This window comes from Bradyrhizobium sp. STM 3562 (assembly GCF_045571435.1).
Lineage (GTDB): Bacteria > Pseudomonadota > Alphaproteobacteria > Rhizobiales > Xanthobacteraceae > Bradyrhizobium.
The window spans coordinates 395,670-511,012 of the sequence record NZ_CP120694.1; the positions used below are offsets into that span (position 1 = coordinate 395,670).

The 115,343-nt window shown below is 63.3% G+C and carries 94 protein-coding genes, 3 tRNA genes and 4 pseudogenes (2 of these 101 cut by a window edge); 46 read left to right on the forward strand and 55 right to left on the reverse strand.

All coding sequences use genetic code 11. From position 1 onward, the window contains the following. The 11 genes from P6U23_RS01885 to P6U23_RS01935 form a co-directional block, all read right to left on the reverse strand. Nucleotides 1-342, reverse strand: the 5' portion of a protein-coding gene (locus P6U23_RS01885; RefSeq protein ID WP_407177928.1) for an RNA pyrophosphohydrolase. 165 nt of this gene lie to the left of the window's left edge; only the first 342 of its 507 coding nucleotides appear in the window; the start codon lies at nt 340-342; its stop codon lies beyond the left edge, outside the window. Nucleotides 343-577: 235 nt separating this feature from the next. Further along, on the reverse strand, nt 578-1,786 hold the full coding sequence (locus P6U23_RS01890; RefSeq protein ID WP_407177929.1) for a divergent polysaccharide deacetylase family protein: 1,209 nt from the start codon (nt 1,784-1,786) through the stop codon (nt 578-580). A 164-nt stretch (nt 1,787-1,950) separates the two neighbouring features. Continuing rightward, a complete protein-coding gene (locus P6U23_RS01895) occupies nt 1,951-3,321 on the reverse strand; it encodes a S41 family peptidase (protein ID WP_407177930.1) in 1,371 nt (456 codons plus the stop codon). Next, nucleotides 3,318-4,676 carry a murein hydrolase activator EnvC family protein gene (locus tag P6U23_RS01900; RefSeq protein ID WP_407177931.1) on the reverse strand — a complete coding sequence of 453 codons (1,359 nt, stop codon included), beginning with the start codon at nt 4,674-4,676 and terminating at the stop codon, nt 3,318-3,320. The genes P6U23_RS01895 and P6U23_RS01900 overlap by 4 nt, the downstream gene beginning before the upstream one ends. A gap of 27 nt (nt 4,677-4,703) precedes the next feature. Then, nucleotides 4,704-5,186 (reverse strand): 23S rRNA (pseudouridine(1915)-N(3))-methyltransferase RlmH, encoded by a 483-nt coding sequence (gene rlmH / locus P6U23_RS01905; protein WP_407177932.1) that lies wholly within the window; start codon nt 5,184-5,186, stop codon nt 4,704-4,706. 50 nt (nt 5,187-5,236) lie between these two features. Beyond that, on the reverse strand, nt 5,237-5,593 hold the full coding sequence (gene rsfS, locus P6U23_RS01910; RefSeq protein ID WP_407177933.1) for a ribosome silencing factor: 357 nt from the start codon (nt 5,591-5,593) through the stop codon (nt 5,237-5,239). Between the two features lie 212 nt (nt 5,594-5,805). Further along, nucleotides 5,806-6,378 (reverse strand): nicotinate-nucleotide adenylyltransferase, encoded by a 573-nt coding sequence (locus P6U23_RS01915; protein WP_407181749.1) that lies wholly within the window; start codon nt 6,376-6,378, stop codon nt 5,806-5,808. Nucleotides 6,379-6,465: 87 nt separating this feature from the next. Continuing rightward, nucleotides 6,466-7,758: a glutamate-5-semialdehyde dehydrogenase gene (locus P6U23_RS01920; protein WP_407177934.1), complete on the reverse strand. Its 1,293-nt coding sequence runs from the start codon at nt 7,756-7,758 to the stop codon at nt 6,466-6,468. 130 nt (nt 7,759-7,888) lie between these two features. Beyond that, nucleotides 7,889-9,034, reverse strand: a complete 1,146-nt coding sequence (gene proB, locus P6U23_RS01925; RefSeq protein ID WP_407177935.1) for a glutamate 5-kinase — start codon at nt 9,032-9,034, stop codon at nt 7,889-7,891. A 152-nt stretch (nt 9,035-9,186) separates the two neighbouring features. Then, on the reverse strand, nt 9,187-10,227 hold the full coding sequence (obgE, locus tag P6U23_RS01930) for a GTPase ObgE (protein WP_407177936.1): 1,041 nt from the start codon (nt 10,225-10,227) through the stop codon (nt 9,187-9,189). A 193-nt stretch (nt 10,228-10,420) separates the two neighbouring features. Next, entirely contained in the window at nt 10,421-10,900 is a 480-nt protein-coding gene (locus P6U23_RS01935; protein WP_407177937.1) for a MaoC family dehydratase, read from the reverse strand. A 191-nt stretch (nt 10,901-11,091) separates the two neighbouring features. Between P6U23_RS01935 and P6U23_RS01940 the strand changes: the two genes are divergently transcribed. Then, complete coding sequence (locus P6U23_RS01940; RefSeq protein WP_407177938.1) at nt 11,092-12,009, forward strand: DMT family transporter; 918 nt, start codon at nt 11,092-11,094, stop codon at nt 12,007-12,009. 60 nt (nt 12,010-12,069) lie between these two features. Here P6U23_RS01940 and P6U23_RS01945 read toward each other — a convergent pair whose 3' ends face one another. The 3 genes from P6U23_RS01945 to rplU all read right to left on the reverse strand — a co-directional run bounded on the left by P6U23_RS01945 (nt 12,070) and on the right by rplU (nt 13,562). Further along, nucleotides 12,070-12,666, reverse strand: a complete 597-nt coding sequence (locus P6U23_RS01945) for a GNAT family N-acetyltransferase (protein ID WP_407177939.1) — start codon at nt 12,664-12,666, stop codon at nt 12,070-12,072. Between the two features lie 141 nt (nt 12,667-12,807). After that, nucleotides 12,808-13,080: a 50S ribosomal protein L27 gene (rpmA, locus tag P6U23_RS01950; RefSeq protein WP_024511459.1), complete on the reverse strand. Its 273-nt coding sequence runs from the start codon at nt 13,078-13,080 to the stop codon at nt 12,808-12,810. 83 nt (nt 13,081-13,163) lie between these two features. Further along, nucleotides 13,164-13,562, reverse strand: coding sequence for a 50S ribosomal protein L21 (gene rplU / locus P6U23_RS01955; RefSeq protein ID WP_407181750.1), 399 nt, complete (start codon nt 13,560-13,562; stop codon nt 13,164-13,166). 352 nt (nt 13,563-13,914) lie between these two features. On the opposite strand from rplU, the gene P6U23_RS01960 reads away from it, so the two are divergent. Both P6U23_RS01960 and P6U23_RS01965 read left to right on the forward strand, forming a co-directional pair. Continuing rightward, on the forward strand, nt 13,915-15,033 hold the full coding sequence (locus P6U23_RS01960) for an ROK family protein (RefSeq protein ID WP_407177940.1): 1,119 nt from the start codon (nt 13,915-13,917) through the stop codon (nt 15,031-15,033). Nucleotides 15,034-15,380: 347 nt separating this feature from the next. After that, nucleotides 15,381-15,470, forward strand: a tRNA-Ser gene (locus P6U23_RS01965). 32 nt (nt 15,471-15,502) lie between these two features. On the opposite strand, the gene P6U23_RS01970 is transcribed toward P6U23_RS01965, so the two are convergent. The 3 genes from P6U23_RS01970 to P6U23_RS01980 form a co-directional block, all read right to left on the reverse strand. Beyond that, complete coding sequence (locus tag P6U23_RS01970; RefSeq protein ID WP_407181751.1) at nt 15,503-16,690, reverse strand: acetate/propionate family kinase; 1,188 nt, start codon at nt 16,688-16,690, stop codon at nt 15,503-15,505. Then, entirely contained in the window at nt 16,687-17,667 is a 981-nt protein-coding gene (locus P6U23_RS01975; RefSeq protein ID WP_407177941.1) for a bifunctional enoyl-CoA hydratase/phosphate acetyltransferase, read from the reverse strand. Before P6U23_RS01975 ends, P6U23_RS01970 begins: the two co-directional genes overlap by 4 nt. A 319-nt stretch (nt 17,668-17,986) precedes the next feature. Beyond that, nucleotides 17,987-18,850, reverse strand: coding sequence for a DUF2380 domain-containing protein (locus P6U23_RS01980; protein WP_407177942.1), 864 nt, complete (start codon nt 18,848-18,850; stop codon nt 17,987-17,989). A 317-nt stretch (nt 18,851-19,167) separates the two neighbouring features. Between P6U23_RS01980 and P6U23_RS01985 the strand changes: the two genes are divergently transcribed. Beyond that, nucleotides 19,168-20,601 (forward strand): histidine kinase, encoded by a 1,434-nt coding sequence (locus P6U23_RS01985; protein WP_407177943.1) that lies wholly within the window; start codon nt 19,168-19,170, stop codon nt 20,599-20,601. Then, nucleotides 20,598-21,248: a response regulator gene (locus P6U23_RS01990; protein WP_407177944.1), complete on the forward strand. Its 651-nt coding sequence runs from the start codon at nt 20,598-20,600 to the stop codon at nt 21,246-21,248. Before P6U23_RS01985 ends, P6U23_RS01990 begins: the two co-directional genes overlap by 4 nt. 41 nt (nt 21,249-21,289) lie before the next feature. On the opposite strand, the gene P6U23_RS01995 is transcribed toward P6U23_RS01990, so the two are convergent. Continuing rightward, nucleotides 21,290-22,249, reverse strand: coding sequence for a LysR family transcriptional regulator (locus P6U23_RS01995; protein WP_407177945.1), 960 nt, complete (start codon nt 22,247-22,249; stop codon nt 21,290-21,292). Between the two features lie 103 nt (nt 22,250-22,352). Here P6U23_RS01995 and P6U23_RS02000 point away from each other — a divergent pair, with 103 nt between their 5' ends. Both P6U23_RS02000 and P6U23_RS02005 read left to right on the forward strand, forming a co-directional pair. Continuing rightward, nucleotides 22,353-23,534 (forward strand): MFS transporter, encoded by a 1,182-nt coding sequence (locus tag P6U23_RS02000; RefSeq protein ID WP_407177946.1) that lies wholly within the window; start codon nt 22,353-22,355, stop codon nt 23,532-23,534. A gap of 17 nt (nt 23,535-23,551) precedes the next feature. After that, a complete protein-coding gene (locus P6U23_RS02005) occupies nt 23,552-24,586 on the forward strand; it encodes an aldo/keto reductase (RefSeq protein ID WP_407177947.1) in 1,035 nt (344 codons plus the stop codon). A gap of 42 nt (nt 24,587-24,628) precedes the next feature. On the opposite strand, the gene P6U23_RS02010 is transcribed toward P6U23_RS02005, so the two are convergent. The 4 genes from P6U23_RS02010 to P6U23_RS02025 all read right to left on the reverse strand — a co-directional run bounded on the left by P6U23_RS02010 (nt 24,629) and on the right by P6U23_RS02025 (nt 28,524). Continuing rightward, a complete protein-coding gene (locus tag P6U23_RS02010; protein WP_407177948.1) occupies nt 24,629-25,012 on the reverse strand; it encodes a VOC family protein in 384 nt (127 codons plus the stop codon). 26 nt (nt 25,013-25,038) lie between these two features. Continuing rightward, complete coding sequence (locus P6U23_RS02015; RefSeq protein ID WP_407177949.1) at nt 25,039-25,455, reverse strand: hypothetical protein; 417 nt, start codon at nt 25,453-25,455, stop codon at nt 25,039-25,041. Nucleotides 25,456-25,543: 88 nt separating this feature from the next. Further along, nucleotides 25,544-26,875 carry an MFS transporter gene (locus P6U23_RS02020; RefSeq protein ID WP_407177950.1) on the reverse strand — a complete coding sequence of 444 codons (1,332 nt, stop codon included), beginning with the start codon at nt 26,873-26,875 and terminating at the stop codon, nt 25,544-25,546. A 485-nt stretch (nt 26,876-27,360) separates the two neighbouring features. Beyond that, nucleotides 27,361-28,524 carry a hypothetical protein gene (locus P6U23_RS02025; RefSeq protein WP_407177951.1) on the reverse strand — a complete coding sequence of 388 codons (1,164 nt, stop codon included), beginning with the start codon at nt 28,522-28,524 and terminating at the stop codon, nt 27,361-27,363. A gap of 363 nt (nt 28,525-28,887) precedes the next feature. Between P6U23_RS02025 and P6U23_RS02030 the strand changes: the two genes are divergently transcribed. Next, nucleotides 28,888-29,511 carry a LuxR C-terminal-related transcriptional regulator gene (locus tag P6U23_RS02030; RefSeq protein WP_407177952.1) on the forward strand — a complete coding sequence of 208 codons (624 nt, stop codon included), beginning with the start codon at nt 28,888-28,890 and terminating at the stop codon, nt 29,509-29,511. 87 nt (nt 29,512-29,598) lie between these two features. Here the strand turns inward: P6U23_RS02030 and P6U23_RS02035 are convergent, their stop codons facing one another. Together P6U23_RS02035 and P6U23_RS02040 are read right to left on the reverse strand one after the other, a co-directional pair. After that, on the reverse strand, nt 29,599-29,847 hold the full coding sequence (locus P6U23_RS02035) for a hypothetical protein (RefSeq protein WP_407177953.1): 249 nt from the start codon (nt 29,845-29,847) through the stop codon (nt 29,599-29,601). Between the two features lie 485 nt (nt 29,848-30,332). Beyond that, nucleotides 30,333-30,722 carry a response regulator gene (locus P6U23_RS02040; protein ID WP_407177954.1) on the reverse strand — a complete coding sequence of 130 codons (390 nt, stop codon included), beginning with the start codon at nt 30,720-30,722 and terminating at the stop codon, nt 30,333-30,335. A gap of 588 nt (nt 30,723-31,310) precedes the next feature. Here P6U23_RS02040 and P6U23_RS02045 point away from each other — a divergent pair. Genes P6U23_RS02045 through P6U23_RS02065 form a run of 5 tightly spaced genes read left to right on the forward strand, consistent with a single transcriptional unit; the run spans nt 31,311 to nt 36,240 of the window. Next, the gene (locus P6U23_RS02045; protein ID WP_407177955.1) at nt 31,311-34,109 is read left to right on the forward strand and encodes a chemotaxis protein CheW; all 2,799 of its coding nucleotides are present in this window, start codon (nt 31,311-31,313) and stop codon (nt 34,107-34,109) included. Nucleotides 34,110-34,121: 12 nt separating this feature from the next. Then, on the forward strand, nt 34,122-34,595 hold the full coding sequence (locus tag P6U23_RS02050; RefSeq protein WP_407177956.1) for a chemotaxis protein CheW: 474 nt from the start codon (nt 34,122-34,124) through the stop codon (nt 34,593-34,595). 25 nt (nt 34,596-34,620) lie between these two features. Next, a complete protein-coding gene (locus P6U23_RS02055; RefSeq protein WP_407177957.1) occupies nt 34,621-35,010 on the forward strand; it encodes a PleD family two-component system response regulator in 390 nt (129 codons plus the stop codon). An 18-nt stretch (nt 35,011-35,028) separates the two neighbouring features. Continuing rightward, entirely contained in the window at nt 35,029-35,910 is an 882-nt protein-coding gene (locus P6U23_RS02060) for a CheR family methyltransferase (protein WP_407177958.1), read from the forward strand. A 3-nt stretch (nt 35,911-35,913) separates the two neighbouring features. Beyond that, nucleotides 35,914-36,240 carry a hypothetical protein gene (locus tag P6U23_RS02065; protein WP_024511775.1) on the forward strand — a complete coding sequence of 109 codons (327 nt, stop codon included), beginning with the start codon at nt 35,914-35,916 and terminating at the stop codon, nt 36,238-36,240. A gap of 58 nt (nt 36,241-36,298) precedes the next feature. Here P6U23_RS02065 and P6U23_RS02070 read toward each other — a convergent pair whose 3' ends face one another. Beyond that, nucleotides 36,299-36,649, reverse strand: coding sequence for a hypothetical protein (locus P6U23_RS02070; RefSeq protein WP_407177959.1), 351 nt, complete (start codon nt 36,647-36,649; stop codon nt 36,299-36,301). Nucleotides 36,650-36,794: 145 nt separating this feature from the next. Here P6U23_RS02070 and P6U23_RS02075 point away from each other — a divergent pair, with 145 nt between their 5' ends. Then, nucleotides 36,795-37,430 (forward strand): response regulator transcription factor, encoded by a 636-nt coding sequence (locus tag P6U23_RS02075; protein ID WP_024511773.1) that lies wholly within the window; start codon nt 36,795-36,797, stop codon nt 37,428-37,430. A 13-nt stretch (nt 37,431-37,443) separates the two neighbouring features. Here P6U23_RS02075 and P6U23_RS02080 read toward each other — a convergent pair whose 3' ends face one another. From P6U23_RS02080 to P6U23_RS02125, 10 genes are all read right to left on the reverse strand, one after another. Continuing rightward, a complete protein-coding gene (locus tag P6U23_RS02080; RefSeq protein ID WP_407177960.1) occupies nt 37,444-40,950 on the reverse strand; it encodes a PAS domain S-box protein in 3,507 nt (1,168 codons plus the stop codon). Nucleotides 40,951-41,222: 272 nt separating this feature from the next. Then, entirely contained in the window at nt 41,223-41,438 is a 216-nt protein-coding gene (locus P6U23_RS02085) for a hypothetical protein (protein WP_407177961.1), read from the reverse strand. A gap of 57 nt (nt 41,439-41,495) precedes the next feature. Further along, nucleotides 41,496-44,231, reverse strand: a complete 2,736-nt coding sequence (locus P6U23_RS02090) for an Ig-like domain repeat protein (RefSeq protein ID WP_407177962.1) — start codon at nt 44,229-44,231, stop codon at nt 41,496-41,498. 370 nt (nt 44,232-44,601) lie between these two features. After that, nucleotides 44,602-46,719 (reverse strand): S9 family peptidase, encoded by a 2,118-nt coding sequence (locus P6U23_RS02095; RefSeq protein ID WP_407177963.1) that lies wholly within the window; start codon nt 46,717-46,719, stop codon nt 44,602-44,604. 342 nt (nt 46,720-47,061) lie between these two features. Continuing rightward, nucleotides 47,062-48,783: an ABC transporter permease gene (locus tag P6U23_RS02100; protein WP_407177964.1), complete on the reverse strand. Its 1,722-nt coding sequence runs from the start codon at nt 48,781-48,783 to the stop codon at nt 47,062-47,064. Nucleotides 48,784-48,936: 153 nt separating this feature from the next. Next, a complete protein-coding gene (locus P6U23_RS02105) occupies nt 48,937-49,998 on the reverse strand; it encodes an ABC transporter ATP-binding protein (protein ID WP_407177965.1) in 1,062 nt (353 codons plus the stop codon). A gap of 180 nt (nt 49,999-50,178) precedes the next feature. Then, on the reverse strand, nt 50,179-51,366 hold the full coding sequence (locus P6U23_RS02110; protein ID WP_407177966.1) for a pyridoxal-phosphate-dependent aminotransferase family protein: 1,188 nt from the start codon (nt 51,364-51,366) through the stop codon (nt 50,179-50,181). A 70-nt stretch (nt 51,367-51,436) separates the two neighbouring features. Then, nucleotides 51,437-52,222: an LssY C-terminal domain-containing protein gene (locus P6U23_RS02115; RefSeq protein ID WP_407181752.1), complete on the reverse strand. Its 786-nt coding sequence runs from the start codon at nt 52,220-52,222 to the stop codon at nt 51,437-51,439. 210 nt (nt 52,223-52,432) lie between these two features. After that, nucleotides 52,433-53,152: a thermonuclease family protein gene (locus P6U23_RS02120; protein ID WP_407177967.1), complete on the reverse strand. Its 720-nt coding sequence runs from the start codon at nt 53,150-53,152 to the stop codon at nt 52,433-52,435. A 139-nt stretch (nt 53,153-53,291) separates the two neighbouring features. Continuing rightward, nucleotides 53,292-55,022, reverse strand: coding sequence for a hypothetical protein (locus tag P6U23_RS02125; protein WP_407177968.1), 1,731 nt, complete (start codon nt 55,020-55,022; stop codon nt 53,292-53,294). A gap of 458 nt (nt 55,023-55,480) precedes the next feature. Between P6U23_RS02125 and P6U23_RS02130 the strand changes: the two genes are divergently transcribed. Next, nucleotides 55,481-56,341, forward strand: coding sequence for a caspase domain-containing protein (locus P6U23_RS02130; protein WP_407181753.1), 861 nt, complete (start codon nt 55,481-55,483; stop codon nt 56,339-56,341). A 246-nt stretch (nt 56,342-56,587) separates the two neighbouring features. Here the strand turns inward: P6U23_RS02130 and P6U23_RS02135 are convergent, their stop codons facing one another. The 3 genes from P6U23_RS02135 to P6U23_RS02145 form a co-directional block, all read right to left on the reverse strand. Next, nucleotides 56,588-57,478: an efflux RND transporter periplasmic adaptor subunit gene (locus tag P6U23_RS02135; RefSeq protein ID WP_407177969.1), complete on the reverse strand. Its 891-nt coding sequence runs from the start codon at nt 57,476-57,478 to the stop codon at nt 56,588-56,590. 129 nt (nt 57,479-57,607) lie between these two features. Then, the gene (locus tag P6U23_RS02140; RefSeq protein ID WP_407177970.1) at nt 57,608-59,083 is read right to left on the reverse strand and encodes a HEAT repeat domain-containing protein; all 1,476 of its coding nucleotides are present in this window, start codon (nt 59,081-59,083) and stop codon (nt 57,608-57,610) included. Next, on the reverse strand, nt 59,083-59,319 hold the full coding sequence (locus tag P6U23_RS02145; RefSeq protein WP_407177971.1) for a helix-turn-helix domain-containing protein: 237 nt from the start codon (nt 59,317-59,319) through the stop codon (nt 59,083-59,085). The genes P6U23_RS02140 and P6U23_RS02145 overlap by 1 nt, the downstream gene beginning before the upstream one ends. Before the next feature lie 103 nt (nt 59,320-59,422). Between P6U23_RS02145 and P6U23_RS02150 the strand changes: the two genes are divergently transcribed. Further along, the gene (locus P6U23_RS02150; protein ID WP_407177972.1) at nt 59,423-61,195 is read left to right on the forward strand and encodes a DNA methyltransferase; all 1,773 of its coding nucleotides are present in this window, start codon (nt 59,423-59,425) and stop codon (nt 61,193-61,195) included. A gap of 333 nt (nt 61,196-61,528) precedes the next feature. On the opposite strand, the gene P6U23_RS02155 is transcribed toward P6U23_RS02150, so the two are convergent. Beyond that, complete coding sequence (locus P6U23_RS02155; RefSeq protein WP_407177973.1) at nt 61,529-63,508, reverse strand: AsmA family protein; 1,980 nt, start codon at nt 63,506-63,508, stop codon at nt 61,529-61,531. A gap of 200 nt (nt 63,509-63,708) precedes the next feature. Here P6U23_RS02155 and P6U23_RS02160 point away from each other — a divergent pair, with 200 nt between their 5' ends. Both P6U23_RS02160 and P6U23_RS02165 read left to right on the forward strand, forming a co-directional pair. Continuing rightward, a complete protein-coding gene (locus tag P6U23_RS02160) occupies nt 63,709-64,383 on the forward strand; it encodes a Crp/Fnr family transcriptional regulator (protein WP_407177974.1) in 675 nt (224 codons plus the stop codon). Between the two features lie 18 nt (nt 64,384-64,401). After that, entirely contained in the window at nt 64,402-65,367 is a 966-nt protein-coding gene (locus P6U23_RS02165) for a DNA-methyltransferase (RefSeq protein ID WP_407177975.1), read from the forward strand. A gap of 13 nt (nt 65,368-65,380) precedes the next feature. Here P6U23_RS02165 and P6U23_RS02170 read toward each other — a convergent pair whose 3' ends face one another. The 4 genes from P6U23_RS02170 to P6U23_RS02185 all read right to left on the reverse strand — a co-directional run bounded on the left by P6U23_RS02170 (nt 65,381) and on the right by P6U23_RS02185 (nt 71,248). Beyond that, entirely contained in the window at nt 65,381-68,512 is a 3,132-nt protein-coding gene (locus tag P6U23_RS02170) for an efflux RND transporter permease subunit (RefSeq protein ID WP_407177976.1), read from the reverse strand. Beyond that, entirely contained in the window at nt 68,512-69,423 is a 912-nt protein-coding gene (locus P6U23_RS02175) for an efflux RND transporter periplasmic adaptor subunit (RefSeq protein WP_407177977.1), read from the reverse strand. The genes P6U23_RS02170 and P6U23_RS02175 overlap by 1 nt, the downstream gene beginning before the upstream one ends. 149 nt (nt 69,424-69,572) lie before the next feature. Beyond that, on the reverse strand, nt 69,573-69,794 hold the full coding sequence (locus P6U23_RS02180) for a hypothetical protein (RefSeq protein ID WP_407177978.1): 222 nt from the start codon (nt 69,792-69,794) through the stop codon (nt 69,573-69,575). Continuing rightward, nucleotides 69,791-71,248: a caspase family protein gene (locus P6U23_RS02185; protein ID WP_407177979.1), complete on the reverse strand. Its 1,458-nt coding sequence runs from the start codon at nt 71,246-71,248 to the stop codon at nt 69,791-69,793. The genes P6U23_RS02180 and P6U23_RS02185 overlap by 4 nt, the downstream gene beginning before the upstream one ends. A gap of 351 nt (nt 71,249-71,599) precedes the next feature. Here P6U23_RS02185 and P6U23_RS02190 point away from each other — a divergent pair, with 351 nt between their 5' ends. The 5 genes and pseudogenes from P6U23_RS02190 to P6U23_RS02210 all read left to right on the forward strand — a co-directional run. Next, nucleotides 71,600-72,406 carry an N-acyl homoserine lactonase family protein gene (locus P6U23_RS02190; RefSeq protein WP_407177980.1) on the forward strand — a complete coding sequence of 269 codons (807 nt, stop codon included), beginning with the start codon at nt 71,600-71,602 and terminating at the stop codon, nt 72,404-72,406. 504 nt (nt 72,407-72,910) lie between these two features. Then, entirely contained in the window at nt 72,911-73,267 is a 357-nt protein-coding gene (locus tag P6U23_RS02195) for a DUF6714 family protein (protein ID WP_407177981.1), read from the forward strand. A gap of 377 nt (nt 73,268-73,644) precedes the next feature. After that, the gene (locus P6U23_RS02200) at nt 73,645-73,965 is read left to right on the forward strand and encodes a hypothetical protein (RefSeq protein WP_407177982.1); all 321 of its coding nucleotides are present in this window, start codon (nt 73,645-73,647) and stop codon (nt 73,963-73,965) included. A 357-nt stretch (nt 73,966-74,322) separates the two neighbouring features. Next, the gene (locus P6U23_RS02205; RefSeq protein ID WP_407177983.1) at nt 74,323-75,441 is read left to right on the forward strand and encodes an IS630 family transposase; all 1,119 of its coding nucleotides are present in this window, start codon (nt 74,323-74,325) and stop codon (nt 75,439-75,441) included. A 115-nt stretch (nt 75,442-75,556) separates the two neighbouring features. After that, a pseudogene (locus P6U23_RS02210) lies at nt 75,557-75,766 on the forward strand (EamA family transporter); the annotation flags it as partial. Between the two features lie 909 nt (nt 75,767-76,675). On the opposite strand, the gene P6U23_RS02215 reads toward P6U23_RS02210, so the two are convergent. Next, nucleotides 76,676-77,206 carry a MarR family winged helix-turn-helix transcriptional regulator gene (locus P6U23_RS02215; protein ID WP_407181754.1) on the reverse strand — a complete coding sequence of 177 codons (531 nt, stop codon included), beginning with the start codon at nt 77,204-77,206 and terminating at the stop codon, nt 76,676-76,678. A gap of 119 nt (nt 77,207-77,325) precedes the next feature. Here P6U23_RS02215 and P6U23_RS02220 point away from each other — a divergent pair, with 119 nt between their 5' ends. The 5 genes from P6U23_RS02220 (at nt 77,326) to fahA (ending at nt 82,934) form a co-directional block, all read left to right on the forward strand. Further along, entirely contained in the window at nt 77,326-78,975 is a 1,650-nt protein-coding gene (locus tag P6U23_RS02220; protein WP_407177984.1) for an FAD-dependent oxidoreductase, read from the forward strand. Between the two features lie 11 nt (nt 78,976-78,986). Beyond that, entirely contained in the window at nt 78,987-79,214 is a 228-nt protein-coding gene (locus P6U23_RS02225; protein WP_407177985.1) for a DUF2783 domain-containing protein, read from the forward strand. A 20-nt stretch (nt 79,215-79,234) separates the two neighbouring features. Beyond that, nucleotides 79,235-80,188: an MBL fold metallo-hydrolase gene (locus P6U23_RS02230; RefSeq protein WP_407177986.1), complete on the forward strand. Its 954-nt coding sequence runs from the start codon at nt 79,235-79,237 to the stop codon at nt 80,186-80,188. A gap of 1 nt (nt 80,189) precedes the next feature. Beyond that, nucleotides 80,190-81,536 (forward strand): homogentisate 1,2-dioxygenase, encoded by a 1,347-nt coding sequence (gene hmgA, locus P6U23_RS02235; protein ID WP_407177987.1) that lies wholly within the window; start codon nt 80,190-80,192, stop codon nt 81,534-81,536. Nucleotides 81,537-81,659: 123 nt separating this feature from the next. Further along, nucleotides 81,660-82,934, forward strand: a complete 1,275-nt coding sequence (gene fahA, locus P6U23_RS02240; protein ID WP_407177988.1) for a fumarylacetoacetase — start codon at nt 81,660-81,662, stop codon at nt 82,932-82,934. 18 nt (nt 82,935-82,952) lie between these two features. Here the strand turns inward: fahA and P6U23_RS02245 are convergent, their stop codons facing one another. Beyond that, complete coding sequence (locus P6U23_RS02245; protein ID WP_407177989.1) at nt 82,953-83,423, reverse strand: Lrp/AsnC family transcriptional regulator; 471 nt, start codon at nt 83,421-83,423, stop codon at nt 82,953-82,955. Nucleotides 83,424-83,542: 119 nt separating this feature from the next. On the opposite strand from P6U23_RS02245, the gene hppD reads away from it, so the two are divergent. Then, nucleotides 83,543-84,661, forward strand: coding sequence for a 4-hydroxyphenylpyruvate dioxygenase (hppD, locus tag P6U23_RS02250; protein WP_407177990.1), 1,119 nt, complete (start codon nt 83,543-83,545; stop codon nt 84,659-84,661). A 97-nt stretch (nt 84,662-84,758) separates the two neighbouring features. On the opposite strand, the gene P6U23_RS02255 is transcribed toward hppD, so the two are convergent. The 4 genes from P6U23_RS02255 to P6U23_RS02270 form a co-directional block, all read right to left on the reverse strand. Continuing rightward, nucleotides 84,759-85,865, reverse strand: a complete 1,107-nt coding sequence (locus tag P6U23_RS02255) for a CaiB/BaiF CoA transferase family protein (RefSeq protein WP_407177991.1) — start codon at nt 85,863-85,865, stop codon at nt 84,759-84,761. Nucleotides 85,866-86,024: 159 nt separating this feature from the next. Beyond that, nucleotides 86,025-86,825 (reverse strand): FAD binding domain-containing protein, encoded by an 801-nt coding sequence (locus tag P6U23_RS02260; RefSeq protein ID WP_407177992.1) that lies wholly within the window; start codon nt 86,823-86,825, stop codon nt 86,025-86,027. 138 nt (nt 86,826-86,963) lie between these two features. After that, on the reverse strand, nt 86,964-89,312 hold the full coding sequence (locus tag P6U23_RS02265) for a xanthine dehydrogenase family protein molybdopterin-binding subunit (RefSeq protein ID WP_407177993.1): 2,349 nt from the start codon (nt 89,310-89,312) through the stop codon (nt 86,964-86,966). Between the two features lie 94 nt (nt 89,313-89,406). Continuing rightward, nucleotides 89,407-89,892 (reverse strand): (2Fe-2S)-binding protein, encoded by a 486-nt coding sequence (locus P6U23_RS02270; RefSeq protein WP_407177994.1) that lies wholly within the window; start codon nt 89,890-89,892, stop codon nt 89,407-89,409. A 902-nt stretch (nt 89,893-90,794) separates the two neighbouring features. Here P6U23_RS02270 and P6U23_RS02275 point away from each other — a divergent pair. After that, nucleotides 90,795-92,837 (forward strand): methyl-accepting chemotaxis protein, encoded by a 2,043-nt coding sequence (locus P6U23_RS02275; protein WP_407177995.1) that lies wholly within the window; start codon nt 90,795-90,797, stop codon nt 92,835-92,837. A 185-nt stretch (nt 92,838-93,022) separates the two neighbouring features. Here P6U23_RS02275 and P6U23_RS02280 read toward each other — a convergent pair whose 3' ends face one another. Then, a complete protein-coding gene (locus P6U23_RS02280; protein WP_407177996.1) occupies nt 93,023-93,409 on the reverse strand; it encodes a DUF3175 domain-containing protein in 387 nt (128 codons plus the stop codon). Between the two features lie 199 nt (nt 93,410-93,608). On the opposite strand from P6U23_RS02280, the gene P6U23_RS02285 reads away from it, so the two are divergent. The 4 genes from P6U23_RS02285 to P6U23_RS02300 all read left to right on the forward strand — a co-directional run bounded on the left by P6U23_RS02285 (nt 93,609) and on the right by P6U23_RS02300 (nt 98,275). Further along, nucleotides 93,609-95,102 (forward strand): MFS transporter, encoded by a 1,494-nt coding sequence (locus tag P6U23_RS02285; protein WP_407181755.1) that lies wholly within the window; start codon nt 93,609-93,611, stop codon nt 95,100-95,102. A gap of 6 nt (nt 95,103-95,108) precedes the next feature. Beyond that, nucleotides 95,109-95,933 (forward strand): trehalose-phosphatase, encoded by an 825-nt coding sequence (gene otsB, locus P6U23_RS02290; RefSeq protein WP_407177997.1) that lies wholly within the window; start codon nt 95,109-95,111, stop codon nt 95,931-95,933. A 374-nt stretch (nt 95,934-96,307) separates the two neighbouring features. After that, on the forward strand, nt 96,308-97,789 hold the full coding sequence (locus P6U23_RS02295; protein ID WP_407177998.1) for a trehalose-6-phosphate synthase: 1,482 nt from the start codon (nt 96,308-96,310) through the stop codon (nt 97,787-97,789). Nucleotides 97,790-98,185: 396 nt separating this feature from the next. Next, nucleotides 98,186-98,275, forward strand: a tRNA-Ser gene (locus tag P6U23_RS02300). Nucleotides 98,276-98,531: 256 nt separating this feature from the next. On the opposite strand, the gene P6U23_RS02305 is transcribed toward P6U23_RS02300, so the two are convergent. From P6U23_RS02305 to P6U23_RS02315, 3 genes and pseudogenes are all read right to left on the reverse strand, one after another. Continuing rightward, nucleotides 98,532-99,293, reverse strand: coding sequence for an SDR family NAD(P)-dependent oxidoreductase (locus P6U23_RS02305; protein ID WP_407177999.1), 762 nt, complete (start codon nt 99,291-99,293; stop codon nt 98,532-98,534). A 135-nt stretch (nt 99,294-99,428) separates the two neighbouring features. Further along, a pseudogene (locus tag P6U23_RS02310) lies at nt 99,429-100,382 on the reverse strand (MBL fold metallo-hydrolase). A 97-nt stretch (nt 100,383-100,479) separates the two neighbouring features. Next, nucleotides 100,480-101,400 (reverse strand): annotated as a pseudogene (locus P6U23_RS02315) (NAD(P)/FAD-dependent oxidoreductase); the annotation flags it as partial. A 4-nt stretch (nt 101,401-101,404) separates the two neighbouring features. Between P6U23_RS02315 and P6U23_RS02320 the strand changes: the two are divergent. The 11 genes and pseudogenes from P6U23_RS02320 to P6U23_RS02370 all read left to right on the forward strand — a co-directional run bounded on the left by P6U23_RS02320 (nt 101,405) and on the right by P6U23_RS02370 (nt 112,966). Beyond that, a complete protein-coding gene (locus tag P6U23_RS02320; protein WP_407178000.1) occupies nt 101,405-102,997 on the forward strand; it encodes a PAS domain-containing protein in 1,593 nt (530 codons plus the stop codon). Next, nucleotides 102,970-103,248: a sensor histidine kinase gene (locus P6U23_RS02325; protein ID WP_407178001.1), complete on the forward strand. Its 279-nt coding sequence runs from the start codon at nt 102,970-102,972 to the stop codon at nt 103,246-103,248. Before P6U23_RS02320 ends, P6U23_RS02325 begins: the two co-directional genes overlap by 28 nt. Beyond that, nucleotides 103,245-103,891, forward strand: a pseudogene (locus tag P6U23_RS02330) (response regulator transcription factor). The gene P6U23_RS02325 and the pseudogene P6U23_RS02330 overlap by 4 nt, the downstream one beginning before the upstream one ends. Then, on the forward strand, nt 103,888-104,277 hold the full coding sequence (locus P6U23_RS02335) for a response regulator (protein ID WP_407178002.1): 390 nt from the start codon (nt 103,888-103,890) through the stop codon (nt 104,275-104,277). The pseudogene P6U23_RS02330 and the gene P6U23_RS02335 overlap by 4 nt, the downstream one beginning before the upstream one ends. Beyond that, nucleotides 104,267-104,968 carry a response regulator transcription factor gene (locus P6U23_RS02340; RefSeq protein WP_407178003.1) on the forward strand — a complete coding sequence of 234 codons (702 nt, stop codon included), beginning with the start codon at nt 104,267-104,269 and terminating at the stop codon, nt 104,966-104,968. The genes P6U23_RS02335 and P6U23_RS02340 overlap by 11 nt, the downstream gene beginning before the upstream one ends. A 1,130-nt stretch (nt 104,969-106,098) precedes the next feature. Next, entirely contained in the window at nt 106,099-107,097 is a 999-nt protein-coding gene (locus P6U23_RS02345; protein WP_407178004.1) for a helix-turn-helix transcriptional regulator, read from the forward strand. Between the two features lie 38 nt (nt 107,098-107,135). Further along, nucleotides 107,136-108,227 (forward strand): helix-turn-helix transcriptional regulator, encoded by a 1,092-nt coding sequence (locus P6U23_RS02350; RefSeq protein WP_407178005.1) that lies wholly within the window; start codon nt 107,136-107,138, stop codon nt 108,225-108,227. Between the two features lie 299 nt (nt 108,228-108,526). Then, the gene (locus P6U23_RS02355; RefSeq protein ID WP_407178006.1) at nt 108,527-109,093 is read left to right on the forward strand and encodes a hypothetical protein; all 567 of its coding nucleotides are present in this window, start codon (nt 108,527-108,529) and stop codon (nt 109,091-109,093) included. A gap of 67 nt (nt 109,094-109,160) precedes the next feature. Further along, nucleotides 109,161-109,745 (forward strand): Rap1a/Tai family immunity protein, encoded by a 585-nt coding sequence (locus P6U23_RS02360; protein ID WP_407178007.1) that lies wholly within the window; start codon nt 109,161-109,163, stop codon nt 109,743-109,745. Nucleotides 109,746-109,890: 145 nt separating this feature from the next. Continuing rightward, nucleotides 109,891-109,982: transfer RNA gene (locus tag P6U23_RS02365), tRNA-Ile, on the forward strand. Nucleotides 109,983-110,974: 992 nt separating this feature from the next. Beyond that, nucleotides 110,975-112,966 carry an autotransporter domain-containing protein gene (locus P6U23_RS02370; RefSeq protein WP_407178008.1) on the forward strand — a complete coding sequence of 664 codons (1,992 nt, stop codon included), beginning with the start codon at nt 110,975-110,977 and terminating at the stop codon, nt 112,964-112,966. Nucleotides 112,967-113,185: 219 nt separating this feature from the next. Here the strand turns inward: P6U23_RS02370 and P6U23_RS02375 are convergent, their stop codons facing one another. Then, on the reverse strand, nt 113,186-113,797 hold the full coding sequence (locus P6U23_RS02375; protein WP_407178009.1) for a helix-turn-helix transcriptional regulator: 612 nt from the start codon (nt 113,795-113,797) through the stop codon (nt 113,186-113,188). Nucleotides 113,798-113,830: 33 nt separating this feature from the next. Between P6U23_RS02375 and P6U23_RS02380 the strand changes: the two genes are divergently transcribed. Beyond that, the gene (locus P6U23_RS02380; protein WP_407178010.1) at nt 113,831-114,091 is read left to right on the forward strand and encodes a hypothetical protein; all 261 of its coding nucleotides are present in this window, start codon (nt 113,831-113,833) and stop codon (nt 114,089-114,091) included. A gap of 412 nt (nt 114,092-114,503) precedes the next feature. Here P6U23_RS02380 and P6U23_RS02385 read toward each other — a convergent pair whose 3' ends face one another. Continuing rightward, nucleotides 114,504-115,343: the 3' portion of a helix-turn-helix transcriptional regulator gene (locus tag P6U23_RS02385; protein ID WP_407178011.1), read on the reverse strand. It continues 300 nt past the right edge of the window; only the last 840 of its 1,140 coding nucleotides appear in the window; the start codon falls outside the window, past its right edge; its stop codon occupies nt 114,504-114,506.

Here is a 115,343-nt window from a genome sequence, read left to right on the forward strand (position 1 = left end):
CTTCCCGGTGAAACGCATTGCGAACCACTTCTGGCGCTGGCCGCGGTAGCGGCCCTTCCAGGCGCGGCCCGCGACCGTGCGCGGAATATCGTAGGTGAGCCATTCGCCGATTTCGGCGAGCTTTTCGACCGAGCGGACGCTCGTTTCCTCGTACAGCTCGCGTTTGGCCGCCTCCCAGGTGTCCTCGCCGGGATCGACACCGCCTTGCGGCATCTGCCAGACGTGGGTTTCATCGACATGCTCGATGCCGCCGGCGCGGCGACCTATGAAAACCTGCCCGTCCTTGTTGATCAGCATCATGCCGACGCAATCCCGGTAGGGTAGGTCTTCATAGCGCGTCATGGCGTCACTCACCTCTCTGTCGCGCTTGGGGCCGGTTCGGCCCCAAGGCGCGGCCAGCGGGCGAGCGCCCGCCAATGGACCATCGGTGAGATCATGATCCGATTGAATGGAATCGGATCACGATCTCATCTCTCAGCTTGAGCATGATCGTCGCGGGAACGCGGTTCGCCGTTGTCGCGAGGGAAAACCGCATTCCACTTTGCGCCAATGCAGCCCTCCCGATCGGGATCATGCTCTAGCTCGATTTTGATTTCAGCATCGCCGTTGTCAATGGCACCAGCATCACGCCGTGGCCGTCCAGGCTCTTGATCCAATTGCCGATCCGCTCGATCGAGACCGGCAGCGCAGACGCGGTGCCTATGGCGTAACCGCGCGCCTTGGCGATCTCTTCCAGCTTGGCCAGCGCGCGGTCGATCTCGCCCGAGGTCGGCACCGCATCGATGGTGAGGTCGCCCTTGCCAAAGGGCACGGCTTGCGCGGTCGCGATCGCTGACGCCACGCTGCGCGGCGCCGCGCCGTCGTCGAAAAAGCCAAGGCCCCGCTTGGCGGCTTCGCGCAGGATCGGCTGCATCACCGAATCGGTCGCGACGAAACGCGCGCCCATGAAATTGGCGATGCCGGCATAGCCCTGCAGGCGGCTCAAATGCCAATAGAGCCGGTCGAGATTCTGCTCAGGTCCGAGCGTCGTGAGCAAGGTCTGCGGTCCCGGATCATTGTCGGGATAATCGTAAGGCTCCATCGGTATCTGCAGCAGGATCTCATGACGCTGCGCGCGGGCCCGCTCGGCGAGCTTGCCGGGATCGGCGCCGTAGGGCGTGAAGGCGAGCGTGACCGCGCCCGGCAGCTTCATGATCGCATCGGTGGTCTTTGCCGCGCCGACGCCGAGCCCGCCGATCACGATCGAGACCACCGGCATCTTGGCCGCCTTGGCCCGATCGGCGTCGGCCGCGTAGACTGTGAACGGCTTGAGCCCGTCGGCGACCACCGGAATCATGCCATAGCGGGATTTTTCCAGGAGCCGCGGATCGATGCCGGTCATGGCCGGCGCGGCGTCGCTCTGAGCCTTGTCAGGGCCTTCCCCGGGGATCACCACATCATGCCGGGCGCCGCTCGAGCCATCGATGATGGTGATCGTCTTCTGCTCGCCGCTTGCGTTCTCGCTTGCCGGAGCTTTTGCGACTTGCTCGGGCCCTGCGCTCGAGGACGCCGGCGGTTTTTCCGCGGCGGCGTTGTTTGCGCTGCCCTGGGGTAGCGCGATGTGGGCGACCGGCTCGCCGCCGAGCGGATCGTCGTTGAAGATGGCAAAGCCGGCGAAGGCGAGGAGAAACAGGCCCAGCAGCACCGCGAGCGCCTGAGTTGCCGTGAACGGTAGCCGCAATCGGCGTCTGCGGCGCGCCGTGTTTTGTCCAAGCGGGGCGCTCAGATCGTCAACCGTCTCTGCCATGAAGCTTCCCGAATCAGTCGAAGCGACGATACCACGGCAGGGCAAGGCCGCATCACCCCGGGGCTGGAGCCTGGCGCGCCTCCTCGCGCCTGTTGCCGTTCTCCGGCCGCAGCAAAAAGGGCGGCCTTGCGGGCCGCCCTTCTCGAAATCAATGCTTTAGCGGATCAGTTGGCCGCCGGCTTGTCGGCCGCGGTCTTGTTGTCGCTGGGCGACGGTGGGGCAGTCCTTGCGCTGACCGTGCTCTCCGTGGACTTGATTCCGTGCAGGAGGTCATCGGCCATCTTCAGCGCCTTGTCGTCCTTGGCGTCCGGCGGGACGTAGGATTGCGAGCCGGTCTTCTCGTCGCCATCGGATTTCAGATGCCCGCGCAGCGAGGCTTCGCCCTTGGTATCGGTCCGCGACTTCAGCTCGTCCGGCACGTCCTGCAGCACCTCGATGTCGGGAACGATGCCTTTGGCCTGGATCGATTTGCCCGACGGCGTGTAGTAGCGGGCTGTAGTCAGGCGCAGCGCGCCATTGCCGCTGCCGAGCGGAATGATCGTCTGCACCGAGCCCTTGCCGAAGGAGCGGGTGCCGACCAGCGTGGCACGCTTGTGGTCCTGCAAGGCGCCGGCAACGATTTCGGAAGCCGAGGCCGAGCCGCCGTTGATCAGCACGATCACCGGCTTGCCCTTGGTCAGGTCGCCCGGATGGGCGGAACGGCGCTGGGTTTCCTCCGGGTTGCGGCCGCGGGTGGAAACGATCTCGCCGCGCTCCAGGAACGCGTCGGAGACGGTGACGGCCTCTTCGAGCAGGCCGCCCGGATTGTTGCGCAGGTCGAGGATATAGCCCTTCATCTTGTCGCCGAGCTGGTTCTGCAGGTCGGCAATGCTCTTCTTCAGGCCGTCGGTGGTCTGCTCGTTGAAGGTGGTGATGCGGATGTAGCCGATGTCATCGGCCTCGACCCGCGAGCGGACCGAGCGAACGCGGATGTTGTCGCGCATCAGGGTGACATCGATCGGATTGTCGACGCCCTTGCGGATGATCTTGAGCTTGATCTTGGTGTTGACCGGCCCGCGCATCTTCTCAACCGCCTGGTTGAGGGTGAGGCCCTGCACCTGCTCGTCGTCGAGCTGGGTGATGATGTCATTGGCGAGGATGCCCGCCCGTGATGCGGGCGTGTCGTCGATCGGCGAGACCACCTTGATCAGGCCGTCTTCCATCGTAACCTCGATGCCGAGCCCGCCGAACTCGCCGCGGGTCTGCACCTGCATGTCGCGGAAGCTCTTGGCGTCCATGTAGCTCGAGTGCGGATCGAGGCCGGAGAGCATGCCGCTGATCGCGGACTCCACGAGCTTGCTGTCGTCGGGCTTCTCGACATAGTCGCTGCGCACCCGCTCGAACACGTCGCCGAACAGGTTGAGCTGGCGATAGGTGTCGGCGGTCGCCGCCCTCGCGCTCGATCCCATCAGCACCGCGCGCGGCTGGGTCACGAACAACGTCAATGCCGCGCCAGTGGCAGCGCTGAGGAGAACTACTGAAGTCTTGCGCATCATCCGCGAACCTTTTCGCCTTCTTTTGCGACCCACCATGGGCCTGGATCAATTGGAGTGCCGTCCTTACGGAACTCGACGTAGAGCACGGGTTGACTCACGTTGGGTGCGAAAATCGACGCCACCTGGGACGTCGTCCCCATGGTCGCGACCGGCTCCCCTGTCAGAACAAACTGCCCGATATTGACCGAAATGCGCTCCATCCCGGCGATCAGCACATGATATCCGCCCCCGGCATTGAGGATCAAGAGTTGACCGTAGGAGCGGAATGGCCCGGCATAAACCACCCAGCCGTCGCACGGCGTCGTGACCTGCGCGCCCGGCCGTGTCGCCAAAGAAATGCCTTTTTCTACGCCGCCGGCTCCATCGGAACTGCCATATTCGCGAATCTTGGTGCCGTTCACCGGAAATGCCAATAGGCCCTTGGTCGAGGCGAAGGCAATGGCCGGGCTGGTCCGCTTGGGGTTTTTCAGCGCGGCCGGGTCGGGCGCTCCGCCCGGCGTGCCCTGCTGGTTGGCGGACGCGGCTGCCTTGGCGGCGGCCTTGACCTCCTGCTCCATCTTCGCGATCAGCCCCTGCAGGCTGTCGACCTGCTTGGCGAGCGTGATCGCGCGGGCGCTCTCGGCCTCCATGTCCTTTTCCATCGTCGCCTGCTGGCGCTGGCGTTCGTCGATCAGCGCCGCAAGCCGCGTCTGGTCGTTCTTCAGCTTGTCGCGGTCGCTTGCGAGCTGATCGCGTTCGCTCGCGATCGACTTGCGGACGGCGACGAGATCGCCGAGTTCGCCGGCCAGTCTTTCGGCGCGGGTACGCAGTTCCGGCACGACGGCGCCCAGCAGGATCGCGGTGCGCAGCGACTGCAGCGCGTCCTCGGGACGGACGAGCAGCGCCGGCGGCGCGCGTCGGCCTGCGCGTTGCAGGGCGGCGAGCACTTCGACGATCTCGGAGCGGCGCGAATCGAGCGAGCCGCGGATCTGCTGCTCGCGCCCGTCCAGCGAATGCAGCCGCGTCTCCGCGTCGGCCATGCGCCCCTCGAGCTCGCGCACCTGCGCGGCGCTGTCGATCAGTTGCTGGGTGAGCTTGCTGCGGTCCTGGCCGATGGCGGCGATATCGGCCTTGAGCTTGGCCTGCGTCTCGGCCGCGCGGCTTTGCTCGACCCTGGCAGCCTCGAGTTCCTGCTCGCGCTGCTTGATCGCATCGGGAGATACGGCGGCGGTTTGGGACGCCGGCGCCGGCGTCTGCGCCGCTGCAGGCAGCGGGTTGATCAGTCCAGACAACAACAGGAAAGACAGCGGCAGCGAGGCGACGGCACCGCGACGAGCGGTGTCATGATGGGAAGCAAAGGGCCGCGCGCGCTGCATAAGTTCCGAAAGCCGTTGTGGCGCGTCTTACGCGCGATGGTAAGGATGTCCCGACAAAATGGTCGCCGCCCGGTAAAGCTGCTCGAGAAGCATCACCCGTACCATTTGATGCGGCCAAGTCGCGGCCCCGAACGCCATCTTGAGTTTTCTCCTGGCGCTCAATTCGGGCGAAAGTCCGTCCGCGCCGCCGATCACAAACGCTGTGCTCGGAACAGATTGGTCGCGCCAATGGGACAAGCGAACCGCCAAGCCTTGACTATCGATATTCTCCCCCCGTTCGTCGAGGGTGACAAGTACGGAGTTTTCCGGGATGGCCGCGGCGATCGCGGCGGCTTCCTCGGCGACGCGCGCCGCCGCCTCGCGGGCGCGGCTTTCGGGAATCTCATGAATGTCGAGGCCGCGGAAGCCGAGCTTGCGGCCGATATCGTCGAAGCGTTTCCGGTAGCGCTCGGCAAGCTCGCGCTCCGGACCCTGTTTCAGCCGGCCGACGGCAATGACAATCATCCGCATGCGCGCGAGGCTAACACGCGCACCAGCCGATTCGAAATCGGCTCGACCAGCTAGATGACCTTCGCCCCCGACGGCCCCTGCGTCCACAATCGCTCGAGATTGTAGAACTCACGGACCTCCGGTCTGAACACGTGCAGGATCACATCGCCGGAATCGATCAGCACCCAATCGCAATTGGGCAAGCCTTCGACATGGATGTTCTTGATGCCGGTTTCCTTCAGGGCCTTGGCCACATTCTCCGCGATCGCACCGACGTGCCGGTTGGCCCGGCCGGAGGTGATGATCATGTAGTCGGAATATGCCGATTTGCCGCGAAGGTCGATGGTGACCGTCTCTTCCGCCTTCATATCATCGAGGCGGGAGAGGATCGTCTTCAGCGTCTTGTCGGCGTCAGGTTGCGCCGTCAAGGCCGCAGCTTGGGTCGATGTTTTACGCGCGGTTCGTTGAGCCTTGGGTAAAACAGGCTTGGACAATACAGGTGTCGCCAGGGACCATTCCTTTCGCTGTATCGCGGGAGACCGAATCCGAAGCTCCCGCCTTCATATTACCCATGTGGGGTTAAGGGTTTCAATATGCCAGTGTCGCCAACCCCGCGTGCGACACCGTATCCTGCTTTCTCTTACTTCCAGGTCCCATCCGGGTTCCGCAGGCCCGTCGAGGACAGTTTGAGCTTCATACCGGTGAGGAAAACCCAGGCCGGCGGGCGCCGATCGGCGAGCCGGCTCGCTTCGCTTTCGGGCAGGCGGTAGCGCGCCAAGGCTTGCGCTGCGGGTGCGGCCAATGCGCGGAAACTTTGTGGCGGTCGATCGATCACCGCGATCGGTATTTGGCTCGCGATGCGCTGCCAATTCTGCCAGCGATGGAATTGCGCGAGGTTGTCGGCGCCCATGATCCATACGAAACGCACAGCGGAAGCGCGGCGGCGCAGGAAATTGATCGTGTCGTCAGTGTAGCGCGTTCCGATGACGGATTCGAGACAGCTCACCTGGATGCGCGGATCGTCAGCGATGGCGCGCGCGGCATCGAGGCGCGCCTGCAGATTGGCTTGCGCGCGCTGATCCTTGAGCGGGTTTCCCGGCGTTACCAGCCACCAGACGCGATCCAGTCGCAAGCGCTTCAGCGCGAACTCACTGATGGCGCGATGCGCGAGATGCGGCGGATTGAACGAGCCGCCGAGCAGACCAATGCGCATGCCGTCGCCGTAGGGCGGGAGCGCTTGCGCGAGCGAAAGCGACGCGACTGGACCTTCCTTCAACTCAGCCCCGTCTGGACAAGAGCCTCACGGCCGCGTCTGCCCGCTGCCATGGATGCGATATTTGAAGGTCGTGAGCTGCTCGACGCCGACCGGGCCGCGGGCGTGAAACTTGCCGGTGGCGATGCCGATTTCCGCGCCGAAGCCGAATTCGCCGCCATCGGCGAATTGGGTCGAGGCGTTATGCAGCACGATCGCCGAGTCCACCTCATTGAGGAATCTCTGCGCGGTCTTCGCATCTTCGGTGACGATCGCGTCCGTGTGGTGCGAGCCGTGATTGTGGATGTGCGCGATCGCGCCGTCGACGCCGTCGACGAGCTTTGCCGCGATGATCGCGTCGAGATATTCCGCATCCCAGTCCTGCTCGGAAGCCGGCTTCACCCGCGCATCGACCCGCTGCACGGCCTCATCGCCGCGCACCTCGCAGCCGGCATCGATCAGCATTTCGACGAGAGGCTTGAGATTGCTGGCCGCGCCCGCGCGATCGACCAGCAAGGTCTCGGCCGCGCCGCAGACGCCGGTGCGGCGCATCTTGGCGTTCAGTACGATGTTCTTCGCCATCTCCAGATCGGCGGCGTGATCGACATAGACGTGGTTGACGCCTTCGAGATGCGCGAACACCGGCACGCGCGCCTCCTGCTCGACGCGTGCGACGAGGCTTTTTCCCCCACGCGGTACGATCACGTCGACGGTGCCGTTCAATCCCGTCAGCAACAGGCCGACCGCCGCGCGGTCACGGGTCGGCACCAGCGTGATGCAGGCTTCCGGCAGGCCCGCCTCGCGCAGACCCTGCACCAGGCAATCATGAATGGCGCGGCAGGACCTGAAACTGTCGGAGCCGCCGCGCAGGATCACCGCGTTGCCGGATTTCAGGCACAGCACGCCGGCGTCGGCCGCGACATTGGGACGGCTTTCGAAGATCACGCCAACGACGCCGAGCGGCACGCGCACGCGCTCGATGATCATGCCGTTCGGGCGTTGCCAGCTCTCGGTGACGACGCCGACGGGATCGGGGATGTCGCGGACGGTCGCGATGCCGTCGGCCATCGCATCGATGCGAGCCTCTGTCAGCGTCAGGCGGTCGATGAAGGCGGCCGTCCCGCCGCTTGCGCGCATGTCCGCAACATCCTCGGCATTCGCCGCCAAAATCGCTTTCGCATTGGCGCGGATCGCACGCTCCATCGCGTCCAGCGCGCGATTCTTCTGCTCGCTCGGGGCCAGCGACAGCACGCGCGCGGCCGCGCGGGCGTGGCTCGCGAGATCGTTCATCAGGGCGGGCAAGTCGCCGTTGCCGTCGACAGCCTTGAGGGGCGCGGTCATGGCCGTTCCAAGTCCAGATTAAGCTCGTGTCCTAGCATGGAAATCGAGGGCTTGCGAGGCCGGGAACCGGCATGGCTGCCGGGCGGCCCGTGCGTCATTTCCGGGGTGCCCCGCAAGATGGGCCGATGGCCTACTTGCCGCTTGTGGGCCCGGTCGGGCCGACCACGAGGTCGTCCCGGTGGATCATTTCGGCCCGGCCGCTGATCCCCAGGATCGCCATCACGTCCGGGGAAGAGCGGCCCTTGATCCGGTCGGCGTCCTCGGCGTCATAGGCCACCAGCCCGCGGCCGATTTCATGGGTGTCCGGCCCGCGCACCACCACCGCGTCGCCGCGGGCGAACTGCCCCTCGACCCGGATCACGCCGGCCGGCAGCAGGCTCTTGCCCGCCCGCAGCGCGCTGACCGCCCCGGCATCGATGGTCAGCGTCCCCTTCGGCTCCAGGGAACCGGCGATCCAGCGCTTCCGCGCGGTGATGGGATTGGCGGGGGTCAGGAACCAGGTGCAGCGGCCGCCGTCGGCGATCGCGGCAAGCGGATGCTCGATCTTGCCCGAAGCGATCAGCATATGCGTGCCGCCGGTGGTTGCGATCTTCGCCGCTTCGATCTTGGTGCGCATGCCGCCGCGGGACAGTTCGGACGCCGCGTCCCCCGCCATCGCCTCGATCTCGGAGGTGACGGCTTCCACCACCGGAATGAGCTTCGCGTTGGGGTCTTGCGCCGGTGGGGCATTATACAGCCCGTCGATATCGGAGAGCAGGATCAAGAGATCCGCGCTCGCCATGGTGGCGACGCGCGCGGCGAGGCGATCATTGTCGCCGTAGCGGATCTCGTTGGTGGCCACCGTATCATTCTCGTTGATGATGGGGACAGCGCGCCAGTCCAGGAGCTTGCCGATGGTCGAGCGCGCGTTGAGGTAACGTCGACGCTCCTCGGTATCCTGCAGCGTAACCAGGATCTGTCCCGCGCCGATGCCGTGATCGCCCAGCACCTCCGACCAGATGCGTGCGAGCGCGATCTGGCCCACCGCGGCGGCGGCCTGGCTTTCCTCGAGCTTCAACGGGCCGCGCGGCAGTTTGAGCCGGCTGCGGCCGAGCGCGATCGAGCCGGAGGAGACGACCAGTACGTCGCGGCCCTCGTCGTGCAGTTTGGCGATGTCGGCGGCGAGCGCCGACAGCCAGGAGGCGCGCACCTCGCCCGCATCGGAATCGATCAGGAGCGAGGAGCCGACCTTGACGACGACGCGGCGAAAATCCTTGAGCTGGGGGCGACGGGCCATGACCATGCTTTTGCAGCAGGACGTCTGCGAGCGCAAGGTGAGTCGCCCCGCTCGCGCGGAAAGCGTTGCACCTGGTGTATTTCACGCCGCGTCATTCCGGGCTTCCTCGCTGCGCGCAGGTCCCGAACGGCGGAATGAATCATCTGAGAACGCTACGCGTTCCACGGCTCGGCGTCGGCGGCGCGCTTGGCCTTGGTTGTGACCTGCTTGTCGCCGATCACGTCAGCGAGCGCGCGCAGGGCCTCCTTGACGCCCTGACCGGTCGCGCCGGACAACAGCAGCGGGGTCTTCTTGGCCGCGCGTTTCAAGCGATCCTTCTGCTTTTTCAGATCGTCGGGCTCGACCGCATCGATCTTGTTCAGCGCGACGATCTCGATTTTGTCGGCGAGATTGCCGCCATAGGCTTCGAGCTCCGCGCGCACGGTCTTGTAGGCCTTGCCTGCATGTTCGGATGTCGCATCCACCAGATGCAAGAGCACGCGGCAGCGCTCGATATGGCCGAGAAAACGGTCGCCCAGGCCTGCGCCCTCATGTGCCCCTTCGATCAGGCCCGGGATATCGGCCAGCACGAATTCGCGGCCGTCGGCGTTGACCACGCCAAGCTGCGGATGCAGCGTGGTGAAGGGATAGTCGCCGATCTTGGGACGCGCTCCGCTGACCGCGGCAAGGAAGGTCGATTTGCCGGCATTGGGCAGGCCGACCAGGCCGGCATCAGCGATCAGCTTCAGCCGCAGCCAGATCCAGCGCTCCTCGCCTGTCTGGCCGGGATTGGCATGCCGCGGCGCGCGGTTGGTGGGCGATTTGAAATGCGCATTGCCGAAGCCGCCATTGCCGCCATGGGCGAGCACGAATTTCTCGCCGAGCTTGGTGAAGTCGTGGATCAGCGTTTCCCGGTCCTCGTCGAACACCTGCGTGCCGACGGGCACCTTGAGCACGATGGGCTTGCCATTGGCGCCGTGGCGGTCCTTGCCCATGCCGTTCTCGCCCTTCTGCGCCTTGAAATGCTGCTGATAGCGGTAATCGATCAGCGTGTTCAGCCCGTCGACCGTCTCGATGATGACGTCGCCGCCGCGCCCGCCATTGCCCCCCGAGGGCCCGCCGAACTCGATGAACTTCTCGCGGCGAAACGCCACGCAGCCGTTACCGCCGTCGCCGGAGCGGACATAGACCTTTGCTTCGTCGAGGAATTTCATGAGCGTTAGGTAAGCCAGGCGTGAGGTCGCGGCAACCCGAAGAAGTGCCGAGAAGCCGGTATTTTCCGCCCGTCGTTAAGGCCGATTCCACGCTAAAGCGCGATGAGATTGGGTTAAATCGCCATCGCGCTTTAGCTCTTTGATTGAGCATGATCTTTTCGGAAAACCGCCACACACTTTTCCGGATCATGCGCTAACGAGGCCGCCGCCGAACGAGGAATTTCTGCAAGCCCTCCAGCACCAGCTCGCGGCGCTGGTTGAACACCGTGCTCCGCAAGCTCACCACGCCGGTACTGCGGCCGGGCGACAGCTCCGCAACTTCCAGCGCAGGGTAGATCGTGTCGCCGGCAAACACGGGTTTGAGGAAACGGCTGGATTGCTCGAGGAATCCGATCAGCGATTCCTCGAGCAGAAACGGAAACAGCCCCGCGCCGGGCGCGGTGTGGATCAGGGTCTGAAAGCCGTGCGCGAGCAGGTTCGGCATGCCACGGGCGCGGCAATATTCGATGTCGTAGTGGATCGGATGGGTGTCGCCGCTCGCGGTCTGGAACGCGGCGAACACCGCGCTGGTCATGGTGCGGCTCGGCAGCACGAAGCGTTCGCCGAGCGCAAAATCCTCGAACCAGCGCTGCTCGGGCACCATGCGGTGGGTTGCCGGATTGAAGTCGGTCATTGTTGGTGTCCTCGTCTTGCGGCGACGGAGAATCCGTATCGCTGCGTCGAGGAAGCCGCAATCGGCCCCTCACGCCGTCATGCCCGGGCTTGTCCCGGGCATCCACGCCTTTAAAACGATGCGGCAAGAAAGAGCGTGGATGGCGGGAACAAGTCCGGCCATGACGAACCAATAGAGGACGCCGGTTATCAATGTCCCTGCTCGCAAAAATCTCGCCTCATGCGGACGAGCGCAGCTCGCACCTTGCCGGCATCGGCTTGATGCTGCTGGCCGTGTTCATGTTCTCCTTCGGCGATGCGGCCGGCAAATTCATCGTGGCGACCTATTCGGTCGGGCAGTTGCTGTGGCTGCGAGCCTGTGCGGCACTGCTGGTGCTGGCGCCGATGATCTGGCGGCAGCGGCGGGAATTCGTGCGACTGGAGCGGCCGCGCCTGCAGCTCGTTCGCGTCGTGCTGTCCACGTTCGAGGTCGCCGCGTTCTTTCTCGCCACCGTCTATCTGCCGCTCGCCGACGTCGTCACCTATTATCTCGCCTGTCCGATCTTCGTCACCGCCCTTTCGGCGCTCGTGCTGCGCGAGCATGTCGGCTGGCGGCGCTGGAGCGCGATCCTGATCGGCTTTGCCGGGGTGCTGATCGCGCTGCGCCCATCCGCGCAGAGCTTCAGTTGGCCGGCGCTGATCGCGCTGTGCGGAAGCCTTTCCTTCGCCCTGCTGATGCTGATCACGCGCTCGCTGCGCCGAACGCCTGATATCGTGATGGCGACCTCGCAATTCGTCGGCACCTTTATGCTGGGAGCGGCGCTCTCGCCGCTCGGCTGGGTCACGCCGACGGCTGGCAGCCTGGTGCTGTTCGCCGTGGCCGGCGTGATCTCGGTGTGCGCGCTGCTCTGCGTCAATCGCTCGCTCAAGCTCGCGCCGGCCAGCGTCGTCGTGCCCTATCAATATTCGATGATCGTCTGGGCCGTGATGTTCGGCATCATCGTGTTCGGCGACGTGCCGTCGCCGGCGACGATTCTGGGCGCCGCGATCATCATCGGCGCCGGGCTCTATATTTTTCTGCGCGAGCGCAGGCTGGGGCGGGAAGAGGCGGCGGTGAACCCGCCGGTGTAAGCTGTCGTCCCGGCTCTGCGCTTCGCTTGGCCGGGGCGACAGATTTCGGAGGGCTGCCCCTCATCGCCCACGCCGCGTCGAGCTCACCCAGTTCTTTAGCGAAGACCAGACGCCGCGGGCCAGGCGGAAACGGTCGACAGGGGTCGACGATCCCAGCGCCTCGAAGCGGTGCAGCTCCACGCCGCACCACTGGAAGCCGCATTTCTCCAGCACGTTGCGCGAGGAGGGATTGGTCACGCGCGCGCCGGCGAACAGATGATCGGAATCGAACTCCTCGAAGAAATAGTCGATCACCGCTCGCGCGGCTTCGGTGGCGAAACCCTGGCCCCAATGCTCGACACCGAGCCAATAGCCGAGCTCGGGCAATTCCGGCTCGCGCCAGGTGATGCCGGCCATGCCAAGGGGCATAAAATTGCTTTCAATCAGGAACGCGGCGTCGCGCGTACCGGCCACGGCGCGCACGAAATCCACCGCATGGTCCTGGGAATAGGGGTGCGGAAGGTGGCGGGAATTTTCGGCGATGCGACGGTCATTGGCCAGGCGCGCGATCGCTTTTACGTCCGCGAGCGTCGGCTGGCGCAATGTCAGCCGTTCGGTCTCGAGGACGCAAGGACTCGCCTCGCGGCGTGTCGTCGTGGTCGGGATGTCCTGCAACATATCGGGCTCCTCAAGGCATCAGTAAGTCGCAAAGAAACTGCGCAAATGAAAAGGGGGAGGCCGGTATCCCGCCTCCCCCTTGGAGCCTCGATGAGCTCCGCCGGTTCGTCAGGACGCCGGCGGACTCATATTGTCCACCGTCTATTCGGCCGCGGCCTCCGTCATCGGGCGCACCGATACGAATGTGCGGCCATTGCCTTTGGCATGGAACTCGACATGACCCTCGACTTTCGCGAACAGGGTATGGTCGGTGCCCATGCCGACATTAAGGCCGGGGTGCCAGGTCGTGCCGCGCTGACGCGCAATGATGTTGCCAGGAATCACGTGCTCGCCGCCAAAAATCTTGATCCCAAGGCGCTTGCCCTTGGAATCGCGGCCGTTACGCGATGATCCGCCTGCTTTTTTATGAGCCATGGCTCAGTCTCCAAACCTAACCGATCTCTAGATCAATTCCTTGAAGGAATCATTTCACTTTTTGTCACGCAAAGTTTTGCGCTTCACTCTGTCGCGGCTGCCGCCTCGGCGCCTTCGCCGGCGGGAGCTGCCTTCGCCTTCCTCGGCCGCGGGCCAATCGTGGGCTTGGCGTTGTCGGCGAGAATCTCGGTGATGCGCAGCACGGTGAGCTCGTCGCGATAGCCGCGCTTGCGGCGCGAGTTCTTGCGCCGGCGCTTCTTGAACGCGATCACTTTCGGGCCGCGCTTGTGCTGCAGCACTTCCGCCGCGACGGAAGCGCCAGCCACCGTCGGCGTGCCGAGCACCGGGGTGTCGGCGCCGAGCACCAGCACCTCGGGTAGCTGCACGATGGTGCCAACCTCGCCCGCGATCTTGCCGATCTCGAGCACATCATCAGGGGCGACGCGGTATTGCCGGCCGCCGGTTTTGATGACTGCGAACATCATTTAATTCCTTCGTGTTCGATCCCAGCCTCGGGCTTGCCCGGGCCGGCTTTTTGTTCAGTCGCGACAGGGTTTATGTCTTTCGCGCGGGCAAGGCCTGGCCTCGCAAATTCCCGCACAAACACAAGCGGCGCGAGGAATCCCGCGCCGGACCGGGGTCTTATAGCCCCTCATGCCGCGGAGTCAAGGTAAACCAAGGCAAAAACCGCCCAAAAATGAAGGATTTGGCGCCAAAACAGGTCTCGGGCCGGATAGCGTGTCGGTGAGGGCCTGTCTGCTGCGCGCGCCCGTCTGCTTGAAACTAAAGCGATTCCCCCGCCGTTGTCACGCCGTCACAAGGGGCAAGGGCGCCATGACTGAAGACATCATCGAAAGCACGGGCATCGCCCACCACGGCGCGACCCGCCTTCCGGCGGTCGAGGTCGATAGTTTCAACGTCGAGCTGAAGGACGAGGACGGTTTCGTCGGCGACCGCGCCACCAAGGGCGCGCTCCGCAGCATCCTGGAGCGTTGGCGCAAGCCGTTGCGCAGGAGCGGCGAGGACCCCTTCGGCAAGGAGTCTTCGGAGGAGATCAGCAAGAAGACGCTGGATGACATGCTGGTCGGGGACGACACCGAGGCGTCCGCGATCGTGCACAGTGCGATCGAGGAGTTCGCGCAGGAACTGGCCTATGTGACGCGGCGCCTCCTGAAAACCAAGGCGTGGGCACGCACCGAGCGCATCGTGGTGGGCGGCGGCCTGCGCGCAAGCCGCCTGGGCGAGTTGGCGATCGCGCGCACCGATATCATCCTCAAGTCGGAGGGCTTTAAGGTCGACCTGCTGCCGATCCGGCACGATCCCGACGATGCCGGCCTGATTGGCGCGCTGCACCTCGCGCCGTCATGGATCTTCGAGGCTCACGACAGCATTCTCGCCGTCGATATCGGCGGCACAAACATCCGGTGCGGTGTGGTCGAGACACGCGCCAACAAGGCGCCGGATCTGTCCAAGGCGTGCGTGTGGGAGTCGGAGATTTGGCGGCACGCCGACGACGAGCCGTCGCGTGAGGCGGCGGTCAAAGGGCTCACGAAGATGCTGAAGGACCTGATCGCCGCGGCCGAGGCGGAGGGGCTGAAGCTTGCGCCCTTCATCGGCATCGCCTGTCCCGGGGTCATCAATGAGGATGGCTCGATCGAAAAAGGCGCGCAAAACCTGCCCGGCAACTGGGAAAGTCCCAAATTCAACCTGCCGATTAGTCTGGCGGAGGGGATCCCCACGATCGGCGATCACGATACCACCGTGCTGATGCACAATGACGGCGTGGTGCAGGGGCTTTCCGAGGTGCCGTTCATGCAGGACGTCGAGCACTGGGGCGTGCTGACCATCGGCACGGGCTTGGGGAACGCGCGCTTTACCAACCGCCGCAAGGACAATGGCAAGAAGTCCAACGGCAAGAACGGCGACAAGGACAAAAAGGACAGGAAGGGCTGAGCCGGCAGCCGGTAACCTTGATCGGTGAGGTTAAAAGCAGGATTGCGTTGCCGCTCTTTTGTCCACTGCTAAGCGTGAAAGCGTCGCGTCACGCCTGCCCTGCGAGGTTTGCTTCGCAGGGGGGCATTGCAATGAAGCGGCACGGGACCGCCAATTTGTACTTGCGTATGGCGGTCCCACCTTTGGCGGCGGGTTGGCCGCGACGCCCACAAAACCGCGATTTGGCAGGTACCTTGGGATCAGGGAGCCAAAACGCGCTAATTTCTCGTCCGCCGCCTTGTCTGGCCCGCCATCCTCGCCTATTACACGGCCCCGACCACGGGGGCATCGCGCCCCGTTTGGCGCCTGGAGAGGTGGCAGAGTGGTTGAATGCACCGCACTCGAAATGCGGCATAGGTGCAAGCCTATCGGGGGTTCGAATCCCTCCCTCTCCGCCATTCCGGAATAAAACTGGGCAGGCCTGGCCCTGTCACGCCTCCTGCAGGAGACGCCAGCAGTGCCGCGCGATCATCAGTTCTTCGTTGGTGGGGATCACCCAGGCCGAGGTCTCGCTGCCTGACGTCGAGATCCTGGGCCCACCCGCGGCATTGGCGGAAGCATCGATCTGCAATCCGAGCCACGCCGCCTGTTCGCAGACGCGACGGCGGATTTCAGCCGCGTGCTCGCCGATGCCTGCCGTAAAGACCAGGGCATCAAGCCCGCCGAGTGCCGCGGCGAGCGCGCCGAGTTCGATGCAGATGCGATAGACAAACAGATCGATCGCCTCGTGCGCGTGCGGCGCCTCGCTCGCGAGCAGGGTCTTCATGTCGTCGCTGACACCGGAAACGCCGAGCAGGCCCGAGGCCTGGTAGAGCAGGTCGCTGACATCGGACGCCGGCATGCCTTTCTGCTGCAGCAGGTAGAGCACGACGCCGGGGTCGAGGGCGCCGCAGCGGCGACTCATCATCAACCCGTCGAGGGCGGTGAAGCCCATCGTTGTCGCGATGCTGCGGCCGTCCTTTAGAGCGCACATGCTGGCGCCGGCGCCGAGATGCGCGACGACCACGCGCCCGGAGGCAATATTGGCCCCGGCGACATCAGGCAGCACGCTTGCGATATATTCGTAGGACAGCCCATGAAAGCCGTAGCGCACCACGCCATCATCGGTGAGCTGCCGCGGCAGCGCGTATTGCCGCGCCACGCGCGGCTGGTCGTGGTGAAATGCAGTATCGAAGCAGGCGATCTGCGGCAGGCCGGGATGCAGTTTCGAGAGCGCCGCGATGTCCTGGAGGTGACGCGGTTGATGCAATGGCGCGAGCGGGACCAGCCGCTCGAGCTCCGCGATGACGGCGGCATCGATCTTCACCGGCGCGGAATAGCGGGAGCCGCCATGGACGATGCGGTGGCCCACGGCAAGGAGGGAATGCTCGGGGAAGTTCTTTTCAAGAAAATCCAACAGCCATGACAGCGCGCGCTCATGACTGGATTCGCCGCTCAGCCGCTCGTTCACGATGAGGTGACCAGCCTGGTCCTTCGCCTGCGCCTGCAACTCGTCTCCGATTCCCTCGCACCCGCCTTCGCAAATCACGCCGTCCGGCTCGGGCCGCTCGGCGCCCGAGAACAGTGAGAATTTGATGCTGGAGGAGCCAGCATTGAGAACCAGGATGGCGTCCATCAGGCACCTCGCGTTTGGTAACGTGCCCATAACAACGCAATGGCGCAGGATCCGAGCCTGGCCAATGGTCTGTCGGCGCGGCTCGTCAGGATGATCGGAACCCGGGCGCCCAGCACGATGCCGGCGATATCGGCGCCGGCGAGGTATTCGAGCTGCTTCGCCAGCATATTCCCCGCTTCCAGATCCGGGACAACGAAAATGTCGGCGCGCCCGGCGACCGGAGACACGATGCCCTTGGTTCTTGCGGCCTCCTCCGAGACCGCATTGTCGAACGCCAGCGGCCCATCGACCACGCCTCCGGTGATCTGGCCACGATCGGCCATCTTGCAGAGCGCGGCTGCATCGATGGTGGAGCGCATCTTCTCTGTCACCGTTTCGACGGCCGATAGGATGGCTACGCGCGGCGAACTGTTGTCGAGCGCGTGCGCGAGATCGATAGCGTTCTGAACGATGTCTCTCTTGTCCGAAAGCGTCGGGCTAATGTTGATGGCGGCGTCGGTGACGAACAGGGGCCGCGGATAGAGCGGCGTGTCGATCACGAAAATATGGCTCATCCTGCGTTCGGTCCGCAGTTTCTGTTCGGCCAGGATCGCGGCCATGAACTCGTCGGTATGCAAGCTTCCCTTCATCAAGGCCTCGACCTCGCGGTCGCGCGCGAGGCCCGCGGCGATGGCGGCCGCATCATGGCTGTGCTCGGCCGATATGAGCTCGTAAGGGGACAGGTCGATGTCCGTCTGTTTCGCCGCGGTCCGGATCCTCGCCTGGGGTCCGACCAGGACGGGCACGATCAGCTCTGCCTGGGCTGCTTCGACAGCGCCGCGCAAGGAGACATCATCGACGGGATGAACCACCGCGGTACGCAGCGGAGGAAGGCCTTTGGCCTTCCGGATCAGCCGTTGATATTGGTGGCCTTTTTCCGCCGGGCTGACGGACGCGCCGCTCTCTTGGACGGTAACTGTCCTGGTCTCGACCTGATCCACGGTAGCCTCCATCTGATAATCGCGGCGGTGCCCTCCTTCCCTCGCATCTGGCCGTTTCGAAGACGCGCTTCGTCTGGCACACGCGAAATCAGACACCTCGATTGACTGCGCTTTCCGCAGTTCACGTCGTTTGTCATGAGGGCGTCTGATCTCCGCAACTCCCTGACGTTATTTTCTGAAGCAAAGCCGGCGTTGCGCGTTGAGCGAGATCAATCATCGATCTCGTCGCGAGAGAAAGACGATGGCCGCGCGCCGACATCCGCCAGCGCGCGGTTTCAATTTCACGTCGGAGGAAAGCCGGCCGCGATCGCCGGCGAGATCACTGCTGAGGCGCGGCCTCGAGCAGCCGGTCGCGCAGCAGGCGCACCGCGCCGCGGCTCCAGGAGTAGTTGGCGCCCATCCGAAGCCCGCTTTCGCCGCGCGCGACGATTGCTCCGCTCGTCACGTCGCGGAGTTCGAACCGGACCGTGTATTCGGTGCGGCTGACCCGCCTGACGATACCGACCAGTGATCGATCGGCGCCGAGACTCGCGGCGATCTTCGCGTCACAGCCGCCGCAATCGCGCAGTGCGTGGGCTTTCGCGGCGTCGCCGCTGGCGGCGCTGACGTCAATCACCTGGTAGCGCCCCGCCTGAGCCAGGAGATGGCGGACCGCATCGGTGGTGCCCGCCAATGCCGTCTGATCCGACGCCGTCTCGCCGGGGGCTTCGGCACCGGCGCTGGTATCTTCGAGCTCGAAGTCGAAGACGGCAAGCTTGATCGGCGCGGCTGCCGCGGTCGCGTGCGGCGAGTCGTTCAGCGCGGTACGCATTTCCTGCGATACGAAGGCTTCGGCGCGCTGCCAGGCTTCATCATTGTCGCCGCGAAACGTGAAGAATTTCTCGACCAGCACGTGGTTGGATGCGACATCGACGGCGGCGGCCCGCGCCCATTGCACGAGCGTGCTGACCTTCTGAATGCCGCCCACCAGCAGGATCTGTGCGCCAGCCTGCGATGCTGCGCGCAGCCGAGCCTCCGGCGCGGCGCCTTCGCTCGCATTGGAGGGGATCAGACGGAAGCGTCGGTCGGCTTCGATGTCGCCTCTGAGCGCGGCCATGAACGCTTGCAACCGCTGTTGATGGGCGGCGGACTGGTCGGCCTGTTCGCCCGAGGTATCAAGATAGCTGAAGTCGTCGACGGTCACGGCAAGGGGCTGACCTTCGGCCGCGGCTGAACGGGGCGTGCCGAAACCGGAGCCCAGAACAAGCCCGGTTGCGGCAAGAACGTGAATGAGGCGGGAGCGGAGCATGGGCAGATCCGAAAACGGTTGAGCACTGAAGATACCAGGCTAGGCCGGCAGCTTTGGCCCCGAAGCGGAGGGCATCCCGGCTTGACCCGGGAAAATTTCACGATGCTGTCTCCTCGCGCGGCCGGCGCTTTCCGCCAGGTGCATAATGTCGTTAAATGCGGCGGCGGCGTCGGCCGCCTGACGCCACACTCATTTCGCGCGAGGCATCCGCAATGTGGACGTTTGCCAGGGGCGACCTCAAACTCCGCCTGACGCTGCGGGTCGCCGCCATATCGGCCCTCTGCTTTGCCGCGATCTCCGCCTATTTCCTGTTCGAGGCCGACAGCTCGGTGCATGCGAGGATCGATCGCATTGCCGACATCTCGGCGAAGACGCTGGAGCTGCAGCAAAACAAGATCCAGTGGGTGAACAATCCGCGCAAAGAATTCCCTGATCTCGAGGTTATCGCAGCATCCGTGATGATGCCGGGTCTCTGCATTGCCTATCGTGGCAGCGGCGGCGACATCCTTCAGCGCTTCTGCGACGGTGCCTCTGGCGAGACCAGCGAGCCGCCGCAGGCGTTTGCGGCGTTCTATCGTCGTTTTTTCAATCCCGGCCGCGAGGCCGCACGGCCCGTGCTCTCAGGCGGCAGCAAGGTGGGTGAGGCCGTGGCCTGGGTCGATCCGGCCGTGCTGACGGCGGACGCCTGGCACGAAGCGGGCCGCCTGACGGTCGTGCTCGCGGTCGCGCTGCCGCTGCTCTGCGTGCTCGTCTATGCGGCGCTCGCACGCGCGCTGCGGCCGACGCGATTGATCCGCAGAGGTCTCGAGCGGATCGCCGCCAATGATCTGACGGCACGCCTGCCGCCGTTCGATCTGGCGGAGCTGTCCGCCATCAGCAACGTTTTCAACCAGCTTTCGGAAAACCTCGCCACGGCGCTCGCGCAGCGCAACGAACTGACACGCCGGCTGATCGCATTGCAGGACGATGAGCGTCGCCATCTCGCGCGGGAACTGCATGACGAATTCGGTCAGTCTCTCACCGCGATCCGCGCACTCGCGGCCTCGGTTCACCAAGGCGCGGGGCGGGATTGTCCAACCCTGCTGGCCGAATGCGACAGCATCGCGCGGATCGCCGCCGCCATGATGGAGACACTGCGCGGCGCGCTGTTCAGGCTGCGCCCCCCTGACGTCGAGGAGCTTGGCCTCGCCGCAAGCCTGCAAGGTCTGATCTCCGGTTGGAATGGACGCGGCCGCGGCCAGACGCAGTTCGAGATCGCCCTGTCCGGCGATGTCGAGCATTTGCCTGCTGCAATTGCCGGCGAGCTCTATCGCATCGCCCAGGAGGCTCTCACCAATGCGGCCAAGCATGCGGACGCCACACGGGTCGTCGTTCGTTTGACCATGCGGGAGGCGCGGCCCGTATCGGACGGCTGCGGTGCCGGAGAAATCGAGCTCACCGTCGATGACGACGGCCGCGCCGGCGACCAGACGATCAAATCCGGAATGGGCCTGCTCGGCATGCGCGAACGCGTGGCCAGCCTCGGCGGCCGACTGAGCTTCGAGATCGGACCGAGCCAGGGCTCAGTGTTACGCGTCGTCATTCCGCTTGCCTCGCCGCCGACGGCGCGCGCGGAGGATCGCTCCAATGTGGAGTGCGCGGCATGAGCGAGGCCGGCTGCAGCATCATGCTGGTCGACGATCATGCAGTGGTGCGCGAAGGCTATCGCGCGGTGCTGCAGAAGCAGCCGGGATTGCGCGTTGTCGCCGAAGCCGGCGATGGTGCGGAGGCCTACAGGTTGTTCAAGGAGGCGCGGCCCGATCTCGTCATCATGGACCTCACGATGCCCGGCATCGGCGGCATCGAAGCCATCAGGCGCATCCGGCAATGGGATCGTGGCGCCCGAGTTCTGGTGTTCACCATGCATCAGAATGCAGGCTTTGCCGTGCAGGCGATCCGGGCCGGCGCGAAGGGTTATGTCACCAAGACGAGCCCGCCGGAAGCGTTGGTGCGCGCCGTGATGGACGTGCTCGCCGGCCGCATCGCCGTCAGTCCTGATATCGGCCATGAGCTTGCGCTCGGCCGCCTCGCCGGCGAGACGAGCGCCGCCGATGTGCTGACCCCGCGCGAGTTCGAAGTGTTCAGGATGCTGCTGGCCGAAGGCACCACGGAGGAAATTGCCGACGCGCTTCACCTCAGCCCCAAGACGGTCGCCAATCTGCATTCCCTGATCAAGGACAAGCTTGGCGTCGGTTCGGATATCGAGCTGGTCCGGCTGGCACTACGGCAGGGGCTTCTGACCGAGGTCGACTGACGCGCCACGCCGGACGGAGGTCCGCTTCGCCTCGCTTTCGATCAGCGCCCGCTATGGAGTCGCCACTCGCCATTTGCGCCACGCCTGAGCGTGGGATCACTCATGCGGATGTGCTTGGCGAGGAAGTCGATGAAGGCGCGCACGCGCGCCGGCAGCGGCCCGCCATGGCCGGCATAGACGGCGTGGATGTCCTCGCGGTCGCCCGGGTTGTAATTTTGCAGCACCGGCACGAGGCGGCCCGCGTCGATATCCGGACCGACATGAAACAGCGCAAGCCGTGCCAGGCCGGCGCCGCCCAGCGCCAGCAGGCGGACGGCTTCGCCGTCGCTCGCACGGGCGGCCGGCGGCGGCAGGATCTCCTCACTGTGCTCGCCCTTGCGGAACGGCCAGCCGCGAATGGTGCGTGGGAAGGTCCAGCCGATGCAGCGGTGCCGGGCCAGTTCGGCCGGCGTTTTGGGCATGCCGGCTCGCGCCAGATAGTCCGGCGAGGCCACCAGCACCATGCGGCTCGTCGCGAGCTTGCGCGCGAGCAGGCGCGAGGCCACCAGCGGGCCGACCCGGATGGCGACGTCGGCGCGCTCCTCCATCAGGTCGACGACGGTATCGGTGAGGACGATATCGAGCGTCACCTCCGGATGTTGCGCCAGGAACTGCGGCACCAGCGGCATCACGTAGCGCATCCCGAACGGGATGTTGCTGTTGACCGTGAGATGACCGCGCGGCGCCGCGCCTGCCGCGGCTTCGCGCTCGGCTTCCTCCATCTCGGCGAGGATGCGCACCGCGCGCTGGTAAAAGGCCTCGCCCTCGGCGGTCAGTTGCAGCTTGCGGGTGGAGCGGTTGACGAGCCTTGCGCCGAGCCGGGCCTCCATCCGGGACACCAGCTTGCTCACGCCCGACGGGGTCAGGCGAAAGCTGCGTGCCGCGGCGGTGAAGCCGCCGAGATCGACGACGCGGACGAACACCTCCATTTCGGCGGCACGATTGGAGTCGAGGCGGGGCATTTTGAATTCGTGTCACAAATGATTGGATTTGTCGCCTACTAATTCTCTTGCGGAACTCCCGCTATTTCCGCTCCGCACACAGCCTTCAATCGGAGCGACCTTCTTGCCCGCCGCCGTCCTTGCGCTCACCGCCGGTGCCTTCGGCATCGGCACCACCGAATTCGTCATCATGGGCCTGCTGCTGCAGGTCGCGGCCGAGATGCACGTCTCGGTCCCCGCGGCGGGCCTGCTCATCTCCGGCTATGCGCTCGGCGTGTTCGCGGGCGCGCCGATCCTCACCCTCGCGACGCGCCGCATGCCGCGCAAGGCGGTGCTGCTGGCGCTGATGGCCATCTTCACGCTCGGCAATGCCGCCTGCGCGCTGGCGCCGAACTATGCGCTGCTGATGGCCGCGCGGGTGCTGACCTCGCTTGCCCATGGTACGTTCTTTGGCGTCGGCTCTGTCGTTGCGACCAGTCTCGTGGCTGAGGATAAACGCGCCTCCGCGATCGCGACCATGTTCACGGGCCTCACCGTGGCGACGCTGCTTGGCGTCCCCTTCGGCGCCTGGTTCGGCTTGCTGCTTGGCTGGCGCGCGGCGTTCTGGGCGGTCGCCGCCATCGGCATCGTGGCCTTTGCGGTGCTCGCCGTCTTTGTGCCAGCCGCGGTCGGGCAGAACGATGAGCAGGTCGCGATCCGCGACGAGCTCGCAGTGCTTGCGCGTCCGCAAGTGCAACTTGGCCTTGCCATGACAGTGCTGGGCTTTGCCGGGCTGTTCACGGTCTTCACCTACATCCAGCCGATCCTCACGCGCGTGACCGGTTTTCCCGAGGCTGCGGTCTCCCCGATCCTGCTGGTGTTCGGCGTCGGGCTGTCGGTCGGCAACGTTGCCGGCGGCCGGCTGGCGGACCGCGGGCTCTCGCGTGCCCTGCTTGGCACGCTCGCCACGCTTGCCGTCGTGCTGGTCGTCTTCGCCTTGGTGCTTTCGCTGAAGGTTCTCACGGTCCTGCTCGTCGGTCTGCTCGGCGCGGCGGCTTTTGCCACCGTAGCGCCGCTGCAACTCCGGGTGCTCGAGACGGCGGGCCCCGCCGGACAGACGCTCGCCTCGAGCCTCAACATCGCGGCCTTCAATCTCGGCAATGCGCTGGGCGCCTGGGCCGGCGGGATGACCATCGATCACGGTGCTGACTTCATCGCGCTGCCGCTGGTCGCGGCGGCCATCACATCGGCCGGTCTTGTTCTGGCCCTCGTCAGCGTGCGGCTCGACCGGCCGAAACCCGCGCAGGCCGTGTGCCCGGCGCAATAGCAGGAATGGAGACAACCATGGACTATCGTCATCTCGGAAAATCCGGCCTGAAGGTCCCCGTGCTGAGTTTCGGCACCGGCACATTCGGCGGTCAGGGACCGCTGTTCTCGGCTTGGGGCAGCAGCGGCGTCGAAGACGCGCACAGGCTGATCAACATTTGCCTCGATGCCGGCGTCAATCTGTTCGACACCGCCGATGTCTATTCAAACGGTGCATCGGAAGAGATTTTGGGCGCCGCGCTCAAAGGCCGTCGCGACAAGGCGTTGATCTCCACCAAGACGAGCCTGCCGATGGGGGATGGTCCCCATGATGCGGGCTCTTCGCGGCATCGCCTGCTTGCGGCCGTGGATGGCTCGCTCAAGCGACTCGGCACCGATTACATCGACCTTCTGCAGCTCCACGCCTTCGATGCCTTCACGCCGATCGAGGAGGTGCTGTCGACGCTGGACGTCCTCGTGCGCGCCGGCAAGCTGCGCTATGTCGGCGTCTCGAATTTCTCAGGCTGGCAGTTGATGAAGTCGCTCGCGCTCGCCGAGCGCCACGGCTGGCCGCGCTATGTGGCGCATCAGGTGTACTATTCGCTGATCGGGCGCGACTATGAATGGGAGCTGATGCCGCTTGGCGTGGATCAGGGCATCGGCGCACTGGTCTGGAGCCCGCTCGGCTGGGGACGGCTCACCGGCAAGATCCGCCGCGGCCAGCCCTTGCCCGAGGGCAGCCGCCTGCACGACACCGCGCAATGGGGACCGCCGGTCGAACAGGAGCGGTTATATGCCGTCGTCGATGCGCTCGAGATCATCGCGCGCGAGACCGGGCGTACGGTGCCGCAGATTGCCATTGCCTGGCTCCTGAGCCGGCCGACGGTGTCCTCCGTCATCATCGGCGCGCGTAACGAAGCGCAGCTTCGTGACAATCTGGGCAGCGTCGGCTGGTCGCTGACCAAGGAGCAGATCCGGCGCCTCGATGAGGCAAGCGCCGTGATGCCGGCCTATCCCTATTATCCCTACCGCACCCAGGAGGGCTTTGCGCGCATCAATCCGTCGCCTGTTTGAGGCGATCGCCGAAGAGGCCCGGCAACAGCGGGCGAGATCGCATCATCGCGGGATCGATGGTCGTCCCACCCGCACCAGCGTTTCGTCGGGGTCGGAGAGCGAGAACTCGTACATGCCCCAGGGCTTGTCTTCCGGTCCGTTCTTCTCAAGCAGCTCGCCGGCGAATTCCGCGGCGAGCGCGTCGACATCTTCCGTGTAGAGATAGAGAGTGAAGGGATTGCGACCCGGCACCAGCCAGCCTTCGACGGCATCGGTGAGGTGTAGCTGGCCTCCCTTGCCGTCGGACAGGATACGGTAGCTGTCATCCGCGCTGCCGGACGATCTCTCCTCATCAGGTCGCACAAAGCCGAGACGCTTGTAGAATGCTTCCGATGCGTCGAGGTCGTTACAGGGCAAGATAGCGATCATCGCGTGAGTTGGACGCATGGCAATTTCCAATTCTCGAAGGTCCCTCACTGCGCCTTTTCATGCGCGGCCATGCCGACTGCCTTGTAATCATAGGTCGGGTAGAATTCGGTGTGATAGGCGCCCCACGCCTTGTCCTCGATGATGCGATTGACCTCGCGCAGCCGCGACGCCGGCAGCCGCAGCGTCACGACCTGGCCGATTCCCATCATCACATACCAGCTCACCACCTCGACGCCGGGCGGGGGAAACGCCTTGTAGTAGCCCTGCTTCTCGAGCTGGGCGTTGAGCTCTCCCAAGGGACGCGACTGGTCGTGCTTGAAGAAGATGGTGATCATGACCGCATTGTCGGCGGTCGGAGCCGCATTGTCGCTCGGCGCGCTCTGCGCGATCGTGTCCGAGTTGAACATGGCCGCCGCCATCGCGACCGCCAGCGCCGTCGCCACAAGCCTCCTCCGCCGCATCGCCATCTCCTTGTTCGTTCAGCCCCATGAAGGTTCGAACGGATTGTAGATGGCGATCGGCGCGGAAGCGATGCCCGGCCGCCTGCGTTCACTGCATCTTGTATTCCCCCGAAATGTCCTTGCCCGTGTAGTCGGTCATCAGCGCGGTTGCGATCAGCGTAATCACCGCGCAGGCGGCGATGTAGAGCGCGACCGCCGTTGCGGACTGGTAGGTCTTGTACAGCCAGGTCGCGATCAACGGCGCCGGTCCGCCGGCGATCACGGACGCGAGCTGATAGCCGAGCGAAGCGCCGCTGTAGCGCAGGCGGCCCGTGAAGCTTTCGGCAATCAGCGCGGCCTGCGGTCCATATTGCATGTCGTGGGGAACGAGCGACAGGAAGATCGCAAGGAAGATGATGGGTTCCGAAGCGGTGTTGAGCATGCCGAAATAGATGAAGCCGAACACGCCGGTCACCGCGGCGCCGATCATGTACATGGTCTTGCGGCCGATCTGGTCCGATAGATGTCCAAACACGGGTATCGAAACGAACGACAACACCGAGGCCGCCAGCACGGCGGTGAGCAGGAAGTCGCGCGAGACCTTCAGCGAGCCGATACCGTAGGAAAAGATGAACGCGGTGAAAATATAGAACGGCGCCTGCTCGGACATGCGCGCGAACGCCGAGAGCAGGATTTCCTTCGGGTGCTCGATCAGCACGGCGAGCATGGGCGCGCGTTCGATCTTCTGCTCCGCCACAAGACGCGTGAACACCGGCGTCTCCAGAATGCCGAGCCGGATATAAAGACCGACGCCGACCAGGATCAGGCTCAGCGCGAAGGGGATGCGCCAGCCCCAGGCCAGAAATTGGTCGCCGGACATCTGGCTGAAAGCGAGCACGGCAAGATTGGCCAGGAACAGCCCGCAAGGCACGCCGAACTGCGGCCATGAGGCGATCAATCCGCGCGTCTTGTCGCTGCGCGCCCATTCCATCGACATCAGCACCGAGCCGCCCCATTCGCCGCCGACGCCAACGCCCTGGATGAAGCGCAGAATGGTGAGAATGACGGCGCCCCAGATCCCGATGCTCTGGTACGTCGGCACCAGCGCCACGGCGAAGGTGGCCAATCCCATCAGGAGGAGCGTCGCGATCAGGGTCGATTTGCGGCCGATGCGGTCGCCATAATGGCCAAAGATGGCTGCGCCCACGGGGCGGGCGGCAAAGCCCACGGCATAGATGGCGAAGGCTTCCAGCGTGCCGACCCAGGGATCGGAATGCGGGAAGAACAGTTTTGCGAAGACCAGGCCCGTGACCGTCGAGTAGAGGAAGAAATCGTACCACTCGATCGCGGTCCCGATCGTGGAAGCGATGACGGCGCGGCGTAGCTGGATCTGATGTTCGAGCGAGGGCAGCGGCGTCGGATTGACGTGAGACATAGTCATGGGGGTCCCTCCTGGCGCCCCCGAGGCAAGCTGTGTTCTTGGTTGATCTTGCCCGCCGAAAGAACGTGCAGCCCCCCGGGCGGTTCCGTTTCGCATCGCGGGCAGGAGCCATCCTAAGGTCGAAAAGCCCCCGCGCCGGCGGGGGCGGCCGGCGCCGGTACGCCGAGGCGGATGTGAAGCGGCTCACAGGCGCAAACCCGGTTTCGGGGCTATTGAGGCGATGATCCGGAAAACCGCGCAGCGCCTTTTTCCGGAAAGATCATGCTCAAGCAGCGATCTGGAGGGCGATAACGGGTTCGACCCGGGTTCATCGCGCTTGTTGGGGACTCGGGGCCGAGGAGGCGGAAACGATGAATATGCGGCGGATGATATATTGGTGGTTCAGGTTCGTCCTGTCCGGCCGTTTCCTGGACAGGTTTTTGCGTCTGCAGCGCGTGGAGCGACCGTAGCGGCTCAAGGGCACCTTGGACGTCGGGCCTATTGGCTCAGGTTTGCCCGATCAGCTTTTTGCAGAACGTCGCGCCTCCATGCATGGCATCGCGCCCCTTCCAGGCGAGGTAGGTGAGGCGGCCGGCGAGCGACTGATAGCTCTTCAAGCTGCGCGAGCCCAGGACATGGCCGACATCGGGAGGAAAACGGCTCACCTCGGCCTCCACCAACGCAGCGATGGCATCCATCAGCCTGCGCAGGCGCGCGCCCCAATCGGACTGTTCGAGCTGGTCGATGCGGACCTGCAGCGCATATTCGGTGTCGTAGATCTCGGTCAGAAGCTGCTTGGCGACGAGGACGCGGTTGTTCCGGAGCGCAAAGCGCAAGGCGAGCTTCTTGTCCTCGAGCCGATCCAGCACCATCGAAACCGTGATCGCATAAGGCGTGGCGGCGATGTCGCGCGCGCCCTTGCTTGGTGAGGCCTTGGTGGCGAGGCGGATCAATTCCCAGGACGTCCTGAGGCGGTTTGCGATGAGCGTCAGCGCAAAAGGAAGCGCTTCCTCGTTGGTCTTGCCGAATTCATCCAGGAGCTTGGTCATGGCGGCGACACGGCCGTCATCGAATTTCGATATCTTGTCCGGCAGCGCTTTTTCGAACTTCGCCAGTGCATCGCGCGCACGCAGCACGCAGACGATCTTGGTGAGGTCGTTGAAGACGCATTGTGAAGCCGTGAAGGTCGCAAGCTTGCCGCGGATCTGCGCCGCGTTCTCCGGCGCGGCCAGCGTGTTCTCGAGCGACTTGACGACTTTGGTCTGGAACGTGGCGACGGCCTGCTGCAGCTCGCGCTTCTTGTCGCTTGCGATCAGCTCCTTGAGCTGCGCGGCATAGTCGCGCGCCATGGTCGGAAGCAGATCGTGGCTGATCCATTCCCAGATCGGCGATAGCGACCCGCGCGAGATCCGCCCCGGATTGGCATGGTCCGGATCCGCGTCAACCAGCAGAGGCTCGATGGGGGCGAAGAAATGCTTGGAGGGATTGCTTGGTCCTTTGCTGGGTTGTCCGGCCTTGCGAAATTCGGCGCGCAGCGCCTGAACCACCGCGGCAGCGCCGGGTATTTCGAGCCCGCAGACCTCCAGCCGCTCAAGCTCGCTCAAGAGATTGCTCCGCGCGAGCGGCGTTAGTTGCTTCAGATATTCTGAGATCCGCTCGGCTTGGACCATGGCACGCGACTTCCGCAACTCATCCCGTAGCCTTGATATCGGCCTGTCGCGTAGGGGCATTTGCGCGCTCGCAACCGGGAACATGAAAGCAAGTCACCGTTAAATAATGGTAAGGTGATCGGGTGCGATCGATCGCGCGGGGCGCTCGGCGACGTGCGCAAAGCGGGCTGCGCGAGCTCGGAGCGCTACCATCTGGCCGGTGATTCGCTTACAACTTGCAACCTTGGCGGACGAGGCTGGTTTCCTTCGCAATCTCAACGCGTAAAATGGCGATCTGGCTGCGGATTTTTCGCAAGATTTCCGTAGTCTTACGGTGCAAATTCTTAACCATGGAGCCGCGTGCCGTCCGTTAAACAACGGGCCATGTCACAAGAAAGCCGCCTCGCCGAGTCCGATCTCGCCGAACCCGTCGCAAGCGGTCCGGCTCTGACCGCGCTCGAAGCGGTCCGGCCGCAGGCCGTGCGCGTCGCCGCCGTTGACGACGAGGGCGCCATTGCGCGCCAGCTCAACGGCCCGCTGACTGCGCTCCTGCTCTACATGGGTGAGATCAAGCAGCTCAGCCGCGCGCTGTCGCAAAACCCGGAGGATCGGGCTTACCTGCAGAAGATCGTCGATCACGCGCTCCAGCAAACCGAACGGGTTTGTGCGCTGGTCAAGCAGATCGGCTCGACCCAGCAAGGTGCGCTGCCTGTCATCAATGCCAAATCTGAATGCGAGGAGCGCGTCGTGCGTCCCCGGCAGATCGGCCGGGCACGCCTTGCCTCCGCCACCGAGGCCGGCCAGCGTCCGCTGACGAAGCGCGAACGCGAGGTCTTGCAGCTCATCAGCGAGGGCCACTCCAACAAGCAAGGTGCGTTGCGGATGCGCATCAGCCCGCGCACCTTCGAGAGCCATCGCGCCGAGGCGATGCGAAAGCTCGGCGCTCGCAACACGGCGGAGCTGGTGCGCGCCGCGCTGCTGCTGCGGATCGGCGAGCGCGCCGACTGAAGGCCGAACGCTGTCGCCGATCCGTCGGCGTCATGCTCCAACGAGAATCTGAAGCGCGATGACGATTCAACCTAATCTCATCGCGCTTTAGTAAAAATCTTCCCGGAATGAATTGATGTGCGGTGCCGCGCGCCGCGGGGTGGCTGCCTGCTTCGGCGGGTTCGGGATGATGGTGATGATCCAGCGCGGCGGAACGCTTGCTTCCTGTTCCTGCACCGATCGGACATGACCGGTGATGGTCGTGTCGCCGGCTTTGACGGTGGCCGTTCTGCCGCTGAATTGCGCCATACGGAAACGCCGCATTTCCCTTTGATCGGCGGTTTCGAACGTGAACATGGAGCCCTCCTGTGCCTGCCGCGACTATCTCCTTTCATCCTTAGCCGGATATGAAAATCGGATGCCGTAGAAGTACGGCCGCGGCTTATGCGCGGAGGCGAGGCGCTGCTGCGATCAGGTCGGTAGGATTGCAAAGGCTTCATTGTTCACCGCGCCGGAAGCATGATCGGGCGTTAGCGCATCGGCCGATCAAGTTGCCCCGTCGGACAAGCGGCTTCAACCAGGCTCCTCATTGCGAGGAGCGAGGCGACGAAACAATCCAGAGTGCACCCGCGGAGGCAGTCTGCTATATTCCCTCATGGCTCGCCTTCCTTGCGTAGAGGCTCTACCCAGCGCAATCCGGGCAACCCTCGCAAACACATCGAGGGCGAGCCACCTGCGCAACGCAAGGACATACAGTCTTCGCTTGCGCTCGCAATGACGGCGGAGGCCGGCCCGCATCCGGGATGCGGCTGCGCGCGAAGGCGGCTTTGCCGCCAGCCTGGCTATTCGGCCGGGCCGAACACCGCTTCCATCTTGGATTTGAGCGTCGCGGCGTTGAACGGTTTGACGATGTAGTTGCTGACGCCCGCCTTCTTGGCCGCGATGACGTTTTCGGTCTTGGATTCCGCGGTGATCATGATGAAGGGAGTCTTCGAGAGCTCCGGGCTGGCGCGCACTTCGCGCAGCAGGTCATAGCCGGTCATCGGCTCCATGTTCCAATCGGAGATCACGAGCCCATATCTCTTGCCGCGCATCTTGTTCAGCGCCGACGATCCATCGCAGGCGTCGTCGACATTTTCGAAGCCGAGCTGCCGCAACAGATTGCGGATGATCCGGATCATGGTGCTGTAGTCATCGACCACAAGGATCGGCATCGACAAGTCAAAAGCCATGTCTTCCCTCCGCACAGTTCGCAAACGGCCGGACAGGGGCGAGACGTTCACAGCACACGAAGGTGTTCGATGTTGTCTTGAACTCGCGCTCGTCAGCATCGTGACAATTAGCAGCGGCGATTGAACGGCGCGTTAATCGTGCGAGCTCTCGTAGTTCTACGGAGGTGCGCAAGCCATCGTTCGGCCGCACGTCATCGTGAGCCGCGCAAGCAGGCTCGCCGATGCAATTTCCGCGGCGTGGTTAGCGGGCAATTAAACGACATCGGCAAATTGCTTTCGATATGAGAGCGGCATTGCGGTCGACAACGACGTTCGTGCCGATATTTCCGCATGAAATCGCGCAAAGGCGCGTCAGCGGCCACCGCTGCAAGCGCGGCCTGCGTCCGTATTTGCACGGAACGCGCCGTTAACGGGAATGAGAAACCCGAAGGGCTATTCATTGCAGGACGGAAATCTGTGGCCTGTCTCGGGCGGAGCCGATCACGCGAAACTCACTGCCGCATCGCTGACCAGCGCGCCGGGTCTGCAATTCCATAAGATCAGGTACGAAGGGCGATCGGAGCCCGGAGCCTTGGAAGGTTTGTTCTGATGGATGATCTGTTGCGGGAGTTTTTGACGGAGACCAGCGAGAGCTTGGACACCGTCGACAATCAGTTGGTGAAGTTCGAGCAGGAGCCGAACAACGCCAAGATCCTGGATAACATCTTCCGCCTGGTGCACACCATCAAGGGGACCTGCGGCTTTTTGGGGCTGCCGCGGCTGGAAGCGCTGGCGCATGCCGGCGAGACCTTGATGGGCAAGTTCCGCGACGGCATGCCGGTGCGGGCCGAGGCGGTGACGGTGATCCTGTCCTCGATCGACCGCATCAAGGAAATCCTCGCCGGGCTCGAGGCCACCGAGGCCGAGCCGGAGGGCAATGACCGCGACCTGATCGATCAGCTCGAGGCGATGGTCGAGCAGGGCATGGCGGCGATGTCAGCGTCAGCTCCGCTGATCGCGGCCGGCGCAGCGTCGCCGCTGCCGTCAGCGCCGCCGCCGGACGCCGCGCCCGCCGACGCCGCTGCGCCGGCCGCCGCTGCCGGCGTCACCGCGGGCACGCTGGTGGCGCAGACCCTGGAGCGGCCGCTGCGTCCGGGCGAGGTGTCGCTGGACGAGCTCGAGCGCGCCTTCCGCGAGACCGCGGTCGAGGAGGCCCCGCCCGCAGCGGCGCCGCCGCCGCCCGCGGCGAAAGCCGCCCCGCGCGCACCGGCCGCCAAGCCCAAGGAGGCGGCCAAGCCGGCCAAGCGGGCGGCGGCCGCCGCCGGCGAGGAGGCGTCCGAGAGCGAGCGCGTCGCCAACCAGTCGATCCGGGTCAATGTCGACACCCTCGAACATCTCATGACCATGGTCTCCGAGCTGGTCTTGACCCGCAACCAGCTCCTGGAGATCTCCCGCCGCAACGAGGACACCGAGTTCAAGGTGCCGCTGCAGCGGCTCTCCAACGTCACCGCCGAGCTGCAGGAGGGCGTCATGAAGACGCGCATGCAGCCGATCGGCAACGCCTGGCAGAAGCTGCCGCGCATCGTGCGCGACCTCTCGAGCGAACTGTCCAAGCAGATCGAGCTCGAGATGCACGGCGCCGACACCGAGCTCGACCGCCAGGTGCTCGACCTCATCAAGGACCCGCTCACCCATATGGTGCGCAACTCCGCCGACCACGGCCTGGAGACGGTGGCCGAGCGGCAAGCGGCCGGCAAGCCGGAGACCGGCACCATCCGCCTGTCCGCCTATCACGAGGGCGGCCACATCATCATCTGCATCGCCGACAACGGGCGCGGCCTCAACACCGAGCGGATCAAGGCGAAAGCGCTCGCGAACGGCCTCGTCACCGAGGCCGAGCTCGAGAAGATGACCGAGCCGCAGATCCACAAGTTCATCTTCGCCCCCGGCTTCTCCACCGCCGCGACCATCACCAGCGTGTCGGGCCGCGGGGTGGGCATGGACGTGGTGCGCACCAACATCGACCAGATCGGCGGCACCATCGACATCAAGTCGGTCGCCGGCGAGGGCACCGCGGTCACCATCAAGATCCCGCTGACGCTCGCCATCGTCTCGGCGCTGATCGTGGAGGCCGGCGGCGACCGCTTCGCCATTCCCCAGCTCTCGGTGGTGGAGCTGGTGCGGGCGCGGGCCAATTCCGAGCACCGCATCGAGCGCATCAAGGACACCGCGGTGCTGCGGCTGCGCAACAAGCTGCTGCCGCTGATGCATTTGAAGAAGCTCTTGATGATCGACGACGGCTCTTCATCCGATCCCGAGAACGGCTTCATCGTGGTCACGCAAGTCGGCAGCCAGACCTTCGGCATCGTGGTCGACGGCGTGTTCCACACCGAGGAGATCGTGGTCAAGCCGATGTCGACCAAGCTGCGCCACATCGACATGTTCTCCGGCAACACCATCTTGGGCGACGGCGCGGTGATCATGATCATCGACCCCAACGGCATCGCCAAAGCGCTCGGCGCCGCCGGCAATGCCAGCCGCGAGCTCGCCGACGACAGCGCCGGCCATCATGCGGCAAGCGGCGAGCAGATGACCTCGCTGCTGGTGTTCCGCGCCGGCACCAGCCAGCCCAAGGCGGTGCCGCTCGGCCTCGTCACCCGGCTCGAGGAGATCGCCGCCGACAAGATCGAGCTGAGCAACGGCCGCTACATGGTGCAGTACCGCGACCAGCTCATGCCCTTGGTGCAGATGGAGGGGGTGGAGGTGCGCGGGAGCGGCGCGCAGCCGATCCTGGTGTTCGCCGACGACGGCCGCTCGATGGGGCTCGTGGTCGACGAGATCATCGACATCGTCGAGGAGCGGCTGCACATTGAGGTCGCCGGCTCGAGCTCGGGCATTCTGGGCTCGGCGGTGATCAAGGGCCAGGCCACCGAGGTGATCGACGTCGGCCATTTCCTGCCGATGGCGTTTGCCGACTGGTTCACCCGCAAGGAGATGCGCCCGTCGATGGCCACCCAATCGGTGCTGCTGGTCGACGACAGCGCCTTCTTCCGCAACATGCTGGCGCCGGTCTTGAAGGCCGCCGGCTACAAGGTGCGGACCGCGCCGAACGCGCAGGAGGCGCTCGCGACGCTGCGCTCGGGCCAGAGCTTCGACGTGGTGCTGACCGACATCGAGATGCCGGACATGAACGGGTTCGAGTTCGCCGAGGTGATCCGCGGCGACCAGCACCTCGCGCAGATGCCGATCATCGCGCTGTCCTCGCTGGTGTCGCCGGCGGCGATCGAGCGCGGCAAGCTCGCCGGCTTCCACGATTATGTCGCCAAGTTCGACCGGCCCGGCCTGATCGCGGCGCTGAAGGAGCAGACCGCCCATGCCAGCCACAACGAGATGAGCCGGGCGGCGTAAAGGATGAGCGAGATGACCAGCAAGACGGAAACGAGCGAAGGCGCGATGGCCGAATATGTCACCGCCGTGATCGGCGGCCAGCTCTTCGGCTTGCCGATTTCCCGCGTGCAGGACGTGTTCATGCCGGAGCGGCTGACGCGGGTGCCCCTGGCGGCGGTCGAGATCGCCGGCGTGCTCAACCTGCGCGGCCGCATCGTCACCGTGATCGACATGCGCGCCCGGCTCGGCCTGCCCAGGGCCTCCGACGGCAAGCCGCCGATGGCGGTCGGCGTCGACCTGCGCGGCGAGTCCTACGGGCTTTTGATCGACCAGATCGGCGAGGTGCTGCGCCTGCCCGAGGACGGCCGCGAGGACAACCCCGTCAACCTCGATCCGCGCCTCGCCAAGCTCGCCGGCGGCGTCCATCGCCTCGACGGCCAGCTCATGGTCGTCCTCGACGTCGACCGCGTCCTCGAAATGGCGCCAAAAATCGCGCAAGCCGCTTGAGTGCTCGCTTCTCGGAGAAAGCCCAATGAAAACCTGCCTGGTGGTCGACGATTCAAGCGTGGTGCGGAAGATCGCGCGGCGTATTCTCGAAGCAATGGATTTCGAGATCGTCGAAGCCGAAGACGGCGAGAAAGCGCTGGAAGTCTGCAAGCGCGGTCTGCCGGATGCGGTGCTGCTCGATTGGAACATGCCGATCATGGACGGCTACGAGTTCCTCGGCAATCTGCGCCGCATGCCCGGTGGCGATGCGCCCAAGGTGGTGTTCTGCACCACTGAAAACGGCATCGATCATATCGCGCGCGCACTCGAGGCCGGCGCCAACGAATACATCATGAAGCCCTTCGACAAGGACATCGTCGCGGCGAAGTTCCAGGAAGTCGGTCTCATCCAGTTGCCGTCGCCGGCATCGATCTGATTCCTTAAGAGGCCGCCTGTGATTCCACCCGACTACGAATATCTGCGGAAAGTCCTCAAGGACCTTTCCGGCCTCGACCTGTCCGCCGACAAGCAATATCTGATCGAAAGCCGGCTGTTGCCGCTGGCGCGGAAGGCGGGCCTCGCCAATATCGGCGAGCTTGTGCAGAAGATGAGGGGTGGATCGCCCTCCCTGATCAACCAGGTGGTCGAAGCCATGACCACCAACGAGACCTTCTTCTTTCGCGACAAGGTCCCGTTCGACCACTTTCGCGAGACCATTATGCCTGAGATCCTGCGCGCCCGCGCAGGCCGCAAGAGCATCCGCATCTGGTGTGCCGCCGGATCGACCGGTCAGGAGCCGTATTCGATCGCGATGTGCCTGAAGGAAATGGGCGCAGCGCTTGCGGGCTGGCGCGTCGACATTCTCGCGACCGACCTGTCGCAGGAGGTGCTGGAGAAATCGAAGTCCGGCATCTACAGCCAGTTCGAGGTACAACGCGGGCTGCCGATCCAATTGCTCGTGAAATACTTCAAGCAGATGGGCGAACTCTGGCAGATCAACCCGGACGTTCGCGCCATGGTTCAGCACCGGCAGCTCAATCTGCTGCACGACTTTTCACATCTCGGCGCTTTCGACGTGATCTTCTGCCGCAACGTTCTGATCTATTTCGACCAGCAAACCAAGATCAACATTTTCGGCCGGTTGGCCAAGGCCATCGAGCCGGACGGCTTCTTGGTGCTGGGTGCGGCGGAAACGGTGGTCGGATTGAGCGAGGCTTTCAAACCATTTTCGGACCGGCGCGGCCTCTATCGGCCGAGCGGCGCACAGAACTCGCCGGGAAGAGTATGGGCAACGGGCACCGCCGCGCCGAAACTGGCGGCGATAGCAGGAATGTGAGCAATGTCGGAAGAAAACAAAGGTTCGGAGCGCGTCACCTTCAGCCGCGGATACGACGTCTGCATCATGGCAATCGACGGAACGTGGCGGCGCAATTGCCAGCTCAACGCCATCTCCGATAACGACGCCATCCTGACGGTCGAAGGCTCCATTCAAGGACTGAACCTGAAGGAGTTCTTTCTACTGTTGTCCTCGACCGGTCTCGCCTATCGCCGCTGCGAACTGGTCCGCGTCAATGGCGCCGAGATGGACATTCAGTTCATCAAGGGCAAACACAAGAAGAAGCGGTCCGGCAGCTCGTCCGACGACGACGCCTTGATGCACGCCTGATCAGGGCGGAGGCTCGTCGCCTGCGCGGCTTGCGCCTGCGTGCCTTGAAGCTCTATTGTTAAATGGTGCGCCGCGCGGGCAGGTCGTGGAACCCGCTGGCGCTGCGGCCAGATGTCTCTTCGTACACTGCCTTGGTTTCGAACAGGAACTGCAGGGCGGCGGCGAGGTTCGTATTGCAAGCAGCAAGCGCGGCTTCCGCTTGCGTATAGAGCGGCGTGACGTCGTCGAGCACGACGACATCGGCGAATTCCTGATTGCCGATGCAATCCTGGACCTTCGCGGCTTCGATCAACTTCATGCTGGCCTGGACATGATCGATGAGCGACACCAGGTCCGAAACGATCAAATAGAAGCCGTCGTTCCGATCTTCGGATGGAACCGCCGCGTCATCGGCTTTCGCATTCCGCACGGGTGTTCTCCATCAATGCGGTTTAGGCGGCTACGGCTACTTGTGAGTTAAGGCCCCCTCCCGTACAAATACGGGTGGGGCGAATCTGCGCCAAACGCTAACGGTTTGGTGCGCACGTCATTTGTAACTCTACGGACGAAGGCACATGGCCGAGAAACCTGCCTCCCGCGGTGAAATCTTCGTGGTTGATGACGATCCCGCCGTTCGCGAAACCCTCTCTCTGGTGTTGTCTGCGGCGGGCTACCAGGTGATCTGCTTTGCGGACGGCGCTGCGCTGCTCGCGGTCGCGCGAAGCCGGACGCCGGCCGCGATCTTGCTCGACGTTCACATTCCCGGCAAATCCGGGCTCGACATCCTGAGGGAACTGCATGGCGAGGATTATCCGGCGCCTATCTTCATGATCTCGGGCCAGGGCGATATCGCCATGGCCGTCAGCGCCATCAAGAACGGCGCGCTCGATTTCATCGAAAAGCCGTTTCGGGGCAGCGAGATCGTGGCCCGTCTCGACGAGGCAATCGGCGCCTATGCACGCCGCCAGGCGCAGAGTTCGTCCAGCATCGCCACGCTGCATTTCCCCGGCCGCGAACCGCTGACGCGGCGCGAGCGCGAGGTGCTGGAGCAATTCACCGCAGGCGCGTCCAACAAGGAAGCTGGCCGCACCCTCGGCATCAGTCCGCGCACGATCGAGGATCACCGCGCCAACATCATGAAAAAGCTCGGCGCCAGGAACGCGGCCGATCTGGTCCGGATCGTGATGACCGCGCAACAGCGCGCGTCGTAGAACTTCTCCCTCCTCATCCCTCCAGCGCGCGGCGGATCATGCGGGCCATGTCCGATTTGCGATAGGGCTTTGCCAGCAGCAGAACGCCGGAGTCGAGCCGGCCGTGGTGGATGATGGCGTTTTCGGTGTAGCCTGACGTGAACAGCACTTTCAGGTCGGGAAGGTGCTTCTGCAGGTGATCGGCGAGCTGCCGCCCGTTCATGAGGCCGGGCATGATCACGTCGGTGAACAAGAGATCGAATTTGTGCCCCTGGTCGACGAGGGAGAGCGCCTCGCTCGCGTTCGCCGCATCCAGCGTGACGTAGCCGAGCGAATGGAGCTGCGTCAGCACATAGTCCCTCACCAGGCGATCGTCCTCGACGACCAGGATGGTTTCATGGCCGCCTTCGATTTCCGGCGCAGCGTGGCTTTCCGGCGCGAGCGATGCGCCCGTGCCGGGCGGCAGATACATCTTGATGGTCGTCCCGACGCCCTCTTCGCTGTAAATCTTGATGTGACCGGCCGACTGCTTGATGAAGCCATAGACCATGCTGAGGCCTAGGCCGGTGCCCTTGCCCGGGCCCTTGGAGGTGAAGAACGGATCGAACACCCGGTCGAGGATGGCGGCGGGAATGCCGGTTCCCGTATCGCTCACCGCGATCATGGAATAGCGGCCCGGCCGAACGTCGTTCACCCTCGCGTAAGCTTCGTCGAGATAGATCGAGGCCGTTTCCAGGATCAGCTTGCCGCCGCCCGGCATCGCATCACGCGCGTTCAGCGCCAGATTGAGGATCGCTGTGGCGAGCTGATTGGGGTCCACCAGGGCGATGCAGGCCTCGTCCTCGAACACCGATTCGATCTCGATGTGCTCGCCCAGCGTCGGCCGCAACAGCTTGGCCGTATCGATGATCAGGGTGTTGATATCGATCTCCCGCGGCTGCAGCGGCTGCCGGCGCGCGAAGGCGAGCAGGTGCTGGGTGAGGTCGGCACCGCGCGCGGCCGCCTCGTCGATCATCTTGGTGATTGCCGCAAGCTGCGGCTCCTTGGCGACGGCCGCGCCCAGGATTTCAATGGTTCCGGTGATGACGGTCAGGATGTTGTTGAAGTCGTGGGCGATGCCGCCGGTGAGCTGGCCGATCGCCTCCATCTTTTCGGACTGCCTGATACGCTCCTCGGCCGCGATCTTCTCGGTGAGATCGCGGAAAAAGCCGTTGAAGACAAAGCCCGTGCGCGTCTTCGTGGCGGTCAGGCTGAGCTCGGCCGTCAATTCCTTGCCGTCGCGCCGCCGCACCGTGATTTCGCGGCGGGGGCCGAGGATCTGGCCATGGCCAAGAGTGCGGAAGCGCGACAGTGCTTCGCGGAGCTCGTCGTGGTCCGCTTCCACGACGACGAGTTGAATCAGGTCCTTGCCGAGCACGGCGTCGCGCGACCAGCCGAAAATCTGCTCGGCCTGCGAATTCCAGTTGAGGATACTGCCGTTTTCATCGATCTGCACGAAGGCGTCGAGCGCAGTCTCGATGATGTTGCGCGCGAGCTGCTCGCTTTCGCGCAGGCTCTCCTGCGCAAGCCGGCTCTCGGTGGTGTCGCGGCCGACGAAGAAATAGCGCTTGACCGGTTCGGACCATGTGCCGAGCCATGACAGGGTTACGGCCCGGCCGTCCTTGTGGATCATGCGCGTGTCGGAGATCTTGGAACGGTCGCCGCGTCGCGCGGCGCCCATCTCCGCTTGCGTCATCGCGAGGTCGTCGGGATGAATGAACTCGGCGCTGCTGTGGCCGATCATTTCCTCGGGCCTGAAGCCCAGGATGGTCTCGCAGCTCGGGCTGACCTGAACCAGCGCGCCTCCGGCATCCATGACCAGGATCAGGTCCTGCGAATTCTCGAAAATGCGCTCCCGCTCCTCGAGCTGCTGGCGCAGCGCGAGCTCGGTCTGGCGCAACTCGGTGATGTCGCGGGCGATCTTGGAGGCGCCGATGATCTCGCCGGCAGCGTTCCTGATCGGCGAGATGGACAGCGAGACTTGCACGAGCGTGCCGTCCTTGCGCCTGCGCATGGTTTCGTGGTGCTCGATCCGCTCGCCGCGCAAGATCCGCCGCAGGATCGCCTGCACCTCCTCGCCGCGGTCGGGAGGGACGATCAGGTTGATGCTTTGGCCGACAGCCTCTTCCGCGCTGTAGCCGAACAGGCGTTCGGCGGCGGGGTTCCATCCGGTGATGATGCCGTCCAGCGACTTGGTGACGATCGCATCATTGGACGATTCGACCATCGCGCTGAACAGGCGGTCGCGCGCGGCATAGTGGTCCCGCGCCGCTTCAGTGCGACGATGCTCCTGCACCTCGCGTTCGAGTTCGGCGGTCTTGGCTTTCACCTCGTTCATCGCGCGCGCGAAGGCCTGCGCCAGCACGGCGGTCTCGCCGCTGGCATCGGGCGGGACCTTGAACGGCTCGTCACGGCCGATTCCCTCGACCGCCGCGCGCAATCGGTTGATGGGGCGCGTCAGCGAGCGCGCGATGGCGAACGCAAGCGCGGCCGCGCCAAGCATGGCGATCAGTCCGACCTGCAGCGACGTTCTGCTGATCGCCGTCGCGGTGGCCACGAACACGGCGTTCGGGACCGTTTCGATGATTCCGATCCATTGCTTGTCGACCAGCATGGCCGGCGCGAGCGCCGCTCCGCCAGGCCGTCGTGAGCTGTCGGGGATCACCCGCACGCCGCTTTGCGATCCCCCGACCAGGGACGCGAAATAGGGAAAATCCTTCTGCCAGTCTCTTCGCCCGCCGAGGTCGCTTGCGAATTCGCGCGAGGGCTCGGGGTGGACGAGATAGTCGCCTTTGGCGTCGACGACGTAGATCTGCTCTCCGGGGCGCGCCGGCGTCCGGATGCGCTCCAGGCACGGACGCATATCGACATTGATGACGACGATGCCGAAGAGCTTGCCGCCGGGCGCGAAAATCGGTGTCGCGACGCGCAATGTCGGCACATGCGGCACCTCGATGGTGCCGTTCTCCTGGTTGAGATCCACCGGCGAGACGTAGACCTCGTCCGGCTTTAGCTTGATGGTCTCCTTGAAATAGGCTCGGTCGCCCTTTCGCTGCAATTCGCCATCGGGCACGACCCGAACCGCCCCGTTCGGACCGGAGCGGTCGACGCGGACCAGCTCACGTCCTCCATCGTCGAGGCCGATCAGACGGAATTGCGAATAGGCCGGCTTGGCTTCGAGCTCCGCGGCGAGCTGACCGATGAGCCGGCCTCGCCAGGTGCTTTCGGCGACGTGGTCGACCGGATCGGTCCCGCCGTTGACATGCGCGGTGACCATGCCCTGCACCGCCGTGCGGGTCGAGAAGGTCGCCACATCGGCGCGCGCGCCGCGAACATAGGAGCGCAGGTCGCTGGCAACGAGTTTCGAATGCGACTCGATGCGGTCGAGGATGCGCGGCAGCAGCGCCTGTTCCAGGTTGTGATAGCCGAGCAGTCCGACGGCGGAAACCGCAGCGGCGACCACCAGGATCATCGCAAGGGCGAGGCGGGTAGTGAGCGTCATCTCTCTCTTCGCGCCACCGGTCATCCCGGCTGCACCTTCAGGTCAGGAGCCGGACGCGCCATCGCGGTCCGATCCCCTGGCTTGACGATGACCGCTTCGCGGCCGCAAGACAACCGGAAAGTGTCTCCGGCAACGCCGGCCGGAAAAGTTTGGGCACGGCGTAGGCGCGTCGCACGAACCGCCTCCATGGACGGTTCCATACATTGGCAGTGTGCCTGGCGGAGGGCTTGGAGGGATGGACGCTGAGAGGGCCGATGAAATCGCCCTGCGCATCAAGCTGGTTCGGCTTCCCGCTCCGCGGCGGCTGGCGATGCCTCGGATATCGGGGGCGAACGCCGGGTGAATTGCTCGACAAGCTCCTTGTAGATGTTGAAGTAGACCATGCGATCGAGGTGCTCGATGGCATCCTGCTGGTCGCCGGGACCATCGATGTAGCGTGACGGATCGACCGTGAATACGTTCGGAAAACGCCGCACCACTTCGTTCACGGCCGCATGATGGATCTGGACTGTGAACTCGCCTGCGCTCGCAATGACGCGCGCGCCTTACTGCGCCCCAAACGGCACCGACGCGCGAACGCGATAGGTCCACACGGCAAAATTGCCGCCGATGCCGCCGCGTTCGCCACCGATGGCGAGTTGGGCGCCATTGGCAAATCGCGTCGCCACGCCGGCGGTCGCGCGGGCTGACCAGCCATCCATGACAAACTGCGTCGGCACGGAAGGCGCAACCGGCGCGCCGGCGTTGTCGGTGTTGAAATAGTAATCGCCGTAGAGGCCGACATAAGGCGCCCATTCGGCGGTCGGAGACCAGGCAATCGGATAAGTGACCTTCACGCCGGCGCTGGCGCGGCCGGTCGAGAAATCGCGCGCGGCCTGCAACGTTCCGAGACTGTCGGTGTAGGCATCCTCGCGCTCCCACAGCGCGTAGACGCGCGCGGACGGCTCGATCACAAAGCCGCTCGTCTTATACGTGCCGGTCAGTCCGGCAGACAGCAACCAGCGATGGCCTGGGAATGATCCGGATGCCGTGCCAGCAAGGCCATCATAGCCGATGCCGGAATAGGTGAACGCCGCATCGAAGCGGATGTCTTGCGCGATCATCCATCCGACGTAGGGGCCAATGGTCCAGCCGTCGCCCTTCAACCGGCCCTGCAGCGCATCGGAGCGATAGTCGAACGTCTCGTAACCGCCGAGCGCGCCGACCAGCACGTTCGGCAACACCCTTCGCGTCACGCCGGCCAGCACGTTGATCTGGTTGCCGTAGAGGAACGGCGCGCCCGACAACGTGCTCGCGCCGCTGCCGGTGCTCCAGCGATCGAGCGTCGTGCCATGGATCTCGGCCCAGACCAGCCAATCCCGTGGCGCGACGTAACGCGGCGGTGCCTTGGTCGGCATGGCGCTTGCCAGCGCATCGAACGCGCTATCGACGCGACCTGTGCTCTTGCCGGCATAAGCCTGCAGGGCGGAGCTTTGGCCGCCTTCGCTGAGCGGGGCGCTTGCGTTGCGCGCGGACTCGGCCGAGCTGCTGGCGATTTGTGACGGGCTAGCGTCGGGATCGGCCGCGAAGTTGAATCGGATGCCAGTCGCGCTCGGGCTGATCAAAGTGCCGCCGGTCGTGCTGAACCCTTCGCTGATGGCGCTGTCGACGGCGCCGGAGATCGCCTGTCCGGAGTTTTGCGCCACCACGGGTGCGGCCAGCACCTGCAACGTCCGCAGCTTGAGACTGTCGGAAGGCGTATTCACGACCTGGATCAGCGCGGCGGACGTGCTCGCGGCGAAGCCGGATGCGCCAAGATAGCTCGCCGTGATCGTGTGATGGCCGGCTGCAAGTGAGGTGGTGGTGAAGGTCGCGACACCGCCAGACAGCGCGACCGTTCCCAGCGCCGTGCCGCCATCCTTGAAGGTCACGTTGCCTGTCGGCGCACCGCCGGGGCTCGTCACATTTGCGGTGAAGATCACCGCCTGTCCCGCCTGGCTCGGGTTGGGCGAGGAAGATAGCGATATGGTCGTCGCGTTGACGCTGACGGTCTGCTGACGTGTTGCCGAGCTCGTGGCGAAATTGACATCGCCGGAATAGGTGGCCGTGACGGTGAAGCTGCCTCCCGTCGTATAGGCGTGGGTGATCGTTGCAGCGCCGCCGACGAGGCTGCTTGTTGCGGTCGCCCCGTCTCCGAAGTTGAAGGTGACCGTCCCACTGGGGGTGCCTCCCGAGCCCGTGACTGTCGCGGTGAATGTCACGGACTGTCCGACGCTGCTTGGATCGGGCGTGGACGTCAGGGTCGTCGACGATGATGACGGATTCGCCACATTTTGCGACAGTGTCGCGGAACTCGGCGAATAGCTTGCGCTGCCGCCATACGCTGCAGTGACCACGAAACTGCCGGCCCTCGCGTATGTGTGCGGTGTGCTGGCGACGCCGCCGCCAAGAACAACAGTGGCGGACGTGCCGTCTCCGAAGTCGAAGGTGACGGTGCCTGTGGGGGTGATGCCGCTCGCGCCCGATACGGTCGCGGTGAAGGTGACGGATTGGCCTGCCACGCTGGAAGCCGATGAGGATGCGAGCGTCGTTGCCGATGCCGCGGCGTTGATGGTTTCGTTTAGCGTGCCCGAGCTCGCCGCCACGTCCGAGGTGCCGCCATAATTTGCGGTGACGGTGAAGTTGCCTGTCGATGTGTAGGCATGCGTGGCTTGTGCAACTCCGCCCGACAGCGAGGCCGTGAAACTCGCACCGTCGCCGAAGTTGAAGGTCACGGTGCCGGACGAGGCCGGGATCCCACCGGTCTGCGTGACGCTCGCTGTGAAGGTTACGGTCTGACCGACCGAGGCTGGACTGGGCACGGCGGATAGGGTCGTCGCGCTGGATGCTTGAGCGACTTGCTGTCCGACGCTTCCGTTGCTTGGCGCGTAAGTGGGGTCGCCCGAATAAGTGGCGCTGACGGCGAAGGTCCCGACGCTTGTGTAGGTGTGCGTGACAGAGCCGGTCCCTCCTCCGTTAAGCGCGGCGACGGCGGCACCTGTGCCATCTCCGAAGTCGACAGAGACGACTCCAGTCGGAGTGCCCGATGCACCGGTAACCGTGACAGTGAAAGTCACAGCCTGGTTGACCAAGCTTGGGCTCTGCGAAGACACAACGGTCGTGGTGCTGGAGACGGGAGCTGCTTGCGCCCGGTCAGCAAGACCAAGTGACGTGATGATCAGCGATAACAGGGAAGCAACGAACCACTTCAGCCGGTAGTTCTGACGCCCGACGAGGGCGTGTCCGACAATAGGGAAGTCCACGGCAACTCTTCAAGAACGACTGCAGGAATGACCATTTTCGCGTGTCGCAGGACCTAGCCGCTCTGGTCGGAAAAGTCTGTTACGGTACGGTCACACCGCCGCAAATAATGCGGCAAAAATGCAGGGATCGAAGAGGCCGACGCGAAGCGGCGGGGGAAGGGGACCCCAACCGTACTCGGCTGGTGGAGACAAACTCGTCATGCTGGCCTTGTGCCGGGCATCCACGTCTTTGTTTTGTGTGAAGAAAGGCGTGGATGGCCGGGTCAAGCCCGACCACGACGATGCGGAAATATCAGCGCAAAATGCCGGCGGCGCCATACGCCCTGCCGCAAGCGGGGCGAGGACCGAGATTCGCAAACCAGCTCTTCAACTAAGCATCGTCACGCGCAAGCCCCACCGCCCACAGCGCAAACGCATAGACGATGGCGATTTCGTCGAGGCGGTTGAAGCGCCCGGAGGCACCACCGTGGCCGGCGCCCATGTTGGTGCGCAGCATCACCGGGCCGCCGCCTGTCATGGTGGCGCGCAGCCGCGCGATCCATTTCGCCGGCTCCCAATAGGTGACGCGCGGATCGGTCAGGCCCGCCATGGCAAGGATCGCCGGATAGGTCTTCGCCGCAACATTGTCATAGGGCGAATAAGACAGGATGGTGCGAAAGTCCTGTTCGCTGAGAAGCGGATTGCCCCATTCCGGCCATTCGGGCGGCGTCAGCGGCAGCGTGTCGTCCAGCATGGTGTTGAGCACGTCGACGAACGGCACCTCCGCGACGATACCGGCAAACAGCTCGCCGGCGCGATTGGCAACGGCCCCCATCAACATGCCGCCGGCGCTGCCGCCATGGCCGACGATGCGCTTCTTGCCCGTGTATTTGGCCTCGATCAGCGCACGGGCGCAGGCCGCGAAATCATCAAAACTGTTGGTCTTCTTCTCGCGCTTGCCGTCGAGATACCAGCCCCAGCCCTTGTCGGTGCCGCCGCGGATATGCGCGATCGCATAGACGAAGCCGCGATCGACCAGCGACAGGCGATTGGTATTGAACGAAGCGGGCATGGCATGGCCGTAGGAGCCGTAGCCATAGAGCAACAGCGGCGCGTTGCCGTCGCGCTTGAAGTCGCGGCGATGCAGCAGCGAGATCGGCACCTCCACGCCATCATGGGCGATCGTCATGATGCGCGTCGTGACATAGTCGGCGGGATTGTGGCCGGATGGGATTTCCTGGCGCTTGCGCAAAACGCGCGTCCGCTTCGTCATGTCGTAGTCATAGACCTCCGACGGCGTCGTCATCGACGAATAGGCGAAGCGCAAATTCGTGGTATCGAATTCGTAGGAGCCCATGGTGTCGAGCGAATAGGCAGCCTCATCGAAAGCGATGGCGTGCTCCTCGCCCGTCGCGAGATCGCGGATGATGATGGACGGCAGCGCATGGGCGCGCTCCAGCCGCACCAGGTGGCCCGAATAGAGATCGTGGCCGAGGATGTAGACTCCCGGGCGATGGCCGATCAGGTCGCGCCAGTTGGCGCGCTGGGGCGCGGCGAGCGGGGCGGTGACGATCTTGAAGTCGATCGCGTTATCCGCATTGGTGAGGATGAACAGTTCCTCGCCGCGATCGGCTATCGAATATTGCACGCCCTTCTCGCGCGCAGCGATCAGGCGCGGCGGCGCATCGGGGTTCTTCAAATCGATCAGGCGCTGCTCGGAGGTTTCGTGGTCGCCGCCGGCGATCACGCAGAAGCGGCCCGAGGTCGATTCGTGCAGATGGGTGAACCAGCCGGGATCCTGTTCCTCATAGACGAGGATGTCGTCCTCCTGTGCGGTGCCAAGCCGGTGCCGCCAGACCTGCATCGGCCGGTGGTTCTCGTCGAGCTTGACATAGAAGAGGCTCTTGCAGTCCGCGCTCCACACCATGCCGCCGTCGGTGTCCTCGACGAGATCGTCGAAATCCTCACCCGTTTGCCAATCGCGGATGCGGATCGCGAAATATTCCGAGCCCTTGGTATCGGCGCTCCAAGCCTGCAAGCGGTGATCCCAGGAATGGCGGCTGTCGCCGAACTTGAAATAGCCGTGGTCCTTGGCGAGCGCGTCACCGTCGAGCACGATGTGCTCGTTGCCGCCATCGCGCGGCATGCGGCCGAACATCTCGTGCTGGCCGCCCTCGCGGAACTTGCGGAAATAGGCGTAAGGCCCGTCCGGCGAGGGCACGCTGGAATCGTCCTCCTTGATGCGGCCGCGCATTTCCGCAACCAGCTTCTTCTGCAGCGTCGCGGTATGGCCGAGCAGGCTCTCGGTATAGCTGTTCTCGGCTTCGAGATAGGCGCGGATATCCGGATCCAGGACCGCCGGATCGTGCAGGACCTCCTGCCAGTTCGGATCCTTCAACCAGGCATAGTCGTCGGTGACGGTAATGCCGTGGCGGGTGAAGGAATGCGGCCGGCGGGCAGCCACCGGCGGCTTCACGGCGGCAGCCTGTTTATCCAGGATTTCAGTCACTTAGGTCCTCGTTGACGCGGGGCTTCGATCGGGTCCGGGACATATGGGCGCGGAACGGCGGATTGCTATATGCCGGGCGAACCGTCTTTGTGAGGCGCCTGCTTGAACCGTCATCCTAAGGCGCCGACGCGAAGCGGCGGCCTCGAAGGATGAACGGCCCCGCTGCGAGACCCGGGCCGTCGCCCTTCAAGACGCCGCACGTTGCGCGGGGATTGGGATCCTATTTCGATGTTGCGTCCGCGCTAAAGCGCGATGGGATTAGGTCGAATCGCCATCGCGCTTTAGATTCCTGTTTGAGCATGATCTTTTCGGAAAACCGCTTCACACTTTTCCGGATCATGCTCAGTTATTGCGCAGCCGTGCGCTGGCACCGGCGCCGAACATCGGGATGCGGTTGACCGCCAGCACGACGGCGAAGGTGATCAGCAGCATGGCGATCCCGAGCACGGAGATGGCGGCGAGCTCGCCGCCCTCGTTGAGATCGTAGATCAGAACGCTCAGCACCTTGGTTTCCGAGGTAAACAGCACGATCGCCGCGGAGAGCTCGCGCATCACGCCGATGAAGATGAAGCACCAGGTCGCGATCACCGCACTGCGCAACAGCGGCGCGGTGATGCCCATGAGCGATTGCAGGCGCGTCGCGCCGAGAATACGGCTGGCGTCCTCGAGTTCGGGATGCATCGTGGTGAATGCCGCCTGGAGTTGCTGATAGGCCGACGGGAGATTGATGGTCAGGTAGGCGAGCAGAAGAATCCAGAGTGTGCCGTAAAGCACGAAGGGCGGCCGCGTGTAGCTCAGGAACAGGCCGACGCCGAGCACGATCCCGGGCACCGCGACCGGCGCGGTGGCGAGAAAGCCGAGCAGGCGCGCGCCGACGATCACCTGGCGCGTGGCGACATAGGCGATGACCAGCGCCACGACCGTGCCGATGGTGGCGGTGGCCGCGCCCAGGACAACCGTGTTCTTCAGGACCAGCGCGGTCGAGGACTGTTCGGTGAACACGAAGACGATGTTGTGCAGCGTCAGCGTCGATGGCGTCACCAGCGTCGTGGCGTTGGGCGATATGGCCGCGTTGAGCAGCGCGAAATAGGGCAGGAACACCGGGTTGAGCAGCACCAGCAGACAGGGTGCGAGCGCGGCCCAGCGCCAGCCCTTCAGTTCGATGCGTCGCGGCGCGCCATATTTGCCGCCGACGACCGAATAGCTGCGCCGTCCCAGCACGATTTTTTGCGCCTGCAGGAGCAGTATCGTCAGGAGCAGCAGCGGCACCGCGCCCGCCGCGGCGAGCTCTGGCTTCGGAGGGTACTGAAACAGGCTCCAGATTTTCGTGGTCATGGTGTGAAAGCCCGCGGGCAGCGCCAGAATCGCGGGCGAGCCGAACAAGGTCATCGCCTGCAAGAACGCGATCAGGCTGCCGGCCACCAGCGCCGGCAACGCGAGCGGAATCGTGATGCGGTGCGCCGTGGTCCACGCCTTGGCGCCGAGAATGGCGGACGCGTCTTCCAGTTCCCCCGGCATGCTGTCGAGTGCGTTCGCGATCAGCACGAACACGAAAGGGAACGTGTAGCAGGAGATGACGAAGATGAGGCCTTCCAGCGAATAGATGTTGAAGAGGTGATCGTCCGGCTCGGCACCGGTGACGAAACGGTAGAGCTGGTTGAGCAGGCCGCTGTTGGGTGCGGCCAGCAGCTCCCAGGCGATCGCGCCGAGAAAGGGCGGCGTCACGAAAGATGCGGTCACCAGCGCGCGGATCGCCTGCCGACCCGGCATGTCGGTGCGCGACACCAGCCAGCCGATCGGCGCCGCAATCGCACTGCAAATCGCGGCCGAAGACACGGCGACAACAGCGGTGGTGAACAGCGGATCGAGAAAATCCGGATCGGAAAACAGCGTGGCAAAGTTCTGCAACGTGAAATGCCGCGCCTTGTCGGTCAAGCTGTAGATGCCAAGCCACGACAAGGGCAGCGCGATCAGCACGATCAGGCAGGCGGCGAACAGCCACAGCACCGGTCTTGTGAAGTCGATGCGGGGTTTGGTACGTGGGATGTTGGATATCGCGGTCATGCCGCATCCTCCGTCGTTCCGGGGCGCTCAGAAGGAGCGAACTATGGTGCGCAATTGCGCACCTGAGAACCTCGAGATTCCGGGTTCGCCTCTTCGAGGCGCCCCGGAATGACGGCGGTGAGTGGGGACGCAACAGTTCGCATCACCCGCACCTCACCGCTCCAGCGCCCGGCAGCGTTGCGGCGGGAGCGTCAGCCACACTTTGCTGCCTTCCGCCAGCACATTGCCGGGGCTTGTGACCACGCGCAAGGACGTGCCGTCGGCCGTCTCGACCAGATAGTCGCGGCTGGCGCCGAGAAACACCTGCCGGACCACGCGCGCAGGCACCGTGTTCGGCGTATCGGACGACGCTTGTGTGGCCAGCGCAATGTCGTGCTGGCGGATCGCCACCGCGGCGGGTTGGCCGGCAACAAGCTGGGCGCCGACCACTTCCAGCGTGGTGTCGGCAAAAGCGACGTGGTTTTCGTCGCGCGCCACCGCCTTGATCACATTGGCCGCGCCGATGAAGCGCGCCACGAATTCCGATTGCGGGCGGTCGTAGATGTCCTCGGGCGTGCCGAGCTGATCGATCCGGCCTGCGTTCATCACCGCAATCAGGTCGGCAGTGGTCATCGCCTCCGACTGGTCATGGGTGACGTAGACGGTCGTGTAGCGGTATTCGTCGTGCAGTCGGCGGATCTCGAAGCGCATTTCCTCGCGCAGATTGGCGTCGAGATTGGACAGCGGCTCGTCGAGCAGCAGCGTCTCGGGTTCGACGATCAGCGCCCGCGCCAGCGCGACGCGCTGCTGCTGTCCGCCCGAGAGCTCGCCGGGATAGCGCTGCGCCAGCGCCTCCAGCCTGGTGGTGGCGAGGATCGCCGCGAGCTTTTTTGCGATGGTCTCGCGGTCGAGCTTGCGCAGGCGCAAACCGTAGGTGATGTTGTCCGCGACCGTCATGTGCGGCCAGAGCGCGTAGCTCTGGAAGATCATCGACATCCCGCGGTTCTCGGGCGGCACGGTTCGCGCCGTCGACGATAACACGCGGTCGCCGACGCAGATTTCGCCGGCGGAGGGTTCGAGAAAGCCGGCGATCAGCCGCAGCGTCGTGGTCTTGCCGCAGCCGGAGGGGCCGAGCAGGCAGACCAGCTTGCCGTGCTCGATGCGCAACGAGACGTCATCGACCACGGTGAGCGGACCAAAGCGTTTTGTCAGGCCGCGCAGTTCGACCGGCGCCACGCATCTCCCCCGGGGTATTGTTGCGAGCCCAAGGCGCGCTTTACCCGGGAGTAAGCACTAAAAGCCGCGCGGCGAACAGAGCCCAGAGAGCATGATCCGGAAAAGTGTGAAGCGGTTTTGCGAAAAGATCGTGCTCAAACAAGAATCTAAAGCGCGATCGCGATTCGACCCCATCGCGCCTTAGGCGCTTACACTTTCGCCGAGATAGGCGATCGCCGCCTCCAAGCCGCCCTTGCCATGCGGAATCCGCAGCGCGTTGAGGCCGACCTCGATCACCCCGAGCGTGCCGAGGATCATCGGCGCGTTGATGTGCCCCATATGGGCGATGCGGAACGCCTGGCCCTGCAGGTCGCCGATGCCGACGCCCAGCACCACGCCGCATTTCTCCTTGCAGTAGCGGTGCAGCCTGGCGGGCTCGAAACCGTTGCCCATCAGCACGGTGGTGACCGTGTTGGATCGCTCGGTGCTTTCCGTGATGTTGAAACCGAGCACCTGGCCCTCGGACCATACCGCGACCGCGCGGCGCACCGCTTCGGCCAGAAGCTGATGCCGGCGGAACACGTTGTCGAGCCCTTCCTCGAACAGCATGTCGATGGCCTGGCGCAACGCGAACAACAGATGCACCGGCGCGGTGCCGGCATAGCGGCGGTAATGCTCGACGCCCTCGCGCTCGGTCCAGTCCCAATAGGGCGTGCGCAAATCGGCCGTCTTGTGCACGCCTTGCGCGCGCTCATTGGCGGCGACGAAGCCCAGCCCCGGTGGGGTCATCAGGCCCTTCTGCGAGCCGGACATCGCGACATCGATGCCCCATTTGTCCATTTCGAACGGCATGCAGCCGAGCGAAGCCACGGTGTCGACCATGTAGAGCGCGGGATGTCCGGCCGCCTTGATGGCCTTGCCGATCGCCTCGACGTCATTGACGACGCCGGAGGCGGTGTCGACCTGGGCGACGAGGATCGCCTTGATCGCGTGACTCTTGTCCGCGCGCAGCCGCGCCTCCACTTCGCCCGCCCGCACCGCGCGCCGCCAGTCGCCCTTCAGCACTTCGACCTCGGCGCCCATGGCGCGCGCGGCATTGCCCCAGCCGACCGCAAAGCGCCCGCTCTCCAGCACCAGCACCTTGTCGCCGCGCGACAGCACGTTGGAGAGCACCGCTTCCCAGGCGCCATGGCCGTTGGCGATGTAGATGTAGGATTTGGCCTTGGTCGCGAAGAGTTTCGAGAGATCGCGCAACAGGCCGTCGCTCAAATTGACCATCTGCTCGGAGTAGATGTCGAGCGCGGGCCGGTGCATCGCGCGCAGCACCTCGTCAGGCATGGTGGTGGGCCCGGGAATGGCCAGAAACTCCCGGCCGGCGCGAACGGTCATGGGTGGATTTCCTTGCGTTGGGGCAGGGGCATGGATGCAGCCTATTGGAGGGAATTTCAAGACTTTTGGCTCAGCTCTTGAGCGCACCGGTTATGCTTCGCCAGATCTCGTCTTTCAGCTCGGTCGCAAGCGGGCTCGGGATCACGGCGACCGGACCTGTCCTCTTCTGGCACGCCTCGACCAGCCGCAAGATCCAGACTTCACCGTCGGTGTAATAGAGATCGCCGCCGCCATTGCGGCCGGTGAGCGTGGGCCCGACGCCGGTCACCTGATATTTCGCCGTGACCATGCCGGCATTTTCGAGATCGCTTGCAAGCGAATCCCGCTCGGCGTCGATATCGGCATCGATGTGGTGTGTGATCGCGCCGGTGAAATGGCTGATGCCGACGCCCTTGTCGAAGGTCACGGCGCCCAGCCAGACCGGCCGGTCCTCCTGGCCCTTGTCCAGCACCTTCCAGAAGCGCACATGGTGCCGGCGATCGGCGCTTTTGCCGGCCGGCTTCTCGAACGCGTAATCCTCGCGCCGGCCGAGATAGAACAGGTTGGAGACCGGCGCATCCTTATAGGCACGGTCGAGCAGCACGCTGCCGACGATTTCAATGGATGAGCGCAGCGTGATGGGATCGGCGGGAAACCAGCCGGCCTGGTTCATCGCACACAGCACATCGCGCGCATCTCCGATCAGCCCGATGTTGATGGGGTCGCCCGGAATGCCCTGCGCGGTGCGCGTCACCATGGGCAAGCTCGCAAGTCCGCGCTGATGCTCATAATGGGTCCAGAACGCCGGCAGCACGATATAGGCGAGCGAGGTATATCCGAGCAGGATCGCAAGCAGCGTCAGCAGCACGCGCTCCAGCCGCGCGTGATGCGCAGCGTGCGGATCCGCATCATGGTGTTGATCGCTCACACTCTGTCACCGTCACCCTGAGCAGCGTGCCCTGGCGCGCGTCTCGAAGGGCGACGGCCGGCTGCTGCAGCGGGGCCCTTCATCCTTCGAGACGGCCGCATTGCGGCCTCCTCAGGATGACGGATTGAGATGGGCGGCCGCTTCAAAACGGACAGCCCTTCACCGCCGTGTCTCACGGCAGCCGGCGGCCTCCGCTTCTTCCACCGAGCAGAACCAGCGCGTGCCCTTGCTGATCTGCATCTTGATCTGGGCGTACCAGCGGCTGGTCGGCTTGTGATAGATGCATTCGCCCGACGAGTTGACGTTGCCTTTGATGGTGCAGTCGGGCGAAGGCGCGACCGGGCCGGATGCGGAAGCCAGGAGGATCGCATGCGCGGTCTCCGGCACTTTCACAGCTCCGAGGATGGTGGTCTTTTTGTTGCGCACGCGCCAATCCCACGGCGCGATGAAGGCGCCCTGCCACATGCCGGCCTTGGCCTCGCGCGCGGCGGCCTGGTCCGCATCATAATCGTGGGACACGCGCGCCAGCGCCCAGCCGCTGCGCACCAGCCATTTCTGAACGTCCTCGCCGTCGACCTCGCAGCGCGCCAGCGCCCGGCCGCGGCGATCGGTCTGGCCGAGATGGCAGGTCCAGCTCTTGTTGTCGGTGTGCTTGATCAGCTCGTCGCGCGCGGCGACGCCGCAGGTCCAGCGCTCGCCCTTGGTGTTGAGGCAGAGCTGATCGACCGAGGGCGCGTCGATGCCGGAGAGGCGAATGCGGCTGTTGCCGATCTGGATCTGGTCGGCTTCGCGAATCTTCGGCACGCCGGAAACATCGGCGGCGAACGCGAGGCCGGGCCACAGCATCAACAGAAGCGCAAGCGGTAATTTGGGCGACATGAAAAGGGCCACGTCAAGGAATCAGCCAATAATGCCGGCGATTGTGGTGCGGATTGGGCTACCTCGCCAGCGCCTTCCGCCGCCGTCCCCTTTCAACTTCGCGCGATGGCTGCCGGCTGTCGTCCAGGATCAGCGAAGGTTACCGCCTTTTCACCATCGCCTTCCGCGCCAGCGCAAGTCCCATCAGCACGAAGGCCGAAGTCACCTCGGGCCCGCCGACCAGGATGCGGGTCGGCGTCTTCATCTTGTTCCACTCATAGGCCCGGAACGGACCGTGCCGGCCGCCCTCGCCGAACTGGGCGACGATGCAGGCGAGCGCCGGGCCAAAGCTCGCGAGCTCGGCACCGAGATGGGCGAGCGCGATCAGCGCCAGCGCAGCATCGAACGGGTTGATCTCTGCGGTGAGCATCTCGTCCAGCACGTAAGCGAGCACGTGGGTGCGGATGACATCAAATGCGCCGTCGGGATCGATCGTCTTGCGCGCCTCTGGCGGCAACGCCTGGAACGCCGCAAAGCAGCGGCCGAAATAGGCGCAGTACAGCTCCGGCAAATAATAGATGTGCGAGCGCGGATTGCTGAACGCGCCGCTCTCGACGAGCCGCCGCTGAAATCCAATGATGCGCCTGACGGTATCGAGCCGCTCGCGATTTTCCAGCACCTTCCAGCGCGCAAGATTGCGCAAGCTGACTTCGAGCACATCGAGATTGAGCGTCGGATCGAGATCGTTGCCGAAGGGCCGCTCGCCGGCGAGATTGTCGATCCAGGTGACGATGCCGCCCTCGAAATCGATGTTGTCATTGATCGGCACCGTCACCAGCGGCTCGTTGCGGCCTGCACGCACCTGGTAACCGGCGTAGAAGTCGAGCAGCGGCTGGTCGAGGATCGGGTCGGCAGAGCCGGCCTGCGTCGCGGCGGAGAACGAGCAGGCGGTGGTGTCGCAATCCGGAACGTAGATGCCGAAGCCCAGATCCTGCTTGATCTGGGCGAAGAACTTCGAGAAGCGCGGATGCGGCGCCGGCGCCAGCGCGGTCACCACGGAAAACGGGCTGCCGTCCCGGCTGCGCACGTCCTCGCGGCTGGTCGAGAGGCAGAAAGCCACCATCTCCGAAATCGCGCCGCGCGCGCTCGCGATCTCGTGGGGAGCCGCGAGCCCGGTCTCGATGAAGCCGAGCAATGCCTCGGTGAAGAAGGCGTCGTAATAGGCCGAGCGGTGGCGGACCTGCACCGGCGCCCACATCGGCTCGGCAATCCCGGTCCAGGGCGGGTTGACCAGCGCGCCGACCTGCGAGCGGGCGATGAAGATGCGGGCGAGATTGAACAGCAATGTCGAGTTCTTGTAGCCGCGGGAATTGAGCCCGGTCAGCGCCGCCAGAAATTCGCGGCCGCGCAGATCGGGATCCCCGATCAGGTTGAAAGCGGCGTAGGTCGGCAGAAAGCCGTTCCGGCGGAAGCTGCGCAACAGATGCGCGCCGCAGGCGCGGATCACGCGATCGAGCTCGGCCGGTTTCGGCACGCGCGCGGCCGCTAAGACCGGCTTAGGGGTGGGATGACCGAGCACGATGGTGTCGAGCAGGTCCGCGATGGGCCGGCCCGCCGCCTCCCAATCGGGCGAAGCATCGTCGCGGGCGTGCAGGATGGCACTCCGCAGCGCCTCCAGCCGTCCGTGCTCTCCAAGTTCGGCCAAGCCCGCGCGGCGCAGCAGCGCGCGCAGCGCCGGATTGCACAGCGCCATCTGGTAGAATTTCGACAGATGCGGGTCGCCGCTGTGCGGGGCCAGCAGCAGCGGATCGCAGACCTCATAGAGCGAGGGCCCGTCCTTGGTCGCCGTCAGCGCCCGACAGGTGGCAGCGGCAAAATAGCGCAAATTCATTGAGCGGATTTCCGGCGGGCGGGTTCAAGCGGCGGGGAACGGGCGATCTGAACAAACGCCGCTGCGGCCGATATCGCGCAGTTCCACCCGCATCTTTTCGGCGCCGCCCCCAAGAAAAATCAGCAAGTTCCTGAAAACTGGCCCAAACCAGGCGGAAAGGCAATGTGACGGCAGTCACAGTCGGGGAAAAGGTTGGGCCACAATATGGAACACCAAAATACCGGAGTCTTGCGGGAGGGCGGTCGGTGCTGAATTTGATTATGTAGATTTTAGAGTAGCTTAGCTGTCAAGCACGCTTTGATGTTGCTCCGTTGGGTCGGGCAGGTTAAGGGACGATTTATTGCGATGCCGCAAATAGAGCACAATTAAACGACACACCGCCGGCCATCTCCCAATAAGCAAGATCAGTTTGGCGCGACCTCAAGTTTGCGCGCGCCGCGAGTAGGAACGCACCAGTGATGAATTTGACGCAGCTCCGTTTCTCCCGCCGATCGATTGCTATTGCCGCCGCGCTGTTCGGCACGGTGTCGCTGGCGATTGGCGCCCATGCTGCGTTGTCCATTCGTGCGCTCGATGCCGCGCGGGCGGTGCCGGCCGAGCAGGCCCCGCTTGCGGCGGGCAAGGCGGCGCGGCTCGCGCTCGTCATCGGCAATGGTCATTATCCTGATGCGAGCGAGCCCTTGAGCCAGCCGATCAACGATGCGCGTGCGCTGACCGTTGCGCTGCGCCATGACGGTTTCGATGTCGATGTGGTGGAGGACGCCACCAAGGACGACATGACCCGAGCAGTGGCGCGGCTGAAATCCAAGATCACGCGCGACTCGGTCGTGATGCTGTTCTTCGGCGGCTATGGTGTGCAGGCCGGCCGCGAGAGCTACATGATCCCGGTCGATGCGACGATCTGGAAGGAAAAGGACGTGCGCCGCGAGGGCGTCAGCATCGAGTCCGTGCTCGACATGATGAAGGAGCAGGGCGCCCGCGCCAAGCTGGTAGTGGTCGATGCCTCGCGCCGCAATCCCTATGAGCGGCGCTTCCGTGCCTTCTCCCACGGCCTCGCACCGATCAATGCGCCCGACAACGCGCTGATCCTGTCCTCGGCGACGCCGGGCAAGGTGGCCTACGATTCCAGCGGCGCCAACAGCGTGCTGGTGTCCGAGCTGCTCAATCATCTGGATGCCAAGGGCGCCGGCGCCGAGGCCGTGTTCAACCAGACCCGCGTCGCGATCTCCCGCGCCTCCGAGGGAGAGCAGGTGCCCTCCGTATCCTCTTCGCTGCTCGAGGACGTCCGCTTCGGCGGCAGCGAGAACGCCGGAAGCTGAGCTCTTCTCCCGTCGTTCCCGGGCGCCTCGAAGAGGCGAACCGCAGATGCGCGATTGCGCATCGGGAAGCTCGAGATGGATCTTCTCGCCGTCGCCTTTTCGTCGTCCTGGCGAAACCAGGACCCATAACAGGTCTGAGTTGTTGAGCGCGGTATGGGCGGCCACGAGCCAAACCGAGACATCGGGCGGTATGGGTCCCGGATCGGCGCTCGCTAACGCTCGCTTGTCCGGGACGACGTTGAAGCCCTACTGCTTCACTTCCGCGCCATTCACGAACGGGCGCACCGGATCGCCCTCGCGCAGGAGCGCGCCGGCGCGGGCGACCACGTCGTCGCCCTCGCTCAATCCCTCGCGTATTTCGACATTGCCGCCGGACATCAGCCCGACCTCGACCCGTTTGGTCTCGATGCGGTCGCGCCTGACCACCTGAACCACGGTGCCGGCATTGGAATAGAGCACCGCGGTGAGCGGCACCGCGAGCCCGCAGCTCTGCCCGGTGCGGATCAGCGCCCGCCCCGATGAGTTCACCAGAAGGCGGGTGTTGCCGAGGATGCCTATGAAGACCTGACCCAACTGGCTATTGGATTCCACCGTCGGCGCCACGCGCCGCACCACACCTTGGAAATCGCCGCCCGCACCGACGATGCGGATGTCGGCGCTCTGGTTGGGCGCGAGCCTGCCGACGTCCTCGACCGGCACCATGCCGACCAGGTCAAATTCGCTGCGCGCGATGATGTTGAACAGCGCCTCGCCGCGGCCAGATGCGATCGCGCCAACCGTCGCGGTGGAGGCGGAAATCACCCCGCCAACCGGCGCCTGCACATTGAGGCTCCCGCCCTCCGGCAGGCTGAGCCGCGCCAGCACCTGCCCCGCCTGCACCGTGTCGCCCGCATCCGCCATCACCTCCGCAACCTTCAGCCCCGGCCGTTCCGGCCGGATTGCCTGCTCGTCGCGCGCAATCACGGTGCCGGAGACTTCGACGATGTTGTTGAAGCAGGACTTGACCGCCTTCATCACGGTGACCGCCGCGCCTTTGGGCGCGGCCTCCGTGGTATCGGCCAGAGCGGGGTGGGCGGCAAGGCTGTTGGCCGCAAGAAGCAGAGCCGGCAGTTTGCGGGCGAGGGCGAGCCTACTCATCGGCGCTCCCGTGTTTGGGTTGGTGCGTGTGCTTGTCGGTAGCAGATCACAGCCAATTGGGGCAATCGGGGCGGAAAGCTGGTCCGATGCTATTGGGGACGTAGCGTTCCGGTCGGCCGGTACCGACTACTACAGATTTTGCTTCAGCAAGAACTTCAGATCGATGTCTACCGAATCCTCGGCGATCCAATTCTCGGAACTCGACAGCAAAAGAAGGGGCCTCACACGCTCAAACAGTGGGTCGGCGCTCAGAGCGGCGCGCACTTTACGCGCCGGCAATCTTCCCAGCGTTGCGAGAACCCAGTCGATCGAGCTGCTTGTTTCCCTTGTTGCCGCCAGCAAACTTTCCAGGACGGCGTCATTTCCAATGCTGCGCAACGCTTCCGAAGCGGCGGGCGCTGTTTGGGGATTGTCTTGGAGCAGTTCTCTGATGAGCAGATCAATGACGCGCTTCGGAGCGTCCTGACCGAATGCGGCGATTGCATGCAGCACCACATCGCGATCGGAGTCTTTGAGGAAAGGGACAAGATCCTCATAACTCTTCAGGCCGGCCTTTCCGAGCCCCCAAACGGCAGCTTGCCGGATTTCGTCACTGAAAAATCGTGGATCGCGTGTAACCCGAAGAAGCACGTCGCGAGCACCGGTATTCCGCAACTCGGTAAGAATGAACACGGCTTCCATGCGTAAATCGGCTCGCTCATGCGTCCAGACAAATCCTTCAAGATGCTCCCAGGCTTTGGTTGATTCGAGTGCCGTACCCGTAGCAGCCGCTTCAAGACGTACGCGGCCGTCTTCTTCGAAATCAAGCCGTTGTTCGATTGCCGCAACCGCTTGGCCCCTCTTTTCCGGGACGAAGCGAAGCGCCTTGACCGCTGCATAGCGATCGACCGCCTCTTTCGCGTCAATTTCGGTGAGCGGATCGTAGCTCTTTTTCAGATATGCTTCCAAATCTGCGCGGCGGGCTGGGGCGCCTCCGATGATGGAGGCTTCCGCTATGAATTTGTCTCCGTCGGAAACGTATGGGAGGTTGCCACGCAACTGGTAGGTATAAGAGCGCGCGGAACGTTCTGCGTCCGCATCCCACATGACGCGAATGACTTTGTCGTCGACGTGCGTCACGACGCCATTTCGCTTGGGTACGATCGACGACCACGTGCGGGCGGTCTCAGTCCCCTCTGATGCGGCTCTCGGATCGCCCAACCGCGATTTGCTTTCAGATGCTCGAAGATCGCGATAAGTAAAGAACACCGGCTCTGTTGCTGGAACAGGCGTGCCGTTGTCATCAGCGCACGCGATGAAGGCTGCCAAATCCTGATCTCTCATGCCGACGTCCCAGCGCCGGTCAGGATTTGTCGGTGCGTCGCTCATACGGATTTGAAGATCCGATTTGGCCCGCACTTCAACACGCAAGCCAGTACGCACGCAGAGAATGTCAGGCAGGCGAAGTCGTTTGACTTTCGTCGTCCAGATTTTGTTCGATGTAGAGTAACGCTCCAGCTCGATAGGTTCGAAGCCGGCTTCCTTCATGATCTTCATGAGCTGGCGCGCGCCTGCGGCACCCATGCTCAGTAACCGAAGGAAGCTGGTGTCAGCTTTGAATCCCATTACTTGCTTCCCGCTTTTCTCTCGGGCGCAAGCAAGTCGCGCGGATCGGCAGCCAGGGCTTCGGCCAGGCGAAAAATATTGTCGAGAGAGACGTTGCGCTCACCGCGTTCAATCGAGCTGACATAAGTGCGGTGCAGGCCGGCGCGCTCCGCAAGAGCTTCTTGGGAGAGCCCTGTCGCCAGTCTCAAACGGCGCAAATTGAGAGCGAACAGCGCTCTTGGAGAAACAGACGGCAACGGAAATCCTGTGCAGGACGTTGCCAGGAACCTAGGAATCTGTCTACTTTGAGTCTACAGACTTTAAGTTCCCCATCTGCACTGTGCTCCCTTGGAGAACATTTTGACCTCCGAAGTTGATGGCCTGCCCGAGACCCTTACGGCCCCGCGCACGGACCCCGTTTACAACTGCCATGCTTATCTCACGAAGGTTCCGATCGCGGCCATCAGGCCGTTCATCGAGACCTTTACTGTGCGCGGCGAAACTGTGGCCGATATCTTTGCCGGATCGGGAATGACTGGCCTTGCCGCCGCAACGCTTGGACGACGTGCGCAACTCAGCGATATCTCGGTCCTCGGCCGTCACATCGCGATTGGTTATCTGACCGAAGTTGACGGCATGAACTTCAGCCGCGTGGCCAAAGATGTCATCGACCGCGCCAGGCTGGCACTGGGCGATCTCTATCTGACGGAGCGCAACCCGGATCGCGCGAAGGTGGAGATGGTCCGCACTGTATGGTCCTTTACGTATCACTGTCCGGGGTGCGATAGGCCGCTTGTCTTCTTCAAAGCGATGCGTAACGGGCGGACGGCCGCGCCCGATAAATGCCCTCACTGCAGTGAATCGTTCGTAAGGCGAATATGGAAGCGTGGTCCAGACGTCCCCGTGCAAGTTGTCGTGCGGGATTCAACAGGTCGATTGGCTGATCAAGAAGTCGGAGAATCCGATTTTGATGCCATTGCCAAAGCCAAATCCGATACACGTCAACATGAAGTACCTTCGCGCATGATCGATGAGTCGCGCGAAATGTTCAGCCGCTCAGGTTTGGGCAAGGCTGGCCTTGTTGAGACCAAGCAATTTTTCTCGCCCCGCAACGCGATTGCTTTGCTTGAGCTCTGGCGTGCAATTCAGGCGGTAAATGAACAAAGCCTGCGTGCCAAGCTATCGTTTGCATTCACGGCAATTTTGCCGAGGGCATCTCGGCGATATCAATGGAGCGCACAGCGTCCCCTTAATGCGCAAAACCAAACCTATTACATAGCGCCGGTTTATTATGAGTGGAACGTTTTCGAGCTTTTCGAGCGCAAGGTAGAGGCTGCGATCCGCGCCGGTGAGTTCTTGTTCGGCAGTGAGCCGCTTTTCAGCAGCGAGGTAGCGAACGTAAATTACGCCCTCTGTTCAGCCGACCATTTGAGCCATCTCGACGATGCTTCGGTTGACTACATTTTTACAGACCCTCCCTTTGGCAGCAACATATTCTACAGCGACATGAATCTGTTTCAGGAGGCATGGCTTGGCCAAATCACCGACCATGCTCGAGAGGCGGTCATGCATACGACGGGGCGGAAAAAGGCCGGCGCAGCCAAGCGCTATGAAGAAATCCTCCGCGGTGCGTTCGCTGAGGCTTTTCGGATTCTCAAGCCTGGCCGTTATATGACTGTCGTATTTGGAAACAGTAACGGGCGAGTATGGGCGCTCGTGCAGCGCGCGATGCGAGCCGCCGGTTTCCAATCCGCGCCAGTGCACGTTGCGATACTCGACAAGGGCCAACGGTCCGTCAAAGGACTAAATTCAGGCTCCGAAGGCGTGGTCACTGTCGATTTGGTCGTAACGCTACAAAAGCCTGTCGACCCTTCAAAATCAGGCGCCGACTTGATACAGGCGGATCCACGTGCACTTATTAGAAAGGCCCTGGATTCCATTCCGGAAACCATGCGAAGCCCAAGTTACATTTATGCGACTATCGTTCGCGACGCGATCAAGCGGCATCAGATGCTGGATCATCTCCACCTCAGCGATGTTCTGATTGCGTTGCGCGATGCTGGCTATACAATTGACGCCAAGAAGGGCCTCCTGGTTCGGGACAACCAACAGATTGCGGTGGCGGCCGAGTAAGTCGGGCAGAAGGATCTCGTCCGATATCTCAACCTGATTCGCCCGTCGCGTTAATGTGTCGCATCCCGTCGGCTTGGGGTGTGGCGGGCAACCGGCCTTCCCTGCGCCCTCTGTTCTTTCGAGAGGGTTCATCTGATGCAAGGCGCAGGCGAATGCCGCCGCGAGAACGCGCACACGTGTCTCAACGCGTCATTGCGAGCGAAGCGAAGCAATCCAGACTTTCTCCGCCGATTCAGTCTGATTGCTTCGTCGCTTCGCTCCCCGCAATGACAGCAGAAAGGGCACCAGCGCAGAAGCTCCATCGCACGCGGACGCCGAGATGCTCAGCCTCAGCTACCGCCTAAACAATTCGCGCAGCACGTCGTTCATCGGCTGACTATCCTGGTGCGAGGAATCGTCTTGCTCGGCGTTCGGCGGTGGAGGCGCGGCCTGCTGCTGGCCTTGTCCGCGGGTGCTCGCATCGGGCGGAATGCTGCGGCTGCGGCCGCCTAGTCCCTGCTGGATCAGGCCGCCCAGCGCCTCCCCGAGGTTGCCGCCAAGCAGCCCGTTCTGCTCGTCGCCGTTGCCATTGCTGCCACCGGTCAGTCCGTTCAGGAGGCCACTCAGGCCGCCGTTGGGTCCGAACAGGCCTTTGCCCATTTCGCGCAGCTTGGCGTAGGCGGCGTCCGGGTTGTCCAGCATGCCGGCGATGTCGGGGTAGATGCGCGGCTCGGCCCAAGGGCCCTCGATGGCAACAGGGATGCCGAAGCTGACGGGATCGGAGGTCCGTCCCTGGCCCTGGGTGGTCATCACGAGCTTCGGCTCGACGCGCAGGCCGAGCGTCTTCGTAGCTAAATCCACGGTGCCGCCGCCGGTCACCCGCACCAAGGGGCCGACCAGGTTGATGTCACTGGTCGTGGCTTGGCCGTGGTCGATGCGGAACGAGGCCGAGAGCTGGGTGAGATCGGTCGATTGCTCTTTTTCTTGCTGCCAGCCCGACAGCGGATTCGTCGTCAGATTGCGGATCATCTGGGCGACGTTCAACCCGCGAATGGCGCCGTCCTGGAAGTTGGCGAACACCGTGCCGGAGAGATTGGACATGATCGCCTGCTGGCTGGCGCCGCTGGAGCGCGCGGCGATCTTGGCCTGCAGCTTGCCGTCGATCTTGTCGAAATCGGCAAGGCTCGTCAGCAGCGGCAGCGCACTGACGCCGACGAGGTCGCAATGCATCGTAAAACTGGGGGTGCCGGCGGTGGCGTCGACAACGACCTCGCCGCTGGCCTCGCCCCCATAAGTGCCAAGATTGGCGATTGCTGCCTTCAGCACGCCGCCCGCGAGCGTGGCCTCGACAGCGGCCGGAGCGAAATGCGCTTCTCCGATAGTGGCGTCCGCGGCGGAAATCCGGATCTCTCCGTCGAGATAGTTCAGTCCGATGAGATCGATGGGAGCGCTGCTCCAGGGCTGCGAGGGCGAGGTCGGCGCCGCTTTGGCAAGCGGGACATTGAGCCGCTGGAAATCGAGATCGACTTTCACCAGCGGCTTGGAGGCCGCATCGACCGATGCCCAGCCGCTGAAAGCGCCATCGCCAAGCGTTCCACTCACGCCGTTGAACATGACGAGCGAGCCATTGGCGCGAACCTCGGTCTTGGCCGAGAGCGGGGCGTGCAACAGATCGGGCGCGTCGATCCTGAGCTCCACCGGAATGCTCTGCCGCTGCAGCGGCAACGATGGGACATTGGCCGTGACGTCGAATTTGAGCGGAGAGGTGCCTGCGCGCGCCGAGCCAGTCAGCTTGAGTTTGTGCTCGGCATCCATGCTGGCATCGGCGTCGATGCCGTCGATGCGGTTCTCCACCCGGTCATGCGGGTTGGAAAAGACGATCGCACCGTCCGCGATCTTGACGCGATCGATCGCAACCGCCTCCGCGTTCCCGGCCGCTGTCGCGGACTTGGTCGCGACGATCTCGCGGCTGCGCTCGCGCAGCAGCGGAACATAGACAACAGGCCTGGTGATAACGAGCGCATTCACTTGCGGGTGGCCCGACCACACGCTCGACAAGCTCATGTCAGCCTCGATGCTGCCGACGGTGACGCGGTTGGAACCGTCGTGATCCCCCGGGTTCTGCAGCGTCACATCGTTGATGGTGAGGTTGAGCCGTGGCCACAGGCTGAGCCTGGTCGCGCCCGCAATCGTCAGGCGGTATCCGGTCGCGCGTTCGACGCGCTCCTGGATTGCCGAGCTGACGAAGCTGGAGGGAATTCCGACGATCAGCACCAGCGCGATTACGATGATGACGGCGGCGATCGCGGCGCCTGCGATTTTCAATGCTTTCATGTCGACGTTCCCAGCGGCAAACATCATCACGTCCGGCCGGCAGCCATCCCGCCACGCCTGTGTTTCGAACTTATCCCGGAAACGGGAGGCCGCTCAAAAAGGCCCAAACTATTCCGGGTGCTGCAAAGTTATGTGACTTATGGCACACTTCGCGCTGGCCGGAATTTGATTAACCGCCTCGTACATTTAAAGGCATTGCAATGAGCAAACAGGCCGAATTTGCGGTCATCTTGAAAATGAATCCGATGTTCGCGCACCTAGGTTCCGACGAGCTGCAGCGGCTGTCGGGTCTTTGCCAGACCCGGAATTTGGTGAGCGGCGAGGTGCTGTTCCAGAAGGGCGATCCTGGTGATGCCTTGTTCGGGGTTCGGCGCGGCCAGATCCGGATCGAGACCGGCGCCTCCGACGGCAGCCGGCTGACGCTCAATTTCATGGGGGCGGGCGAGTTGTTCGGCGAGGTCGCGGTGCTGGACGGCCAGAATCGGACCGCGGACGCGACCGCCGCTGAGCCGACCGAGCTGTTCGTGCTGCGGCGCGATGACCTTCTCGATTTTCTGGAACGCGAGCCAAGGGTCGCGATCAAGATCATCGCCTTGCTGTGCCAGCGCATCCGTTGGCACAGCGAGCGGATGGAGGAATCGGTGCTGCAGCCGCTATCGGTCCGGCTCGCGCGGCGCCTCGTTGCGCTCGCCGCCGATTTCGGCATGGAGGTGCACGTCTCGCAGGAGCAATTAGGAGTGTTCGTCGGTGCCGCGCGCGAGAGCGTCAACCGCCAGCTCCAGAGCTGGCGCAAGGACGGCATCCTGGATCTGCAGCGCGGCCGCATCCTCGTGCAGGACATGCCGCGGCTCTCCACGATCGCACGAAACGAATAACGCGGCGCGATCCCGAACATGCCCAACAGGTCGCATCACAACGCCGGGCATATCGGGATGAACATGCTGCGAAAGAGGGGACGTTCGCATTCTTCCGCAAGCATAGCGATAACGCCGAGCGCTCAGGCGACCTCGCACATCATCGCCGTTGAGGACTGCCTTGCGCTGTTGCGCGGCATTCCGTCGGGGTCGATCCAGCTCGTGATCTGCGATCCGCCCTACAACATCAATGTCGCCACATGGGATGATCGTGCGCATTATGTTGATTGGGCCGCGCAATGGCTGTCGGAGGTCGAGCGCGTGCTCGCGCCATCGGGCAATTTTGTCCTGTTCGGCGGCCTGCAATATCAGGGCGAGGCAGGCAGCGGCGATCTGATCAACCTGATGGGGTGGATGCGCCAGCACTCCACCATGCTACTCGCCAATCTCATCATCTGGAATTATCCGAACGGCATGAGTGCGCATCGCTTCTTCGCCAACCGGCATGAGGAGATCGCCTGGTTCGCGAAATCGCCGAAGTATTATTTCGATCTGGATGCGGTACGGACCAAACTCGATGCCAAGACGCTGGCCCGCTACAAGCGCGACAAGCGGCTCAATCCGGATCATCTCGACAAGGGCATCAATCCGACCAACGTCTGGAAGATTCCGCGGTTGAACGGCAATTCAAGGGAGCGCGTCGGCCATCCCACGCAGAAGCCGAAGCGCCTGATCGAGCGGCTGGTGTGCGCGCTGTCCTATCCGGGATCGACGGTGCTGGATTTTTTTGCCGGCAGCGGCGTGACCAGCCGGGTCGCGATCGAAACCCGGCGGCACTCGATCTCGGCCGATGTGGACGCGATGTTCCCGACCTATTTCGGGCGGCATCTCGACCAGATCGACGGCGGGGATTCGTTGCCGAAGCCCTATGCGCTGATCGGCAGCGGCGAATGGTCCACGCATCCGGCGTTCACCGCGGCTGGCCGGACCGCCGCCGCCAAATGACGCCGCGGTTGATCTACTCCGCGGCCGCCGCCCGCTTTCGGTCCTCGCGCGCGTCCTTGTGCGCTTCCGCATGCTCCGCATCGGCGTGGGAGACGACCAGCCTTTTGCTAACGCGCCGGATCAGCGAGCCGACGTCGTCCATCACCATGAACATCGCCGGCACGAAGACCAGCGACAGGACGGTCGAGAAGATGAGGCCGCCGATGACGGCGAGCGCCATCGGCGAACGGAACTCGCCGCCGGCGCCGACCGCGAGCGCGCTCGGCGTCATGCCGGCGACCATGGCGATCGTGGTCATGACGATCGGGCGCGCGCGCTTCATCCCGGCGTCGATCATGGCCTCGTCCCGCCGCTTGCCGGCGCGGATGGCCTCGATCGCGAACTCCACCAGCATGATCGCGTTCTTGGTGACGATGCCCATCAGCATCAAGATGCCGATCCACACCGGCGTGGTGAGTTGCTTGCCGGTCAGGAGCAGCGCGCCGATCGCGCCGCCGATCGACAGCGGCAGCGAGAACAGGATGGTGATCGGTTGCAGGAACGTGCCGAACAGCAGCACCAGCACGGCATAGACCATCATCAACCCGGCGGTCATCGCGGTGGCAAAGCCCTCCGACAATTCGTTCAGGCTCTCGGCATCGCCCGAGGGGCTCACCCTGACGCCCTTGGGCAGGCTTTTCATCACCGGCAGATCGTAGATCTTCCTCGTCGCATCGCCGAGCGCGGCCGAGCCGACGAGGTCGGCCGCGACGGTGGCCTGCCGCTCGCGGTCGTAGCGGTTGATGCTGGTCGGCCCCTGGTCGAGCTTGATGTCGGCGACGACCGAGAGCGGCACGCCGCCCTTTTCGCCGTGTGCGCCGAGCGGAACCCGAAGCTGCTCCAGCGTGCGCAGGTCGCTGCGCGCGGAGTCCTCGAGTTGCACCCGGATCGGAACCAGCCGGCCACCGGCGTCGAACTTGGCGAGCGCCGGACCGACATCGCCGATCGTGGCGACGCGCACCGTCTGCGACAGGCTCTCGGTGGAGACCCCGAGCCGCGCCGCCAGATCCGCGCGCGGCTGGATACGAAGCTCCGGCCGGTCCAGAGCCGTTTCCGGAGTCACGTTGGAGATGATGCTGATCCGCTTCATCTGGGTCGCCAGCTCATTGGCGACGTTGTTGACGATGTTGCTGTCGACGCCGGTGACGACCAGCGAGACGGCGCGCAGGCCATTCTCGTCGACGAACCAGAAGCGGATGTCGGGAACGTTCTGCAGCTCCTGGCCGATCGAAAGCTCGAGCTCGCGCTGGGTGACCTTGCGTTCCTTCTTCGGCGTGTAATTGATGATCAGCGCCGCGCGCCGCACTTCCTCCGGCCCTTGCGGAGTTCGTCCCCCGTCCACGAACACGCTCCTCACCTCGGGCCGCTTGCGCAGGCGCGCGACGATGTCCTCGGTGACCTGCTCGGTATGCTCGAGCTGGGAGCCCGGCGGCAGCTCGATCGCGAGCAGCGAGCGCGCGCTGTCCTGCGCCGGCAGGAAGCCCTGCGGCAGCAGCGTGATGCTCCAGACGGAGGCGGCGAAGACGCCAAGCCCGATCAGCACCGTGATGTAATGGTGCTTCACCGACCAGGAGACGACGCGGTGATAGGCCTCCAGCACGCGCCCGTGCGGCGGCTCCTCATTGCTGTGCTGCTTGAGGAAATAGGCCGCCAGCATCGGCGTGACGAAGCGCGCGGCCAGCAGTGAGAAGAACACCTGCACCGAGACGGTGATGCCGAACTGCTTGAAGAACTGTCCGGCGATGCCGGACATGAAGCTCGCAGGCGCGAAGATCGCGATGATGGTGAGGCTGATCGCGATCACCGCGAGGCCGATTTCGTCGGCGGCCTCCAGCGCCGCACGGTAGGGCGTCTTGCCCATCCGCATGTGGCGGACGATGTTCTCGATCTCGACGATGGCATCGTCGACGAGAATGCCGGTCGAGAGCGTGATCGCGAGGAAGCTGACGAGGTTGAGCGAGAAGCCGAGCAGGTCCATCGCCCAGAACGCCGGAAAGATCGACAGCGGCAGCGAGATCGCGGCAATGATGGTGGCGCGGATGTCGCGCAGGAACAAAAGCACGATGACGACCGCGAGAATGGCGCCCTCGAACAGGGTCGAGATCGCGGCCTCGTAGTTGCCTTTGGTGAACTCGACCGAGGTATCGATCAGTTTTAGGTCAACGTCGGGATAGGCCTCCTTCAGCGCATCGATGCGCTTTTGCACCGCGGCGGCGACCACCACGTCGCTCGCGCCCTTGGCGCGCTTGATTCCGAGCGCGACCACCGGCTCGCCGTTGAAGCGGGCAAAGGTGCGGCGGTCGGCGATGGTGTCGGTGACGGTGCCGAGATCGTCCAGCCGCATCTCGCCGCCGCCGAACAGCGGGATCATGGTGCCGGCGAGGTCGTTCAGCGTCTTGGCGCCGGCGAGCGTGCGGATCGCCTGGTCGTTGCCGCCGATTTCGGCGCGGCCGCCGGCGAGGTCGACATTGGTGCCGCGCAGGCTCTGGCTGACATTGACGGCCGTAAGGCCGGCCGCCTGCAGCCGATCGGGATCGAGCGAGACCAGGATCTCGCGCTCGACACCGCCGATGCGTTCGACCTGGGCGACGCCGCGCACGCCCTGCAGTGCGCGTTTGACGACGTCGTCGACGAAATAGGATAGTTGTTCGGGGGTCTTGCCGGGCGCGATCGCGGCATAGGTGACGATCGGAAGCCCAATCACGTCGACGCGCTGGATCAAGGGCTCGTTGACGTTCTGCGGCAGGTTGGCGCGGACGCGCGTGACCGCGTCCTTGACGTCGTTGAGCGCGCGATCAGTGTTGGTCTCGAGCTGGAACTGGATCGTCGTCACCGACAGGCCGTCGGTGATGGTCGAGGAAATGTGGCGTACGCCCTCGACGCCGGAGACGCCGTCTTCGATGATCTTGGTGACCTGGGACTCCAGCTCAGCCGGAGCGGCGCCGAACTGCGCCACCGCGACCGAGATCACCGGGATGTCCGCGGAAGGCAGGCGGGTCACCGCAAGCTTGGTGAAGCTGATCCAGCCGAGTGCCAGCAGGATGATCGAGAAGAGCACCGAGGGAAGCGGGTTGCGGATCGACCATGCCGAGATATTGAGTGCCATCAGCGCACCTGCCGATCGAGTTCATCAGCGGATACCGTCTTCACCTGGTCGCCGTCATGCAGGGAACTGCCGGCATCGGCCACCACGGTTTCGCCGACATCGAGGCCCTCGAGGATTTCGATGTTGGTGTCGGACACGAGGCCGACCCGCACCTTGCGCGTCTCGATGGTGTTGCCTTTGACCACCTGAAGGGTCAGATGGTCAATGGCCGTGCGCGGAACCGCGACCCCGCAGCTCCGCTTGGCATCGATATTGGCGCGGGCGAACATGCCGACCTTCAGCGCCGGATTGTTGGTCAGGGATATCCTGACACGTCCGAGCTGGGTGGTGCGATCGATCTGCGGCGAGATCAGGCGGACGCGTCCGACCATGTCGGGGGCATCGTCGCGGCTGATGCGCGCGGTGGCGCCCGGATTGAGTTTCAGCAGATGGACGGCCGGCACCTCGGCATCGAGTTCGATCTCGTTGTTGACCGAGATCCGGAACATCGGTCCGGCCTGGGGCGAGGCCGGCGCGCCGACGGCGGTCCGGACCTCGGTGACGAGGCCTGCGGCCGGCGCGCGCAGCGAGAACGGGCCGTTGCGGCCAGCGGGCGCGCCAGGCGGCGGCGTCAGCCGCGCCAGCTCCTGATTTTCGGTGACCATGTCGCCTTCGTGGACCAGCAGGTCGGTCACCTTCGAGCCTTCGTGGTCGACCCCGACGACCGCCTCGCGCCGCGGCACCAGATGCCCGGTGACCCGGACCAGATCGGAAAAGCACGCGTTGGTCGATTTGGTCACGACGACCTGCGCCTCACGGAGCTTTTCCGTCTCCTCGTGATGCGGCCGATGCTCGAACCAATAATAGAGCCCAACAAGAGCTGCGAAGAACAGCACGCCTCCCGCGGGTTTTACGTAGTCGGTCAATGTCATCGCCGGATCATTCCAAGGGGTCGCGAGGGCAGTATCGGAGGTGTCGCTGATAGGGTTGAGAGCTGCGGCCGTCCTGAGACGAACAAACGTCCCGCAGCTTCGCGGAACGCAGGGGCCAGAGCGCCGTCACGGCTTCGCCGGCCGGCCGATTACTTCAATGCGGTGGTCTTATCAGCCATGTTGACCACTTGCACGCGCCGATTCGCTTCGGCCGGCGGGTGGCTCGGATCCCCGAACTTGCCCTTGCCCCAGCCGGCGGTGACGGGGTCGGCACCGCCGCGCCACCCCACTTCCAACCAATTGCCGTCTTGGCTCCAGCGCGCAACGCTTGGTTCGGGCGGGAGCGGGCGGTCGGCTCGAATCGTGCTCACCGGACCCCGTATGTCTCGAATTCCTGGACGATGTTGGGGTCCATGGCCCTGGCATTGGCTATATCCAAATCGCCCTCGGGAATCGCCCCATTGCGCTGTTTGGCAAGCCCACGGCCATAGAGCGAGGAGGTCAAGCGCGGATTGATCTTCAGTGCGGCGTCGAAATCGGTGATGGCGTTCTTGTTCGCGCCGGCCTTGAGATTGAGGAGCCCGCGGCTGTCCAGCGCATCGACGAAATTGGGCCGCAGCCGCAGCGCCTCGTTGCAATCCTTCAGCGCGCCCTGGAGATCGCCGACGACGGTGCGAACCCAGCAGCGGTTGTTCAGCGCCTCGACATCTTTCGGATTCAGCCGGATCGTGTCGTCGAAATCCTTGATCGCCAGCTTATAGGCTCCCTTGCTGACATAGACCTGCCCGCGCCGGTACAGCGCGTTGATGTCATCGGGATTGGCGTCGATCTTGGCCGTCAGGCTCTTGATCGTCGGATCGTCGGCCAGCGCCACTTCGGCCGGAGCGGGATTGTTGCCGGCGGGCTTATCCGCCGGTGTCGGCGTGGGCGGCGTAACCTCGACCTTCGGCGGGGCCGTGGGTGTCGGCAGGTTGACCGCCGGAGCTGGGCTCGGCGCCGGAGCGGGCGATGCGGTCGAAGGCGGAGGTTCGGTCGGCGGCAGCGCCGCGATCGCAGCCGCCGGATGCGGATTGCCGCCCGGGACGAAAGAAAAATCCTCCGCGAGCGAGGAGGAAATCCACGGAATCTGCTCCTGGCGCGACGCGCGGGTGACGCCGACGCGGGTGCGGTTGAGCGCCTCTTCGGCCATCAGGTCGGGGACGCGGATTTCCTTCAGCAGCTCCTGCACAAACAGGCTGTGATCGCCGCCGCTGTCGGAGACGACGGAGGACAGCGCCGCCGAATACATCACCAGCGTCCCGTTGGGCGCAACCACCGGGGCAAGCCCGGCGGAGAAGCTGCGGAAGCGACGCTCATAGGGATTGCGCCGGCTGGCATCCAGCAGCGCGATCTTGACCCCGGCGCCGCGGCTATTGATCTCGCCCAGCACCGTCTCCAGACTGATGCCGTCCCGCCGCACGTCCGATTCCTGCCAGATCTGGGCATCGACCGGGATCATGTAGCTCTGGCGATTGGACTGGATGCCATAGCCGCTGAAGAACAGCAGCGCGACATCGCCCGGCTTGATCTCGGCATAGAGCCGGTCGAAAGCCCGGCGCATCGCATCGCCGGTCAAATTCTCGCCGATCTCGAGCTTGAAGCCGTCCCGCTTGAGCTCGTCGGCGACATCCCGTGCGTCGTTGATCGGTTCCTTCAACGGGGCGTCCGCATCGGGATATTTTGCATTGCCGATTACGAGCGCATGGCGGTCGCCGGCGGCGGATGATGAGGCGGTCGAGGCGACCGAGAAAATCAATGCAAGAAGCAATGCGAGGCGGATCTTCATCACTCAGCGGTCCAGCGAAACAGGCGCCGATACCAGCTTGCGCCTCAGCGAAACTAGCTTACGCATAAATCATAATCAAACCGGCCTTGCCATCCGTCAACCATATGGAAAGTCGCGCTTATTGCCGCGCCGGGCAGCAGACGACAGGACTGCTGTCTCTTTCCCGACCGATCGTCGCTGCGAAGCTCCCCGCGCCGCGATCTCGAGTTCCCACAGCAGCCTCACAATGTGACTAGCCTCACACTTAAGCCGCAGTTGCGTCGTCTCGGTGTCCGTCAACCGGTTTGACCTTTGTCGCGAGCAGTGGCTTGCTGCAGCCGCCTACCTTTGCAGCAAAGACAAGGGACACAAATGCAAAACGTCTACGAGGTCTATGCGATGCGCTATGCGACGATGTCGCCGCGCACGCCGAACATGAATTTTCTCTCACCCGATCCCCATGAGACCACGGCCCAGGCGCTCGATTATTTCGTCTGGCTGATCCGTGGGGAGGGGCGTGACATCCTGGTCGATACCGGTTTCAACGCCGAGGAGGCGCAGCTCCGCGCCCGCAAGCTGACGCTCAATCCGGTCGATGCGCTCTCGGGATTTGGCGTTGCGGCCTCGGACATCAGGGACGTGGTCGTCACGCATTTGCACTATGACCACGCCGGCAATCTCGACCGTTTCCCCAATGCGCGCTTCCATTTGCAGGAGCGCGAGATGGCCTATGCCACGGGGCGCTGCATGTGCACCGGCCTGTTGCGGCATCCGTTCTCGGTCGAGCACGTCACGCTGATGGTGCGCCATGTCTATGGTGAGCGCGTCACCTTCCACTCCGGCGACGGCGAGGTCGCGCCGGGCGTCACCGTGCATCGCGTCGGCGGCCATTCCGACGGCTTGCAGGTGGTGCGTGTCGAGACCGCGCGCGGTCCCGTGGTGCTCGCCTCCGACGCCGCCCACTATTACGCAAACCTGCATCGCCGCAACCCGTTTCCGATCCTCTACAACATCGGCGACATGGCCATGGGCTGGGACATCGTCGAGCGGCTTGCCGGCCATCCCGATCGCTTCATTCCCGGGCATGACCCGATCGTGGCGGAAATCTACCCGCGCGCCAGCGACAAGGTCGACGCCTTCGCTTTGCACAAGGCACCGTCGCGTTCGTTCGCGAAATAGCTGGCGGCGCACGCTGCTGCAAACTCCACGACGTCGTCCCGGCCAAGCGAAGCGCGAGCCGGGACCCGTAACCACAGGCAGGTGTGATTGGGAATGATGTCATCGGCCCGGCCCGACACCGGCTGCCATCAGCGCAAAGCGGAAATCGAATGGCAGGCGTACCCGTAGGCTGGGCCGAAAATGACCCGAAGCCGAGCTTTCCCTCATCCATGAAAAGTTTAGCTATCGGCTGCGTCAACAGTTTACGCGCCCGACCCAGGGTATTAGGTGCAAAAGGGATCGAAATCGGAACAGGACGAGATTGCAGCGGTTAAGCAGTGCGCCTCCGCATCATGGGAAAAAGCATGACCAACAATGGGGACTTGTTGAGGCTGCTACTTGCGACCTTCCCGCCGCAGCCCCCCGACGCAGTTCTTTTGGAGGGAAGATCGCCACGATGATGGCTATGAGTTCGGTCGCGATTTGCGTGATTGGCTCGAAGGGCGCCGATGGACAGAGATCAAGATGCGCAATTGGGCGATGGCCGGACACATCCGCATACACAGAGAGCTTTTGGACCCGGCAACCTTTCTCTATTATTTGCCGTCCTTGTTGCTCGGTGTGACTGAGGAGCCAGCGTATCTGGCCTGGGCTCTCGAAGCCATCGTTCCATCGGGGAGAGATCGAAAGCCGAAGAGCAAATGGTGGGGTGAGCTTCTTGAAACCATCTCACCGGACCAGCGTGCTGCGCTTCGGGCTTTCCTTGCATATGTCCGCAGCGACCTCTTGCGGTCTGAGGAAGGACCTTTTGTGATCACGGAGGCAGAGGCACGGACTTCCGACGCCGAGACGTTTTGGGATGCACAAAATCTCGTTGACTAGCTCGATGAAGCGATGAATGTCGCGCAGGTCTGGATGCGGCCCACACCGACGAACTCCGGCGATCATCCGAATGTCGGCTTTCAGTAGGTAGAACGGAAATGCCGGTAAGGCGGCTTTGGGTACTGACCTGGACGAACATTTCTGTGAAGTGCTGGCCCGTTGGATCTAGCGAAAAGCGAAATGACGGTCTAGGTTTTCTACTTTGCTGCATCTTCATACTAGCTTCAGGAAGTTCTATGCGCAGAAGTGCTTTCCGTTTCGCCCGTTGGTCACCTCACGTTGTCGCGATGATCTTAGCAACAACCGGGCTGGCTTCTACTGCAAGCGCCGATGGCTCCTCTCTTCCTTACGGGAGAGGCGGCATGAGATTCCCGGAGATGAACGCCATCATCGCTCGATACAATGCCAGCGGAGAACTCTTCCGGATTGAAGGCAATTGCCGATCTTCATGCACCGAGCTTCTTGCAATCAAGAAAGTCTGCGTCGACCCTAGCGCAACCCTTCAATTTCATGCAGCGTTGGCTGATCCCGCTCAGCCTGTCGATCACGGGCGCAACATGCGAATGGCGAGCTATTACAACCCAAAACTCCGAGCGTATGTACTTGCCAACCATTACATGGATTCTTGGGACTTTCATGACATTTCGGGCGCCGACATCGTAAGCAGATTTGGCTATCGGCCGTGCCCCGCAAGATAGAGCATACTGGGATCTTCGGCTTACTGACGTGACAGATGAAGATTGTAGGCCCGAAATCCATCCCCGCACGCGGTCAGAACTCGGAAATTCAGTCTGCCCGTAAGATGAAGTCCAGCTAGTGTTGTGACTCTGACAATCCATTCCGTCATTCCGGGGCAGCCCGCAGGGCTGAACCCGGAATCCAGAGGTTGTGGCGCGAGATTCCGGGTTCTCGCTTCGCGAGCCCCGGAATGACACCGAGTGAATCAGATGTCAGAGACACAACACTAGTGTCCCGAGTCACAAGTTCGCAATCCTAGAGTCGCGTTAGATTCGCGTCGCTGTGCCAATGAAGGGCAAACAGCGACGGAGCATCCAATGACGATCCGGCGACTTGCCCCCCTGATATTGAGTGATGATGAGCGTGCCGAACTGAAGTCGCTGACCATGCGGCGGAAGACGGCGCAGGCGCTGGCTTTGAGAGCCCGGATCGTGCTGACCTGCGCGGAAGGCGGCCAGAACAAGGAAGTGGCGGCCAAGCTGGGCCTCGACCGGGCGACGATAGGCAAGTGGCGGCGGCGTTTTGTGGAGCAGCGTGTGGCCGGGTTGCATGACGAGCCGCGCTCCGGAGCACCGCGCACGATTGACGATGCCCGCATCGAAGCCGTGATCGTGCAGACGCTGGAGAACTGCCCGGACAACGCCACCCATTGGAGTTCCCGCGGCATGGCGAAGGCCAGCGGCCTGTCGGTGTCGACGGTACAACGCATCTGGCGGGCCTTCGGGCTCCAGCCGCACCGGCTGGAGACGTTCAAGCTCTCGACCGATCCGAACTTTGTGGCCAAGGTGCGCGACGTCGTAGGCCTTTACGTCTCGCCGCCGGAGCACGCTATCGTTCTGTGTGTGGATGAGAAGTCCCAAATCCAGGCACTGGACCGCAGCCAGCCGATGCTGCCGATGCGCCTCGGCCAGCCAGCCCGAAGGAGCCATGACTACAAAAGGCACGGCACCACATCGCTGTTTGCCGCCCTAGACATTGCGACCGGACGAGTCACCGGCAAGTGTTACGGACGGCACCGTGCCGCTGAGTTCCGCAAGTTCCTGGACGAGATCGAGGCCGCCGTGCCGCGCGAACTCGACGTCCATCTCGTCATGGATAACTACGCCACGCACAAGACCCCGTTGATCCGGCGATGGCTAGCCAAAAGGCCGCATTGGCACGTGCACCTGACCCCGACCAGTTCGTCATGGCTCAACCAGGTCGAGCGCTTCTTCGCGCTCCTCACCGATAAGAAGATCAGGCGCGGCATCTATCGCAGCGTCGCAGCCCTCAGGGCCGACATCACCTCGTTCATCGATCGACACAACGTCGATCCCAAACCATTCCGATGGACAAAGTCCGCCGATGACATCCTCGCTTCCATCGAACGCTTCTGCCGATACAATGTCTCGGCCAACCACGCACAGATGTTGCGAACTTCTGGTTCAGGACACTAGCGATCTACCAATTCGGAATTTTACCTGGCGCTCAGCAGGCAGTTTTTCGTTTCGAGTTCGCAGTGCAGATTGGATGTCCGTCGCGCGCCGAACCGCCTCGACGGCACTGTCGAACTACGTGGGATTTGGCCTTTGGTTCTGGCTGATCGCTCGCTGCTCCATGGGGCGCCGTCGCACCCTTCGGTCTGCTGCTGCCGGTGTTCGCCTTGATGTCGAGCGCATTATTCCTTGGCGAGCCGATGACCCCGAAGTTGATTGTTGGTGCGCTGCTGGCGATCTCTGGTGTTGCGTGACACAGTTTAGACCGAGCGCTCGACCGGTTTGAATCCGAAAGCTGCGTGCTAGCGAATTCCGCTGTTGGCCCTTCGCGTCATTCCACTCTTGCAGGGCAACCGTACGGTTCGGGGAAGACAGCGGACCTCGACTTCGCATCGAACCTCCGGGTCTTGTGAAAGACATAGCCTAATGCAGGCCTGATTTGCCCGACAGGCGCGGGTACACGAATTCCTGTCAACCCTCGCGCGCGAAAACATTTCTGTTTTTCCGAAGGCCGAATCAGTCGTATCGTTCGCGCATCCCGCCTCGATGACAGAGGGGCGCATCGCGATCGTCACGAACGCGAGGCGGGTTGCGGTGGACGCGAGAATGCCGACAGACGAGCGGCATGATTGCGGACGGCGAAGTCGCGTGGTCCTGGCGCGCCCATGCAGGCGCCAAGTTGGCGACGATGCTTATCGCATCGCGCGCAAATTTCTTTTGCGCGAGGGCCCCGGGTGCGCGGCCACCCGGCCTTCCCTGCGCCCTCTGTCTTCAGAGGGGGGACGGACGATGCAAAGCTCGGACGAATTCCCGTCGCGAGAAGGCGGGTGCACGTCTCTCCTCGCGTCCAGTGACGTGTGCGCTGTTTGAAATTTGAATCAGGGTGTTTGCCGCGCGTTCCGTCGCCTCGGCCTGCGTGCGGCGGGGCTATCGCTTATGGCGCCGCCGGATTTTTACGCCGATATTTCCGCATCGTCATGGCCGGGCTTGACCCGCCTGCGGGGCCGAAGCCCCTACGGCGAGGCGAAGGCCCGGCCATCCACGCCTTTGTCGCGCGAACCAAGGCGTAGATGCCCGGCACAGGGCCGGGCATGACGAGTTTGTGGGCTAACCGACGAGATAAGGTGCACCGAAGCTGCAGTGTGATCCGTATATGCGATAGCCTTGCCGCAAGCGGCGCGAGGCAACGAGAGCGCTAATACGCCTCCTTGGCGTCGGCCTCTTCGCTCGTTTGAATAAGGCCCAGGCTGCCCTCGATCTTGCCGAGCAGGCGCGCAAGGTCCTTCCGCTCGGCCGCTGAGAGGCAGGTCAGTATCTCCTGTTCCCTGCGCAGCAGGCGCGGGATCAGCTCTTCATAGAGCGTGCTGCCCTTGCGCGTCAGGCGCAAGCGGAACTCGCGGCGATCGTCCTCGTTCGCGACCCGCTCGATCAGCCGCCGCTCGAGCAGCGCGGTCACGGCGCGGCTGATGGTGGATTTGTGCGTGCGCGTGCAATGCGAAATGTATTGCGCGCTGCATGGATCCTTGCGGAAGCCGAGCGTCGCCAGCACCCGCCATTCCGGAATGTCGAGCCCATAGCGCGCTTGATACTCGTTCGACAGCGCAAGGCTGACTTCGGCCGCGAGGCGGTTGAGGCGGAACGGCACGAACTTGAAGAGGTCGAGCCGGGCGTTTCGTTTGGAGGCGCCTTCCTCGCGCGGATTGGCGTCCGCCTCGCTTAGCAACAAGGTCCTCGGCAAAAAATTGCTCCAATTTGAGTTGACGGCCGAATGCGCCCGGCTAAGATAGTTGCAAGTGAAACCATTTTGCAAGATGGTCGGTTCAGATTTCGGGGAGGTTCGAAGGCATGGCGCAGGCCGATGGCCGGACCAAGATCGAGGCCAAGCTTCCGGCGAAGACCCAGTTCGGCTATCACCGCCATGCCGATCAGGATCGTGCCGGCGGCGATCTTGCCGAGCATGCCGTGGTCGTCGTCGGTGCCGGGCCCATCGGGCTGTCGCTTGCGATCGATCTGGCGCAGCGTGGCCACAAGGTGGTGCTGCTCGACGACGCCGACCGCATCGGCGAGGGATCGCGCGCGATCTGCTTCTCGAAGCGCTCGCTGGAATATTGGGACCGGCTCGGTGTCGGCGACCGCATGGTCGAGAAGGGCGTGGTGTGGAGCGTAGGACGAATCTTTCACGGCGATTCTCAGCTCTATGAATTCAACCTGCTGCCGGAGCAGGGGCACAAGCGTCCCGCCTTCATCAACCTGCAGCAATTTTATGCCGAGGCCTATCTCGTCGATCGCGTCGAGCAACTGCCTGCCATCTCTCTGCGCTGGCGCAACAAGGTGACGGCCCTCGAGCAGCGCAATGACGGTGTCGTGCTGACGATCGCGACGCCCGAAGGCCCCTACCGGCTGCTCGCGGCCTATGTCATTGCCTGCGATGGCGCCCGCTCTTCGCTGCGGCAAATGGTGGGCGCGGAATTTTCAGGTCAGGTGTTTGAGGACCAGTTCCTGATCGCCGACGTCAAGATGACGGCGGCGTTCCCGACCGAGCGTTGGTTCTGGTTCGATCCGCCGTTCCATGCCGGCCGCTCGGCGCTGTTGCATAAGCAGCCGGACGACGTCTGGCGCATCGACCTGCAACTTCGTCCCGATGCCGATTCCGTTGCTGAGAAACGGCCGGAGAATGTGCGGCCGCGCATCACGCGCATGCTCGGCCACGACCAGTTCGAGTTCGAATGGATCTCGCTGTATAAATTCCAGTGCCGGCGGATGGACAAATTCATCCATGGCCGCGTGATCTTTGCCGGCGATGCCGCACACCAGGTGTCGCCGTTCGGGGCGCGCGGCGCCAATTCGGGCCTGGAGGATGCGGAAAACCTCGCCTGGAAGCTCGATCGCGTGCTGCGCAAGCTTTCTCCCGAAGGCCTGCTCGAGAGCTATCACGTCGAGCGCAGTGCGGCCGCGGACGAAAATATCCGCGAGTCCACCCGCTCGACCGATTTCATGGCGCCCAACACCGCGCAGGAGGCGCGGCTGCGCAAGGCGGTGCTGGCGCTGGCAAAAGAGACCGAGTTCGCCAAGCGCATGGTCAATGGCGGCCGGCTCTCGGTGCCGACCATTTACGATTCGCCGCTGTCGACGCCGGATCAGGAGAGCTGGCGCGGTGGTCCGCGGCCCGGCACGTCGATGGCCGATGCGCCGGTCGCAACACGGGACGGCCGCAGGCGCTTTCTCACCGATGCGTTCATCGATCAGGGAACGCGCTTCACGCTGCTCGCGTTTGGCAACGGCAGCGCTGTCGAGGCGCCGGAAGGGCTGGGCGCAGTCCGGATCGGCGGCGAGGGCGCTCTTGCGGATTGCGAAAACCTGGCTGCGGCCCGCTACGATGCCGAACCGGGAACGACGTATCTGCTGCGCCCGGACGGCTATATCGCCGCGCGCTTCCGGCATCCGACCCGGCCGGCCCTCGAGGCGGCGCTGGCACGTGCCGCCGGACTCAACTGAGGTTTTCGAAGATGGCGCTCTCGACCGCTTCCAACTTCGCAAGGCCGGATGATGCGTTCCGCGCCATCGTCGAAGCGCATCGCGGCTTGAGCGACGAACAAAGCGCGGATTTCGATGCGGCGCTGGTGCTGATCCTTGCCAATCACATCGGCGACATCGACGTCTTGCACGAGGCGATCGCGCTCGCCAAGCGGCGGGTGATCGACGCACAACAACAGCAGCAACAGCAACAACAATAACCTCATAAGGACATCAGACGATGGCGAAGGGCTTCGCATCCACCACGGACCTTGGCGAGAAGAAGATCACCTTTTCGGAAATCGGTCCCGATCTCTATGCCTTCACCGCCGAGGGCGATCCAAACTCCGCCGTCATCGTCGGCGACGATGGCTGCATCGTGTTCGACGCGCAGGCGACGCCGGCGATGGCAAACAAGGTGATCGAGCGTGTGCGCGCCGTCACCGACAAGCCGATCAAATATGTGGTTTTGTCGCACTATCACGCGGTGCGCGTGCTCGGCGCTTCCGCCTATCACGCGCAAGGTATCGTCGCCTCGCAGGAGACTTACCGCCTGATCGAGGAGCGCGGCAAACAGGATTGGGACTCCGAATACGGCCGTTTCCCGCGGCTGTTCCAGGATGCGCAGAGCATTCCCGGCCTGACCTGGCCGACGCTGACCTTCGAAGGCGAGATGTCGATCTATCTCGGCAAACGCGAGGTGCGGCTGATGCAATTGGGCGCCGGCCACACCTCGGGCGATATCGTCGCCTGGGTACCGGATGCCGAAGTGATGTTTTCCGGCGACCTGATCGAATATCACTCCGCCTGCTATTGTGGCGACGCGCATTTGCGCGAATGGCCGGCGACGCTGAACGAGATTCGCGCGTTCAATCCCAAGGCGATCGCGCCGGGTCGCGGTGATGCGCTGAAGGGCCTTTCCACCACGCGCGAAGCGATCGCGATGACGCGCGATTTCGTCACGACGCTCTATGGCGCGGCCGAGCAGTCGGTTGCGAAGGGCCGCAGCCTCAAGGACACAATGGCGGCGACGCGCGACGTTATGGACCCGAAATTCTCGAGCTTCGCGATCTACGAACATTGCCTGCCCTTCAACGTCTCACGCGCGTTCGACGAGGCCTCCGGGATCGACGATCCCGTGATCTGGACCGCCGAGCGCGATCGCGAAATGTGGGCTGCCCTGCAAGGAGGATGATATGAACATCAACACCTCGCCTGAGAAAGTCACCCAGAGCTCCGTTCACGTCACGCCGGGCTACATGTCCGGCTTCGGCAACAGTTTCGAGACGGAGTCGCTGCCGGGCGCGCTTCCGATCGGCCGTAACTCGCCGCAGCGCTGCGCCTATGGGCTCTATGCCGAACAGCTATCCGGATCGCCGTTCACCGCGCCGCGCGGGACCAACGAACGCTCCTGGCTCTATCGCATCCGCCCCTCGGTCAAACATTCCGGGCGCTTCACCAAAGTCGGTGCCGGGCTGTGGCGCACGGCGCCCTGCCATGAATATGAGATGCCGATCGCGCAGTTGCGCTGGGGGCCGACGCCGATCCCGACGCAGGAGATGACGTTCCTGCAGGGCGTCCACACGATGACCACCGCCGGCGACGCCAACACGCAAGCCGGCATGGCCGCGCATGTCTACATCATCACCAAATCGATGGTCGATCAGCACTTCTACAATGCCGATGGCGAGATGCTGTTCGTCGCGCAGCAAGGTAATTTGCGCTTCATCACCGAATTCGGCCGCATCGATATCGAGCCCGGCGAGATTGCGGTAATCCCGCGCGGCGTGAAATTCCGGATCGAGATTCCTGCGGGACCGGCGCGCGGCTATCTCTGCGAGAACTATGGCGGCGCTTTTACGCTGCCGGAACGCGGGCCGATCGGCGCCAATTGCCTCGCCAATGCGCGTGACTTCCTGACGCCCGTTGCCGCCTATGAAGACAAGGACACCCCGACCGAGCTCTACGTGAAATGGGGCGGCTCGCTGTGGAAGACGACGCTGCCGCATTCGCCGATCGATGTGGTGGCCTGGCACGGCAATTATGCGCCGTATAAATATGATCTGCGCACCTTCGCTCCGGTCGGCGCGATCGCCTTCGACCACCCCGACCCCTCGATCTTCACGGTGCTGACCTCGCCTTCGGAGACCGCGGGCACCGCGAATATCGATTTCGTGATCTTCCCGGAGCGCTGGATGGTCGCGGAAAACACCTTCCGCCCGCCCTGGTATCACATGAACATCATGTCGGAGTTCATGGGGCTGATCTACGGCGTCTACGACGCCAAGCCGCAAGGCTTCGTGCCTGGAGGCATCAGCCTGCACAATTGCATGCTGCCCCATGGCCCCGATCGCGAGGCCTTCGATCACGCCAGCAACGCCGAGCTCAAGCCGGTCAAGCTCACGGGCACCATGGCGTTCATGTTCGAGACGCGCTTTCCGCAACGTGTCACCGAATACGCGGCGAGGTCGGGGACGCTGCAGGAGGATTACGCCGAATGCTGGAAGGGCCTGGAAAAGCGGTTCGACCCGGGTAAGCCGTAAGTGGTTCGCCAGACGCCGCGCCATGCCCGGGCTTGTCCCGGGCATCCACCTCTTCAAGCAAAGGGCGTTCGTGGATGGCCGGGACAAGCCCGGCCATGACGGCGTCGACATCGGAGGAATAAGTTGTCCTACCCCAACGACCCCAGACTCCGCTCCTTCATTCCAGTGGACCCGACGTCGGACTTTCCGATCCAGAACCTGCCGTATGGCGTGTTCTCGACAGCGGCCTATCCCGCTCCGCGGGTCGGTGTGGCGATCGGCGATTACGTCCTGGACCTCGCGGTGCTGGAGAAGGAGGGGCTGCTCGATCTCTCGCCCGCCTTTGGCGTGTTCGCACAAGGCTCGATCAACGCTTTCATGGCACTCGGACCGAAGGTCTGGTCGACGACGCGGGCACGCATCAGCGAGCTGCTGCGTCACGACAATCCGCAGCTTCGCGACAACAAGGACCTGCGCAGCCGGGCGCTGGTGCCGATGACCGAGGTGAAACTGCATCTGCCGGTTGCGGTCGCCGGCTACACCGATTTCTATTCCTCGAAAGAGCACGCCACCAATATCGGCATCATGTTTCGCGGCAAGGACAACGCGCTGCAGCCGAACTGGCTGCACATGCCGATCGGCTATAACGGTCGCGCCTCTACGGTGGTGGTGAGCGGCACGAAGGTTCGCCGCCCGCGCGGCCAATTGAAGCCGCCGAACGTCGAGGCGCCCAGCTTCGGCCCGTGCAAGCGGCTCGACTTCGAGCTGGAAATGGGTGTCGTCATCGGCCAGCCGTCGCCGATCGGCGAGATGATCGACGAAGCGCGCGCGCAAGACATGATCTTCGGCTTTGTGCTGCTCAACGACTGGAGCGCACGCGACATCCAGCAATGGGAATATGTGCCGCTCGGCCCGTTTCAGGCCAAGGCCTTTGCAACTTCGATCAGTCCCTGGGTGGTGACGCGCGAAGCGCTGGAGCCGTTCCGCTTGCAGGGACCGGCACAAGATCCGACGCCGTTGCCTTACCTGCGCCAGAGCCAGCCGAACAATTACGATCTCGCCCTCGATGTCGCCGTGCGCGCGGGCGCGATGGATGAGCCGCAAACGATTTGCCGCACCAATTTCAAATACATGTATTGGTCCTCGGTGCAGCAACTGATGCACCATGCCTCCAGTGGCTGCGCCATGAGCGTCGGCGATCTCCTCGGCAGCGGCACCATCTCGGGTCCGGAAAAGCACCAGCGCGGCAGCCTGATCGAGATAAGCTGGAACGGCGCCGAGCCGGTCGAGCTCGAAGGCGGCATCAAGCGCTCGTTCCTGGAAGATGGCGACTCGCTCGTCATTCGCGGCTGGTGCGAGGGCGACGGCTATCGGGTCGGCTTCGGCGAGGTCGAGGGGACGATTGTGCCGGCGGAATGACGGCCGAGAGGCGCGATGTCATGGTCCCCGCAGCGGCAACTTTCCACTCTCCTTCAGCCGGTCGAGCACGATCGAGGAGCGCACATGTGCCACGCTCGGGTGTGGCATCAGCACGTTGTTGACAATATCGGACAGGCTCTTCAGATCGCGCAGCACGGCCTTCAGCACATAATCGGCATCTCCGGTCAGCGAATAGGCTTCCTGAATGTCGTCGATCCGATTGACCAGGGCGCGGAACTTCTTGGCGTTGTCGGGCGAGTGGGTGGCAAGCGTAATCTGGATGAAGGCGATGACGCCGAAGCCGAGCGCTTCGCTCGCGAGTTCGGCGCGGTAACCCGCAATCACCTTCTCCTCCTCGAGCCGCATCCGCCGGCGCGAGCATTGCGAGGCCGACAGTCCGACGATCTCCGCGAGTTCCTGGTTGGTCAGCCGGCCGTCGTCCTGCAGCGCGCCCAGGATCTTGAGGTCGAAAGCGTCGAGCGAAATCATGCGCGAAATCCACAATGGGTGCACAGATTGTGCATGATCGCGCCAAAACGCAACTCATTTGCACGCCAATTGCGACCCCGACGAGCGAGTATTCCAGGCTGAAGCAAGGGAGAATCGCCATGGGTCCGTTTCCGCACGATGCGCCGCCGGCCACGATCAGCACTGAGAATCCGATGGGCACGGATGGGTTTGAGTTCGTCGAATATGCCCATCCCGATGGGGGCGCGCTGCATGCGCTGTTCGAGCTGATGGGCTTTGCGCCGGTCGCGCGCCACAAGACAAAGAAGATCACGGTCTACCGCCAGGGCGACGTGAACTACCTCGTCAACGAGGAGCCGGGCAGCCACGGCTCCAATTTCGTCGCGGCGCATGGGCCCTGCGCGCCGTCGATGGCATTTCGCGTGGTCGACGCGCAGAAGGCTTTCGAGCGCGCGATCGCGCTCGGTGCCGAGCCGGCCGACGCCTCATCCGCGCAGAAGGTGCTCGACGTCCCCGCGCTCAAGGGCATCGGCGGCAGCCTGCTCTATCTGGTCGATCGCTACGGCGCCAAAGGCTCGGCCTATGATGCAGAGTTCGAATGGCTCGGTGCGGGTGATCCGAAACCGCAAGGGGCAGGGCTCTACTATATCGATCACCTCACGCACAATGTGCATCGCGGCCGGATGGATGTGTGGGCTGGGTTCTACGAAAAGCTGTTCAACTTCCGCCAGATCCGCTTCTTCGACATCGAGGGCCGCGTGTCGGGCCTGTTCTCGCGGGCGCTGACCAGCCCCGACGGCAAGATCCGCATTCCCATCAATGAGGACGCCGGCGATTCCGGGCAGATCGAGGAATATCTGAAAATCTACCGCGGCGAGGGCATCCAGCACATCGCCTGTGGCTGCCGCGACATCTATCAGACGGTCGAGAGCCTGCGCGCGGCGGGCCTGCCTTTCATGCCGTCGCCGCCCGACACCTATTTCGAGAAGGTCGACACCCGCCTGTCGAGGCACGGCGAGGACATCGTGCGGCTTAGGAAGAACGGCATTCTGATCGACGGCGAAGGCGTCGTCGATGGCGGGCAAACCAAGGTGCTCCTGCAAATCTTCTCCGCCAACGCGATCGGGCCGATCTTCTTCGAGTTCATCCAGCGCAAGGGAGATGATGGTTTCGGCGAGGGCAACTTCAAGGCCCTGTTCGAATCGATCGAGGAGGATCAGATCCGCCGCGGCGTGCTGAAGGTCGAGCACGCGGCGTGAACTCTGTCATTCCGGGGCGCGCGCTAGCGCGAACCCGGAATCTCCCGCCGCAACCCCGAGATCCGGGTCCGATGCTTCGCATCGTCCCGGAATGACGTTATGCCTTCCACGCGCTCACCAACTCCCCAATCTCCACCTTCTCCGGATCGCGAATGGCTGACGGCGTGCGCGAGAAGCGCGGGGCGGGGGCGGGCTGGGTGACGCCGTGGCGCTCGACAAAGATCTTCCGCGCCGCCATGTGCGGGTGCTTTGGCGCTTCCGCCATGGTCAGCACCGGCGCGAAGCAGATGTCGGTGCCTTCCATGATCCGGCACCATTCGTCGCGCGTCTTGGTCTTGAACACTTGCGCAAGCTTTTCCTTCAGTGCCGGCCAGGCATTGCGGTCCATCTGCGCGTCGAACGCGGCGTCGGTCAGGCCGGCGTGCTCGCGCAACAGCGCGTAAAACTGCGGCTCGATCGAGCCGACCGAGATGAAATGGCCGCAGGCGCATTCGTAAGTCCCGTAGAAGTGCGCGCCACCATCGAGCCAATTGTTCTCGCGGCCGTCGACCCAGCGCCCTATCGCGGTCAGATCGAAGAACATCGACATCAGCGACGCGGCGCCATCGACCATCGCCGCGTCCACCACTTGGCCCTTGCCCGATTTCGACGCCTCCAACAGGGCCGCAAGTACGCCAACCACGAGGTAGAGCGCACCGCCGCCGAAATCGCCGACCAGGTTGAGCGGGGGCATCGGCCTGTCCTTGGGTCCGATCGCGGCAAGCGCGCCGGTCAGCGAGATGTAATTGATGTCATGGCCGGCGGCTTGCGCCAGCGGACCGTCCTGGCCCCAGCCGGTCATGCGGCCGTAAACCAGTTTCGGGTTGCGCGCGAGCACGACGTCCGGCCCGAGCCCAAGCCGCTCCATCACGCCGGGACGAAAACCCTCAATCAGCGCGTCCGCGCCCGCGAGCAGATCGAGCACCTGCGCGACCGCTTGTTTGTCCTTCAAGTCGAGCTCGATGAGCTTGCGGCCGCGGCCCGCGACAGATTTCATAGTCTTCTTCGCGCCGATGCGATCGAGGGTGACGACCTCGGCGCCCATGTCGGCGAGCATCATGCAGGCGAAAGGACCGGGGCCGATGCCGGCGAATTCGACGATGCGGTAGCCGGCCAGGGGTCCGGAGGCACGGACGCCAGCTTGCGGGGCGGATTTATCAAGCACGTTATTTTTCCGATTTGATTTGTGCTGTCAGCGTTTCCGATCGTGATTGTCTCGCCTTGAGCACGTGCCCGCAAGCATCTTTCGACTGGAATGCCTCTTGAAATTGTTGCGGCGCGCAATGGCATGCGCGCCGCACTCTCGTGTTGCGTTTAGATGCTGTCAGCCCGCGGCCGTCACGGCGCGCTGCGCCATCACCTTGATCAGATGCGCGCGATAATCCGCAGCGCCGTGAATGTCGCTGATCAAACCGCTCGGGGGGATCGTGATGCCGTCGAGCGCGCTGGCCGACCAGTTGCCCTTTAGCGCCGATTCGATCGTACCCAGACGCATCACGCCATCCTGGGACGCGCCGGTGGCGGCGACGCGGACATCACCCGCCTTGGTCTGCGCCACGAACACCCCGGTCAGCGCAAAGCGCGAGGCGGGATGGGGGAATTTCGCATAGCCCGCCTTGGCCGGAATCGGGAATGACACCGCGGTGATGATCTCGCCGTCCTCCAGCGCCGTTGAGAACAGGCCCTGGAAGAAGTCATCGGCCGCGATCGTGCGCTTGTTGGTCTTGATGGTCGCGCCCAGCGCCAGCACCGCCGCCGGATAATCCGCCGCCGGGTCATTATTGGCGAGCGAGCCGCCGATGGTGCCGCGATGGCGCACGGCGGGATCGCCGATCGTGGACGCCAGATAGGCCAGCGCGGGGATCGCCTTTTGCACATCGGTCGAGATCGCCACATCCTGATGCGGCGTTGCGGCCTTGATGGTGACCGCATCGGCCGACACCTCGATGCCGTAGAGCTCCTTGATCCTGCCGAGGTCGATGACATCGGAGGGCGCGGCGAGGCGCTGCTTCATCACGGGGATCAGCGTATGGCCGCCGGCGAGATATTTTGCCTCCTTGCCCTTGGCAAAGAGCGCGGCGGCTTCGTCGATCGAGGAGGCGCGGTGATAGGTTGTTTGATACATGGGGTGCTCCCTGAAATTTTTTCTCGGTCGTTCCGAGGTGCGCCGGTAGGAGCAGAGTTCGGAATCCCGAGGTTTAATCCTTGGCTCCAAATTCCGGGTTCGCTCGCTTTGCGAGCGCCCCGGAATGACGATGGCTTCCTAAGCGGCCTTGCCATGGATCGCGTGCCAGACGCGGTCCGGGGTTGCCGGCATTTCCAGCTTGTTGTCGCCGATCGCGTCCGTGATGGCGTTGATCACGGCGGCGGAGGCGCCGATTGCGCCGGCCTCACCGCAGCCCTTGACGCCGAGCGGATTGCCGGGGCACAGCGTCGTGGTGTGCGACAGCTTGAACGACGGCAGGTCGTCGGCGCGCGGCATGGTGTAATCCATGAAGGACGCAGTCACGAGCTGGCCGTTGCTGTCATAGACCGCGCCCTCCAGCAGCGCCTGGCCGATGCCTTGCGCGAGCCCGCCATGCACCTGGCCTTCGACGATCATCGGGTTGATGAGTCGCCCGAAATCATCGGCCGCAACGAAGTTGACGAACGACGTCTTGCCGGTGGCTTCATCGACCTCGACCTCGCAGATATAGGCCCCGGCCGGGAAGGTGAAGTTGGTGGGGTCATAGAACGCCGTCTCCTTCAGACCGGGCTCCATGCCGTCGGGCAGATTGTGCGCGGTATAGGCCGCGAGCGCGACCATCGGGAATGCAATCTTCTTGTCGGTGCCGGCGACCTTGAACTCGCCGTTCTCGATGACGATGTCGCCTTCGGACGCCTCCAGCGCATGCGCCGCGATCTTTTTCGCCTTGGCCTCGACCTTCTCCATCGCCTTCAGGATCGCCGTCAGGCCCACGGCCGCCGAGCGCGAGCCGTAGGTGCCCATGCCGAACTGCACCTTGTCGGTGTCGCCATGCACGATCGAGACCTGATCGATGCCGATGCCGAGCCGGTCCGCGACGAGTTGGCAGAAGCTCGTCTCGTGGCCCTGGCCGTGGCTGTGCGAGCCCGTGAGGACCTCGATCGTGCCGACCGGGTTGACGCGTACCTCGGCCGATTCCCACAAGCCGACGCCGGCACCCAGGCTGCCGACCGCTTTTGAGGGGGCAATGCCGCAGGCTTCGATGTAGCAGGAGATGCCGATGCCTCGGAGCTTGCCGTTCTTCCTGGCCTGCTCCTTCCGCGCCGGAAAGCCCTCATAGTCGATCGCCTTCTTCGCGGCCTCGAGCGAGGCGACGAAGTCGCCGGTGTCATAGGTCATGATCACCGGCGTCTGATACGGGAATTGTCGGATGAAATTCTTCGTCCGCAGCTCGGTCGGATCGACCTTCAATTGCCGCGCCGCGGTTTCCATCATCCGCTCGACCAGATAGCTCGCCTCGGGCCGGCCCGCGCCGCGATAGGCATCGACCGGCGTGGTGTTGGTGTAGACGCCGATCACCTCGGCATGGATCGCCGGGATCACGTACTGGCCGGACAACAGCGTCGCGTAGAGATAGGTCGGCACGGACGACGAAAACAGCGACATATAGGCGCCGAAATTGGCGTGGGTCTTCACCCGCAGCCCCAGGATCTTGTTGTCCTTGTCGAAGGCCATCTCCGCCTTGGTCACGTGATCGCGGCCATGCGCGTCGGTGAGGAAGGATTCCGAGCGGTCCGCTGCCCATTTGATCGGCCGGCCGACCTTCTTGGAGGCCCACAGGCAGACCATCTCCTCGGGATAAATGTAGATCTTCGAGCCGAAACCGCCGCCGACATCCGGGGCGATCACCCGCAGCTTGTTCTCGGGCGCGATGTTGTAGAACGCCGACAGCACAAGGCGTGCGACATGCGGATTCTGAGAGGTGGTGTAGAGCGTAAAGTGCTCTTCCGCAGCGTCGTAATTCGCAATCGCGGCGCGCGGCTCCATGGCGTTCGGCACTAACCGGTTGTTGGTGAGCTCGAGACTCACCACATTGGCGGCCTTCGCAAAGGCATCCTTGACCGCGTTCTCGTCGCCGAGCACCCAGTCATAGACGATGTTGCCGGGTGCCTCGGGGTGCAACTGCGGCGCGCCCGGTTTGATCGCCGCATGAACGTCCGGCACAGCCGGAAGCTCTTCGTAATCGACCACCACGGCTTCCGCGGCATCACGCGCCTGGTTCTTGGTCTCGGCGATCACGACCGCGACCGCCTGTCCGACAAAGCGCACCGTCTCCGGCGCCATTGCCGGCCACGCGCCCATCTTCATCGGCGAGCCGTCTTTCGAGGTAATCGCCCAGCCGCAGATCAGGTTGCCGATCTTGTCGTCGACCAGTTCCTTGCCGTTCAGCACCGCGAGCACGCCGGGCATCTTCAGCGCCGCCGAGGCATCGATGCCTTTGACCTTCGCATGCGCATGCGGGCTACGGATGAAATGAGCATAGCTCGTGCCGACAAGCTTGATGTCGTCGACATAGCGGCCCTTGCCGGTGATGAAGCGCTTGTCTTCCTTGCGCACCACGCTGGCGCCGATGCCTTCAATACCCATTGTTGTATCCTCCCTCCCGGAGTTTGGCTGGCCGCTGCTTCCCTCGAAGCGCGCCGCTCTTGTTTCGAATGATGAAAGCCGCTGCGAGCGTTCGCTATTCAGCGGCTTGCGCGACCTTCATGCGTCCGGCCGCATCCAGCACCGCTTTGACGATATTGTGGTAGCCCGTGCAACGGCAGATATTGCCTTCGAGTTCGTGGCGGACCGTTGTCTCGTCGAGATTGCCGCTATGCCGGTTCACGATGTCGATCGCCGACATGATCATACCGGGCGTACAGAAGCCGCACTGCAGCCCATGATTGTCGCGAAATGCCTCCTGCATCGGATGAAGCTGGTCGCCCTTGGCGATGCCTTCGATGGTGGTGACGTTGGCGCCATCGGCCTGTCCTGCCAGGGTCGTGCAGGATTTCACGGCGCGGCCGTCGATATGCACGACGCAGGCTCCGCATTGGCTGGTGTCGCAGCCGACATGGGTTCCGGTCAGGTTGAGATGATCGCGCAATAGATGGACAAGAAGCGTGCGGTCTTCGCAATCGACCGAAACCGCCCTGCCATTTACTGTCAATTTGACTGTCGACACGTCGAGCCTCCCGTTGATTTTGAATTGGTCTAATTAGAGACAGGGGCTCAAAGACTTTGCAACTGCGATTTTCGTCGCGAGGGTCATCGAAGGGTCACGCGAGGACGCGTGCATGCAACTGGTCCGCTGAATGCCACGCCTTACATTCGTCGTGCCGGCGAAAGGCGGGACCTTGGCGCGAGCGCTTGCGCCCATCGCGGTGCCGCGGAGTCCATCAAGGGGCCCACGCCGGCAGACGACCTTCGCGCGAACGAAGGCCTGTGGTTATGGGTCCTGGCTTTCGCGTCCTCGCCTTCTTGCGACGCAATGTGCCCGAGCCTCGCCAGGACATCGGCTCCCTCCGGAAATAAGCGGGCGCAGGGAAGGTCGAGTGCCCGCCGCCGGCACCCATGGCACAGGAGAAATGCACCGCGCGTTGACCACAGGTGCAGCCGCAATCACGCCCGGCTTCCCTGCGCAGTGGCTTTAGCCGTGGTCCTTCGTGCTCCCCGGAGAGCCAGACGTTGTTGTCATGGTCATCGGTGAGATGCGAAAGCCGATCTTCGCCGACTACTCCAGGCTTGAGGTGGCGCTCGTGCAGCGATACGGTCTCGTCCACCGCATTCCGACCACCCGACATCGGTAACCATAGCGATGCTCCTCTCGTTCTCGGGCCTGAACAAAAAGAGAACTTTATCTCAATCTGGAGCAGATCAAGAGGATTGCGGCCCCGCCATCCAGCCGGGTCATTGTGCCGGAGCCGCCACTTCGGATTGCAGATCGCGCTTCGGTCTCGCCGTGACGGTCTGAATTTACCGGCTTTTATGAATTGTGCCGTAGTTGTACGGGATACGATCGGGCGCTGTCGTGTCCCGGTCCGCGCTGTTTGATTGTTTTGATTTGGGAATACGCGTGAGGTCGGAATGTCTGGGGCTGAGGGTACGAAATGGCATCTCCCGAAATTCTTCACCTTGCGATTCCGCGGCAAAGTCCTGCTCGGCTTTGCGGCGGTGCTGCTGATCTCGACCGTCAGCCTCGGCATCGCCTATCTCGGCTTTGAACGTGTATCCGCCGCCGTTGCAGCCTATCGTGATAGCGTGTCCGAGGCGGATCTGGCGCGCAACATCGACGGCGCGCTGATCTCGTACCGCTCGCTGGCCAAATACTACGTCGTGACCGGCAAGGAGGACGACGCCAACGCGGCGCTGGCGGCGGAAGCAAGCTTGAAGGCTGCGATCGATCAGGCGCTGAACAGCACGAGCAAGTCGGCGCGGCGAGATGGACTGAACAAGCTCGCCGCCGAGTTCAAGCATTTCTCGCAGATTTTTGCCGATGTCCTGAAGCTCAAGCGTGAGAGCGCGCTGCTGACGCAGAACCAGCTCAACCGCAGCGGCAATATGTTGCGTTACAAGCTTGACGACATCGCCAGCAACGCGTCGGAAGAGCAGCTCGGGGCGGTGGAGATGGGCGTCAAGCAGGTCAGCACGCAGCTCCAGACGGCGGTCGCGCTCGCCAATAACTTCGTCATCAATTCCGATCGGACGGTCGCGAGCAGCGCGCTGGCGCGGCTGAAATTCGTCGAGAGCACGATGAATGCCGTGGATGCCGGCGGCAACGAGAACGTCGCCGGCGGGATCAAGCAGGCCAAGGCTCTCCTTGCTGAATACCGTGATGCGCTCATGAAGCTCGTCGACAACACCAAGGCGGTCGACGAGCTCGTCAAGGAGATGACCGGTTCGGCCGGTGCGATCAGCCAGGGCGCGAGCGCCATGAAGGATGACCTTGTCTCCGAGCAGCGGCGGATCGAAACCGGCACCGATGGCATCGTCGGGCAAACCGAGCAGCTCATCATCATGCTCGCGGCGGGCGGCTTCTTGCTCGGCGGCTTGCTCGCGCTGTTGCTGGGCCGCGGCATCTCGCGGCCGATGATCGCGATGTGCCAGGCGATGCGCGAGCTCGCCGGCGGCAATTTCGACGTCGTGCTGCCCGGACTTGGGCGCACCGACGAACTCGGCGAGATGGCCGCCGCGGTGGAGGAGTTCAAGCTGCAGGCGATCGCCAAGGCCGAGCGCGATGCGGCCGTGCATGAGGAGCAGAGCAAGGCGGCCGGCGCGGCGCGGCGCGCCGAGCTGATCCACTTCGCCGATCAATTCGAAGCGGCGGTCGGCTCGATCGTGTCCAACGTGTCGACGTCGGCCTCGCAGCTCGAACAAGCCGCCGGCCTCCTGACGCGGACGGCCGAAACCACGCAAAGCTTGTCGAGCCAGGTGACCGGCGCCTCGGAAGAGGCGGCGAGCAACATTCAATCGGTGGCCTCCGCGACCGAAGAGCTCTCGACCTCGGTCGATGAGATCGGCCGGCGCGTGCGCGAGTCCAACAAGATCGCGGAATCCGCGGTCGTGCAGGCGCAGCAGACCGACGAGCGCATCAGCAAATTGTCGCGCGCGGCGCAGCAGATCGGCGACGTCGTCAAGCTCATCACCGCGATTGCCGAGCAGACCAATCTGCTCGCGCTCAACGCCACCATCGAAGCCGCGCGTGCCGGCGATGCCGGACGCGGGTTTGCGGTGGTCGCCTCCGAGGTGAAGTCGCTGGCGAGCCAGACCGCAAAGGCGACCGACGAGATCTCCAACCACATTTCCGGCATGCAGCAGGCGACGGAAGAATCGGTGGCCGCGATCAAGGAGATCGGCGCGACGATTGCTCAGATCTCCAGCATCGCATCCTCGATCGCGGGCGCGGTCGAACAGCAGGGCGCCGCGACGCAGGAAATCGCCCGCAACGTGCAGAACGTCGCCTCGGGCACGCAGGACGCCGCCGCCAATATCGTGAGGGTCAACCAGGGCGCCACCGAAACCGGCTCCGCCTCCGAACAGGTGCTGAGCTCGGCCAAGACCCTGTCAGGCGAAAGCGCCCGCCTGCGCGCCGAACTCGACCGCTTCATGGCGAATATCCGGGCGGCGTAGAGTGCGCTGTGAAGGTCTCAACCTCCGCCGTCGTCGTGGCGTAAGCCAGGACCCATAACCACAGGCGGATGTTGTCGCGGTAATTCGTCGCCCCTGCGTGGTCAACAAGGCACGCCAGTGGTTATGGGTCCCGGGTCAAGCTCGCTTTGCTCGCTCGCCCGGGACGACGGAGATTCTGGCCAACATCACTCCCTGCCAAACTCGCGCTTCAGCTCGTCCTTCGCCCGTTCCAGTCGCGCGCGCTCTGTCTTCGGCAAGTTCTTGCCGGCGCGGTTGATATAGAACGTCAGCATCGACAGCGCTGAGCGGTAGGCGCTGGACTTGCGGCGACGGCTGGATTCCGCCGAGCGCTTCAGCGAGGCGGCAATCTTCCTGGCGCTGGTCTGCTTGAAGACGCCGTGCTCCAAATCGAGCGCGTTGCTTTCGCGGGTGACGCGCTGAGACCAGCGCTTTGTGGTGCGCTTGGCCGTCGGCCTTTTGCGTGCCGCACCTTGTTTGCGCGTCGCGCTGGCGCGGGCCGTCGATGCTTTCCGGGAGGTCTTGCGCGAAGTTGCCTTGCTGCGTGTCGCCATCGGTCAACTCCAAGAGCTTCCTGTGAGGCATCCCCGTGAAACCGGCGCCTCGCCGATCGGTTCCGTTCGGAACCAACGTGCCGCATGCGGCGTTGTCGCACCGCTGCGGGCAGTGTCTTTGCCGCGATGGCGCATGAGGTCCTTCACGAAAAACTCGGGGGCGCAGGCCCGCGAGAGGGTTTGGCACTGGTACCATCCGATGGAGTTGCAGCAGAGTCCGGCCATCAACCATGGCGCCACCGTCTGCGCCGCCGCGCCGGCCCGCGATGATCGTATCATCGAGACCAATATCCCCTCGCGTCTCGATCATCTCACCTGGAGCGGTTTTCACACCCGTGTCGTACTCGCGCTCGGCATCACCTGGATTTTGGACGGGTTGGAAGTGACCCTGGCCGGCGCCCTATCCGGCGCCCTGAAGCAAAGCCCGCATCTGCAATTTTCCAATTTCGACATCGGTATCGCCAACAGCGGTTATCTCGCGGGCGCCGTGCTTGGCGCGCTCGGCTTCGGTTGGCTGACCGACCGGATCGGGCGCCGAAAACTGTTCTTCATCACGCTTGCGCTCTATCTTACCGCGACCGCCGCGACCGCGCTGTCCTGGAGCGTCGTGGTTTACACGCTGTTTCGCTTTCTCACCGGCGCGGGCATCGGCGGCGAGTACACCGCGATCAACTCCACGATCCAGGAGCTGGTGCCGGCGCGCTACCGCGGCTGGACCGATCTTGTGATCAACGGCAGTTTCTGGATCGGCGCGGCGCTCGGCGCAAGCAGCGCCATCATCCTGCTCGATCCCGCGCTGCTCGAACCCGACCTCGGCTGGCGGCTGGCTTATCTCATTGGCGCCGGCCTTGGCCTCATCGTGCTGGTGATGCGGATGTGGATCCCGGAAAGCCCGCGCTGGCTGATGATCCACGGTCACCCCGAGGCCGCCGAGAAAATCGTCACCGAGATCGAGCGCAGCGTGCTCGGCCACGTCCAAGATTCTGCGCGGCCGGACTTTGCAAAGATACGATTGCGGATGCGCGATCACACCCCGCTTAAGGAGGTAGCGCACACGCTGTTTTCCTCCTATCGCACGCGTGCGCTGGTGGGACTGACGCTGATGGTCGCGCAGGCGTTCTTCTATAACGCCATCTTCTTCACCTTCGCGCTGGTGCTGACCGATTTCTACGGCATCGGCGCCGATGCGGTCGGCTGGTACATCCTGCCCTTTGCCGCCGGCAACTTCATCGGCCCGGTGGTTTTGGGCCGCCTGTTCGACACGCTCGGACGACGCGCCATGATCGCGCTGACCTATGGCGTCTCAGGCATCCTGCTTGCGTTCTCGGGCTATCTGTTCTCGATCGGTGTCCTGAGCGCGCAAGGTCAGACAATTGCCTGGATGGTGATCTTCTTCTTTGCTTCGCCGGCCGCAAGCGCGGCCTATCTCACTGTCAGCGAAACCTTTCCTTTGGAGGTGCGTGCGCTTGCGATTGCACTGTTCTATGCGATCGGCACCGGCATCGGCGGCGTCGTCGGTCCTGCGCTGTTCGGCGCATTGATCGATACGGGATCGCGCAGCAGCGTGTTCTTCGGCTACCTGCTCGGCTCCGTACTGATGGTCGTCGCAGCCGCCATCGCCTGGCGCTACGGCGTCGCTGCCGAACGCAAGTCTCTGGAATCGGTTGCGCGCCCGCTGGCTTTTTTGGAGTAGGATGACATGATGGAAAATCTGGCTGAAATGCAGGACGAGCTACCAGAAGAGCAGGATACGCCGGACCAGGTACCGGTGCCGCAGTCGTTGGTGCCGCATTTGAGCGAGACCGCGATCCTGCTCGATATCGACGGCACGCTGCTCGACCTGATGCCGACGCCGCGCGAAGTCTGGGTGCCGCCGGGGCTCGCCAAGACGCTCAATCGCCTGATGGCGCGGACCTCGGGCGCGCTCGCGCTGGTGAGCGGGCGCTCACTCAACGACATCGATTTGATCTTCGCACCGGACCAGTTTCCGGCCGTCGGCGGCCATGGCGCGGAAATGCGGCTCTTCGCGGACGCCGAGGCGGTTGCTGCCCAGGCACCGCCGATGGACAAGGAGTTGAAGCGCAGGTTAGCGGCGATCGCGCGGCTCAGCCCCGGAATATTGCTGGAAGACAAGGGCTATTCACTGGCGCTGCACTACCGGCTCGCGCCGCACGCGGAGCGCGCGATCTACGAGGCGATCTCGCTGATCCGGGCCGATCTGCCGGAGGCGCCGATCGAAGTTCTGCCGGGCAAATGCGTGTTCGAGATTAAGCATGCCGGCTTCACCAAGGCCAATGGTGTCCGCGAATTGATGAAGCACGCGCCATTCAACGGACGGAAACCGCTCTTCATCGGCGACGATGTCACCGACGAAAGCGTCTTTGCCATCATGCCCGATCTGAATGGCCTATCCTTCTCGGTCGGCCGGCGCGCGCAGGGCGTCAACGGACATTTCGATGCGCCGAGCGATGTGCGCGAGTTCCTTGCTCATCTTCTGGACGACGAGCGTAGCCCGGCACCGTAGCGACCGCGTGCCGGGTTTTCGCATGGTTCCAAGATGCCGATTTGGCAGCGCGCGGTGACTTGTCTTCGAATTGTCACCCCGTTCTCTTTTTTTCGGCATGATGTCTTCGCAGCGCCCGCCGCTCGATTGTCCCCATCGCCGGGCGTAAGTGCCGCTTGGTTGTGAAAAATCGTGCGCGATCAGGGCGTGGCCAGCGACACTGTGTCGCCATCACATTCGAGCGCGGCATTCCTGCACCAGCCTCTCATTTTGTTGAAGCGCCCGGGTTCCTCCGCCGTCCGGCCCGATTTCGGTTTCAATTCGCTGGAAGGCTAAAAGGAACCATATTGATGAACGGCAGTTAAATGACACGCCGTAACAGGAGGGGACTCCTCGTGAATCTCGTTGTCATTTCAAATCGCGTTGCGCGCGGTAAAGCCAATGAGCCGATGACGGGCGGGCTTGCAGCCGCCTTGTTGCCGGTCGTTGAGAACTCCGGCGCGATTTGGGTTGGTTCCTCGGGCCGCGTGCGCGATGGGTTCCAGAAGGAACCGTTCGCCGAAATCGAGGCGCTCGGGTGTGGCGCGTTGGCCATGCTCGACCTGCCGGCCGCGCACTACGGCGGCTATTACGAAGGCTTTGCGAATTCCGCGCTGTGGCCGGCGCTGCATTCGCGTAGCGACCTGATCCGCACCTCGCAGGGCGATTATCTCTCCTATCGTGAAGTCAATGCCTTCATGGCGCGCGCATTGATGCGGTTCCGCAAGCCGGACACCGCATTCTGGGTGCAGGACTACCATTTCCTCGCGCTGGGCGCCGAGCTGCGCGAGCTAGGGGTCACCGAACCGATCGGCTTCTTCCTCCATACGCCATGGCCCGCGGCGGCCGTGGTCGAGGGCGTGCCGCATCATCGCGAACTGATCGAGGCGATGCTGGCCTACGATCTCATCGGCTTCCAGACCACGCAGGACTGCGACAATTTCCTATCCTATGTCCGCGACGATCTCGAGCTGCCGGTACGCGACGGCGTCGTCAACTCGCGCCATGGCCGCACCCGGCTGGCCGTGTTTCCGATCGGGATCGATGCGGAGAAATTCGCAACCGGCGCCGCCAAGGCGATCTCGCATCCGGATGTGTCGCGGCTGCGGCGCAGCCTGAACGGCGAGCGGCTCGCGATCGGCGTCGACCGGCTCGACTATTCCAAGGGCCTCGTCAACCGCATTCATGCCTTCGATCGCATGTGGACGCTGCATCCGACGCTGGCGCGCACCGTGTCGCTGCTGCAGATCGCAACGCCCTCGCGCGGCGGCATCGAAGCCTATGGCAATCTGCAGAACGAGGTCGCGCGTCTGGTCAGCGACGTCAACGGTCGTCATGGCGAGGTGGACTGGACGCCGATCCGTTATCTCAACAAGGGATTCAGCCAGTCGGTGCTCGCCGGCCTCTATCGCACCGCGCAGGTCGGCGTGGTGACGCCGCTGCATGACGGCATGAATCTGGTCGCCAAGGAATATGTCGCCGCACAAAACCCGGCCGATCCCGGCGTGCTCGTGCTGTCGAAATTCGCCGGCGCCGCCAATGAGCTCGACACCGCGCTCTTGGTCAATCCGCATGATACCGACGGCATGGCCCGCGTGATCGCGATGGCGCTATCGATGCCGCTGACCGAGCGGCGCATGCGTTATGAAGCGATGATGGACAAGCTGAAGACCCATACGATCACGCACTGGTTCGCCGATTTCATCCGCGCCTTGCAGCAGAGCCAGAGCGAGTGCGCGCCTCCGATCGCCGACCAGGGTATGACCGAACCGGACATGCCGGAGTCGTCGCCGATGTGGCGGCTGCGCGGCGCGCAAGGCGTGGCGCGGTTTCACTGATAGGGCCTGGAGCGCGATCAGATCGAATCGCGCTCCAGGTTTTTTGCTTAAGCACGATCTTTTCGGAAAACCGCGGCGCACTTTGCGCTAACGCGGCCTTCCGGGTCCGGATCATGCTCTAACCCTCAATAGCAGTAGCACGCCGTCCAGGGCAGCGCAGTCAGCGTCGCTTGCTCCGCCTCGCCGCCCTTCCGCTGCTTGTCTGATCCCCGATCAATCGTCGCGCCAGCACCGATTCCGGTTCGGCACCAGGGTCCGGAACGGCCCCGGCCCGGCTCGCCGCCGGCCGATGAGGCGTAAATATTGTGTATACATTTCAATGATTTGCATAAATTTCTCGCGCCCGGCCCGGCGCCACTTGCAAAAACCGCCACGCCCCTTCAAGAGAGGGCATCCGGAGAGATGGCCGAGTGGCTTAAGGCGCACGCTTGGAAAGCGTGTGTGCGGGAAACCGTACCGTGGGTTCGAATCCCACTCTCTCCGCCATCTGCGTTCATGTCCAGCCCGGAGACATGGGTAACAGAACGTACCTCAGACATGGGTGACAACCTCGTGCCGAACGGTTGTCGAGGGCTTGCAAGGTTTTCTGCTCCAGGTCGAAACAGGATCGCTCGCTTTGCAGACGGACGTTCTCAGCTACTCTGCGCTGCAGTTGCTGTTCAAGCTCATCGATCCTATGCCTCAGGTCCCCGCCCACGTGCTGGTCATTGCTAGCGGGTTTGGCGCCCAACCTTAATCGCAACTAGGTCAGTCCCAGGCCGCCGTCGACCGCGATGATCTGACCTGTCATCCATTCCGAGGCGGTACCGGCAAGCCGGACGATCCACTCAGCGACGTCGTCCGGAACGCCGCGGCGTCCGAGCGGTATGCGCGCACGCTCCTGTTCCTTGACGGCCGCGGCTTGTTCCGGGGTTAACCCCATCATGCCGGTTAGCGCACCAGATTCGGTGGGCCCTGCGGCGACGGCGTTCACCCGTACACCGAATGGCGCAAGCTCCAGCGCCCAACAACGGGTCAGATGCTCCAATGCCGCCTTGCTAGCTGCGTAATGCGACAATCCGGCCGCCGGCTTGTGACCAAAGGTGCTGGACACGTTGATGATGGTGCCTCGCGTTGCCCTCAAGTGCGGGACGGCAGCCGAAGCAAGCAGGCTCGGACCGAGCACGTTGACCGAGAAGATATCCATGATCCGATCGGCCGTCGTATCGGCCAGCGGCAGGATCGCGCCGGCACCAGCGTTGTTGATCAAAGCATCTACCCGGCCCCAGAGATCGACTGCTTTGGCGACCGTGCGGCTGGCGTCTTCGGCGGAGGCCGCATCCGCAACGAGCCCCACGATGTTTGGATGCTCGGCAACCGTTTGCTCGAGAGGGCCCGCACGGCGGCCGGTCACGAGCACCTTGTCGCCTTGTCGGGCGAGACGCAGCGCCGCCGCCCGCCCGATTCCTGAGGTGCCGCCGGTCAGGATAATGATCTTTTCGTTCTGCATGTTCGTTCTACTCATCGCGTCTTAAATTTGAAGCGGTCACATATCCTCGCTTCGGTTTCAGTGGCTCAGTGAGTGCGAAGTGTCGAACCAGAGCGTGCACTCATGACGCCATGAGTACGCGCCCTGATCCGGCTCTAACCTGACAACTCGTCAGTAGTCCCAGAAGGCCGGTACCCAACGAAACGCGTCACCATCCACCGCGACGCGACCGACCGACGGGAATGGCAGGTGAGTGGCGACCAGCATCTCGCCGGTCTCAGCCAGCTCCCGCAAAAGACGGACCCGAACGCGCGCCGCCTCCTCGGGGTCGTGCTCGAAACCGTTGTGCCACTCAGGCTGCTCGAACCCGACCGTAAACACGGCGTCGCCGGCGAACGTCAGTGCGTCGCCGCCGGACGCCAGGCGGACCACGCTGCCCGGGGGTGTGGCCGCCGGTGCGACGGACGACGACGCCCGGCGCCACCTCGTGCTCCTCATCGAACTGCCGCAACTGGTTGTGGTATTCCTTCGTGAACCGCTTGGCGGCCGACCGAAGCGCGTCCGGGAACCCCGGCGGCATGGCGGTGTGAGAGAAATCGGGCGATTCCCAGAATTTGACCTCGGCGGCCGCCACGTGGATCAGCAGGTCCGGATGCAGCCGGTCCTTCACCCCGTCGACGAGCAGCCCGCCAATGTGGTCCATGTGCATGTGGGTCAGAACCACGTCGGTCACGGACGCAAGATCGATGCCGGCGGCGTCCAGTCGCTTGATCAACTGCCCGGCCCGCGGCAAGTGCAAGTCCGGGTCGCCCCCAGCCCGGCGTCGATGAGGATGGTCCGACCGCCGCTACGCACCACGACCGCGTTCAGCGCCCAGTCGAAAGCGTCCGGCGCCAGGAACATGTGCTTCAGCCAGGCCGCCCGGATGGCCGGGTCGGCGTTGTGTCCTAACATTTTGGCGGGCAGCGGTAGTACCCCATCGCTGACCACCAGCACGTCAATCTCGCCGACCTTCAGCGCGTAGCGCGACGGTACCAATTCGTCGCGCTTCGATCTAACGGGGCGCGCGGTCATATCCAGGCTCATGTCTGTCTCCTGCTGAGTGTTGTGGATCATCTGATTCATCTTTGAAAACTGCTGCGTTCGGTCTTGACCTTCGATCTTGGTGCTCGATGCTGGCGGGTCGTGCTTCCCACGTGGAAAGCGCGGTCCGGTGAGGGGTTCAGAGATCGGTGACACGCTCCGGATCAGCCGACGCCAGCGCAGCCGCGCGCTCGGCTCGAGGCGGATAGATCCAGACGGTGTTGATCTCTCGCTTGGTTTTCTTTGCCTCGTCGCCAACCATCTCGAGCTTGCGCTCCCAGCCGCGCGTGAAGAGCGCGCCGGCCTCGCCGAGATCGAGGCAGGTGACGTAGGCCTTCTGGTGGTAGGGCTTGGTCGGCACTCCCAAGAGCTCCGCGGCGGCATTGTTGCCCGCAAAAGCGCCCATCCGCGTGGCGTGCTGGCACGACATCAGCGCGTAGTTGCCGACCTCATCGCATGCTGCCCTGGCGGCGTCGCCGGTGGCGAAGACGCCAGATACCGAGAGCACGCGCAGATCGCGGTCGACCAGCAGCCGGCCGAAATTGTCGCGCTCGGCAGGGATCTGCGCGGTCAACGGAGCCGCGCGCATGCCGGCAGCCCAGATCACGGTCGCGCATTCGATGCGTTCGCCGTTCGAAAGCGTCACGCCGGACTTGTCCAGTTCGGCGACGCCGGCGCCAAGCCGGATCTCCACACCGAGCTTGCGCATTGCCTGTTCGATGATCGGGCGCGGACCCTCGCCCATATCGGGAGCGATTGCACTGTTCCGATCGACGATGATGACGCGCGGCTTGGCCTCCTTGCCAAGGATGCCACGAAGCCGCGCAGGCAGCTCCGTCGCCGCCTCAATGCCGGTGAAGCCGCCGCCTGCAACAACGACCGTGTCGCGCCCGTTCTTTGCTGGCCGATCGGCCAGGTCGTGCAGATGCCGGTCGAGGGCGATCGCATCATCGAGCTGGTCAACGCTGAAGCCATGCTCGGCGAGACCAGGGATATTTGGACGGAAAAGCCGGCTGCCGGTGGCCACGACCAGCCGATCATAGGAGAGATTCTTCTTCGAGAGCATGCCTGCCCATACCTGGTCGGCAAGTCCTGATGGCCACGTCACCTACGTCAGTGCCAGCACGCTTTCTTATATCGGGGAGCTCGCGGACAAGCCCGGACTTTTCCACGTACTGGACAATGCGGGCTGGCGTCGCGCCATACATCCAGACGATTATCCGCTCGTTATGGAGAAACGGCGATACTCTCTGCTGACGGGCGTTCCCTTCGACGCCGAATATCGGGTCCGCAGCCGGGATGGCACCTATCGCTGGTTTTGGCCCTTTGGGTCGCTCGCGCGCGATGGCCAAGGTCGCCTTGCCGGCTGGTATGGCACCATGATTGACATCGAAGAAAAGAAGCAGGCCGACGCGGCGCTGCGGAGCAGCGAGCGGCAGCTTCAGCAGCTTATCGATGCGGTGCCAGCGTTGATCTGGAGCACCACGCCCGACGGAACGCCGTCCTATGTCAACAAGCGATTCACCGACGTCACCGGCGCCACACTTGCGGACATCACTGCGCCGGATGGGTCACCGTCCTTGAGCGTCATTCATCCGGACGACAGGCCCTTCGCGGCACAGGCGGTCGCCCATTCATTTGCGACGGGCGTCCCCTACCTCTTGAGATATCGCCAGCTTCGGCGTGACGGCTCCTATCGTTGGACCGAGACCCGCGCAGAGGCATTGCGTGATGAATCTGGCGGCATTCTGCAGTGGTACGGCGTGAGCGTTGACATCGACGATCTCGTGACCGTGCAGGAAGCGCTGCGACAGAGCGAGCGGGAGCTTCAGCAATTGATCGACGCTTTGCCGGTCCACATATGGAGCTGGACGCCGACGGGCGAACTGGCTTACGTCAGCAAGAGATATCTGGAACATCTTGGCCTCTCTCAAGCGAATTTTGCAGATTTCGCGAAAGTGGTGAAAGAATTGATTCACCCCGAGGACAGCGCCGACGTGCAACGTACGGCAGAGCGCTGCCTCAAGACCGGCGATGCCTTCATGATGCGATATCGCCGGCGTTGCATGGATGGCAGCTATCGTTGGATAGAGGGCAGATCCGAGCCTTTGCGCGATCGTGATGGAACGATTGTGCGTTGGTATCACGTCTCCATCGATGTCGACGATGCGGTGCGCGCGCAGGGAGAACTGCGCCTCGCCTATGAGAACCTCGCACGCCAGAGCCAGGCTGCAAGCCTAGCGGAGCTCTCCGCCTCTATTGCACACGAGGTGAACCAACCTCTGGCCGCTGTCGTCGCCAACTCGCATGCCTGCCAGCGCTGGCTTACGGCGGACCCGCCAAACATAGAACGAGCACGCAGAACCGTCGACCGCATCATTCGTGATGCGAACGGCGCGGCGGATGTCGTGAGCCGTATTCGCGCCTTGTTCAGGCAGGCGGTGAAAACGGGAGGTAGCACGCTGCTGGGCAGCGTCATTGCCGAGGTCTGCGACCTCATGCCGATGAGGTGGCGCGGCGGCGCGCTCGCATCGATATTCGCATCGACGCGGATGTTCCCTCCGTTGCGGTCGATCGCGTCCAGATTCAACAGGTTCTTAGCAACCTCATCCGCAACAGCATGGACGCGATGGACCGGGCTGCGGGTGATAAGTTGATTCGGATACGCGCGCATCGGATGGACGATGCGGTTCAGGTCGAGATCAGCGATAGCGGTCCGGGTGTCGAGTTTCCCGATCGGATATTCCAGCCATTCTTCACGACGAAAGAGTCCGGAATGGGCATGGGACTGGCCATCTGCCGTTCGATCATCGTGTCTCATGGCGGGCGGTTGTGGGTCGAAGAGAACCAGCCACGTGGGGCGACGTTTATCTTCACATTGCCGCTCGAAGCGAAGCCAACGCGATGACGGCTGGCGATCACATTGTCTTCATCGTGGATGACGACGAGCGTATTCGCGAGGCGCTCAGCGAGCTGCTGGCCTCGCACGGCATCCACTCCATGACGTTCGGGTCGGCCGGCGACTATATCGACGCGGACAAGCCCGACGCCCCGGCCTGTCTTGTTCTGGACGTGGAGCTGCCCGACATCAACGGTCTCGATCTGCAGGGGCAGATCGCGGAGAGCGATCATCCGCCGATCGTTTTCATAACGGAACATGGCGACATCCCATCTTCAGTCCGTGCGATCAAGCGCGGCGCCCTGGACTTTCTGACCAAGCCCTTCAGCGACGAAGACTCATGACAGCGATCGAGGCGGCGATTGCGCAGGATCGCGTAAAACGATCGGATCGGGCCGAACTCGCTGCGTTGAGGCAACGTTACCTCAGTCTGACGCCGCGCGAGCGCGAGGTGCTGCCACTGGTCGTGAGCGGCCTGCTGAACAAGCAGGCCGCGGCGGAGCTGGGAATCAGTGAAGTCACGCTGCAGATTCATAGAAGGAATGTGATGCAGAAAATGGCGGCGGCTTCGCTTGCCGACCTCGTGCGCACCGCCGAGAAGCTCGAGATACCGGTTACCCACTCGCGTCGCGCAGGCGGGGACCGATCGTGAGCAAGGGGAGAGCCGTTATCGCGGTGGTGGACGACGATCCCAGGCTGATTGAGTCGCTGGAGGATCTCCTGGAGTCCGCCGGCTATCAGGCTCGCTTTTTCTCATCGGCGCATTCGCTCCTTGCCGGCGGATTCTCAGATGTGGACCTGCTCATTACCGACATTGGAATTCCCGACATCGATGGGTTCGAACTTCGGAATCTCGCCTTGAAGGCGCGGCCGGATCTGCCGGTGTTCCTGATCACCGGCCGGCACGAGATGGCGGACCAGAGCCGCGCTCAAGGCATAAGGGGATTGTTCCGCAAACCCTTTGATGGCCAAGTCCTGCTTGCGGACGTGGGCGATGCCTTGCGTGACAGAGACATGGAGCGGGACAATGAGAATTGACCAACCATCTCAACGAACATCGCTCTCTGCATCAATGCAACGGAGGAGCGATGCGGACCAGCCGCTCGTCATTATCGTCGATGATGATGCATCGGTTCGGGAGGCGCTATTTGAGTTGATTCTGTCGGCAGGCTTTGAGCCGATCGCCTTTGCCTCGCCACGAGAATTGCTCGATGCTGGTGATGTATTGGACCGTCCAGGCTGCCTCGTCCTCGACGTGCGGATGCCGGGAGCGAGCGGCCTCGATCTGCAGCGCCGACTGGCTCAAACCGGCAATGCCAAGCCGATCATATTCCTGACCGGGCATGGCGACATTCCAATGACTGTGCAGGCGATGAAGGCCGGTGCTGTCGACTTTCTTACCAAGCCCGTGCGGGACCAAACATTGCTGGATGCCGTGATTGCCGGCATCGCGATGGATGCCGCACGACGGCAGGACGCGATCGTCAAGAGCCATATCGAACGGTTCAAGAAGCTGACACCCCGTGAGCGTGAAGTGCTTCAGAAAGTTGCCAGCGGCCGCGTCAACAAGCAGGTCGCCTTTGATCTTGGGATCAGCGAGGCGACAGTGAAGCTCCATCGCGCCAACGTCATGCGGAAGATGCAAGCGACCTCGATCAGCGAGCTCATTCGCATTTGGGAGTCGCTACCCAAGTCCATAGGCGATGCCTGTGCGGACACTCGCGATTAACTCCGGTCGCACCATAGCAAGCCCGACACAGCGCAGGTCCTACTGCGCGCGCGATCGTGCGAGGGCGCAGCCGAAAATGCGCGCAGTAGAATGATTGCTGTTGCGGCCAAGATCGAGTCCGACGGCGAAGCCATCGCGTGGCGGCAGATGTTTCGATCGCAAAGATACCACTAAAAGCCTTAGACCGCGGCACCGCGGCGATCTTTTAAAGAGGGCATGGCTGAATCAGCAGGGACCGCGGCCAGTGGCGCCGCCAGTCCACTCGCACCACTGCACTCGGGAGCCTATACTTGCCGTCGAACGCTGGTTGGGGCCGACGTGATCGGAACAGCTCCAGTTGCTACAAACGGCGTTGTCACTCCAGTTGACCCATACGCTGGTGTTGCAGTGATTGACCCAAAAAGGTCCGCTGTAGTCGACCGATAGGCAGGTGGCATGAACTCCGACTGCTGAAGTTGCCAAGAAGAATCCGGCTGCCGTAAAGATTTTTGATAAGAAACGCATTTTCTCTCTCAACCAATATAATCGCTACTGCCTACCTCAGCGCCGGGATGGGTTCGTGTTCCGACGTTGAGATGCAATGAATCTTTACCTCGGAGGCGTCCAACGTGCTTGACCCATATGAGCTATCTGCGGACGCTGCGACGTTAAATGGATCGGCCAAGGCAGCGACTATCAGCGAAATGCTCTCATCCGCGAACGGTAAAGCCAGCGCATCACCGAAGGGACAGTCCTAGCCAATAGCCCGAGCATTAATAAGAGCGCTGACCAACCCTCGTTCCTGTGTGGGACGGCCGGAGCCTGCCAGTCGAATTTCGACGAAGGTGCGGAAAGCTGCAGCGCGTGACCTCGGTCCCGCGCCCATGCAACGATAGTTAGCCTGCTCCCCGAAATAGCCCAAATGGGTCATGCCCGGCTACCCGGTGCCCAATAGTTGTTGTTGCCGATTGAGGTAAAATCGTTGCAATCTACAGTTTCATCAAAGGCATCGGACGGTGGCCCGAACCTTCCCCCGGGGCGCCGTGGGGTGGGAATATTCGTCGCCGGGAATGTGGGATCTTTACAAGATAGAAGAAGCCTTCCGGGACGCCGCAATCGATCCCAGCCTTTGGACACAAGCCCTAAACTGCGTGTCCGAGCAGACCGAAAGTCGCGCCGCCCTGCTGTTGCCGATTCGCGGCAATCGGCTTCCCAACGCTCCTGTAAGCGACGGCGCCGCACGATCCACGGAGAGCTATTTCCGGGATGGATGGCACCTGCGCGACGAACGTCTTCTCGGCGTGCCGACCCTGCTGAGAACCGGCATCGCAGATGACCTCGATTGCGTGCCCGCCGAGTTGATCGCGAAGCATCCGTATTATCAGGAATTCCTGGCGCCAGCCGGTCTTCGCTGGTTCGCCGGCGTCAGGATGGGCATGGGTGACGATATTTGGTGCCTATCGATTCAGCGCGGCATCGACCAAGCCCCGTTTTCTCCCGAGGAGAAGGCAAAGCTCACCCAGCTTTCACGCTCACTCTCGACCGTCGTAACGTTCGCTCTGGCGCTTGGCTCCGCGGCTTCATCCGCTGTCCTGGACGCATTCGATGTCAGTCAAACCGCAGCTATTCTGCTCAATCGTCAGGCCGAGGTGATTCGAACCAATCGGACGGCCGATCGGCTGCTGATGGGAGAGGTCCGCATCTCCGGTGAGCGTTTGACCGCACCTGACACTGCAGCGACGGCCGCCCTTGACCGAGCCCTTCATCGATTGCTCTGGGCGCCGTCCGGCGCATCGCTGATGCCAGCCATTCCGCTGCCGCGAACCGGTCAAATGCCGATCTTGGCTTACCCATTGAAGCTGCCCAGCCTCAGCGCCAGTGCCATGGCAGCGGCACAGGCGGCCGTCGTCCTCATCGATCCATCCGCCCGCGGACGGCCGATTGAGACAAGTCTCCGGGCTGCCTTCCGATTGACGCCCGCCGCGGCCCGGCTTGCGACCTTGCTGGCATCCGGAGACCCGCTCGAATCGATTTGCGAGCAGCTCGGGATTTCCAAGGAAACCGGTCGCAATCAGCTTAAGAGCATTTTCGCAAAGACCGGCACTAATCGCCAGGCCGAACTGGTGCTCGCGATGGCCAAAATGCTCTGACCCTCGATGAATGGCGCACGCCGCAGGCATGGCAACGCATGACACAATGGAATCTGAACAAGATCGAGGAGTCGTTCGTTGCAGCGGCAATCGATCCGACCCGCTGGTCGGATGCTCTGCACTGTATCTCGACCGAGACGGGTGGCTGCGGCGCCATCCTGCTTCCTGTGACGGCGAATCCAATCCCGAACGTGCCCGTCACGGAGGAACTCGCCAGAGCGGCCGAGATCTATTTTCGCGACGGCTGGCATTTGCGCGATGTGCGTTACAACGTTTCCATCCCGAAATTTGTTCGAACGGGTCTGATCGACGATTTCGATTGCGTGCCTTCCGAAGAGATCGAACGTCATCCCTATTATCAGGAGTTCTTGGCGCCTGCCGGATTGCGATGGTTCGCCGGCGTGAGCATGCAGGCGGGTGACGATATCTGGTGCGTGTCGATCAACCGCAAGATCGATCAAGATCCATTCTCGCCCGATGAAAAGCGTAAGCTCGCGCAAATTTCGCGCGCGGTGTCGACTGCGGCCGTGTTCGCGCAGGCTCTCGGATTCGCTGCCGCTAACGCAACACTGGAAGCATTCGACGTAAGCGGTACAGCGGTCGTCCTGCTGGATCGGCAGGCCGAGGTGATCAGGACCAACCGCGCGGCTGATAACCTGCTGCGCGACGGAAGCGCTCGCGTGATCGGCCGGCGCCTTGTGGCTCAGGATCCGAGTGCGACGGCCGCACTGGGGCGCGCGCTGCATTCCCTCCTCTGGAGCAGCGCCGGATCGAGTCTGATGCCTGCCGTTCCCCTACCGCGCGAATCCAAGGCGCCGATCCTCGCCTACCCGCTGAAATTGCCGACCTTGAGCGCCAATCCATTGGGCACCGCTCAGGCTGTCGTCGTCTTGGTGGACCCAAGCGCGAAGCGCAGGACGCCCGAGGTCAACCTGCAGCGTGCGTTTCAATTGACGGCCGCCGAAGCGCGATTGGCGTCGCATTTGGCGGCGGGCGATCCACTCGATGCCGTTTGCGACCAAATCGGCATTTCAAAGGAAACCGGACGCAATCAGCTCAAGAGTGTCTTCGCGAAGACCGGGATCAATCGCCAGGTCGAACTGGTCTTGTTGCTGTCGAGAATGCTCTGATACCGACTACCTCCTGCACAGGGTAACGAGGAGTGCTTGAAGACTGGAGCGTCTATGTTCAAGACCTCCGACGCCGTGGCATACGGATTGGAAATCCTGCCGTATCATGCAATTTCTAGCGAGCCGGTTCTGTCGCATGACCCGTTTGGGTCATTACGAGAGGCATTGAGCTGATGCTATTCTTTTGCAGTCAGAGATTTGGCGTAATTCCATCTAAAGAAGATGCACTAACGCTCGCCCGGCGAGGCTCCAGAGTGGTCCGGTTATTAATAGCGCTTGCCGTTGCTTTGATCGTCCCAATGGATGCGCGCGCGGAAGAGGGTGGTTTCAGCGATCTCCGCGGGCCGTATTTTTGCTTGCGTTCGATCGCGTGTCGCGATCATTGCCCGACGAAGTACGACGATCATTGCTCATTCGCATGCAAGTCGTCTCTGACGCTTTGCCAGGCGTATAGGACAAAAAACAAGCTTGTCTTCAGAGCAGCATTGGTTGGCTGGGCGAGCGCGAGATCCTTGAGAGAGCACGAAAAGCAGGATCGAATACTGGAAGCCCGCCCGATCACCAGGGTCGGGGCGCTGCTTGAGGAATGCGAGAGCCGGCAGCCCTCGGAAAGAGAGGAGTGCGTCAATCTCGTCGGCGCTTGGGGATCGATGATGATTAGAAACGGCAGACAGTGGCGGACGGGGATGAAGGAGCGTCGGCCTGGAGCGGCCTGCGCAACAATACCCATTGCAGATGCCGACTTCGCGCAAGCATTCATTGAGTGGGCGAAGACGCATCCGTCAGAACGAGATCTCGACGTGAACGCCGGTCTTGACGCCGCGATCGCGACAGCCTGGCCCTGCTCAAAGCCGGATGCCGAGTAGGTCTTCTTGCGTTCCAATTCTATCAATGCATGTGCAGTAAGGCACCGCGATGATCAGGTTATCTACAGTGCTCGCCTTCGCGGTTGCATCGATCGTGCCGCTGGTGGCCTCTCGCGCCGAGAGTGATCGCTTCAATAATCCTCCTGCTTCGTATTCGTGTTTCCAATTCCCGGATTATTGCCTGAAAGACTACGCGAAGACGCATGACCGCGACGTTTACGACCTGTGCCTGCTTTCGGAGAGAATCTGTCGAACCCACCGATATGATTGGAAGCTGATGAGCGCCCGCCGAAAGGAAGGCCCTGCAGTCCCGAGCGACTGTTTTCCCGTCGTGTCGGTTGAGGACTTGCTGAAGCTGTGCAAGGGCGAAGAGGATTGGGAGAAGGACGCATGTCGCCAAAACGTGGCCACGCTGACGTCCCAAACAAATCTGCGCGGCAAGAACTGGCGCTCGTGGACCAAGAGCCATCTGCCGGTGTTCTGCCCAAAGGCGGAATCGATTTCCGATGCGGAGTACCTCAAGGCTTTCGTTGACTGGGCGGAGAAGCATCCGTCACAGAAGGACCTTAATGCGGATGCCGCCATGATAGAAGCGACCGTGGCGGCGTGGCCATGCCAAAGCGCGACGGTCAAGAGGAGACGTTCGCAGTAGTCTACAGGTACCAGAGCAGTTTTTTTGCGCGGCAAGCCCAAATGCACGCATGAGAGCTCTTGTTAATCAGCGATGCGACAACTATCAATTGATGCATGAAATCCATCCGCGCCCACCACTCGATATGCCGTCCTCGCTGATTAGCGCGGGGCAGCACGGGTGTGCGGGAGGGATTTATACCCCCTTAGGCAGCAGATGGCTGTTCGCGGGCCGGTTCGAGTCCGGCGCCCCGTACCATATCATCGATAAATTCGTACGCGCTCGTTTGCAGTGAAACGCGCCTCTTGCAGCCGCGTGGCGCGAGCAATGCGACGTAGCGCCGCTGCGTGGGGTCGGCCGTGAATCCAAGAACGACTACGTGTAGGGAGCCGTGCGCCGCATTGGGTGGTGGGCCAGAGCGCTTGCATGCGCCCTTCTCGGAAGCGCGACCAAAGGCCATTGCCTCGCAGGTGAAGCGCCCCGCGAGGCAGCGCGATCGTATGCGCACGCTTGGCTGCCAATGCATAACCTTGACCCCTCCCATCCGAGCTGTACGCTGCCGAATCTGCTCGCGACAATCGTTGGTGCGAACAATGGACGAAAACGGTCGCCACCTCCTGCACGAGTTTATGACCGGTCAGCGACCTCGACCGAAGCCGAACAAATGGGTCAACGGCACGCTTTGGATGCTGATATTGCTCCTCCTCGGGGCGCTGGCTTATTTGTTATCTGGAGAGTTCTCTCAGACTCGGCGCGAACAACCTGGCGGGCTCAATTCGAAAACCCAGGCTCGCTGAGCAGCCGGAAAGGAAAAGCCAGGCCATGCGCATAGCAAGCCTGGTCGGGCATCATACGTTCTGTCCCCACCTGATCGTCGTGAATGATGTTCGGCCAGCGACGCTGCGAAAATTCTGAGCCTCGCCGGCGCGCTTAGGCGGTGGAGGCGTGGGCGCAGCATCACCAGCCGGGGCCAGCATTGAAGACGACATCGGCACACCATGAGGAAAGAGCGTCGCGGGTGTAAGCGTGGAAGACACATGACCCAAATGGGTCATCGGCAGATTTGCTCCGCGCAGCCCATGTCGCATTCTTGCAACTGTCCAGGAAATTTCCGCACCGCGCGCGGCGGATAGCCCAAATGGGGGAAGTCGCCAAAGATGAGGTCGCGCACCCTTACCTAATTCAGGACCGCAGATTTCCTCTGTGGGGGCCAAGACGGCGCCAAAGCGCCGTCGACGTAGGGGAGAAATATGAACTTCGGACTTAAGACGCTTGCTTTATCTGTTTCCTTGATCGGTTTCACTTTCCCCGCAAATGCACAATCCTTCTCCAATGTCGTATTTTTCGGCGATAGCCTGACGGATACGGGCTGGTTTCTTTACAGGCCTTTCCTCTCCGGCACCGGGCACCCACCGTCTGGGTTTGGAAGTGGTGTGGCACCTTCCGGCGCGGGAACATGGACCACCAACACCGATCCGGGTTGGGCCCAGATTTTTGCGAACAAGTTCGGTTACTCGGCGACGCCCGCGGACACCCCCGGCACCGGCGGCAACAACTGGGCGATCGGCGGTGCACGCGTCATCGCAGGCTACTACAACACCTGGTCGAGCCAACAGCAGCTAGCGGCCTACCTGGCAAGCAACGGTGGCGTCGCCGACCCGAATGCCCTCTACACCTATTGGATTGGTGCCAACGACCTGAAAACCACCACAACCGCATTCGGGCCTTATCCCGGCAACATCGTCAGTCCGTCGAACGTTGCGCAGCTTACGACATTGGCCGGGCAGACCGTCAGTCAGATTTCCGCCCTCGCGGCTGCTGGGGCGCGCTATATCCTCGTTCCCAACGCCCTGGGTTACACGCCCACGGGAGCGGCTGCGATGGGCATCCCCTATAATGCGAACACCACCGCCTCGCGCAACCTGTATAGTCAGCTCGTTTGGGACGGTCTTGCCACCAATCACGTCAATTTCATTCCGGCCGACATTGCCGCGCTTTGGAATTACGTTCTGACCAATCCCGCGCCATTTGGAATCACTGTCACCAACTGGAACACGCCGGCTTGCGGGAGCGTGAATTCATTCCAATGCACCGCCGCAAATTTGGTCACGCCCAATGCGAACAAGACGTACTTCTGGGCGGATGGTCCTTCCGCACCCGACGGTGGCGGTCATCCGACCGGAGCGGTCCAGCAAATCGAAGCTGATTATTTCTACAGCCTTGTGGTGGCGCCGAGCGAGATATCGTTCCTGGCCGAAGCGCCGCTCAAGACCCGTGAGCGCGTAATCAATTCGGTCTACAACCAGATTCCGCTCTCCTACGCCACGCCGGGAGCTTTTCACGGCTGGGTCAGCGGCGATGTGTCCTGGCTGAAGATGACCAACAACGCGGCCGGCTTTCCCGACGACCCCGGCACTCCGCTTGCCGCGACTGCGGGTTTTGACTACGCGATCACTTCGAACTGGCTGGTGGGCGCGGCATTTTCCGGTCTGACGACGACGCAGTCCTTCAGCCTGGGTGGCAATTATAGGCAGGATGAGTTCGCCATCAGCCTCTACACGGCCTATCGCCACAGCGCCTTGTGGGCCGACGCGATCGTGAGCTGGGGTACGCTGCACGACGCGGTGAACCGACAGATTCCGCTGGGCATCAGCACGCAGTCCAACCAGGGTAGCACCAACGGCAGTAACGTTTCACTTGCCGGCGAAATCGGTTACGACTTCTCGACCCCGATCGGTGGCGCGGCGGCGGCCAGCCCAGGACTTTCATACAAGGCGCCGGCTCCTCAGCCACTGGTGCTGACCCATGGACCAATCGTCGGCGCGATCCTGCAGCAGGTATACATCGACGGCTTCACCGAGACCAATTCGAGCGGCGCACCGACTGCATTGTCGTTCGGATCGCAAACGCGCAACTCGGCGGTGAGCGAGCTCGGCTATCAGGCGAGCCTGAGATATGGCATCTGGGAACCCTACGCCAAACTCGTCTGGGACCACGAATGGGCCGATCTCAATCGATTGGTGACTGCCTCGCTTACATCAGTCGTGGCACCTAGCTACACGATGCCTGCGGTCATCCTCGGGCGTGATTGGGCAACCGGCACCATCGGCACGCGCGTCAGGCTCGCCAGCAATGTCAGCGGCTATGCGGCGATCACTGCTGAAATGGGCCAAAGCAATGCGATGATCTATGGCGGCCAGGTCGGCGTCAACGTCGCGTTCAATCCGCCTGCATCCCGATAAGGTGACAACCGGTTACGTTCCAGGAGCAGTGCGAAAAGCGCGAATTGTGCAATGGCGGTCTTTGCTCGGTGCCTGCGAGCATTGACCGATCATTGAAGACCGCTGAGAAGCAGTGTTCGGGACGCGACTCGCTGTTGGGCCTACAGATGCCGGAATGGCCCGGTCGAAACCGTGACGTTCTTCTAAGTCCCTGCGGGTAAGCCGCCCGCCGGTGCTAGACTAGCGAAGCACGAGCTTAGCCAATACGGCGACCGGCTCGCTCTGCCGGGAGACACCCACCTTGGAGAATACGCGCTTGAGCACGGTGCGGGCCGTTTCTTCGGCGATGCCCAGCCGCTCGGCGGCCTCTTTGGGCGGCAGACCCGACCCCACGAGGGCCGCGATCCGCGCTTCCCCTAGAGTCAGCCCAAGCACGTCGCGCACGACGGCGGGATCTGCGGGCTCATCGAGCTTTTGCTCGATCGCAAGTACGATGGCGCGTGTATGGGTGAGAAACTGCTCCGTCAGGCTGCTTCGCATCGCGACCGGAAGCAGATAGACCACCAGCCGACGGTCTACGCCGGTGGAATGAACGAAAATGGGCTTTGGATCATCGATCAGGTCACGCGGATCTCCGCGGAGCGTACGCGCGACTGCCTCGTCGATCGTCTCGCGGACAGCGCCAGAGCCGATGCGCAACCGCTCCCGGACAAGCTGCAGTTGATCTCCGACCAGCCGCTGCCCGGCCGGATTGGAGAAGACGACGCGCCCAAGCGAATCGAGCGCGAAGACGCCAATCCCGATGCGGGCCAGCGCTTCGCCGAGACCCAGCCTCGCGAGTTCAGCATCCAAGAGCCGAATCGAAAGGCGTAGAGATTTTTCGACATGTCGACCGATTCGGCCGAGCGTTTCGAGTTCGTCGTCGGAATATTCGGATCGATGCGCGTGGCGTTGCATGCTGAGGATAACGCCAACATGCGGGTCGGGCGATACGGCGACGCATCCAAACGGTCCAAGGCCGTGCTGCGCCCTGAACTGAATGAAGAAAGGATCGCTCAACACCTCTTCTTTCGACACGATATGCCGATTGGTGAAGGGCTCGCCATTGAAGAAGTACCCGCGCTCCAGGGCCCGGGCAGCCGCTAGATCGCGACGCGTCCAACCGCTCTCTTCGTAATCCCTTTGCGCTTCGACGAGGCGTTCGGAGACCATCGTACCATAGGAACCATCGTCCCGGCGCCAGAGCAGCACCGCCCCCACATCCCGGAAGCAATCCGCAATCGCACCCAGCGCTCGCGGCCACTGCAACGGATCCGGTGCTGCATCATAGATCGCTTCGACGGCCCTCAGAAGCCGTCCTTCCGAGGACGACTTATTCACCCGAACCGTCTCCGGTTCGTGCCAGCGTGCGACATTAGAGCTTTACCCCCGCCACGTCGTCATCAGCGTAATCGAGGCCAGCTACTTCCGCCAGCCCTGGCGACCCATCATTGGGTGAGGGGATAGGCCCATCCGCTCGACCGCGAGGAGGTCAACCCACGAGCTAATGGCCCGCTGATCAGCGTAGCACCAGCTTCGTCAACAAAGTAGCCAACTCGCTTTGACGCGACACGCCGACCTTTGCGAATACGCGCTTGAGCACATTGCGGGCCGTGTCTTCCGCGATTCCGAGCCGCTCAGCAGCCTCTTTGGGCGGCAGACCCGCTCCAACTAGGGCCGCGATCCGCGCTTCGCCGAGCGTCAGCCCGAGCACGTCGCGGACGACGGCGGGATCGGCGGGCTCATCGAGCTTCTGCTCGATCGCGAGCACGATGACCCGCGTGTGGGTGAGGAATTGCTCGGAAAGGCTGGTTCGCGTCGCGACCGGCAAGAGATAAACCACCAGCCGGCAGTCTGCGCTGGTTGAATGGACGAGAACGGGCTTCAGGTCATCGATCAGGTCGCGCGGATCGCCGCGCAGCGTCCGCGCGAGAACCTCGTCGATTGTTTTGCGCGCGGCGCCGGAGCCGATCCGCAACCGGTCCTGGACAAGCTGTAGCTGGTCTCCGATGAGCCTCTGCCCGGCGGGATTCGAGAATACCACGCGCCCCAGCGAATCCAGGGCGAAGACGCCAATCCCGATGCGGGCCAACGCGTCGCCAAGCCCGAGCTTGGCGAGTTCGGCATCCAACAGCCGGATTGAAAGGCGCAGCGATTTCTCGACATGTCGGCCGACGCGGCTCAGAATTTCGAGTTCGGCATCGGAATATTCGGATCGATCTGCATGGCCTTGAATGCTGAGGACAACGCCAATATGCGGATCCGGCGATACCGCTACCCCTCCGAACGGTCCAAGACCGTGCTGTGTCCTGAACTGGACGAAGAAAGGGTCGCTATGAATCTCGTCCTTCGACACGAC

What these genes read in the sequence shown, in the direction of transcription:
- P6U23_RS01890 (WP_407177929.1), bottom strand. Translation starts at nt 1,786, where the DNA reads ATGGCAGAGACGGTTGACGATCTGAGCGCCCCGCTTGGACAAAACACG.
- P6U23_RS01895 (WP_407177930.1), bottom strand. Translation starts at nt 3,321, where the DNA reads ATGATGCGCAAGACTTCAGTAGTTCTCCTCAGCGCTGCCACTGGCGCG.
- P6U23_RS01900 (WP_407177931.1), bottom strand. Translation starts at nt 4,676, where the DNA reads ATGCAGCGCGCGCGGCCCTTTGCTTCCCATCATGACACCGCTCGTCGC.
- rlmH (WP_407177932.1), bottom strand. Translation starts at nt 5,186, where the DNA reads ATGCGGATGATTGTCATTGCCGTCGGCCGGCTGAAACAGGGTCCGGAG.
- P6U23_RS01915 (WP_407181749.1), bottom strand. Translation starts at nt 6,378, where the DNA reads ATGCGCATTGGTCTGCTCGGCGGCTCGTTCAATCCGCCGCATCTCGCG.
- P6U23_RS01920 (WP_407177934.1), bottom strand. Translation starts at nt 7,758, where the DNA reads ATGACCGCGCCCCTCAAGGCTGTCGACGGCAACGGCGACTTGCCCGCC.
- proB (WP_407177935.1), bottom strand. Translation starts at nt 9,034, where the DNA reads ATGGCCCGTCGCCCCCAGCTCAAGGATTTTCGCCGCGTCGTCGTCAAG.
- obgE (WP_407177936.1), bottom strand. Translation starts at nt 10,227, where the DNA reads ATGAAATTCCTCGACGAAGCAAAGGTCTATGTCCGCTCCGGCGACGGC.
- P6U23_RS01935 (WP_407177937.1), bottom strand. Translation starts at nt 10,900, where the DNA reads ATGACCGACTTCAATCCGGCAACCCACCGCATGGTGCCCGAGCAGCGC.
- P6U23_RS01940 (WP_407177938.1), top strand. Translation starts at nt 11,092, where the DNA reads ATGTCCCTGCTCGCAAAAATCTCGCCTCATGCGGACGAGCGCAGCTCG.
- P6U23_RS01945 (WP_407177939.1), bottom strand. Translation starts at nt 12,666, where the DNA reads ATGTTGCAGGACATCCCGACCACGACGACACGCCGCGAGGCGAGTCCT.
- rpmA (WP_024511459.1), bottom strand. Translation starts at nt 13,080, where the DNA reads ATGGCTCATAAAAAAGCAGGCGGATCATCGCGTAACGGCCGCGATTCC.
- rplU (WP_407181750.1), bottom strand. Translation starts at nt 13,562, where the DNA reads ATGTTCGCAGTCATCAAAACCGGCGGCCGGCAATACCGCGTCGCCCCT.
- P6U23_RS01960 (WP_407177940.1), top strand. Translation starts at nt 13,915, where the DNA reads ATGACTGAAGACATCATCGAAAGCACGGGCATCGCCCACCACGGCGCG.
- P6U23_RS01985 (WP_407177943.1), top strand. Translation starts at nt 19,168, where the DNA reads ATGTGGACGTTTGCCAGGGGCGACCTCAAACTCCGCCTGACGCTGCGG.
- P6U23_RS01990 (WP_407177944.1), top strand. Translation starts at nt 20,598, where the DNA reads ATGAGCGAGGCCGGCTGCAGCATCATGCTGGTCGACGATCATGCAGTG.
- P6U23_RS01995 (WP_407177945.1), bottom strand. Translation starts at nt 22,249, where the DNA reads ATGCCCCGCCTCGACTCCAATCGTGCCGCCGAAATGGAGGTGTTCGTC.
- P6U23_RS02005 (WP_407177947.1), top strand. Translation starts at nt 23,552, where the DNA reads ATGGACTATCGTCATCTCGGAAAATCCGGCCTGAAGGTCCCCGTGCTG.
- P6U23_RS02010 (WP_407177948.1), bottom strand. Translation starts at nt 25,012, where the DNA reads ATGCGTCCAACTCACGCGATGATCGCTATCTTGCCCTGTAACGACCTC.
- P6U23_RS02015 (WP_407177949.1), bottom strand. Translation starts at nt 25,455, where the DNA reads ATGCGGCGGAGGAGGCTTGTGGCGACGGCGCTGGCGGTCGCGATGGCG.
- P6U23_RS02020 (WP_407177950.1), bottom strand. Translation starts at nt 26,875, where the DNA reads ATGACTATGTCTCACGTCAATCCGACGCCGCTGCCCTCGCTCGAACAT.
- P6U23_RS02025 (WP_407177951.1), bottom strand. Translation starts at nt 28,524, where the DNA reads ATGGTCCAAGCCGAGCGGATCTCAGAATATCTGAAGCAACTAACGCCG.
- P6U23_RS02030 (WP_407177952.1), top strand. Translation starts at nt 28,888, where the DNA reads ATGTCACAAGAAAGCCGCCTCGCCGAGTCCGATCTCGCCGAACCCGTC.
- P6U23_RS02035 (WP_407177953.1), bottom strand. Translation starts at nt 29,847, where the DNA reads ATGTTCACGTTCGAAACCGCCGATCAAAGGGAAATGCGGCGTTTCCGT.
- P6U23_RS02040 (WP_407177954.1), bottom strand. Translation starts at nt 30,722, where the DNA reads ATGGCTTTTGACTTGTCGATGCCGATCCTTGTGGTCGATGACTACAGC.
- P6U23_RS02045 (WP_407177955.1), top strand. Translation starts at nt 31,311, where the DNA reads ATGGATGATCTGTTGCGGGAGTTTTTGACGGAGACCAGCGAGAGCTTG.
- P6U23_RS02050 (WP_407177956.1), top strand. Translation starts at nt 34,122, where the DNA reads ATGACCAGCAAGACGGAAACGAGCGAAGGCGCGATGGCCGAATATGTC.
- P6U23_RS02055 (WP_407177957.1), top strand. Translation starts at nt 34,621, where the DNA reads ATGAAAACCTGCCTGGTGGTCGACGATTCAAGCGTGGTGCGGAAGATC.
- P6U23_RS02065 (WP_024511775.1), top strand. Translation starts at nt 35,914, where the DNA reads ATGTCGGAAGAAAACAAAGGTTCGGAGCGCGTCACCTTCAGCCGCGGA.
- P6U23_RS02075 (WP_024511773.1), top strand. Translation starts at nt 36,795, where the DNA reads ATGGCCGAGAAACCTGCCTCCCGCGGTGAAATCTTCGTGGTTGATGAC.
- P6U23_RS02080 (WP_407177960.1), bottom strand. Translation starts at nt 40,950, where the DNA reads ATGACGCTCACTACCCGCCTCGCCCTTGCGATGATCCTGGTGGTCGCC.
- P6U23_RS02100 (WP_407177964.1), bottom strand. Translation starts at nt 48,783, where the DNA reads ATGACCGCGATATCCAACATCCCACGTACCAAACCCCGCATCGACTTC.
- P6U23_RS02110 (WP_407177966.1), bottom strand. Translation starts at nt 51,366, where the DNA reads ATGACCGTTCGCGCCGGCCGGGAGTTTCTGGCCATTCCCGGGCCCACC.
- P6U23_RS02120 (WP_407177967.1), bottom strand. Translation starts at nt 53,152, where the DNA reads ATGTCGCCCAAATTACCGCTTGCGCTTCTGTTGATGCTGTGGCCCGGC.
- P6U23_RS02125 (WP_407177968.1), bottom strand. Translation starts at nt 55,022, where the DNA reads ATGAATTTGCGCTATTTTGCCGCTGCCACCTGTCGGGCGCTGACGGCG.
- P6U23_RS02130 (WP_407181753.1), top strand. Translation starts at nt 55,481, where the DNA reads ATGAATTTGACGCAGCTCCGTTTCTCCCGCCGATCGATTGCTATTGCC.
- P6U23_RS02135 (WP_407177969.1), bottom strand. Translation starts at nt 57,478, where the DNA reads ATGAGTAGGCTCGCCCTCGCCCGCAAACTGCCGGCTCTGCTTCTTGCG.
- P6U23_RS02140 (WP_407177970.1), bottom strand. Translation starts at nt 59,083, where the DNA reads ATGGGATTCAAAGCTGACACCAGCTTCCTTCGGTTACTGAGCATGGGT.
- P6U23_RS02155 (WP_407177973.1), bottom strand. Translation starts at nt 63,508, where the DNA reads ATGAAAGCATTGAAAATCGCAGGCGCCGCGATCGCCGCCGTCATCATC.
- P6U23_RS02160 (WP_407177974.1), top strand. Translation starts at nt 63,709, where the DNA reads ATGAGCAAACAGGCCGAATTTGCGGTCATCTTGAAAATGAATCCGATG.
- P6U23_RS02165 (WP_407177975.1), top strand. Translation starts at nt 64,402, where the DNA reads ATGCCCAACAGGTCGCATCACAACGCCGGGCATATCGGGATGAACATG.
- P6U23_RS02170 (WP_407177976.1), bottom strand. Translation starts at nt 68,512, where the DNA reads ATGGCACTCAATATCTCGGCATGGTCGATCCGCAACCCGCTTCCCTCG.
- P6U23_RS02175 (WP_407177977.1), bottom strand. Translation starts at nt 69,423, where the DNA reads ATGACATTGACCGACTACGTAAAACCCGCGGGAGGCGTGCTGTTCTTC.
- P6U23_RS02185 (WP_407177979.1), bottom strand. Translation starts at nt 71,248, where the DNA reads ATGAAGATCCGCCTCGCATTGCTTCTTGCATTGATTTTCTCGGTCGCC.
- P6U23_RS02190 (WP_407177980.1), top strand. Translation starts at nt 71,600, where the DNA reads ATGCAAAACGTCTACGAGGTCTATGCGATGCGCTATGCGACGATGTCG.
- P6U23_RS02195 (WP_407177981.1), top strand. Translation starts at nt 72,911, where the DNA reads ATGCGCAATTGGGCGATGGCCGGACACATCCGCATACACAGAGAGCTT.
- P6U23_RS02200 (WP_407177982.1), top strand. Translation starts at nt 73,645, where the DNA reads ATGAACGCCATCATCGCTCGATACAATGCCAGCGGAGAACTCTTCCGG.
- P6U23_RS02205 (WP_407177983.1), top strand. Translation starts at nt 74,323, where the DNA reads ATGACGATCCGGCGACTTGCCCCCCTGATATTGAGTGATGATGAGCGT.
- P6U23_RS02220 (WP_407177984.1), top strand. Translation starts at nt 77,326, where the DNA reads ATGGCGCAGGCCGATGGCCGGACCAAGATCGAGGCCAAGCTTCCGGCG.
- P6U23_RS02225 (WP_407177985.1), top strand. Translation starts at nt 78,987, where the DNA reads ATGGCGCTCTCGACCGCTTCCAACTTCGCAAGGCCGGATGATGCGTTC.
- P6U23_RS02230 (WP_407177986.1), top strand. Translation starts at nt 79,235, where the DNA reads ATGGCGAAGGGCTTCGCATCCACCACGGACCTTGGCGAGAAGAAGATC.
- hmgA (WP_407177987.1), top strand. Translation starts at nt 80,190, where the DNA reads ATGAACATCAACACCTCGCCTGAGAAAGTCACCCAGAGCTCCGTTCAC.
- P6U23_RS02245 (WP_407177989.1), bottom strand. Translation starts at nt 83,423, where the DNA reads ATGATTTCGCTCGACGCTTTCGACCTCAAGATCCTGGGCGCGCTGCAG.
- hppD (WP_407177990.1), top strand. Translation starts at nt 83,543, where the DNA reads ATGGGTCCGTTTCCGCACGATGCGCCGCCGGCCACGATCAGCACTGAG.
- P6U23_RS02260 (WP_407177992.1), bottom strand. Translation starts at nt 86,825, where the DNA reads ATGTATCAAACAACCTATCACCGCGCCTCCTCGATCGACGAAGCCGCC.
- P6U23_RS02265 (WP_407177993.1), bottom strand. Translation starts at nt 89,312, where the DNA reads ATGGGTATTGAAGGCATCGGCGCCAGCGTGGTGCGCAAGGAAGACAAG.
- P6U23_RS02275 (WP_407177995.1), top strand. Translation starts at nt 90,795, where the DNA reads ATGTCTGGGGCTGAGGGTACGAAATGGCATCTCCCGAAATTCTTCACC.
- P6U23_RS02280 (WP_407177996.1), bottom strand. Translation starts at nt 93,409, where the DNA reads ATGGCGACACGCAGCAAGGCAACTTCGCGCAAGACCTCCCGGAAAGCA.
- P6U23_RS02285 (WP_407181755.1), top strand. Translation starts at nt 93,609, where the DNA reads ATGGAGTTGCAGCAGAGTCCGGCCATCAACCATGGCGCCACCGTCTGC.
- otsB (WP_407177997.1), top strand. Translation starts at nt 95,109, where the DNA reads ATGATGGAAAATCTGGCTGAAATGCAGGACGAGCTACCAGAAGAGCAG.
- P6U23_RS02305 (WP_407177999.1), bottom strand. Translation starts at nt 99,293, where the DNA reads ATGAGTAGAACGAACATGCAGAACGAAAAGATCATTATCCTGACCGGC.
- P6U23_RS02320 (WP_407178000.1), top strand. Translation starts at nt 101,405, where the DNA reads ATGCCTGCCCATACCTGGTCGGCAAGTCCTGATGGCCACGTCACCTAC.
- P6U23_RS02325 (WP_407178001.1), top strand. Translation starts at nt 102,970, where the DNA reads ATGGACCGGGCTGCGGGTGATAAGTTGATTCGGATACGCGCGCATCGG.
- P6U23_RS02340 (WP_407178003.1), top strand. Translation starts at nt 104,267, where the DNA reads ATGAGAATTGACCAACCATCTCAACGAACATCGCTCTCTGCATCAATG.
- P6U23_RS02350 (WP_407178005.1), top strand. Translation starts at nt 107,136, where the DNA reads ATGACACAATGGAATCTGAACAAGATCGAGGAGTCGTTCGTTGCAGCG.
- P6U23_RS02355 (WP_407178006.1), top strand. Translation starts at nt 108,527, where the DNA reads ATGGATGCGCGCGCGGAAGAGGGTGGTTTCAGCGATCTCCGCGGGCCG.
- P6U23_RS02370 (WP_407178008.1), top strand. Translation starts at nt 110,975, where the DNA reads ATGAACTTCGGACTTAAGACGCTTGCTTTATCTGTTTCCTTGATCGGT.
- P6U23_RS02380 (WP_407178010.1), top strand. Translation starts at nt 113,831, where the DNA reads ATGTCGACCGATTCGGCCGAGCGTTTCGAGTTCGTCGTCGGAATATTC.